At 65.4% G+C, this 81,498-nt stretch carries 78 protein-coding genes and 2 tRNA genes; 30 read left to right on the top strand and 50 right to left on the bottom strand.

Features of this window, described 5'->3' with window-relative positions:
- Both SR3_RS15830 and SR3_RS15825 read right to left on the bottom strand, forming a co-directional pair.
- On the bottom strand, window positions 1-850 hold an 850-nt coding region (locus tag SR3_RS15830), incomplete at its 3' end, for a DEAD/DEAH box helicase (RefSeq protein ID WP_157098886.1).
- A 197-nt stretch (window positions 851-1,047) separates the two neighbouring features.
- Complete coding sequence (locus tag SR3_RS15825) at window positions 1,048-1,587, bottom strand: hypothetical protein (protein ID WP_068088077.1); 540 nt, start codon at window positions 1,585-1,587, stop codon at window positions 1,048-1,050.
- A gap of 177 nt (window positions 1,588-1,764) precedes the next feature.
- Between SR3_RS15825 and SR3_RS15820 the strand changes: the two genes are divergently transcribed.
- Entirely contained in the window at window positions 1,765-3,249 is a 1,485-nt protein-coding gene (locus tag SR3_RS15820; protein ID WP_084455620.1) for an FAD-binding oxidoreductase, read from the top strand.
- A 94-nt stretch (window positions 3,250-3,343) separates the two neighbouring features.
- Entirely contained in the window at window positions 3,344-4,123 is a 780-nt protein-coding gene (locus tag SR3_RS15815) for a SapC family protein (protein ID WP_068088075.1), read from the top strand.
- Window positions 4,124-4,726: 603 nt separating this feature from the next.
- Here SR3_RS15815 and SR3_RS15810 read toward each other — a convergent pair.
- Window positions 4,727-5,680 (bottom strand): N-formylglutamate amidohydrolase, encoded by a 954-nt coding sequence (locus SR3_RS15810; protein ID WP_084455625.1) that lies wholly within the window; start codon window positions 5,678-5,680, stop codon window positions 4,727-4,729.
- 229 nt (window positions 5,681-5,909) lie between these two features.
- Between SR3_RS15810 and cpdR the strand changes: the two genes are divergently transcribed.
- The 3 genes from cpdR (at window position 5,910) to SR3_RS15795 (ending at window position 8,029) form a co-directional block, all read left to right on the top strand.
- The gene (gene cpdR / locus SR3_RS15805) at window positions 5,910-6,284 is read left to right on the top strand and encodes a cell cycle two-component system response regulator CpdR (protein ID WP_068088072.1); all 375 of its coding nucleotides are present in this window, start codon (window positions 5,910-5,912) and stop codon (window positions 6,282-6,284) included.
- A gap of 129 nt (window positions 6,285-6,413) precedes the next feature.
- A tRNA-Val gene (locus SR3_RS15800) sits at window positions 6,414-6,488 on the top strand.
- Between the two features lie 317 nt (window positions 6,489-6,805).
- Window positions 6,806-8,029 (top strand): NADP-dependent isocitrate dehydrogenase, encoded by a 1,224-nt coding sequence (locus SR3_RS15795; protein WP_068088067.1) that lies wholly within the window; start codon window positions 6,806-6,808, stop codon window positions 8,027-8,029.
- 62 nt (window positions 8,030-8,091) lie between these two features.
- Here the strand turns inward: SR3_RS15795 and SR3_RS15790 are convergent, their stop codons facing one another.
- Window positions 8,092-8,853: a tetratricopeptide repeat protein gene (locus SR3_RS15790; RefSeq protein ID WP_068088064.1), complete on the bottom strand. Its 762-nt coding sequence runs from the start codon at window positions 8,851-8,853 to the stop codon at window positions 8,092-8,094.
- A gap of 115 nt (window positions 8,854-8,968) precedes the next feature.
- On the opposite strand from SR3_RS15790, the gene SR3_RS15785 reads away from it, so the two are divergent.
- A complete protein-coding gene (locus SR3_RS15785) occupies window positions 8,969-10,756 on the top strand; it encodes a cation:proton antiporter domain-containing protein (RefSeq protein ID WP_068088061.1) in 1,788 nt (595 codons plus the stop codon).
- Window positions 10,757-10,761: 5 nt separating this feature from the next.
- Here the strand turns inward: SR3_RS15785 and SR3_RS15780 are convergent, their stop codons facing one another.
- From SR3_RS15780 to SR3_RS15735, 10 genes are all read right to left on the bottom strand, one after another.
- Window positions 10,762-11,052 carry a hypothetical protein gene (locus SR3_RS15780; RefSeq protein WP_157098885.1) on the bottom strand — a complete coding sequence of 97 codons (291 nt, stop codon included), beginning with the start codon at window positions 11,050-11,052 and terminating at the stop codon, window positions 10,762-10,764.
- A gap of 426 nt (window positions 11,053-11,478) precedes the next feature.
- Window positions 11,479-14,127, bottom strand: coding sequence for an alanine--tRNA ligase (alaS, locus tag SR3_RS15775; protein ID WP_068088108.1), 2,649 nt, complete (start codon window positions 14,125-14,127; stop codon window positions 11,479-11,481).
- Between the two features lie 147 nt (window positions 14,128-14,274).
- Entirely contained in the window at window positions 14,275-15,345 is a 1,071-nt protein-coding gene (recA, locus tag SR3_RS15770) for a recombinase RecA (RefSeq protein WP_068088055.1), read from the bottom strand.
- Between the two features lie 98 nt (window positions 15,346-15,443).
- Window positions 15,444-17,879, bottom strand: coding sequence for a hybrid sensor histidine kinase/response regulator (locus SR3_RS15765; RefSeq protein WP_068088106.1), 2,436 nt, complete (start codon window positions 17,877-17,879; stop codon window positions 15,444-15,446).
- Between the two features lie 56 nt (window positions 17,880-17,935).
- On the bottom strand, window positions 17,936-18,481 hold the full coding sequence (locus SR3_RS15760; protein ID WP_068088052.1) for a DUF2062 domain-containing protein: 546 nt from the start codon (window positions 18,479-18,481) through the stop codon (window positions 17,936-17,938).
- A 2-nt stretch (window positions 18,482-18,483) separates the two neighbouring features.
- The gene (gene smpB / locus SR3_RS15755) at window positions 18,484-18,966 is read right to left on the bottom strand and encodes an SsrA-binding protein SmpB (RefSeq protein WP_068088048.1); all 483 of its coding nucleotides are present in this window, start codon (window positions 18,964-18,966) and stop codon (window positions 18,484-18,486) included.
- A 180-nt stretch (window positions 18,967-19,146) separates the two neighbouring features.
- Window positions 19,147-20,370 carry a type III PLP-dependent enzyme domain-containing protein gene (locus SR3_RS15750; RefSeq protein WP_068088096.1) on the bottom strand — a complete coding sequence of 408 codons (1,224 nt, stop codon included), beginning with the start codon at window positions 20,368-20,370 and terminating at the stop codon, window positions 19,147-19,149.
- A 254-nt stretch (window positions 20,371-20,624) separates the two neighbouring features.
- Window positions 20,625-21,800, bottom strand: a complete 1,176-nt coding sequence (locus tag SR3_RS15745) for a carboxynorspermidine decarboxylase (protein ID WP_068088044.1) — start codon at window positions 21,798-21,800, stop codon at window positions 20,625-20,627.
- A 4-nt stretch (window positions 21,801-21,804) separates the two neighbouring features.
- Window positions 21,805-22,119 carry a DMT family protein gene (locus SR3_RS15740; protein ID WP_407668166.1) on the bottom strand — a complete coding sequence of 105 codons (315 nt, stop codon included), beginning with the start codon at window positions 22,117-22,119 and terminating at the stop codon, window positions 21,805-21,807.
- Window positions 22,120-22,148: 29 nt separating this feature from the next.
- Window positions 22,149-23,360, bottom strand: a complete 1,212-nt coding sequence (locus SR3_RS15735) for a saccharopine dehydrogenase family protein (RefSeq protein WP_068088039.1) — start codon at window positions 23,358-23,360, stop codon at window positions 22,149-22,151.
- A 93-nt stretch (window positions 23,361-23,453) separates the two neighbouring features.
- Between SR3_RS15735 and SR3_RS15730 the strand changes: the two genes are divergently transcribed.
- The 3 genes from SR3_RS15730 (at window position 23,454) to SR3_RS15720 (ending at window position 26,444) form a co-directional block, all read left to right on the top strand.
- On the top strand, window positions 23,454-24,425 hold the full coding sequence (locus SR3_RS15730) for a threonine ammonia-lyase (protein WP_068088035.1): 972 nt from the start codon (window positions 23,454-23,456) through the stop codon (window positions 24,423-24,425).
- Between the two features lie 148 nt (window positions 24,426-24,573).
- A complete protein-coding gene (locus SR3_RS15725; RefSeq protein ID WP_068088032.1) occupies window positions 24,574-25,800 on the top strand; it encodes a DUF3419 family protein in 1,227 nt (408 codons plus the stop codon).
- Window positions 25,800-26,444 carry a class I SAM-dependent methyltransferase gene (locus SR3_RS15720; protein WP_068088030.1) on the top strand — a complete coding sequence of 215 codons (645 nt, stop codon included), beginning with the start codon at window positions 25,800-25,802 and terminating at the stop codon, window positions 26,442-26,444. The genes SR3_RS15725 and SR3_RS15720 overlap by 1 nt, the downstream gene beginning before the upstream one ends.
- Before the next feature lie 265 nt (window positions 26,445-26,709).
- On the opposite strand, the gene SR3_RS15715 is transcribed toward SR3_RS15720, so the two are convergent.
- Window positions 26,710-27,918 (bottom strand): class I SAM-dependent RNA methyltransferase, encoded by a 1,209-nt coding sequence (locus SR3_RS15715; protein WP_245653946.1) that lies wholly within the window; start codon window positions 27,916-27,918, stop codon window positions 26,710-26,712.
- Between the two features lie 9 nt (window positions 27,919-27,927).
- Window positions 27,928-29,373, bottom strand: coding sequence for an NAD(P)H-hydrate epimerase (locus SR3_RS15710; RefSeq protein ID WP_245653945.1), 1,446 nt, complete (start codon window positions 29,371-29,373; stop codon window positions 27,928-27,930).
- A gap of 176 nt (window positions 29,374-29,549) precedes the next feature.
- On the opposite strand from SR3_RS15710, the gene SR3_RS15705 reads away from it, so the two are divergent.
- Complete coding sequence (locus SR3_RS15705) at window positions 29,550-29,756, top strand: Flp family type IVb pilin (RefSeq protein WP_245653944.1); 207 nt, start codon at window positions 29,550-29,552, stop codon at window positions 29,754-29,756.
- A gap of 68 nt (window positions 29,757-29,824) precedes the next feature.
- Here the strand turns inward: SR3_RS15705 and SR3_RS15700 are convergent, their stop codons facing one another.
- A complete protein-coding gene (locus SR3_RS15700; RefSeq protein WP_068088021.1) occupies window positions 29,825-30,556 on the bottom strand; it encodes an N-formylglutamate amidohydrolase in 732 nt (243 codons plus the stop codon).
- 2 nt (window positions 30,557-30,558) lie between these two features.
- Window positions 30,559-31,374, bottom strand: coding sequence for a 4-(cytidine 5'-diphospho)-2-C-methyl-D-erythritol kinase (locus SR3_RS15695; protein WP_068088018.1), 816 nt, complete (start codon window positions 31,372-31,374; stop codon window positions 30,559-30,561).
- 255 nt (window positions 31,375-31,629) lie between these two features.
- Here SR3_RS15695 and SR3_RS15690 point away from each other — a divergent pair, with 255 nt between their 5' ends.
- The 3 genes from SR3_RS15690 (at window position 31,630) to SR3_RS15680 (ending at window position 34,948) form a co-directional block, all read left to right on the top strand.
- On the top strand, window positions 31,630-32,478 hold the full coding sequence (locus tag SR3_RS15690) for a uracil-DNA glycosylase family protein (RefSeq protein WP_245653943.1): 849 nt from the start codon (window positions 31,630-31,632) through the stop codon (window positions 32,476-32,478).
- An 87-nt stretch (window positions 32,479-32,565) separates the two neighbouring features.
- The gene (locus SR3_RS15685) at window positions 32,566-34,404 is read left to right on the top strand and encodes a lytic transglycosylase domain-containing protein (RefSeq protein ID WP_068088014.1); all 1,839 of its coding nucleotides are present in this window, start codon (window positions 32,566-32,568) and stop codon (window positions 34,402-34,404) included.
- 4 nt (window positions 34,405-34,408) lie between these two features.
- Window positions 34,409-34,948 (top strand): molybdenum cofactor synthesis domain-containing protein, encoded by a 540-nt coding sequence (locus SR3_RS15680; protein WP_068088009.1) that lies wholly within the window; start codon window positions 34,409-34,411, stop codon window positions 34,946-34,948.
- A 200-nt stretch (window positions 34,949-35,148) separates the two neighbouring features.
- On the opposite strand, the gene SR3_RS15675 is transcribed toward SR3_RS15680, so the two are convergent.
- The gene (locus SR3_RS15675; RefSeq protein ID WP_084455618.1) at window positions 35,149-36,018 is read right to left on the bottom strand and encodes an arylamine N-acetyltransferase family protein; all 870 of its coding nucleotides are present in this window, start codon (window positions 36,016-36,018) and stop codon (window positions 35,149-35,151) included.
- Window positions 36,019-36,126: 108 nt separating this feature from the next.
- Between SR3_RS15675 and SR3_RS15670 the strand changes: the two genes are divergently transcribed.
- A complete protein-coding gene (locus tag SR3_RS15670) occupies window positions 36,127-37,209 on the top strand; it encodes a PA0069 family radical SAM protein (protein ID WP_068088007.1) in 1,083 nt (360 codons plus the stop codon).
- A gap of 274 nt (window positions 37,210-37,483) precedes the next feature.
- Here the strand turns inward: SR3_RS15670 and dnaE are convergent, their stop codons facing one another.
- From dnaE to SR3_RS15640, 6 genes are all read right to left on the bottom strand, one after another.
- Window positions 37,484-41,092, bottom strand: coding sequence for a DNA polymerase III subunit alpha (gene dnaE, locus SR3_RS15665; protein WP_068088005.1), 3,609 nt, complete (start codon window positions 41,090-41,092; stop codon window positions 37,484-37,486).
- Window positions 41,093-41,389: 297 nt separating this feature from the next.
- A complete protein-coding gene (locus SR3_RS15660; RefSeq protein ID WP_068088003.1) occupies window positions 41,390-41,875 on the bottom strand; it encodes a glutathione peroxidase in 486 nt (161 codons plus the stop codon).
- Window positions 41,875-42,153: a hypothetical protein gene (locus SR3_RS15655; RefSeq protein WP_068088001.1), complete on the bottom strand. Its 279-nt coding sequence runs from the start codon at window positions 42,151-42,153 to the stop codon at window positions 41,875-41,877. Before SR3_RS15655 ends, SR3_RS15660 begins: the two co-directional genes overlap by 1 nt.
- Window positions 42,154-42,227: 74 nt before the next feature.
- Window positions 42,228-42,827 carry a GNAT family N-acetyltransferase gene (locus tag SR3_RS15650; RefSeq protein ID WP_068087998.1) on the bottom strand — a complete coding sequence of 200 codons (600 nt, stop codon included), beginning with the start codon at window positions 42,825-42,827 and terminating at the stop codon, window positions 42,228-42,230.
- Window positions 42,824-43,537, bottom strand: a complete 714-nt coding sequence (locus SR3_RS15645) for an ABC transporter ATP-binding protein (protein WP_068087996.1) — start codon at window positions 43,535-43,537, stop codon at window positions 42,824-42,826. The genes SR3_RS15650 and SR3_RS15645 overlap by 4 nt, the downstream gene beginning before the upstream one ends.
- Window positions 43,530-44,771, bottom strand: a complete 1,242-nt coding sequence (locus SR3_RS15640) for a lipoprotein-releasing ABC transporter permease subunit (RefSeq protein ID WP_068088087.1) — start codon at window positions 44,769-44,771, stop codon at window positions 43,530-43,532. The genes SR3_RS15645 and SR3_RS15640 overlap by 8 nt, the downstream gene beginning before the upstream one ends.
- 256 nt (window positions 44,772-45,027) lie before the next feature.
- Here SR3_RS15640 and SR3_RS15635 point away from each other — a divergent pair, with 256 nt between their 5' ends.
- The 4 genes from SR3_RS15635 to SR3_RS15620 all read left to right on the top strand — a co-directional run bounded on the left by SR3_RS15635 (window position 45,028) and on the right by SR3_RS15620 (window position 50,868).
- Window positions 45,028-46,803 (top strand): sensor domain-containing diguanylate cyclase, encoded by a 1,776-nt coding sequence (locus SR3_RS15635; RefSeq protein ID WP_068087995.1) that lies wholly within the window; start codon window positions 45,028-45,030, stop codon window positions 46,801-46,803.
- A gap of 325 nt (window positions 46,804-47,128) precedes the next feature.
- Window positions 47,129-48,622 (top strand): amidophosphoribosyltransferase, encoded by a 1,494-nt coding sequence (purF, locus tag SR3_RS15630; RefSeq protein WP_068087989.1) that lies wholly within the window; start codon window positions 47,129-47,131, stop codon window positions 48,620-48,622.
- Window positions 48,623-48,697: 75 nt separating this feature from the next.
- A complete protein-coding gene (locus SR3_RS15625; RefSeq protein ID WP_068087986.1) occupies window positions 48,698-49,417 on the top strand; it encodes an SDR family NAD(P)-dependent oxidoreductase in 720 nt (239 codons plus the stop codon).
- A 494-nt stretch (window positions 49,418-49,911) separates the two neighbouring features.
- Window positions 49,912-50,868 carry a DUF4424 domain-containing protein gene (locus SR3_RS15620; protein ID WP_169805647.1) on the top strand — a complete coding sequence of 319 codons (957 nt, stop codon included), beginning with the start codon at window positions 49,912-49,914 and terminating at the stop codon, window positions 50,866-50,868.
- Window positions 50,869-50,918: 50 nt separating this feature from the next.
- Here the strand turns inward: SR3_RS15620 and SR3_RS15615 are convergent, their stop codons facing one another.
- The 4 genes from SR3_RS15615 to SR3_RS15600 all read right to left on the bottom strand — a co-directional run bounded on the left by SR3_RS15615 (window position 50,919) and on the right by SR3_RS15600 (window position 55,594).
- Window positions 50,919-52,304 (bottom strand): cryptochrome/photolyase family protein, encoded by a 1,386-nt coding sequence (locus SR3_RS15615; protein WP_068087980.1) that lies wholly within the window; start codon window positions 52,302-52,304, stop codon window positions 50,919-50,921.
- A 63-nt stretch (window positions 52,305-52,367) separates the two neighbouring features.
- The gene (locus SR3_RS15610; RefSeq protein ID WP_068087977.1) at window positions 52,368-52,637 is read right to left on the bottom strand and encodes a polymer-forming cytoskeletal protein; all 270 of its coding nucleotides are present in this window, start codon (window positions 52,635-52,637) and stop codon (window positions 52,368-52,370) included.
- 67 nt (window positions 52,638-52,704) lie between these two features.
- Window positions 52,705-53,712 carry a 2-oxoacid:ferredoxin oxidoreductase subunit beta gene (locus SR3_RS15605; protein WP_068087974.1) on the bottom strand — a complete coding sequence of 336 codons (1,008 nt, stop codon included), beginning with the start codon at window positions 53,710-53,712 and terminating at the stop codon, window positions 52,705-52,707.
- 10 nt (window positions 53,713-53,722) lie between these two features.
- A complete protein-coding gene (locus SR3_RS15600; protein ID WP_068088085.1) occupies window positions 53,723-55,594 on the bottom strand; it encodes a 2-oxoacid:acceptor oxidoreductase subunit alpha in 1,872 nt (623 codons plus the stop codon).
- A gap of 297 nt (window positions 55,595-55,891) precedes the next feature.
- Between SR3_RS15600 and SR3_RS15595 the strand changes: the two genes are divergently transcribed.
- Entirely contained in the window at window positions 55,892-56,392 is a 501-nt protein-coding gene (locus SR3_RS15595) for an RNA pyrophosphohydrolase (RefSeq protein WP_068087972.1), read from the top strand.
- 76 nt (window positions 56,393-56,468) lie between these two features.
- On the opposite strand, the gene SR3_RS15590 is transcribed toward SR3_RS15595, so the two are convergent.
- The 4 genes from SR3_RS15590 to hemF all read right to left on the bottom strand — a co-directional run bounded on the left by SR3_RS15590 (window position 56,469) and on the right by hemF (window position 61,269).
- Complete coding sequence (locus SR3_RS15590) at window positions 56,469-57,008, bottom strand: tetratricopeptide repeat protein (RefSeq protein WP_068087967.1); 540 nt, start codon at window positions 57,006-57,008, stop codon at window positions 56,469-56,471.
- A gap of 74 nt (window positions 57,009-57,082) precedes the next feature.
- A complete protein-coding gene (locus SR3_RS15585) occupies window positions 57,083-58,261 on the bottom strand; it encodes an RsmB/NOP family class I SAM-dependent RNA methyltransferase (RefSeq protein WP_068087965.1) in 1,179 nt (392 codons plus the stop codon).
- 263 nt (window positions 58,262-58,524) lie between these two features.
- Window positions 58,525-59,982, bottom strand: coding sequence for an IMP dehydrogenase (gene guaB, locus SR3_RS15580; RefSeq protein WP_068088082.1), 1,458 nt, complete (start codon window positions 59,980-59,982; stop codon window positions 58,525-58,527).
- Window positions 59,983-60,405: 423 nt separating this feature from the next.
- A complete protein-coding gene (hemF, locus tag SR3_RS15575) occupies window positions 60,406-61,269 on the bottom strand; it encodes an oxygen-dependent coproporphyrinogen oxidase (protein WP_068087962.1) in 864 nt (287 codons plus the stop codon).
- Window positions 61,270-61,348: 79 nt separating this feature from the next.
- On the opposite strand from hemF, the gene pdeM reads away from it, so the two are divergent.
- Complete coding sequence (gene pdeM / locus SR3_RS15570) at window positions 61,349-62,068, top strand: ligase-associated DNA damage response endonuclease PdeM (protein WP_068087959.1); 720 nt, start codon at window positions 61,349-61,351, stop codon at window positions 62,066-62,068.
- A gap of 217 nt (window positions 62,069-62,285) precedes the next feature.
- Complete coding sequence (gene infC / locus SR3_RS15565) at window positions 62,286-62,804, top strand: translation initiation factor IF-3 (protein ID WP_068087956.1); 519 nt, start codon at window positions 62,286-62,288, stop codon at window positions 62,802-62,804.
- A 143-nt stretch (window positions 62,805-62,947) separates the two neighbouring features.
- Here the strand turns inward: infC and SR3_RS31355 are convergent, their stop codons facing one another.
- The 15 genes from SR3_RS31355 to hisB form a co-directional block, all read right to left on the bottom strand.
- Window positions 62,948-63,103: a hypothetical protein gene (locus SR3_RS31355; RefSeq protein WP_157098882.1), complete on the bottom strand. Its 156-nt coding sequence runs from the start codon at window positions 63,101-63,103 to the stop codon at window positions 62,948-62,950.
- Complete coding sequence (locus SR3_RS15560; protein WP_068087953.1) at window positions 63,100-63,642, bottom strand: J domain-containing protein; 543 nt, start codon at window positions 63,640-63,642, stop codon at window positions 63,100-63,102. The genes SR3_RS31355 and SR3_RS15560 overlap by 4 nt, the downstream gene beginning before the upstream one ends.
- Window positions 63,643-63,995: 353 nt before the next feature.
- A complete protein-coding gene (gene pal / locus SR3_RS15555; RefSeq protein WP_407668165.1) occupies window positions 63,996-64,535 on the bottom strand; it encodes a peptidoglycan-associated lipoprotein Pal in 540 nt (179 codons plus the stop codon).
- Between the two features lie 61 nt (window positions 64,536-64,596).
- The gene (gene tolB / locus SR3_RS15550) at window positions 64,597-65,997 is read right to left on the bottom strand and encodes a Tol-Pal system beta propeller repeat protein TolB (RefSeq protein WP_084455622.1); all 1,401 of its coding nucleotides are present in this window, start codon (window positions 65,995-65,997) and stop codon (window positions 64,597-64,599) included.
- Between the two features lie 8 nt (window positions 65,998-66,005).
- The gene (locus tag SR3_RS15545) at window positions 66,006-66,962 is read right to left on the bottom strand and encodes an energy transducer TonB (RefSeq protein ID WP_068087945.1); all 957 of its coding nucleotides are present in this window, start codon (window positions 66,960-66,962) and stop codon (window positions 66,006-66,008) included.
- A 6-nt stretch (window positions 66,963-66,968) separates the two neighbouring features.
- On the bottom strand, window positions 66,969-67,442 hold the full coding sequence (locus SR3_RS15540) for an ExbD/TolR family protein (RefSeq protein ID WP_068087942.1): 474 nt from the start codon (window positions 67,440-67,442) through the stop codon (window positions 66,969-66,971).
- Window positions 67,443-67,693: 251 nt separating this feature from the next.
- On the bottom strand, window positions 67,694-68,404 hold the full coding sequence (gene tolQ, locus SR3_RS15535) for a protein TolQ (RefSeq protein WP_068087939.1): 711 nt from the start codon (window positions 68,402-68,404) through the stop codon (window positions 67,694-67,696).
- Between the two features lie 12 nt (window positions 68,405-68,416).
- A complete protein-coding gene (locus SR3_RS15530) occupies window positions 68,417-68,926 on the bottom strand; it encodes a YbgC/FadM family acyl-CoA thioesterase (protein WP_068087937.1) in 510 nt (169 codons plus the stop codon).
- 103 nt (window positions 68,927-69,029) lie between these two features.
- Window positions 69,030-69,404, bottom strand: coding sequence for a histidine triad nucleotide-binding protein (locus SR3_RS15525; protein ID WP_068087935.1), 375 nt, complete (start codon window positions 69,402-69,404; stop codon window positions 69,030-69,032).
- Window positions 69,405-69,415: 11 nt separating this feature from the next.
- Complete coding sequence (locus tag SR3_RS15520) at window positions 69,416-69,778, bottom strand: phosphoribosyl-ATP diphosphatase (protein WP_068087930.1); 363 nt, start codon at window positions 69,776-69,778, stop codon at window positions 69,416-69,418.
- A 32-nt stretch (window positions 69,779-69,810) separates the two neighbouring features.
- Window positions 69,811-70,572: an imidazole glycerol phosphate synthase subunit HisF gene (gene hisF / locus SR3_RS15515; RefSeq protein WP_068087928.1), complete on the bottom strand. Its 762-nt coding sequence runs from the start codon at window positions 70,570-70,572 to the stop codon at window positions 69,811-69,813.
- Window positions 70,573-70,801: 229 nt separating this feature from the next.
- Window positions 70,802-71,533, bottom strand: coding sequence for a 1-(5-phosphoribosyl)-5-[(5-phosphoribosylamino)methylideneamino]imidazole-4-carboxamide isomerase (gene hisA, locus SR3_RS15510; protein WP_068087926.1), 732 nt, complete (start codon window positions 71,531-71,533; stop codon window positions 70,802-70,804).
- A 234-nt stretch (window positions 71,534-71,767) separates the two neighbouring features.
- Window positions 71,768-72,382 carry an imidazole glycerol phosphate synthase subunit HisH gene (hisH, locus tag SR3_RS15505; RefSeq protein WP_068087922.1) on the bottom strand — a complete coding sequence of 205 codons (615 nt, stop codon included), beginning with the start codon at window positions 72,380-72,382 and terminating at the stop codon, window positions 71,768-71,770.
- On the bottom strand, window positions 72,379-72,669 hold the full coding sequence (locus SR3_RS15500; protein WP_068087917.1) for a YciI family protein: 291 nt from the start codon (window positions 72,667-72,669) through the stop codon (window positions 72,379-72,381). The genes hisH and SR3_RS15500 overlap by 4 nt, the downstream gene beginning before the upstream one ends.
- Window positions 72,670-73,278 carry an imidazoleglycerol-phosphate dehydratase HisB gene (gene hisB, locus SR3_RS15495; RefSeq protein WP_068087915.1) on the bottom strand — a complete coding sequence of 203 codons (609 nt, stop codon included), beginning with the start codon at window positions 73,276-73,278 and terminating at the stop codon, window positions 72,670-72,672.
- 188 nt (window positions 73,279-73,466) lie between these two features.
- On the opposite strand from hisB, the gene SR3_RS15490 reads away from it, so the two are divergent.
- From SR3_RS15490 to SR3_RS15455, 8 genes are all read left to right on the top strand, one after another.
- Entirely contained in the window at window positions 73,467-73,961 is a 495-nt protein-coding gene (locus SR3_RS15490; RefSeq protein ID WP_068087912.1) for an SspB family protein, read from the top strand.
- Between the two features lie 13 nt (window positions 73,962-73,974).
- Window positions 73,975-74,382, top strand: coding sequence for a hypothetical protein (locus SR3_RS15485; protein ID WP_068087909.1), 408 nt, complete (start codon window positions 73,975-73,977; stop codon window positions 74,380-74,382).
- A 54-nt stretch (window positions 74,383-74,436) separates the two neighbouring features.
- Window positions 74,437-75,102, top strand: coding sequence for a guanylate kinase (gmk, locus tag SR3_RS15480; protein ID WP_068087908.1), 666 nt, complete (start codon window positions 74,437-74,439; stop codon window positions 75,100-75,102).
- 336 nt (window positions 75,103-75,438) lie between these two features.
- A complete protein-coding gene (locus SR3_RS15475; protein WP_068087907.1) occupies window positions 75,439-76,128 on the top strand; it encodes a queuosine precursor transporter in 690 nt (229 codons plus the stop codon).
- A 49-nt stretch (window positions 76,129-76,177) separates the two neighbouring features.
- A complete protein-coding gene (gene argB / locus SR3_RS15470; protein WP_068087905.1) occupies window positions 76,178-77,107 on the top strand; it encodes an acetylglutamate kinase in 930 nt (309 codons plus the stop codon).
- A gap of 407 nt (window positions 77,108-77,514) precedes the next feature.
- Entirely contained in the window at window positions 77,515-77,805 is a 291-nt protein-coding gene (locus SR3_RS15465) for a YggT family protein (RefSeq protein ID WP_068087903.1), read from the top strand.
- Entirely contained in the window at window positions 77,802-78,641 is an 840-nt protein-coding gene (locus tag SR3_RS15460) for a hypothetical protein (protein WP_068087898.1), read from the top strand. Before SR3_RS15465 ends, SR3_RS15460 begins: the two co-directional genes overlap by 4 nt.
- Window positions 78,642-78,648: 7 nt before the next feature.
- Window positions 78,649-79,278, top strand: a complete 630-nt coding sequence (locus tag SR3_RS15455) for a MarC family protein (RefSeq protein ID WP_068087895.1) — start codon at window positions 78,649-78,651, stop codon at window positions 79,276-79,278.
- A 249-nt stretch (window positions 79,279-79,527) separates the two neighbouring features.
- On the opposite strand, the gene SR3_RS15450 is transcribed toward SR3_RS15455, so the two are convergent.
- Window positions 79,528-80,148 (bottom strand): LON peptidase substrate-binding domain-containing protein, encoded by a 621-nt coding sequence (locus SR3_RS15450; protein WP_068087892.1) that lies wholly within the window; start codon window positions 80,146-80,148, stop codon window positions 79,528-79,530.
- 13 nt (window positions 80,149-80,161) lie between these two features.
- Complete coding sequence (locus SR3_RS15445) at window positions 80,162-81,061, bottom strand: tetratricopeptide repeat protein (protein ID WP_068088079.1); 900 nt, start codon at window positions 81,059-81,061, stop codon at window positions 80,162-80,164.
- 276 nt (window positions 81,062-81,337) lie between these two features.
- Between SR3_RS15445 and SR3_RS15440 the strand changes: the two genes are divergently transcribed.
- Window positions 81,338-81,412: transfer RNA gene (locus SR3_RS15440), tRNA-Gly, on the top strand.
- The last annotated feature ends 86 nt before the right edge of the window (window positions 81,413-81,498 follow it).

The following is an 81,498-nucleotide window of genomic DNA, read 5'->3' as shown; positions in this document are numbered from 1 at the left end:
CGGCGATGCGGCTCGACTGGTCCATGTCGCCATGGATTTCGCCCGCCGAAAAGCCGTGGCGCTTCAGGCTCTTGGCCAGTTCGCGCACGGTGGTCTTGCGGTTGGCGAAGATGATCGCCGTGCTGACGTTATCGGTCTTGAGCAGATGGCGCAGCACCTCGCGCTTCTGGCGCGAGACGCATTTCACCTTGTGCTGGGCGATGTTGATGTTGGTCGAGGCGGGGCGGGCCACCTCGATGTACTTGGGATTGCTCAGGAACTTGTCGGCCAGCTTCTTGATCGGCGGCGGCATGGTCGCGCTGAACAGCAGGGTCTGGCGCTGCGCGGGCAGCTTAGAGCAGATTTCCTCGATGTCGGGAATGAAGCCCATGTCGAGCATGCGGTCGGCTTCGTCGATCACCAGCATGCTGCAACCGGTGAGCAGGATCTTGCCGCGCTGGAACAGGTCCATCAGGCGGCCCGGGGTGGCGATCAGCACGTCCACACCGTCCGACAGGGCCTTCACCTGATCGCCCATCTGCACGCCGCCGATCAGCAGCGCCATCTTCAGATCATGGTTCTTGCCGTATTTCTCGAAATTCTCGGCGACCTGCGCGGCCAGTTCGCGCGTCGGCTCAAGAATAAGGCTGCGCGGCATCAGCGCGCGGCGTCGGCCATGCGCGAGAATGTCGATCATCGGCAGCACGAAACCGGCCGTCTTGCCAGTGCCCGTCTGGGCGATGGCGATCAGGTCGCGCATCATCAGCACGGTGGGGATGGCCTGGGCCTGGATCGGCGTGGGCGTGTCATATCCGGAAGCCGCGACCGAGCGCAGCAATTCATCCGACAGGCCGAGATCGGCAAAACTCATGGGTTGGTCATGTTCCGATAGAGAAGGATTGGGACAATCATGCTTGGGATAGCCGCCCCCCGTTGGGCCGTCCCTGCTTCGCCGAAGCCATGCATCAGCACGGCGCATCCGGCGCGGGTGCGCAGCCCTAATCGCAAAGAACCATAAAAGTCAAGAAAATCGCCCGATCAGCGCCTCATTCGGGCGAAATAGCGCTCTTAAGGATAACGCCGCCACGGCAAAGCGATCAGCGAACGCAATCTGAGGATGCGGCAATTGGCGCCGCTGCGCGCCTGCAACTTGTCCCGCTCGGCACAGATCTGGCCGTCGGGGCTGCGCTCGACATAGAAGCCGGAGTAGAAATCGCGGGCGCGGCAGGCCTTTTCCAGCACCGCCGAGATGATGTGCTGATCGCGCATGAACAGCAGCAGGCGGTTGCCCTCCGCGCTCTGCACCCCCAGCACGGCGCCGGTGGCGAAGCATTTGCCCATCGGCTTTTCCTCGAAGCGTTCGGGCCGCTCGTCCATCAGATCGTCCATCATGTCGGGCGGCATCACCGGGCCGCCGGGCGCGATGCGGATGGAGAAATGCTGTTCGATGCGCACCTGCTCGGGATTGTCGGCACCGCTCATGGGGCCGCTGACCGGACCGAAGCTTCTGGGCCCGATGCCGCCGCCCATCGGGGGCAGCATGTCAGCCTGTGCCGCTCCCGCCAGCACCAGCCCCGCGAGGGCAAGAAGAGCATATCCGATTTTCATGCGTTTAATGGACGAGCGCAACCCGCAGCGGGCGGCGCTCAACAGACCTCATCAATGTCCCTGTTACGTTGTCTCGTCCTATGGCCCGCAATGTTTGAACCATCGCTTAACCTGCCTCTTGCGCCATGACGGTCCGTCGCACTTAACCTTGCCCTTTGGCTGTGGCATAGGGGCCGGATGACCGATACCCTTGATCCCAATTCGCGCCCTGTGGCGGAGGCTAACAGCGAAATCACCGCGCCGGAAGGGTTTTTAGCGCAGCTGACCGCCCTTCTGGGCGAGAGCGGACTGACCTGTGACAACGATGCCATGGCCCCCTGGCTGACCGACTGGCGCGGGCGCTATACGGGCCGCGCGATGGCTCTGGCCTCGCCCGCCAATGCGCAGGAGCTGTCTGCAGTGGTCAAGCTGGCGGTGGCTTCGGGCGTGCCGATCGTGCCTCAGGGCGGGAACAGCGGCATGGTCGGCGGCGCCACGCCGGACGAGAGCGGGCACAGCCTGCTGGTCTCGCTGCGGCGGATGAACGCCATCGGCGTGATCGACAAGGATGCGCTGAAGGTTACCTGCGGCGCGGGCGTGATCCTGCAGACGCTGCATGAGGCGGCAGAAGCACAAGGCCTGCGCTTCCCCCTCACGCTGGGCGGCAAGGGATCGGCGACGGTGGGCGGGCTGGTCTCCACCAACGCCGGCGGCACGCAGGTGCTGCGGCACGGCAATATGCGCGACCAGGTGCTGGGGCTGGAGGTGGTGCTGGCCGATGGCACGATCTGGTCGGCGCTGACGCCTCTGAAGAAAGACAATCGCGGCTTCGATCTGAAGCAGCTTTTCATCGGTTCAGAAGGCACGCTGGGCATGGTGACGGCGGCCACGCTGGCCCTCTCCCCCGGCATTGCCGAGCGCCGCGTGGTCTGGGCCGGGGTGGAAAGCATCCATGCCGCGCGCGCCCTGCTGATCCATTGCCAGCGCCGCCTTGGCGCCGCGCTGGAAGGGTTCGAGGTGGTGCCTCAGGCCAGCCTCGAGGCCGTGCTGGAGCACACCGCCAAGGCCCGCAAGCCGCTGGAAGGCGACCACGCCTGGCACGCCCTGATCGAGATCGTGGCCGATGCCGAAGGCGCCGATTCGCTGGCCGAGCGCGTGGAAAACACGCTGGCCGAAGCTTTCGAGACCGGTCTGGTGCAGGATGCCGCCATCGCCGCCAGCGAGGCGCAGGCCGCAGCCTTCTGGCTGATTCGCGAGGAAGTGCCCTTCGCCGAGCGCGCCAAGGGCCCCGCCGTGCAGCATGACATTTCAGTCGCCGTGGAACGCATGCCGGACTTCATCGAACAGGTCTCCCCGCAGATCGAGGCGAAGTTCCCCGGCACGCATGTGGTCGCCTTCGGCCATCTGGGCGACGGCAACATCCATTACCATGTGCTGGCCGCCCCCGGCGCCGCGCCCGGTTGGGATCTGACCGAGGGCAAGACCATCAGCGGTTTCGTCTATGACGAGGTGACCCGCTGGGGCGGCTCGATCAGCGCCGAACACGGCATCGGCCAGAACAAGATCAAGGAGTTGGCCCATACCGCCGACCCGGCGGCATTAACGCTGTTGCGCGCCGTGAAAGCGGCGATCGATCCCCAAGGGTTGCTCAATCCGGGTAAACTCGTACCGCCAAACGCCTAGGCTCTCACCCGCTTGCCAGCGCTGGCCCCACCTTCTAAGACCCGGCCTTTAAATGGGGGGCCAAGCGCCCGCTTTGCTTACGGAGACACCTGACATGGCCAGCGCGCCGCAAAATCCCGGTCTGCCGATCTTCTACAAGGACCTGGTTCCGCTCAACAGCCGCGATCACGCGACCTGGAAGAGCCGCAGCGTCGACAAGGCCGACTGGCTGGTGGGCCAGCACGCCATCCCGCTGACGGTGGAAGAATTCCCCCAGGCCGGTCGCTTCTTCCCGATCGTCTTCTCTTCGGGCGACGATTCGGTGCCTCTGGCGCTGATGGGCCTGAACGAGGGCGTGAACGTCTTCGTCGACGCCGAGGGCACCGTGGCCGAGAACGTCTACGTTCCCGCCTACGCCCGCCGCTATCCCTTCATGCTGGCCCGCCTGAACCCGCAGGCCGAGGAACTGAGCCTGTGCTTCGACCCCACCAGCAATCTGATCGGTGAGTTCGAGGAAGGCTCGGCCCTGTTCGATGGCGACCAGCCCAGCGAGACCACCACGGGCATGCTGGCGTTCTGCGAGCAGTTCGAGCAGGCTGGCCTGCGCACCGGCGCCTTCGTCAAGGAGCTGGAAAAGCACGGTCTGCTGATCGAGGGCGAAGTGGCCATCCAGCAGGAAGGCAGCGAGCAGCCCTTCGTCTATCGCGGCTTCAAGATGGTCGATCAGGCCAAGCTTCAGGAAGTGCGCGGCGACGTGCTGCGCGGCTGGAACCAGTCGGGCCTGCTGCCGCTGGTGTTCGCTCACATGTTCAGCCTCGATCTGATGCGTGAGATCTTCGGCCGTCAGGTCGCGATGGGCGTGCTGCCTCAGCCGAATGTGGCGCTGCCGGCTTAAATTAAGGAAATTAAGGTGAAGTGCGAGGGTGTTACACCCTCGCGCTCCCATTTTTTGTCAGCGTTGCGCATCAGGTTCGGCCTTGGGCTTAGTACGTTGCGCCGCAGGCTTTAAAATTCCAGACTCTCGTTAAGGCGCCCGGGCTTTCTGCCTGCGGCGCCTTTTCGTTGCGCAGGTAGAGAGCCGAGGCGCAACGACGCAGCACAACGGCCCGCGCGTCGGAAGACGTTATGGGAGCGCGAGGGGGTAACCCCCTCGCCTTTCCTCCTTCCCGCTTTCCTGCCCCCTACAAAATACCTATTCATGGCCGCCGCCATCACACCCCGCCATAACTGGCAATCGTGCCAGCAATGCCCGCCCACCGGTCTCTTGCGAACCAGCCCGGCACGCTGCCAACCATGACCACCATCTAACGGCTTGCCGAATTTACCGGCGCGGCCCCCTTGCATGCCATGGCCCATAAGCATATGATGCAATCGTTCCGCTGTGCTTCCCTCATGGCATGGTGGAACTGGTGCACGCCGTGCACCTCCTCCCTGAACCTTGGCCACCTCGTGCCCCTTGGCGCGAGGTGGTTTTTTATGTGCCATAGCAAAAAGCGCGTTATTCTGCGGCTTCGGCCCAGTTCGAAGGGCGCCTGTCGAGCGTGATGCTGCCCATCGCCGCCACGTCGCAGGCCAGATTGCGCACCAGGCGAATCAGCCTCTCGACCACCCCATCGGCGCCCGGCCCCAGATCGACCAACCGCGAATCGAGATAGGCCGCCCGGTCGATCTCCAGCTGCATGGCATGGATGCCGTCGCGCGGAGCGGCATGGCGGTCCAGCACATAGCCTCCGGCGTAAGGCCGGTTATGCGCCACCAGCCAGCCCGATTCGTCCAGCGCGCCAAAGGCCTTGGCCACCAGAGCGGTGCTGCAGCTGGCGCCGAAACGGTCGCCCAGCACGCAGCTGACAGGCGTCTCGCCCTCGTTGCAGGGCAGCGGCGGCATGGAGTGCAGGTCAATCAGCAGAGCCGCGCCCCAGCGGGCGCGCAGGGCGGCCAGCTGATCGGCGATGCAGGCGTGGTAGGGCGCATGCAGCCCGGCGATTCGCCGCGCCAGCTCCGCGCCGGACAAGGGCCTGCTCCATAGCTCGCCCATGCCGGGCACGCGGCGCGGCACCAGGCCGAGGCCAGCCCGCACGCGCTGGCTGGGATGCGATTGCGCCCGCACCGTGCCGCCAGCCTGAAACACCGCTTCGCGCGCCTCGGCCCGGCCAGAGTCAGGAATCATGCCCCAGTCGATATCATCGGGCGCGCGGTTGAGATCCAGCACCGCGCGCGGCGCCCTTGCCACCAGCAGGTTGGCGCCAGTCGCTTCAGCCACCCTTGTGGCGATCCGGTCGATATGCCGGTCTTCCAGACGCAGTGCGGCCTTTTCGCCTTCGCGCAGGGCCGCCATCAAGTCTGGCGTATAGGCCCGTCCGCCATGGGGCGCGCAGATCAGCACCGGCACGCAGGCGGGATCGGCCAAAGTCAGCACAAAGGGCGCGCCCGCGCAGCCGGGCACGTCGGACATATGGAAACTGCTCGAATCGCCAGGGGCGGAAGAGGCTTCGCGCATGACATTTGTGTGGCACGCACAAGGCAGGCCTGTCAAAAATACGGCCATTCCCTTGTCATATTTCTCTCATGCAAAATGCGACGAATGCCGCTGGCGGTGCGGTCCGCGCCCGGTTTGTGGTAACAATCTTTACCCCCGTCGCGGTATGATGCGAGCCGAAACGCATAAAAGGCGCCCAAGACCCATGATCCGTATCCTGCTTGCCGAAGATGAAGCCGCCATGCGCACCTATCTGGCCCGCGCCCTGGAGAATGCCGGCTATGAAGTGGTGGCGGTGGATCGCGGCACCGCCGCCCTGCCCTGGCTGCAGAGCGAGCGATTCGACCTGCTGCTCTCCGATATCGTCATGCCCGAGATGGACGGCATCGAGCTGGCCCAGCGCTGCGCCGAGATCAGCCCGCACACCAAGGTGATGTTCATCACCGGCTTTGCCGCCGTGACCCTGAAGGCCAGCCGCGAGGCCCCGCAGGCCCGCGTGCTGTCCAAGCCCTTCCACCTGCGCGATCTGGTGATGGAGGTGCAGCGCGTTTTCGGCCAGCCCACCCAGGCGAGCATCTGAGGCAGGATCCAAGATTTTTCCAATTTTTTCGCATTGAGGGCTTGCGCGAAAAAAAAGCCGCGTCTAAAGGCCAGCCCCTGCCCGGCGCGGTTCTGCAAAGCGCCAGACCGGACAGAGACGAATGAGCGTGGGCGTATAGCTCAGTGGTAGAGCACTGTGTTGACATCGCAGGGGTCGGAAGTTCAATCCTTCCTACGCCCACCATTCGAAAAGCCCGCCAATCCAATGGATTGCGCGGGCTTTTTCGTGCTTGGCCTCGGGCCGCCCCATCATGCCGCGTGCCCTCGCCCAAGCCCGTTCCGCGCTGTGCGATGTCAGTGGCCATCTTTGGCCCCGCGCGACAAATGCTCTCTATTCGCATTAGCATCTACAGACGAAAGCCCGATGCTTTCCACGCGCACCACGCCTTGCGCAGGCCCCTGTCTCTGCTAAAGGCCATGCATCCTTCAGTGCATTTCGTTATGGGCGCGGTGCGCCAAACGCACCAAACTTGCCCAATCCAATAGGGAAAGTGAGACAACATGGCCAAGATCAAGGTTGCCAACCCTGTCGTCGAGATCGACGGCGATGAAATGACGAAGATCATCTGGCAGTGGATCCGCGAGCGTCTGATCCTGCCTTACCTCGACATCGACCTGAAGTATTACGATCTCTCGGTCGAAAAGCGCGACGAGACAAACGACCAGATCACCATCGATTCGGCCAAGGCCATCCAGCAGTATGGCGTTGGCGTGAAGTGCGCCACGATCACGCCCGACGAAGCCCGCGTCGAGGAGTTCAGCCTGAAGGAAATGTGGAAGTCGCCCAACGGCACCATCCGCAACATCCTGGGCGGCACCATCTTCCGCGAGCCCATCGTGATCTCGAACGTGCCCCGTCTGGTCCCGGGCTGGACCGACCCCATCGTCGTGGGTCGTCACGCTTTCGGTGACCAGTATCGCGCCACCGATTTCGTGGTCCCCAGCGCCGGCAAGCTGCGCCTGGTGTTCGAGGGCGAGGACGGTCAGGTCATCGACCGCGAGGTTTACGAGTTCAAGGCCCCCGGCGTCGCCATGGCCATGTACAACCTCGAGGAATCGATCCGCGATTTCGCCCGTGCCTCGTTCAACTATGGCCTGGGCCTGAAGTGGCCGGTGTACCTCTCCACCAAGAACACCATCCTCAAGAAGTATGACGGCCGCTTCAAGGACCTGTTCCAGGAAGTGTACGACACCGAGGGCTTCGCGCAGAAGTTCAAGGACGCCGGCATCTATTACGAGCACCGCCTGATCGACGACATGGTCGCCTCGGCGCTCAAGTGGTCGGGCAAGTTCGTCTGGGCCTGCAAGAACTACGACGGCGACGTGCAGTCGGACATCGTGGCGCAGGGCTTCGGCTCGCTGGGCCTGATGACCTCGGTTCTGATGTCGCCCGACGGCAAGACCGTGGAGGCCGAGGCCGCCCATGGTACCGTGACCCGCCACTACCGCCAGCACCAGCAGGGCAAGGCGACCAGCACGAACCCGATCGCCAGCATCTTCGCCTGGACGCGCGGCCTGATCTATCGCGGCAAGTTCGACAACACGCCCGATGTGGTGAAGTTCGCCGAGACGCTGGAAAAGGTCTGCATCAGCACCGTGGAAAGCGGCAAGATGACCAAGGATCTGGCGCTGCTGATCGGCCCCGATCAGGGCTGGCTGACGACCGAAGCCTTCTTCGAGGAAATCGTGAAGAACCTCGAAACCGAAATGGCCGCCTGGGCGTAAGCCTTCGCACCATCGGACACGACAGGAAGGGGCTCGGGAAACCGGGCCCCTTTTCTGTTGTGTTATGGCACTGCGGGTTGCGCGGCCTTGCCCTCGACAAGCGGAGGAGGCGCGGATCCATGCTCCACCGTCTGCTCCGGCTGCCTGGCGTGCCCCGCCCGCAATCCGGCGATATAGCGCAGCTCATTGGCCGCCAGCGGATTGGCCGGATCATAGGTTTGGCTGGCGCGATAGCTGGCCTCGGCGCCAGCCAGATCGCCCTTTTCGGTCTGGATAAAGCCAATGCCGCGCAGGGCCGTGGCATGATCGCCCGTCTCGTTGCGGCTGAAGCCCCCCTTGCCGCAGAGTTCGGCGGCACGGCGATAGGCCGCCAGCGCCTCTTCCGTCGCGCCGCCCTGCCGCAGGGCGAAGGCATATTCGAGGAGGTAATGCGGATAGAAGGGCGCCATGCCGGTCAGCCGCTTCAACAGATCCCTTGCCTCGCCGCGGCGGCCCAGATCGCTCAAGGCATAGGCCCGCAGGAACAGGGCGTCGCAGGTCTCGCCCCCCAACACCGTGGCCGCCTTCTTCTGCGAAGCCCCGATCCCCGCGTAAAGCAGGCTCTCCGGCGACGAATGGGCACAGAAATAGAGGTGATCGCTATCGGCATTGCGATGCTCCTGCTCGACCAGCAGGGCCGCCGTGGCGGTGAGCACCCGGTCAATGCGCTGTTCTTTCAGCGCAGCCTCGCTTTGGGCGAGCACCTCCCGGTCATCGGCCAAAGCCGGCGTGGCCCAGCCCGCCAGACACGCTATCGCAATCAGAACCCTTGCCGAAGCCATCATCGGGCGCTCCCCCGCCGGGCATCGCCCCATCGCCGCCCGGTGAGACATGGTTTGTCACAGGTTGCCCCCCGCTCCAATCGTGACATCCCCTGTCCCATGCCATAGTCTGCCCCGCATGACCGATGCGAATGTCTTCTCACCTTCCTCTCCCCTCGGCGATGCACTGGTCATTCTGGGGGCGGCGGGGGTGGTCATTCCGCTCTTTGCGCGTTTTCGCGTCACGCCGGTGATCGGTTTTATTCTGGTCGGCCTGCTGGTCGGGCCTTACGGCCTTGGGCGACAGGTGTTCGACCATCCGTGGCTGTCTTTCGTCACCATCACCGATCCCGATTCGCTCAAGCCCTTCGCCGAATTCGGCATCGTGCTGCTGCTGTTCAACGTGGGGCTGGAACTCAGCTTCGACCGCCTCTGGGCCATGCGCAGACAGGTTTTCGGCCTCGGTGCGCTGGAGCTGACCGGCGCGGCGGCCCTGATCGGCTTCACGCTGGCCTTTATCGGTGAGAGCAGCGCGGGCGCGCTGGGACTGGGCCTCGCGCTGGCCATGAGCTCCACCGCGCTGGTGCTGCCCATCGCGGGCACCACGACCCCGGTGGGCCGCGCGGCTCTGGCCATGCTGCTGTTCGAGGATCTGGCGCTGGTGCCCACGATCTTCCTGCTGGGCGCGCTGGCCCCGCACAATGGCGGTGGGTGGAGCGCCCTGCTCCACACGCTGGGCCTCGGCGTGGCGCTGGTGACGGTGCTGCTGGTTGGCGGGCGCTACCTGCTGCCACCCCTGTTCGCCCAGGCCGCGCGCACCAAGAGCCCCGAGCTGTTTCTGGCCACCAGCCTGATCGTGGTGATCACCGCCGCTCTGGCCACGGCTGGCGTGGGACTGTCGCCCATCGTCGGCGCGCTGATCGCCGGTCTGCTGATCGGCGAGACGCCCTATCACGGCGAAGTGGAAGGCATGACCGCGCCCTTCAAGGGGCTGGCTCTGGGCGTCTTCCTCATCACCATCGGCATGAGCATCGATCTGGCGATGGTCGCGCGCCACTGGGTGATGATCGTGGCCGCCACGGCAGGCGTGGTGGTGGTGAAGGCGCTGGTAACGGGCATCATGCTGCGGGTGATGGGCGCGCGGGCGGGCACGGCGGCGGAGACCGGCATTCTGATGTCCAGCCCTTCGGAATCGACACTGATCGTGCTGACGGCGGCCAGCGGCGCCGCGCTGATCCAGCCGAGCACCGCGCAATTCTGGCAGATCGTCACCGCGCTGGGGCTGACGATCACGCCGGGCCTCGCCTGGCTGGGACGGCGGCTGGCCCGCAGGGTGGACGCAGGCAACGCCCCGCCCCTGCCCGATCTGCAGGACAGTGACGAACCGCGCGCCATCATCATCGGTTTCGGCCGCGTGGGGCGGCTGGTGGCCGATATGCTGCGCCATCACGGCAAGGGCTATATCGCCGTCGATTCCAACCCCGATCTGATCACTGGCGCACTGCGGGCGGGCTATCACGCCACCTTCGGCGATGCGGCCAGCGGCCATACGCTGGAGCGGCTGGGACTGGATCAGGCCCATGCGGTGATCCTGACCATGGATGAGCCGGTGATTGCCCAGCGTCTGGTGCGCAAGCTGCGCGCGGCTTACCCGGATCTGGCGATCATCGCCCGCGCGCGCGACGCCACCCATGCCGCCGCGCTCTACAAGGCGGGCGCCAGCATGGCCGTGCCGGAAACGCTGGAATCCTCCTTGCAGCTTTCAGAGGCTGTGCTGGTCGATCTGGGCGTGCCGATGGGCTTCGTGATCGCCTCGATCCACGAAAAGCGGGATGAATTCCGCGAGCAGATCATGGCCGAGGGCGGCCTCACCGAAAAACCCAGCCTGAAAAGCGCCAGCCTGCGCGAAAGAAGCGCGGCGGAGTAAAGCCTTCAGTAGATATCGTGAGCGGCGGTCAGCAGGCGCAAGATTGCCGGCCTGTGCACATAGCGATGGCGCAGCAGCGCCTCATCGCGGTCCAGCCGGTCGCAACGCAACCTGGCCGAGGCGCGCTCGATCTGGCGGGCGCGGGCCTTGTCGTAAGCCTCCTCGCCGCCCCAGTGGTTGCACATCTCCCAGCGGTCCACCACGGCGCGCACATCGGCAGGCGCGGCCTTGCGCGCCGCAGCGATCTGCGTGTCACTCATGGTGGCCAGAGCGGCCAACGCCAGCAGGATCATCACGTCTTCCCCTCACGCAAGCGAAGACGGCGCATAGGCACGCTCCTGCAGGCGGCGCAAGCCTATCCTCAACGCAAGACCGCTGCGCCTGTCAGCCCTTCGCCCACGATAAGCGCGGGGCAGGCCAAAACAATCCCATCTCTCCCGGCCAAAGCGTCAAGGCCTAATGCAAGGCTGGGGGGGCAGCGTTAAATTGAAAGCCCTCGATCACAAGGAATCTTCAGCATGCTTTCACACGTGAAAGCGCGGATCGGGATGAACGTCTCATGCGCCGAAACATAGACCGGCCAAGGCCGATTTGCAGATTCTTCCACCCACTCGCCCTATCCGCACACCATGATCGTTTGGCATGAAAGAGGCCGCCACAGCTTTCGCTATGGCGGCCCCGTCATGCCTCTGGTGTAATCGACACCAAGGCGATCAAGCCTGTCAGCCCGCGATAACAGCCTTGGCCGCCGCGATGGCCGCTGCGCCCTTGTCGCCATCGGGACCGCCACCCTGAGCCATATCCGGGCGACCGCCGCCACCCTTGCCGCCCAGCGCCTCGACACCCGCGCGCACCAGATCGACAGCGCTGACCTTGCCGGTCAGATCGTCGGTCACGGCGGCGGCGATGCTGGCCTTGCCTTCATTCACCGCGACGATCACGGCCACGCCGCTGCCCAGACGCTGCTTGGCCTGATCGAGCAGCCCGCGCAGTTCCTTGGGATCGAGCCCCTCAAGCACTTGCCCTGCGAACTTCACCCCGCCGACATCCTCGTCAGCAGCCTGAGCCGCACCCGAACCGCCACCCAGCGCCAAAGCCTTCCTGGCCTCAGCCAGGTCACGCTCCAGCTTACGGCGCTCGTCGAGCAGCGCCACAACGCGCGCCTCGACCTCATCCGGCGTGGTGCGCAGCGCGGCAGCAGCGCCCTTGAGCTGATCCTCACGATGCACCAGCCACTGGCGCGCGCCTTCGCCGGTCAGCGCTTCGATACGACGCACGCCGGAAGACACCGCGCTTTCGCTGACGACGCGCAGCACGCCGATGTCGCCCAACGCGCGGACATGCGTGCCGCCGCAAAGCTCGACCGAATAGTTGCGACCATCGCTGAGCCCGCCCATCGAGAGCACGCGCACTTCATCGCCATATTTCTCGCCGAACAGCGCCATGGCGCCCGCCTCGATGGCATCTTCGGGGCTCATCAGACGGGTCGTGACCGCCTCATTACCCCGGATTTCGGCATTCACCTCGGCCTCGATCGCGGTGATGTCCTCGGCGGTCAGCGCCGTGGGTTGCGAGAAGTCGAAACGCAGGCGATCGGGCGCGACCAGCGAGCCCTTCTGCGTGACATGCCCACCCAGACGGTTGCGCAGAGCGGCATGCAGCAGATGGGTGGCCGAGTGATTGGCGCGAATGGCATCACGGCGCGCCACATCGATGGCCAGAGCCACCGCGTCGCCAACCTTCACGCTGCCGCTCTCCACCGTGCCGCCATGGGCATGCAGGCGGCCAAGAGGCTTGGAGGTATCGGCAATGGCGATCTTCAGCCCTTCGGCGCCGGTGATGGTGCCGGCATCGCCCATCTGGCCGCCTGATTCACCGTAGAATGGCGTCTGATTGGTCAGGATGGTGACATTGTCACCCGCTGTGGCGCTCTCGACTTCCTTGCCGTCCTTCAGGATGGCGACGATCTGCGCCTCGCCGGTGGTGCTGGTGTAGCCGGTGAATTCGGTGGCGCCGATACGCTCGGCCAGATCGAACCACACCTCGCCGGCAGCCGCTTCTCCGCTGCCCTTCCAGGCGGCGCGCGCGGCGGCCTTCTGTTGAGCCATGGCGCCGTCGAAGCCATCCTTGTCCACCGCGATCCCGCGCGAGCGCAGCGCATCCTCGGTCAGATCGTAAGGGAAGCCATAGGTGTCATAGAGGCGGAAGGCGGTTTCGCCGGGCAGCGTGCCGCCCTCGGCAAGATCGGCGGTCGCTTCGTCCAGCAACTTGAGGCCCTTGTCGAGCGTCTGGCGGAACTTGGTTTCCTCACGCTCCAGCACATCCTGGATCAGCGGCTGAGCGCGGCCCAGTTCGGGATAGGCAACGCCCATCTCGGCGACCAGCGCGGGCACCAGACGATGCATCAGCGGCTGCTTGGCGCCCAGCAGATGGGCATGACGCATGGCGCGGCGCATGATGCGGCGCAGCACATAGCCACGGCCTTCGTTCGAAGGCAGCACGCCATCGGCGAGCAGGAAGCTGGTCGAGCGCAGATGATCGGCGATCACGCGGTGGCTGGCGCGCTGCTCGCCCTGCGCCTTCACGCCCGTCAGCGATTCGCTGGCGGCGATCAGCGCCTTGAAGGTATCGATGTCGTAATTGTCATGCTCGCCCTGCATCACGGCGGCGATGCGCTCCAGCCCCATGCCGGTGTCGATGCTGGGGCGCGGCAGGGCGATGCGCGAGCCATCGGCCTGGCTCTCGAATTGCATGAAAACGAGATTCCAGATCTCGATAAAGCGGTCGCCATCTTCCTCGGGCGAGCCGGGAGGGCCGCCCCAGATATGATCGCCATGATCGAAAAAGATTTCCGAGCAGGGGCCGCAGGGGCCGGTGTCACCCATTGACCAGAAATTGTCATTGGTGGGGATGCGGATGATACGATCATCGCTTAGACCCGCGATCTTTTTCCAGAGGTCGAATGCCTCGTCATCGGTGTGATAGACCGTGACCAGCAGCTTGTCCTTGGGCAGCCCCCATTCCTTGGTCAGCAGGGTCCAGGCATGAGTGATCGCCTGTTCCTTGAAATAATCGCCGAAGGAGAAATTCCCCAGCATTTCAAAGAACGTATGATGCCGCGCCGTATAGCCGACATTGTCGAGGTCATTGTGCTTGCCGCCGGCGCGCACGCACTTCTGGCTGCTGGTGGCGCGCGGAACGGCGCGGGTTTCCAGCCCCGTGAAAACGTTCTTGAACGGGACCATGCCCGCATTGGTAAACATCAGGGTCGGATCGTTATACGGCACCAGCGGCGCGGAGGGCACCACATCGTGGCCCTGCGAACCGAAGTATTCGAGAAACGAGCGGCGAATGTCGTTGGTCGAGATCATGGCCAGCGCGATAAGACACGACGCGCCGCCAAACAAGCGCCAAAGCCGCATCTTTTCCCAAAGCCGATCAGTCTGACCGGCAAAATCATCCTAAAGGCACCCAAAGAGAAAGGGGAGCATCGCCCGATGCCCCCCCCTCTTCATCCCTCAGGCGTCATCCTCGGCGTCCGGTCCGGCCATCATGCCATCGGACAGGCCCTCGGTCTGACCGCGGATCGCGGCCTCCAGCTTGTCGGCCATTTCCGGGTGTTCGCGCAGGAAGGTCTTGGAGTTTTCACGCCCCTGCCCGATGCGCACCGAATCATAGCTGAACCACGCGCCCGATTTCTCGACCACGCCCGCCTTCACGCCCAGATCGAGGATCTCGCCAATCTTGGAAATGCCCTCGCCATACATGATGTCGAACTCGACCTGCTTGAAGGGCGGGGCCACCTTGTTCTTCACCACCTTCACGCGGGTGGCGTTGCCGACGATATCGTCACGATCCTTGATCTGACCCGTGCGGCGAATGTCCAGACGCACCGAAGCGTAGAACTTCAGAGCGTTACCACCCGTGGTCGTCTCGGGGTTGCCATACATCACGCCGATCTTCATGCGGACCTGGTTGATGAAGATCACCATGCAGCGCGAACGGCTGATCGAACCGGTCAGCTTGCGCAGCGCCTGGCTCATCAGGCGGGCCTGCAGGCCGACATGGCTGTCGCCCATCTCGCCCTCGATTTCGGCGCGGGGCACCAGCGCCGCCACCGAGTCGACCACCAGCACGTCGATGGCGTTCGAGCGCACCAGCGTGTCAACGATCTCCAGCGCCTGCTCGCCCGTGTCGGGCTGCGAGACGATCAGCTCGTCGATGTTGACGCCCAGCTTCTTGGCATAGACCGGGTCCAGCGCGTGTTCGGCGTCCACGAAGGCCGCCGTGCCGCCGGTCTTCTGCGCCTCGGCGATGGCATGCAACGCCAGCGTGGTCTTGCCCGAGCTTTCAGGCCCGTAAATCTCGATGATACGGCCACGCGGCAGGCCGCCGATGCCCAGCGCGATGTCCAGCCCCAGCGATCCCGTCGAGATCGCCTCCACCTGCATCGTCGTCTTCGAGCCCAGCTTCATCGCCGAACCCTTGCCGAACGCACGGTCAATCTGCGCGAGCGCTGCTTCCAGCGCCTTTTGACGATCCATGTCCTTGTCTTTGCCTTCCTGAATCAGTTTCAGCTGAGCCGCCATGTTCGCCTCCATGCGATAAGAACTTGACCGTGTACGTCAACACGGCAGTTTGTATCGCATTTGTTCTTATCGAACAAGAGGAGAACAAAAAATTTCCATCATCCCTTCGCGCCAGCCACCACCGACAGGATCGAGGCCACCTTCTCGCCGATCTGGCTGACCGAAAAGGGCTTTGGAATGAAATACATATTGTCGATATCGATCTCGCGCCGCAGCTGTTCCTCGGCATAGCCAGACATAAACAGCACCGGAACGGAGGGCGCGATCTTGCGCACCGCGCGCGCCATGGCCGGGCCATCCATGATCGGCATCACCACATCCGACAGCACGAGGTCGAACAGCGCTTGCCCCGATTCGAGGCGTTTTTCGACCTGCTCCAGCCCCTCTTCGCCATCGCTGGCGCTGGTGACGCTGTAGCCCGCGCGAGTCAGGGCGCGTTCTGCCACGATGCGCACCGAATCCTCGTCCTCCACCAGCAGGATGTCCCCGCCGCCGGCCCATGCCGTGGCCACGGGGGCATCCTTCAGCTTGGGCGGGGCGCTCTGGCCGGGCAGTTCGTGATGGACCGGCAGATAGATGCTGAAGCGCGTGCCCACCCCCGCCTCGCTGTCGGCGAAGATAAAGCCGCCGGATTGTTTGACGATGCCGTAAACCGTTGAAAGGCCAAGGCCCGTGCCCTTGCCTTGCTCCTTGGTGGTGAAGAAGGGTTCCCAGATCTTGCCGATGATGTCCTGCGGGATGCCGCCGCCCGTATCTTCCACCACCAGAGCGGTGTAATCGGCCAGCGGCAGGATTTCGCTGCGCATCGCCCGCACTTCGGCCACCGAAACGCGGCGGGTGGAGAGCGCCAGCCGCCCCGCGCCATCGCCGCCCATCTTGCGGTTGTGATCGTGAATGGCGTCGCGGGCATTGACCGCCAGATTGACGATCACCTGCTCCAGCTGGGTAGGATCGGCGCGCACCGCGCCCAGATCGCGGTCATGGGTGACGACCAGCTGGATTTTCTCGCCGATCAGGCGGCGCAGCATCTGGCTGATTTCACTGACGATATCCGGCAGCTGCAGCACTTCGGGCCGCAAGGTCTGCTGGCGGCTGAAGGCCAGCAGCTGGCGCGTCAGCGATGCCGCGCGGTTCGAGTTGGCGCGGATCTGCTGGATGTCGTCATAGTCCGAATCGCCGGGCGTATGGCGCAGCAGCATCAGATCGCAGGTGCCGATGATGGCGGTGAGCACATTGTTGAAATCATGCGCCACGCCGCCCGCGAGCTGGCCCACGGCCTGCATCTTGGTGGCCTGCGCCACCTGACGCTTGAGGCGGATTTCCTCGCTGGTGTCCGTCAGGCCAAGCAGCACCGCGGCCTCACCCAGCCCCCTCACCCCGGCGAGACTGAGCGTCACCGGCTCGTCAGGCTGGGCCGAGAGGCGCACCGCCACGTCGCCACTGGTCGCCGGGCCGTGGCCGAAGCGGCGCAGGGCATCCGACAGAGCCGCCTTGTCTTCCTGCACCACCAGATCGGTGGGGTAGATCGGGGCCTCCTCGCCCTCGCGGCCCGCCGCGCGCATGAAGGCGGGGTTGGCGAAAAGCACACGCCCGTCGCGGTCGGCCATGGCCAGACCCAGCGGCAGACCCGCCAGCAGCGCCTCCAGATGCGGCGCGGCGCCGGTGGCATCGCCGCTGCTGCCCCCCAGCCCCACGCCATGATCGACCAGCAGCATCAGCGAGGTGCCGCGCGCGGGATCGGGGTCTTCGGGGTGGTCTGGGTCGGAGAGCGGCAGGTAGAACAAAGTCAGCGGGGCGACGCGGCGGGCGTCGCGCTGCCAGAAGATATGATCGTGTTCATCCTGCGCCAGATAATCGACGAAGGCGCTGCCCGTCACCGCTGCCGAGGCATCGCCCAGAGCACGCTTGGCAAAGCCTTCATTGGCGACGCGGATGGAGCCATCGGCCTCGACCATGGCGGCGGCGAAACCGGCCTGCCCCAGAGCACGGCCCGGCTTGCCGCGCAGGGCGGCGGCCAGCTCCGCTCCGGTTTCGGCCACTTCCTGCGCCACGAAGCGCCAGATCTGCCAGGATTCGCCGCGACCGGCGCAAGAAACCTCGACCAGCCAGCGCGGGCCATCAACGTGGCTGGCCAGCAGCGGTCCGGCCTTGCCGTCGCGCCATGCCGCGCGGGTGAGGTCTTCACCCTCGGCGTAGGTCAGTGGCAGGTCGGTGGGCAAGGCGCCTGCGCCGAAGGTCCGTTCATAGACGGCATTGGCCGCCACCAGGCGACCGGCGCGATCGACAATGCCCACAGCCGCCTCATCGCCATCGATGGCGGCGGTGGTGACGGACCAGTCGGGATCGGCGGGATCGGGGCCGCCTTCCTCGGGACGGGTGTGGATCAGCAGCCAGCCCAGAGCGCCCAGCGCCACCACCCCGCCTGCAAAAGACAGACAGACCTCAAGGCTGCGGGTCGCCAGCCACAGGCAGAGCAGCGTGAGAACCAGCGCGCTGCTCAGCACCAATGCGGCGCGGGTCAGCGGGGCAGTCATCGCGCGATCCCGATTCAAGCCCTTCTCCCCTTTGACCAAACCCGGTGTCTTCAAACTCAAGCCTTGCGGTGATGGCGGCGCTTGCGCTTCTGCCCGATCCATGTGCGCCAGCCCAGAGCCGCCGCGCCATAGCCGATGCTGGCCACGATCGTGGCCTCCACCAGCAGGCCCAGCATGAGGGCAGGCGCCGCTTTCGACAAGAGCCAGCCCGCCCACTGCCCCAGAGACGCGTCGGAATGCAGCAGGGCGCGGAAGGCCGTCATATCGACATGGAAGCCCAGCGTGTTGCTGATGGCGATGGCGGCGGGAAAGATCAGCGCCCAGGTCAGCGGATTGCTGGTCCAGGTGGTGGCGATGGCCACGGGCACATTGGCGCGCACCACCACCGCACACAGCGCCGCCACGGGCGAATGGGCGAAGGGAATGGCGATGCCGGTGAACAGCCCCAGCGCAATGCCGCGCGGCACGCTGCGGCGGTTGAACCGCCACAGGTCAGGCTTGAGCACCAGATGAGCGAAGGGCCGAATCCAGCGGTTCTGTTCCAGCTTTTCACGCGTGGGGAAATGCTTTCCCGCCCAGCGGGAGAAGGTCTGCGCGGCCACGTCTAATTGTGTTCCCGCATGATGCGGGCCTGATCGCGCTTCCAGTCCCGCTCTTTCACCGTGGCGCGCTTGTCGGCATTGTTCTTGCCCTTGGCCAGCGCCAGTTCCACCTTCGCGCGGCCCTTGCCGTTGAAATAGATCGAGAGCGGCACCAGAGTCATGCCCTTGCGCTCCACCGCGCCGGTCAGCTTGGCGATCTCGCGCTCATGCAGCAGCAGCTTGCGCGGACGCTTGGGGCTGTGGTTGAAGCGGTTGCCGAAGTTGTATTCGGGCACATTGGCGTTCACCAGCCAGACCTGCGAATCCTTCACCTCGGCATAGGCCTCGGCAATCGAGCCCTCGCCGAAGCGCAGCGATTTCACTTCGGTGCCCGTCAGCGCGATGCCCGCCTCATAGACGTCATCGATGAAATACTCGAAGCGCGCGCGGCGGTTCTCGGCGACGGTCTTCGTCTTTTCGAAGGCGGTGGGTTTCGGACGGGCCATGATAGGGGCGATGTAGGGATGTAAGACGGATCGGGGAAGAGGCTGTAGCGCCTTTTTAGCAGGCAAAACGCAAGAAGTGGGCAAATGGCCCCGACAGCGGGACAGGATGCCTCACGCCCGCAACGAAAAAGGGCGGCAGGATCGCTCCCGCCGCCCTCTTCCGTTTCGTTTGCTCGCCGCTTAGCGCAGCGACACGACGTTATCCGACTGGCGCGGATCGCGACGCTTGCCGGCGTACTGGCTGGCCATGGGCTCGTCGGTGGCGATCACCGTCTCGCCCGCGCCGAAGCCGTTGAAGCGGGTGCGCATGGCCGCGCCATAGGCGCCCAGCATGCCCACCTCGATGTAGTCGCCCGGCTGGATGCCGGCGGGAAGCGCGAAGGGCCCTTCCATATAGTCGGCATCGTCGCAGGTCGGGCCGTAGAAGGCGAAGTCTTCCATGGCCGCTTCATCGTCGATGTCCTGGCCGGTCACGCTGATGCGCTTGACCGGGAAACGCCAGTCGACATGGGCGGCATCGTAGAGCGCGCCGTAAGCGCCCTCATTGATGAACAGCTCGTTGCCGCGACGCTTCTCGACCTGCACGATCATCGAGTTGAACTCGGCCGAGAGGGCACGGCCCGGCTCGCACCACAGTTCCGACGAATAGGACACCGGCAGCGATTCGAACGCGCGGTGGATCGAGGCGAAGTAGTCCTCCAGCGGAGGCGGCACCATGCCCGGATAGATCGAGGGGAAGCCACCGCCGACATCGATGATGTCCACGGTGACCGACGCATCGACGATCGCGGCGCGGGCGCGCTCCAGCGCGGTGACATAGGCGAAGGGCGTCATCGCCTGCGAACCGACGTGGAAGCAGATGCCCAGGCAGTCCGCAACCTGACGGGTGGCCTGCAGCAGCGGCGCGGCATCGGCCAGATCGACGCCGAACTTGGAGGCCAGGCTCAGCTCGGAATATTCCGAGGAGACGCGCAGGCGCACGCAGAGCGACAGATCTTCCGCAGCCTTGCCATCGGGCGAACGGGTCGCCTCGACGATCTTCTCCAGCTCCTCGACGGTGTCGAGGCTGAAGGTGCGCACGCCATGGACATGATAGGCCTCGGCAATCGCCGCCACGGGCTTGACCGGGTGCATGAAGCACAGCACGGCATCGGGCCCCAGCGTTTCGCGCACCAGACGCACCTCGACGATCGAGGCGGTGTCGTAATGCGAGATGCCGGCGCTCCACAGCACGCGGAGCAGGTCCGGGCTGGGGTTGGCCTTGACCGCATAGAGCGACTTGCCCGGAAACTTCTCGGCGAAGAAGCGGGCAGCGCGCGCAGCAGCCTGCGGGCGATTCAGGATAACCGGTTCAGTAGGCGCGAGGGCGGCAACTACAGACGGTGCATCAGGATAAATGGACAACGCAAGGGACCCCCAATAGGCCATTCGGCCAGAGCTACAACAGGTGAAAGCCGCCTTGCGGTTTGGAAGTCCCCATGGGGCGGCGAGGGGGTGCATATAGGTCGCCGCACATGAACTGCAAGTGAAAAAACACCCCCTGATGACCCCTGATGAGGGTCAAAAGGGGGCGCTGTGGTCCATCATTGCATTTATGCGTCTTTTGTGACGGGATTATGACAGTTTAACCCCGAAAACGCTGGGTTTTGTGACAGTTGTTACGACAGTCTGTCGCGGAAGGTTTCCCAGCCGAATCGCTTCACGCATTCCAGCGAATCATCCTGCGAATCCCAGAGCCAGATCGAGGGCAGCGGCACGCCGTTAAAGGTGGTGGTCTTCACCATCGAATAATGCGCCTGATCGAGGAAGGCGAAGCGCGCGCCCGGTTCCACCGACACCGGCAGGCGGTAATCGCCGATCACATCCCCAGCGAGACACGATGGCCCGCCAAGGCGCGTTGCGGTGCCCTCGGCCAGCTCACCCAGCATGGCGGGGCGATAGGGCGCCTCGATCACATCGGGCATATGGCAGGTGGCGGAAATGTCGACGATGGCCACCGGCACGCCATTGGTGTGCGAATCGAGCACCGTGCCGATCAGGATGCCCGCATCCAGCGCCACCGCCTCGCCCGGCTCCAGATAGAGCTCGCAGCCGGTCTGGGCCTTCACCGCCTGAAGGAAGGCCACCAGATCGTCGCGCTGGTAATCGGCGCGGGTGATATGGTGCCCGCCGCCGAAGTTCAGCCAGTGGATCGGCCCGCCATTGGCCGCCAGCCAGGGCGCGATGCGGGGATAAAGCGAATCCCAGGTACGCTGCAGCGGTTCGAAATCCTGCTCGCACAGCGTGTGGAAATGCAGGCCGGTCACGCCTTCCAGATGCGCGGGGACCAGCTGATCCACCGGGAAGCCAAGGCGCGAGCCGATGGCACAGGGATCGTATTTCTCGACCTCGCCCTCGCGGTGGAGCGGGTTGATGCGCAGGCCCAGATCGAAGGGGCTGGGCTGCTCGGCCAGCACCGGGCGGAAGCGGGCGATCTGCATCGGCGAGTTGAAGATCACATGGTCGGAGATGGCGCAGATCTCGGGCAGATCCTCGGCTTTGTAGGCCGCGCAATAGGTGGCGATCTCGCCCTCGTAATGCTCGTCCGCCAGACGCGCTTCCCACAGGCCGCTGGTGCAGACGCCATCGAGATAGTCGCCGATCAGCGGGGCCACGCGCCACATGCTGAACGCCTTCATCGCCGAAAGCAGCTTGATCCCCGCGCGGTCGCGCACATCGGCCAGCACCGCCAGATTGGCGCGCAGCTTCGCGGCATCGACCACGAAGGCCGGGCTCTCGACACGGTTCAGATCGAAATGGGCAAAGGCGCCCGGATCACCCGCACGGGTTTCCATGAGTTCAATTCCCTTTGAAAATCAGCGCCGCACCCGCGACGATCAGCACGAAACCAGCCAGCTGCGCCAACCCCGGCTTTTGCCCGAACAGCGCCCATGCCACCAGCACGAAGCCAGCGAGGGAGAACACCTCCTGCATGGTCTTCAACTGCGCCAGCGAATAGGCCTTCGAACCGATGCGGTTGGCGGGGACAGCAAGGCAGTACTCGCAAAAGGCCAAAGCCCAGCTGCCCAGCACGGCCATCCAAAGCGCCTTGTTGGGCTCCTTGAGATGGCCATACCATGCCAGATTCATAAAGATATTCGATCCTGCCAGCATGATTGGTGGCAGGATCAAAGCCCAATTCATCAAAACTCGACCGGACCGGCCAGCTCCTCAACCGTCCAAGGCAGGCCCTGCGTGTTGAGCATTTCCATGAAGGGATCGGGGTTCAGCTGCTCGATGTTGAACACGCCCTCACCCTGCCACGCGCCGGTCAGCATCAGCGCGGCGCCGATCATCGCGGGCACGCCGGTGGTGTAGCTGACGGCCTGGTTGCCGGTTTCCTCGAAGCAGGCTTCGTGGTCGCAGATGTTCTTGATGTAGAACGTCTTCTCGCCGCTGCCGTCCAGCGCTTCACCGGTGGCGATGTCGCCGATGTTGGTCTTGCCCTTGGTGGTGGCGCCCAGCGTGCTCGGCTCGGGCAGCACGGCTTTCAGGAACTGGAGCGGAATGATCTCCACGCCCTCATAGATCACCGGATCGATGCGGGTCATGCCCACATTCTGCAGCACGGTCAGATGCTTGATGTATTCATCGCCGAAGGTCATCCAGAAGCGGGCGCGCTCCAGTTCGGGCACGAATTTGGCCAGGCTCTCCAGCTCCTCGTGATACATCATATACATGTTCTTGGGGCCGACGCCCTCGAAGTCGAACGACACCTTCTTGCCCATGGCGGGCGTCTCGACGAACTGGCCGCCTTCCCAGTGACGCGCCGGGGCGGTCACTTCGCGGATGTTGATTTCGGGATTGAAGTTGGTGGCAAAGGCCTGGCCATGGTCGCCGCCGTTGCAGTCCAGAATGTCGAGCTGGCGGATGGTCTTGAGCTTGTGCTTCTTGAGCCACATGGCGAAGACGCTGGTCACGCCCGGATCGAAGCCGCTGCCCAGCACGGCCATGATGCCCTTTTCCTTGAAGCGGCCCTGATAGGCCCACTGCCAGTGATACTCGAACTTGGCCACATCCTTGGGCTCATAGTTGGCGGTATCGAGGTAGGACACGCCCGTCGCCAGACAGGCGTCCATGATCGTGAGATCCTGATAGGGCAGCGCCAGATTGACCACCAGCTTCGCGCCGATCTGCTCGATCAGGGCCGACAGAGCCGGCACATCCTCGGCATCGATGGCATAGGTGGAGATCTCCACACCCGTGCGCTGCTTCACCGATTGGCGAATCGCATCGCACTTGCTCTTGGTGCGGCTGGCCAGATGGATGTCGGTGAAGATCCCGGCGTTCATCGCCATCTTGTGGACTGCCACGCTGCTGACGCCACCCGCGCCGATCACCAGAACCTTGCTCACAAACCTGTCTCCTCGCTCACGGTTGCAGGGGCAACCGGGCATTCAAACGCGAAACGCGCTTCAAAAACCAAGGGGGCCATATAAGATGCTATCATGACAACTCAACAGATGCGCGCGCCCACGCTTTCGGGCATCCACAAAGCCGCCGCCAAAATCGCCAAAATCCTGCCTGAAACGCCGCTTCTCCCCCTTGAGATTCACGGGGTGACGATCTGGTGCAAGGCCGAGGTGCTGCAACCGGTGGGCGCTTTCAAGATTCGGGGCGCATGGCATCGCCTTTCCGATCTCTCGCCCGAGGAAGCGGCCAAGGGCGTGGTCGGCGTCTCCAGCGGCAATCACGCGCAAGGCGTGGCATGGGCGGCGCAGAAGCTGGGCATCCCCGCCATCATCGTCATGCCCAACGACGCCCCGAAGGTGAAGCTGGAGGCCACCGCCGCCATGGGCGCAAAAATCGTCACCTATGACCGCCCCGGCGGCGAGGACCGCGACGAAGCCGCCGCCAAGGTGCTGGCGCAAACCGGCGGCACGCTGGTTCACGCCTTCGCCGATGCATGGGTGATCGAGGGACAGGGCACAGCGGGTTTGGCCCTTACCACGCAAATGGAGCAATGGGCCGGCGGCGCCCCCACCCGCATCGTCACCCCCTGCGGCGGCGGCGGACTGGCGGCGGGTCTGGCTCTGGCCTGCCCCGATGCGCAGATCGTTCCCGTCGAACCCGAAGGCTGGGACGACGTGGGCCGCAGCCTCGCCACCGGCACCATCCAGAAGGTCGGGCCAGACGCCCCACCCACCCTCTGCGACGCCTTGCAAACCCCGGCCACGCGCGAAATCAACTTCGCCATTCTGAAGGAGCGCTGCCAGCCCGGCCTCTGGGTCACACCCGCCGAGGTGGCCGAAGCCCAGCGCCTCGCCTTCCGCCAGCTGCGCCTTGTGGTCGAGCCGGGCGGAGCCACCGCGCTGGCCGCCGTGATGACAGGCAAGGCGCCGGTGGACGGTCGCACAGCTGTCATGCTTTCGGGCGGTAACACCGACGACGCCGCTTTTGCGCAGGTTTTGATGGGGTAATCACACATGCCGACATGGGGCAATCACCCCATGTCGCGAACCTGTCATCGACAAACCTGCCACTGACACCAAACCGTCACCAACCCGTCACGCAGAGGAAACAGGCATGGCCTAGCGCCGATGGACTGAAATCGGACAAGCGAGCGCCATGCCTCATTCCACCGCCCCGCGCCCCCACATCATCGAAGGCGCCGTGGTGCGCCACCACGCTTCGGTCACCGAGCGCCTGCTCGACAAGGCCTTCGCCCTGGCCTTCCGCGGTCTGGTCTATGCCCAGATCTGGGAAGACCCGGTGGTCGATATGGAAGCGCTCGACATCCAGCCCGACAGCCGGATCGTCACCATCGCCAGCGGCAGCTGCAACGCCCTCTCCTACCTCACCGCCAATCCGGCGCAGGTGACGGCGGTGGACCTCAACACCGCGCATATCGCGCTGGGCCGCCTCAAGATTGCCGCGCTGCGCCACCTGCCCGATCATGACGCGCTGCGCCGCTTCTTCGTGGAGGCCGACAATCGCCACAATCTGGCCGATTACCGCGACAGACTCGCCCCCAACCTCGACGAGACCAGCCGCCGCTATTGGGAAGGCCGCGATCTCGCTGGCCGCCGCCGCATCAACGGCTTTGCGCGCGGCATCTACAAGCGCGGGCTGCTCGGCAATTTCATCAGCATGGCGCATCTGATCGCGCGGCTCTACCGCGTCGATCTGAAAGTCATCCTCGAAGCCACCTCGATCGAGGACCAGCGCCGCCTCTTTGACGAGCGCGTCGCCCCCGTCTTCGACAAGCGCTTTATCCGCTGGCTGACGAAACAGCCCGCCTCGCTCTTCGGCCTAGGCATCCCGCCCGCGCAGTATGAAGCGCTGGCCGGTGACCAGCGCATGGCCACCGTGCTGCGCGCCCGCCTCGAACGCCTGGCCTGCGGCTTCTCCGTGCAGGACAATTACTTCGCCTGGCAGGCCTTCAACCGTGGCTATGGCCGCGCGCCCAATGCCCCCGTGCCGCCATGGCTGCAGGCCGACAATTACGAGACGCTGCGCGGCCGCATCGACCGCCTCACCCTCTCGCACACCAACTTCACCGACCATCTGGCGATCCAGCCCGACGCCACGCTCGACCGCTATGTGCTGCTCGACGCGCAGGACTGGATGAGCGACGCCCAGCTCACCGCCCTGTGGAGCCAGATCACCCGCACCGCCCGCAGCGGCGCCCGCGTGCTGTTCCGCACCGCCGGAGAGCCCACGATCCTGCCGGGCCGCGTGCCCGAAGAGATCCTCTCGCGCTGGACCTATTCCGAGGAAGAAGCCCGCGCGCTGATCGCGCGGGACCGCTCCTCGATCTATGGCGGCCTGCACCTCTACCGGTTCAAGGGCTGATGGCCAGCCTGCCGCAGGATCACGCCGCGCTGATGGACCGCGTCTATCGCGGCCAACGCCATATCTATGACGCCACGCGGAAATATTTCCTCTTCGGGCGCGACCGGCTGATCGATGAGCTGAACGTCGCCCCCGGCCAGAGCCTGCTGGAAGTGGGCTGCGGCACCGGGCGCAACCTCTCGCTGGCCGCCAAACGCTGGAAGGGCGCGGAGCTGTTCGGGCTGGACATCTCCGAGCAGATGCTGGTCTCCGCCCGCAAGGCTTTGGGCCCGGGTGCCACGCTGAAGCAGGCCGATGCCTGCGCCTTCAACCCGCAGACTTTGTTCGGCCGCCATCATTTCGACCGCGTGATGATCTCTTTCGCGCTCTCGATGATCCCTGACTGGCAAGGCGCGCTGGCCATGGCCTGCGACACGCTGGCTCCGGGCGGCACGCTGCACATCGTGGACTTTGGCGACGCGCAAGGCCTGCCCGGTCTGGCCCGTCAGGCGCTGAACGGCTGGCTGACGCGCTTCCATGTCTCGCCCCGATTGGATCTGGTTTCGCGCGCAGGGGCTGTGGCAGCGGCGCGCGGCATGAGCGTGGAGCCGGTGCGAGGGCCTTGGGGCTACTATCAGATCGTGGTGGTGCGGCGCGGGGTTTGAAGAAGGTTTAAGAAGGATAATGCGAGGGTCATAACCCTCGCGCTCCCTTTAGTGTCTGCGTTGCGCATCGGGTTCGGCCATGGAGCAATGTCGCCGCGCCGCAGGCGTTAACATTCCCAACACAGCATTTCAGGCAGGACATTCACTGCCTGCGGCGCTTTTCGTTGCGCAGGTGGAGAGGCTAGACACTCCACTTCGGAACCACCACCCTATCGCCGGAAGACGTTCTGGGAGCGCGAGGGGGTTACCCCCTCGCATCTTCCCTTCATCCCTTGATGAACAAACTCGCCAATTCCACATGCGAGGACCAACGGAACTGCCCCACCGGGCGCAGCTCCACCAAACGGTACCCCCCCTCGATCAGCGTCGCCGCGTCGCGCGCCCAGCTGGAGGGATTGCAGCTGATATAGGCCACGCGCTGCACGGTGGAACCGGCGATGCGCCCCACCTGCTCCTTGGCCCCGGCGCGCGGCGGATCGAGCACCACGGCGGGGAAGCGGTTCAGCTCCTCAGCCAGCAGCGGGTTGCGGAAAAGGTCGCGGTGCATGGTGTGCACCGGCAGATGAGCCCCGGACGCGCCCGCCTTGCAGGCCAGATGCGCGGCGCGCTCGGCCTCGACGGCCAGCACCTTGCTGCCCTGCTTCGCCAGCGCGAAGGCAAAGGTGCCAAGGCCGGAGAACAGATCAGCCACCACGCCCGCGCCGTGCAGCCATTTCGTCACCGCACCCACCAGCGCCTGTTCGCCATCCAGCGTGGCTTGCAAAAACGCGCCGGGCGGCAGCGGCACGGACACGCCGGAGAGCGACACCGTCACCGGCTCGGGCTCCCACAGGGCTTCGGGGCCATAGCCCTGATCCAGCGACAGGCGGGCCAGCCCATGCTCGCGCGCGAAATCCAGCGCGGCCTCGGTTTCCGCCAGGCCTTCCACGGTGAAGCCCTTGATGCCGACATCGACGCCCTGTTCGACCAGCGTCATCTCGATATCGACCGCCAGCTTGCCCTCGCGGCGCTGGAGCATGCGGCGCAGCGGGCCGACCATCGCTTCCAGCTCGGGCACCAGCACGGGGCACTGCTTCTGGTCGACGATGGTGTGGGCATGGGCCTCGCGGAAGCCCAGAGCGATCCCGCCCACCCGCTGGCCATGCAGAGTGGCGCGGCGGCGCGCGGCGGCGGGCGAGAGGTGCACGGGCGTCACGCGCTCGGGCTCCAGCTTCTGACCCTTCGCGGCGTTGACCACGCGCTCCACCACGAAATGGCCCAGTGCCACATCGTCGACATGCTGCAACTGGCAGCCACCGCAGATGCCGTAATGCTGGCAGGCGGGCTCGGCATGATGGGGGCCGTGGCGCAGGCTGCCGTCGTCGAGCACATGATCGCCCGGCGCGGCCATCGCCACATGGCGACCGCCGGCGGTGACGCCGTCGCCGCGCGCGGCCAGCCGCTCGATCAGTTCTTCATGGAAGTCGTCGGACACAGAAATTCCTTACAGGCAGGCATGCACCGCCGCCGGCACCGCTTCGGCGAGCGCCATGGCCGTGAAAGGCCCGCCAAGCAAGCCCGCCGCGCGACCATGCAGCCACGCGCCCTGGCAGGCTGCCTCAAAAGCGGACACACCTGTGGACGCTCCAGTCGCGAGGCGACTGGCGATCAGCCCGGCCAGCACATCGCCCGATCCGGCCACGCTGAGCCAGCTTGAGGCGCGCGGCAGCATGGTCCATCGGCCTGCGGGCGTCGCCACCACTGTATCGGGGCCTTTGGCCACCACCACCATGCCGCTCGCTTCGGCCAGAGCCTTCGCCCGCTTGACCTTGCTGCCGTTGGCATGAAGCGCAAAGGCGCTTTCCAGCGCGGCGAATTCGCCTTCATGCGGGGTGACGATCGCCTGTTGGCCCCTGGTTTGCGCGGGCGTCAGCAGCATCAGCGCATCGCCGTCAAGCACCAGAGGTTTGCCGGTGGCCAGCACGGATTTCAGCACGGCCTCCGCCGTTTTGTCACGCCCCAGCCCGGGGCCGACCAGCAGAGCGCACAGGCGTTTGTCGGCCAGCCCGTCCAGCCCCTGCACCACCAGATCGGCGGGCGCGGGCAGAGCATCCTGCGTCAACAGGCGCACATAGCCCGCCCCGGCGCCGCCTGCCGCGCGCGCCGCCATCAGCGCGGCGCCGGGCATGGCGCCTGCCACCACCCCCAGCAAACCGCGCGTGTATTTGTGAGCCCCGGGCGCGGGCGGCGCTATCGAGATGCCTTCCAGCATATGCCCTGCCCCCGCCACCGGATCGCAACCGATCTCCACCAGCTTGAGCACGCCCATCCGCCCCGCCGCGGGCATCAGCCCATGCGCGCGCTTCCATGCGCCCAGCGCGATGGTCAGATCGTATTGCGGCAAGTCCTGCCCGAAATCGTCCCCGCGGTCCGCCTCCACGCCCGAGGGCAGATCGAGCGCCACACGACGGCGATGCCCCGCCGCCAGCCCGGTCAGCAAATCGAGATCGAGATCGCTCAGCGGGCGCGACAGGCCTGTGCCGTACAGGCAATCGACCAGAATATCGCCATGCAGATCGCCATGATCGGGGCAATCCACCACATGGCCCTCGAAGGCCGCGCGCGCCAGCCGCGAGGCCTCGCTGGCGGGGGCATGGGCCATCACCACCTGCACGCGCGCGCCGCGCTCATGCAGATGGCGGGCGATCACCCAGCCATCGCCGCCATTATGACCCGGCCCCACCAGCACGCTGATGATCTTCAGGGGCCCGGCCATGCGCCAGATCAGCTCCGCCGCGCCGCGCCCGGCCCGCGCCATCAGCAACTCGACACTGATGCCGGCATCGATCAGCATCTGCTCGGCCTGCCGCATCTGTTCGGCCGTGAGAATATCGGCGCCGAAATGCAAAGCCTGGGGCCCCCATCCGGGCGCGGGCATGGAGTTCGACACAAAGAACCTCCATCGCAAGGCGGCCTAAGGCGAGCCGCGAGAGGACAAGAATCTCTGCCTTCGCCAAGGCCCCGTCAAGCCCGTCCGCCCTGCGTAAAGGGTGGTTAAGCGGATTTCAGGACTTGGCGGCTAGGTATGATTCGCAAGCTCGCCTCACTCTGCCGGATATGAAACCTATGACGCGCTCACTCCCCCGGATGTTCCAGATGGCAGGCTGTCTGAAGCGCCTCTGGCGTGACAGGCGCGGAGCCACGGCGGTCGAATATGGGCTGATCGTGGCGTTTATCGCGCTGTCCATCGTTGCGGGCGCCAGAAGCATCGGCAATCAGCTCAGCACCACCTTCAACGCAGCCTCCAGCGGGATGAGCGCGCCCTCCGCCTGAGGCCTGCTCTAAGTTTTTTGTCGCATCGTTTTCGCGAAAAACCGGTTCCCACTTTTTCGCACGATGCTCTAGCGGGCCTGCTCAAGCAGATGGGCGCAAAGGGCCGAGAGCCGCTCGGCCCATCCGGCCTGCCCGGCGGCATCGCCGATCAGATCCTGACGCACCTCCACCCCCAGATAGAACCGCCCGCGCGCTTCGGCATGGCGGTTCATCGTGTAATTGAGCTGACGCCCGGAATAGGGCTTCTGATCGCCCACGCACAGGCCATCCACCTGTTCCAGCCACGGCAGGGCCAGGCGCGGCGCGCGATCATCCTGATTGTACAGCACGCCGATATGCCATGGCCGCGCCTCTTCAGGGCGGGTCGAAAGCGAAGGCGTAAAGCTGTGCAGCGAGAGGATCAGGCCGGGCTCGTGCGCCGCCAGCGTCTCAGCCAGCGCCGTGTGATAGGGCCGGTGATAAAGCGCCAGCCGATTGCCCCGCCCCCGCGCATCCAGCACATTGCCGGGGATCAGAATGCCGTCGCTGGTTTCAGGCACCGCGCCCGGAGCCTCCTCCTCCCGATTCACATCGCAGACCAGACGGCTGACATGCGCCAACCACGCCGCATCCGCCCCGCCGCTCTCCACCATCCGCGCGGCCACGCCCGCCACGCCGATGTCGATGGCCACATGCTGGTTCATGCAGGCTGGATCGATGCCCAGATCCACGCCATCGGGCACGCGGTTGCTGGCATGGTCAGAGATCACCAGCACCCCGCCCGCGCGCGGCGTGCCCAGCAGGCGCCACGGCTGATCCATACTCAACGCAGGCGCCCCGCCAGCTGCCACCAGCCGGGCTGTTCCGCCGCGATGGCATCACGCGCGGCATCGCGCGCGGCGATATCATCGAACAGCGCAAAACACGTCGCGCCCGATCCCGACATGCGCGACAGGAAAGCCCCCGTCCGCCCCAGCGCCGCCAGCACATCGGCCACCGGCGGGCAGATCGAGATGGCGGGCGCCTCCAGATCGTTGCGGCCCTGCAGCGCCACATCCCGCGCGCTGCCCTGTGGCATCGCCCCGCGATCGACGCGATCCCATGCCTTGAACACGGGCCCCGTGGGCAGCGGCGCGCGCGGATTGACCAGCAGCACCGGGCAGCCCTGAAGATCGCCCGGAGCCGCGGCCAGATCGGTGCCCGTGCCGCGCCCGATCATCGCCACGCTCTCCACGCAGGCGGGCACATCGGCGCCCAGCTTCGCCGCCGCCTGCTGCCAGCCTTCCGGAAGGCCGGACGTGCGCTGCGCCAGCCGGAACACCGCCCCCACATCCGCCGAGCCGCCGCCCAGCCCCGCCGCCACCGGCAGCGCCTTGTCCAGCGCCACATGCCAGCCCTTCGCGCGCGGCAGCAGCGCCAGCGCATCGAGCACCAGATTGCCTTCCTCATGCGCCAGCAGCGGCGCGAACTCGCCCGAGATGCTGAGCGAATCGGTCTCGGCCTCGGTGACGGTCAGCGTGTCGCCCGCGTCGACGAAGGCGAAAAAGGTCTCCAGCTCGTGATAGCCATCCTCGCGGCGTGCGCGCACATGCAGGGCGAGGTTGATCTTGGCATAGGCTGTTTCAGTGAGAATGGTCATGGGGCGTGCCATGGCTTGAAGGGGGAAAAGGGGCAAGGGGGAAGAAGGGAAGACGCGAGGGTGTTCTCCCATGACGTCTACCGGCGAAGCCTTGGTGGCGCACAATCCTTGCGCGTCGGTTCGGCGTCAGGCAGGGTTGCCGCCTGCGGCGCTTTGTTCCCTCGGCCTCCCGCAAACGCGACGCCATCCGGCGCTTTGGGGCTTTTGCCGGGTTGAGTTTTCCCGCCCACCCCGTCAAGGCTCTGCGACAGAATCATGACGATGCACACCGCCCCTTCCACCCCCGCGCCCCTGGGCGCCCAGATCGCCTCCCAGATCGCTGGCGCGTTCGACTGGTGGGGCGAGGCCGGGGTGGACACCCTCTTCACCGACGAACCCGTCACCTGGCTCGCCGAAAAGCGCGACCCCGCCGCCGCGCCCCAGCGCGCCGCGACACCCCTCCCAGCCGCCTTCGCCGAGGCCATCGCCGCCGCCAAAACACCGGTTGCGGAGACCACCGAGCAGGCGGCCCGCATCGGCGGCGACACCAGTAGCCTCCCGCAGGATCTGGCCGCTTTCGACAGCTGGTGGCTGCAGGAACCTTCGCTCGACAGCGGCCATGTCGAGGGGCGCATCGCCGCCAAGGGGCCCACGCAAGCGCCGCTGATGGTGCTGGTCCCCCAGCCCGAGGACGGCGATGCCGCCGCCGGGCAATTGCTGTCCGGTCCGCAAGGCGCTTTGCTGCGCGCCATGCTGGCCACCATGGGGCTGGCCGAAGAGAGCATCCGCCTCGCCGCCGCCCTGCCGCGCCATATGCCGCATCCCGACTGGACCGCGCTCAATGCGCAGGGACTCGGAGGCGTGCTGCGCCATCATGTCGCGCTGGCGGCGCCTCGGCGGATTATTGCCTTTGGTGGCAACATTCTGCCGCTGCTGGGCCACAATCTGCCGCAAAACCCTGCCGTTTTACCTTCTGTTAACCAAGATGGAGCAGGGAATTCCCACGGAAAGCTCGACTCCGCTCCCGCGCCCTCGATCATGGCAATGCCGGACCTGGCCACCATGCTTGAGCGTCCGCGCGCCAAGGCGGTGTTCTGGCACCACTGGCTGAACTGGCAAGACTAGACATTCACACGGTAGCGCGGGCCAATGGATCGCTCCCGCGCAATCGTGACGTTAAGGACAGGCATCTCAAGGATGAAGCGGGGCTCAATGACGGCACATTCTGGCTTGCGCGGCAGCTTGCGCAAAAGCGCGGGCACGGCGCTGGCACTGGCCTGTCTGGCCCTGCCCGGTCTGGCTCAGGCGAATTCCGCCGCCGCCGAATATTTCATGGGCCGCTCCGCGCGTTCCTCCGTGCCGAAAGTCCTCTCCGAGGATGAGCGCAGCTGGTACAAGGACGCCTTCGCCACGCTGAAGCGGCAGGATTGGGCAACCTTGCGCCAGATGCTGGACACGCGCCCCGATGGCCCTCTGCATAATGTGCTGCGCGCCGAATATTACCTCGCCCCCGGCAGCCCGCGCATCGAGCTTGATGCGCTCAACCAGTGGCTGGCCAGCGGCACCACCCTGCCCGAGGCCGAACAGATCGAATCGCTGGCCGCCAGGCGCGGCGGCGCGGCCCTGCCCGCCTTGCCCTCGGCGCAGCAGCTGGTGGCATGGCCCAGCGCGCCGCGCCGCACCCGCCCTCGCTCGGTTGCGGACAACACCATGCCCGCCACGGTTGCCGGCAGCATCAATGATCGCATCAAGATCAACGATACGGCGGGCGCCAAGCAGCTGCTCGACGGGGTGGACGCCACCCTCAGCAGCGAGGCGCGGGCCGAATGGCGCGACAAGGTCGCCTGGGCCTATTACATCAACAATCAGGACAATGAGGCCTATGCGCAGGCCATCGCCGCCGCGCAGGACCCCAATGCCGCTACCCGCGGCGCATGGGTGGGCGAGGCATGGTGGACAGCGGGGCTGGCCGCATGGCGTCAGGGCGCCTGCCAGCAGGCCGTTCCCGCCTTTGCCGAGGCCGCGAAAACCGGCGGCAATCAGGAGCTGATCGCTGCGGCTTACTACTGGGAATCGCGCGCTTTCGTGCGCTGCCGCCAGCCCGAGCAGGCCGCCGCCGCGCTGCGCTCCGCCGCGCGCGCCGATGAGACGCTCTATGGCATGCTGGCCGCCGAGCAGCTGGGGCTGAAGATGCCCGGCACCCACGCCCTGCCCGATTTCACCGCCGCCGACTGGCAGAACCTGCGCGATACGCCCAATGTGCGCGTCGCCGTGGGTCTGGCCGAGGTCGGCGAGGATGGTCTGGCCGACGATGTGCTGCGCTATCAGGCCCGCATCGGCGCGCCCGGCCAGTATCAGCAGCTTTCCCGCCTTGCCCGCGATCTGGGGCTGCCCGGCACCCAGCTGTGGATGGCCTATAACGCGCCCAGCAACAGCAGCCCGACCCCCGCCAGCCGCTATCCCACGCCCAAATGGACTCCGGCCACCGGCTGGAAGGTCGATCCGGCGCTGCTGTTCGCCCATACGCTTCAGGAATCGGCGTTCCGCACCAATGTCGTGAGCGGCGCGGGCGCGCGCGGGCTGATGCAGATCATGCCCGCCGCCGCGCGCGACCATGCCGCCTATCTGGGCGTCTCGGGCAATGTCACCGATCTGACCCGGCCCGAGATCAACCTCGCCTTCGGGCAGGAGCATCTTGAAGCGCTCAAATCGAACGCGGCCACGCAGGGCCTGCTGCCCAAGGTGATCGCCGCCTACAATGCCGGGCCGCTGCCGGTGTCGCGCTGGAACACCCAGATTCATGACAATGGCGATCCGCTGCTGTGGATGGAATCGGTGCCCTATTGGGAAACGCGCGGCTATGTCGCCACCGTGCTGCGCAACTACTGGATGTATGAGCGCCAGGCCGGAGCGGGCTCGGAAAGCCGCGTGGTGATGGCGCAGGGCATGTGGCCCACCTTCCCCGAACTCTCGGGCAGCAAGGGCGTCCGCGTGGCCGCCAAGGATTGGCCTGCCACCACGACCACCACGCAGGTCGCGGACAGGAACTGATCCGGTGGCCATCGACGAGACGCGAGCCTTCAAGCCAATCAACATCGCCCTGCTGACCATGTCGGACACGCGCACGGCGGAGAATGACACCTCAGGCGATATCCTTGCCGAGCGGATCACGGGCAAGGGCCACAAGCTGGTCTCGCGCGCGATCCTGCGCGAGGATGCGATCCTGCTGGCGGGGACGCTGGCGGATCTGGTGCGTGACCCCGATGTCGATTGCGTGATCTCCACCGGCGGCACCGGCCTGACCGGGCGCGACGTGACGCCCGAGGCCTTGGCTCATGTGATCGCCACCTTTGCGGGCAAGGACATCCCCGGCTTCGGCGAGCTGTTCCGCTGGATCAGCTACACCACCATCGGCACCTCCACCGTGCAGTCGCGCGCGATGGCCGTGGTGGCGGAGGGAACCTATATCTTCGCCCTGCCCGGATCGAACGGCGCCGTGAAAGACGGCTGGGATCGCATCCTGGACGAGCAACTCGACAGCCGGAACCGGCCCTGCAACTTTGTCGAGCTGATGCCCCGGTTGAAGGAAGTTTGAAGCAGAGGAAATGCGAGGGCGCCCGATTTGCTGCGCCGCAGGCTTTAAAAACGTCAGCGCAGCCTATCGACCATGACCTGCCTGCGGCGCTCCAGTTTACGCAGTCGGAGAGGCTGGGCGCTTTGCTTCGGCGCCACTGCCCTGTCGTCGGAAGACGTTCTGGGAGCGCGAGGGGGATACCCCCCTCGCATTTTCTTTTCCTAAACCCCTAAATCAAAAAGCCTTTCAGCCTCTTCCAGCCCCAGATCAATCCTGAACAGATCCCCCAGCACCTCCCGCCACACCGCGGCAGTGCCGATCTCGCGAACCTCCCCCACCCCGCCCTGATGCACGTTCAACCGCCGCCCACTCAGTGAGGCAAACCCATCGGGCAATACGATGGAAGCAAGACAGGCACTGGTGAAACGCGTGCCAGCGCGGGTGAAGGTCCAGTGATTGGAAAGCTCCAGATCGACCGGCGCCACCTGCGCCAGCGAAAAGCTGTATTGCGGCTGAAAGGCATCGTGAGCATGCGCCCGGCCATCGGTGGTACCGGCGGGCCCGGCGCGCTCCAGCAGCCATTCGCCCTCTGCCGCCCCATCGGCCCCGACCCGGCGCAGGCGATGGAGCGCACCATCCGGCGTGGCCGCCTGAGCGCCATCGGCGAGGGGCAGCGGTGGTACATAGGAACCACCGAAACCGGCATCGGCGATCCACGGCGCTCCCGCGATGGCGGTGAGGCGGAAGGTATGGGTCTGGGGCGGGATGGCAGCGGGCTCGGCGGGCCAGTCGCCGCCCAGCCAGACGCGACCCAGCAGCGGGCGATCGGCAAAACCCAGCGCGGTCAGCATCGCACCCAGCAGGGCATTGTGCTCGAAGCAATAGCCGCCCCGGCGGCGCGCGATCAGCTTGTCGGCAATGCTGGGCAGGTCGATGCGGATCGCGCGGCCCAGCATCACATCGAGATTCTCGAAGCCGATCGACAGGCGGTGGGCGCGCTGCAGAACCTCCAGACCGGCGGCATCGGGCATGGGCTTTTCGGTCACGCCAATGCGGGTGAGATAGGCATCGAGCATGGCCTGATTTTCCATAAGATTCCTGTCCTGCGCCAGCGTGTTCCCGGCTCTATCCGCCTGCTGCCGGCGCCTGTCAATGTAGGGCAGCTTGACATTTGTTCTTTCTTTGTTCACATTGAGCCCATGGCCGTTTCCCCTCCTGCTCCGCGCGGACGTGGCGCCGTTTCGGGCGCGACCAGCACGCGTTTCGCCCTGCCCGAGCGCGAGGTGGACCGCGACTGGCTGGACACCCGCGTTGCGCTGGAGGAGGAGCTGCCGCGCCTGCCCACCACGGTCACCGAGGAGGCCGCGCGCACGATCCTGTCGTTCAACCAGTCGCCCGATGTGCCCTTTGATCGCTCGATCAATGCCTATCGTGGTTGCGAGCATGGCTGCATCTATTGCTTTGCCCGGCCCACCCACGCCTATCTCGACCTCTCGCCGGGGCTAGATTTCGAGACGAAGCTCTTTGTGAAACCGCAGGCCGCCAGGCTGCTGCGCCGCACGCTGGCCGCGCGCGGCTACCGCCCCGCCCCCATCGCCATGGGCACCAACACCGATCCCTACCAGCCCATCGAGAAACGCTACCGCCTGACGCGCCAGATCCTCGAACTGTGTCTTGAGGTGCGCCACCCCGTCACCATCACCACCAAATCCGACCGGGTGCTGGACGATCTGGACCTGCTGCGCGAACTCGCCGCGCGCAAGCTGACCGCTGTGGCGATTTCGGTCACCAGCCTCGATGCTGCCCTCTCACGCAAGCTGGAGCCGCGCGCTGCAACGCCGATGAAGCGGCTGGCCGCATTGGGCGCGCTGGTGGAGGCAGGCGTTCCCGCGCATATCAACGTCTCACCCGTGATCCCCGCCATCACCGATGACTGGATCGAGCGTATCCTCGAACAGGCCGCAGAGCGCGGCGTGCGCAGCGCCAACTGGATTATGCTGCGCCTGCCTCATGAAGTCGCGCCCTTGTTCCGCGAGTGGCTGGACGCGCACTTCCCCGAGCGCGCCGCCAAGGTCATGTCGATCATCAACCAGATCCGGGGTGGGCGCGATAATGATCCGAACTTCCATAGCCGCATGAAGCCGCAAGGCGTGTGGCCGGATCTGACGCGAGCGCGGTTTCGCAAGGCGATGGCGCGGCTGGGGATGGAGCGGGGGCGGATTGAACTGGATTGCTCCCAGTTCGTGGCGCCGGAAAGGGATGGGCAGATGCGGTTGTTTTAAAGGTTTAAACGAGACATGCGAGGGTCATAACCCTCGCGCTCCCTTTAATGTCTTCGTTGCGCATCGGGTTCGGCCAAGGCGCCCAGATTGCCGCGCCGCAGGCATGAAAACTCCACAGACAGCGCTGAAGGTTGGGCATGACCGCCTGCGGCGCTTTGTCTTGTGCAGGTGGATAGGCTGAGCGCGATGATTGGGGACGACTGCCCTTGCGTCGGAAGACGTTATGGGAGCGCGAGGGGGGAACCCCTCGCACGTCTCTTCCTTCAAGCTTTCCTTAGGCGACCAACCGCAACTGCGCCCGCCCCCGCTGAGGCGCAAACGACAGCACCGTCACACCCTCGATTGCCGCGATCACCTCGACCAGATCGCCGTCCAGCGCGAAATCCTGACCCAGGCGCAACTGCGGCTGCACCGGATCGCCGGTCTTCAGCGTTGCGACCACCTCGCCCCTGGCGCTCGCGCCAGACCCTTCGCCAGCGCCCACGCGCGGCAAGATCGTCGCCAGTTGCACGAAGGCCTCGGGCTGCGACACCTCGATCTTCAGCATCATGCGCGCGGCATTGCGCACCTCGCTCAAAGGCTGGCCGCCGCGGATGGTGACGCGGGGGGGCTCTTCCGGGCTGGGGCTGTCGAGTTCCACGGTCAGCAGGATGCAGGTGCTTTCCTTGGCCCAGTTCAGGAAGGGCTCGACCAGCGATTCCTCGAAGCAGGAGGCCGAGAACTGGCCGGAAGAGTCCGAAAACTCCGCCATGATAAAGTCCTTGCCGCGCTTGGTTTTGCGCTTCTGAACGCTCTCGACCATGCAGGCCATCACGGCATTGGCGCGGCCTCCGGCAGGCGAGCCCTGCGACATCAGCGCGCCATAGCTGCGCGCGCCATTGGCCGAGGCGATGGCATGCCATTGCGCCACGGGGTGCGCGGCGAAATAGAAGCCGAAGTTCTCACGCTCCTTGCCCATCTGATCCATGCGGCTCCAGGCGGGGGTTTCGATGAGGCGCAGCGCGGCGGTGTCGCCATCGCTGCCGAACAACCCACCTTGGCCCGATGTGCGGGTGCGCTCGGCTTCGTCCGCGCAAGCCAGCAGCATGTCGGCATTGGCCATGACCTTGGCGCGGTTGGGCTCCAGCATATCGAAGGCACCGCTGCTGGCGAGGCCTTCGAGAGCACGGCGGTTCAAGGAGCCATAGGGCACGCGGGTGAACAGGTCTTCCAGATCCTTGAACAGGCCGTTCGCCTCGCGCTCGGCCACCACCTGCTCCATGGCCTTTTCGCCCACGTTGCGGATGCCGGCCAAGGCGTAACGCACCGCATAGCCGTCGCTGGTTTCCTCGACGGTGAATTCGGCTTCGGAGTGGTTCATGCAGGGCCCGGCGATGGCGAAGCCGTTGCGGCGCATATCGTCCACAAAAATCGCCAGCTTTTCAGACTGATGCATATCGAAGCACATGGCCGCGGCGTAGAATTCGTGGGGGTAATGCGCCTTGAACCACGCCGTTTGATAGGCCAGCAGAGCATAGGCGGCGGCGTGCGATTTGTTGAAGCCATACCCTGCGAATTTGTCGATCAAGTCGAACAGTTCGTTGGCCTTGGCCGCCGGAATGTCCGAATTGGCCTTGCAGCCTTCCACGAAGCGCAGGCGCTGGGCGTCCATTTCCGCCTGCACCTTCTTGCCCATTGCACGGCGCAGCAAGTCAGCGTCGCCCAGCGAGTAACCGGCAAGGATCTGCGCGGCCTGCATCACCTGTTCCTGATAGACGAAAATGCCATAGGTTTCGGCGAGAATGACGCTGAGCTTCTCATGCGGATATTCGATGCTCTCCAGCCCATTCTTGCGGCGGCCGAACAGCGGAATGTTGTCCATCGGGCCCGGGCGGTACAGCGAGACGAGCGCGATGATGTCGCCGAAATTGGTGGGCTTCACCGCCGCCAGCGTGCGCCGCATGCCTTCGGATTCGAGCTGGAACACGCCGACCGTGTCACCCCGCTGGAGCAGCGTGTAAACATCCGCATCGTCCCAGGCCAGCGCGCCCAGATCGATGGTGATCCCGCGCTTGCCCAGCAGATCCACCGCCTTGCGCAGCACAGACAGCGTCTTCAGGCCCAGAAAGTCGAATTTGATGAGGCCCGTGTCCTCGACATATTTCATGTCGAACTGGGTCACCGGCATGTCGGAACGCGGATCGCGGTACAGCGGCACCAGCTGCGCCAGTGGCCTGTCGCCAATCACCACGCCCGCCGCGTGAGTGGAGGAGTTGCGCGGCATACCCTCCAGCTGCATCGCCAGATCGACCAGCCGCTTCACCTCGGGGTCGTTGGTGTATTCGCGGTGCAGTTCGGGCACGCCGTTGAGCGCGCGTTCCAGCGTCCAGGGATCGGTGGGATGGTTGGGCACCATCTTGGTCAGGCGGTCGACCTGACCATAGCTCATCTGCAGGATGCGGCCCGTATCGCGCAGCACGGCGCGGGCCTTCAGCTTACCGAAGGTGATGATCTGCGCCACATGGTCCGCGCCATATTTGGCCTGCACGTAGCGGATCACCTCGCCGCGACGGGTTTCGCAGAAGTCGATGTCGAAATCGGGCATGGAGACGCGTTCGGGGTTCAGGAAGCGTTCGAACAGCAGGCCCAGTTTCAGAGGATCGAGGTCGGTGATGGTCAGCGCCCAGGCCACCAGCGAACCGGCGCCCGAACCACGCCCCGGCCCCACCGGAATGTCGTTCTGTTTGCCCCACTGGATAAAGTCGGCCACGATCAGGAAGTAGCCGGCAAAGCCCATGCGGTTGATGATGCCCGTCTCGAAATCGAGGCGGTCGGCATACTCAAAGAAGCTTTCCTCCACGCCCAGCGGGCGCAAGGCTTCGTAAGCCGCCACGCGCTCCTCGCCCTGCTTGGCGAGAGCGGCATCGAGCGTCGGCTCATCCACGCCCGGCCAGTAAGGCGCCAAACGCTTGGCCAGACCGGCGCGCGACAGATCGACCATCATCCGCGCCTCGCCTTCCTTGTCGCCCGCCAGCGACGGCAGCAGAGGCTTGCGCTTGGGAGGGATATAGGCGCAGCGCTGCGCCACCACCAAAGTGTTGGCCACCGCCTCGGGCAGATCGGCAAAGGCATGCTCCATCACGGGGGCAGGCTTGACCCAGGCCTCCTTGCTGGAACGCGGGCGATCCACCGCATCGACATGGGTGGAATTGGCGATGCAGAGCATGGAATCATGCGCGGCGAAACCGCCCGGATCGGCGAAATGCGCCGGGTTGGTGGCGATCAACGGCAGATCGCGGGCATAGGCCAGATCGACCACCGCATCCTCGGCGCCATCCTCGGCCTCATTCCCGCGCCGGGCGATCTCGATGTAGAGGCGCTCGGGGAAATAGACCTGAAGGGCGTCCAGATAACGCTCCGCCGCGCCATGCTGGCCCTCGGCGATCAGGCGGGTGACGGCGCCATCGCCTGCACCGGTGAGGCAGATCAGGCCCTCCGTGTGGCCCTCCATCGCCGCCAAAGGCACATGCGGTTCATACTCCAGCGGGCGCTCCAGATGCGCCTGGCTGACCAAATGGCACAGGTTCAGCCACCCCGCCTCGTTCTGCGCCAGCAGCACCAGCCAGTCGAGCGTGGGCGCGGCAGGGCCGAACGCGCCGGAGACATTGCGCCCCTCGGGCCGGGCGATGGCCAGCGCGGTGCCGACGATCGGCTGGATGCCCGCATCCTTGCAGGCGCTGGAGAACGCCGGGGCCGCGTAGAGCCCGTTCTTGTCGGTGATCGCAATGGCGGGGAAACCACGCGTCTTCGCCAGCTTGGCAATCGCCTTGGGATCGATCGCGCCATCCAGCATCGTAAAGCTGGAGTAGATGCGCAAGGGCACGAAGGGGGAATAAGACGCCATGGTTTCAGCCTATGGCGGCGTGGGCGGAGGGATCAATCAGGGCGCCATGCGGGGTGTGGGGAAGGTTGGGGATAAGATGGGGATTAGGAGGGGAGAAGAGAAGGATAAGTGCGAGGGGATTATCCCCTCGCGCTCCCAAGACGTCTTCCGGCGATAGCGCGGTGGCTCCCCGAGCCTTGCGCCCAGACGATCCACCTGCGGCGCGGCGTCCGAAGCGCCTGGGCCGAACCCGATGCGCAACGCAAACAGTGATGGGAGCGCGAGGATTTAACACCCTCGTATCTTCCCTTTAAACCCTTAAAGCAGCTCTTCAATCGCCGCTTTCAAAGCCTCCGGCTTCACCCGAGGTCCAAAGCGGCGCACCACCCTTCCCTCACGATCCACCAGAAACTTCGTGAAATTCCACTTCACCTTCCGCGTCCCGAAAATCCCGCGCGCGGTGGAGGTCAGCCACTGCCACAAAGGCGGCGCGCCCGGGCCGTTCACCTCAACCTTGTCCATCAGCGGAAACGACAGGCCGAAGTTTACCTGACAGAACTGCGCGATGTCCTCCGCGCTGCCCGGCTCCTGCTTGCCGAACTGGTTGCAGGGAAAGGCCAGCACCTCGAAGCCGCGCTTGCCGTAATCCTGCCACAGCTGTTCCAGCCCGGCATATTGGGGCGTGAAGCCGCATTGGCTGGCGGTGTTGACGATCAGCACCACCTTGCCCGCCTTTTCGGCCAGCGGCACCGCGCGCCCGTCGGGCAGGCGCGCGGAGAAATCACTGAGGCGTTGCGGCGCCATCAGGCGTCGGCGTGGGGGAAGCCGGGGTGGTTGTAGAGTTCCATGGCCTCTTCCGACTTGATGCGATGATGGCCGGTGCGCTCGATCTCATACTGATCGCGCTGAGCGGCGGGCAGCAGGGCGATGTAGCGGATGAGGTCAGCAAGGTTGCCGTGGCGCAGCACCTTCAGCTCGGCCAGAACGCCCGCGTCGCCAGCGTGGTGCAGCGTGGCGTCCTGATCCCACTCGATGCCGTGGGGGAGCTGCGATTCGCCGCGAAAGGTGCTGGGCTGGGACATGGCATGATCCTTCTGTTCGTATGTTCTTTATATGCGATGTGGCGTGTCACCACCCACTTGGCAAGAGCGCTGCTTTAGTCGTACGCGGCGATCAGCCCATCAAGATGGCGCTTTATAGCTTTCCATTCGCTGACCAGAATCGAATAGACGGCAGTATCGCGCAGGCGGGTGCCGCCCTCGCCGTCACCAACCACCATATGGCCGCGCAAAATGCCGTCCAGACGCGCGCCGATCCGCTCGATGGCGCGGCGGCTGGCAAGGTTGAAGACATCTGTGCGAATCTGCACGCAGCCGACTTCCAGCGTTTCGAACGCATGGCCCAGCAGCAGGCGCTTGGCCTGCGTGTTCAGGCCAGTACGGCGCACGCTGGGCGCATAGAGCGTACCGCCGATTTCCACGCGGCGATGCTTCTCGTTCATCCGCATGTAGCGTGTGGTGCCCACCACCTGCCCGGCGGCGTCCAGCACGGTGAAGACCTGGGCACGGTTGTGACCGGTGTCCGCCTCGATCTGGTTCAGCCAGCCATCGATGGTCTCGGGCCCCGGGGCCATGGTGGCCATCGTCAGCTCGAAGCCCTGCGCGAAGGCGGCCAGCAGCGCCTCGCGGTCGGCGCGGACCAGCGGGCGCAGGGTGACATGCCTGCCGCTCAGCGTGGGGATGGCGGGCCAGCTCACAGATGCGCTTCCCTGGGAGGCTGCTCCACCAGATGACCCTCGACCAGCCGCACCACGCGGTCCATTTTTGCCGCGAGGCGCTCGTTGTGGGTGGCGATCAGCGCCGCCGCGCCGCTGCCGCGCACCAGCTTGAGGAATTCCTCAAGCACGCGGTCGCTGGTGGCTTCGTCGAGGTTGCCGGTGGGCTCGTCGGCCAGCACCAGCGCCGGAGCATTGGCCAGAGCGCGGGCCACCGCCACGCGCTGCTGCTCACCGCCCGAAAGCTGGCTGGGGCGGTGATCGAGCCTTGCGCCAAGGCCCAAGGCGCTCAGCAAGTCGCTGGCGCGGGTTTCGGCCTCTTCCCGGCCCTTGCCCGAGACCAGCTGGGGCAGCACCACATTCTCCAGCGCCGAGAAATCGGGCAGCAGATGGTGGAACTGATAGACGAAGCCCAGATGATCGCGGCGCAGCACAGTGCGCGCATCGCCATCCATCGCGCTGGCATCCTTGCCCGCGATCTCGATCCTGCCGCCAAAGCCGCCCTCCAGCAGGCCGACCGCCTGAAGCATGGTCGACTTGCCCGAGCCCGAAGGCCCCAGCAGCGCCACGATCTGCCCCGAGGTGATGGACAGGTCCACGCCGCGCAGCACCTCGATCGTTACGCCGCCTTGCGTGAAGTTGCGGGTCAGGCCGGTGAGACGAACAACAGAAGAATGGGCGACATCACTCATAACGCAGCACCTGAACAGGGTCCGTGCTCGCCGCCTTCAGCGCGGGAAACAGGGTGAAGGCGAAGGACAGGCCCAGCGCCAGAACGATGATCGCGCCGATCTCGAAAGGCGAGGCCTTGGCGGGCAGCTCGGTCAGGACGCGGATTTTCGGATCCCACAGATTCTGGCCGGTGATCATCTGGATCAGATTCACCACATTCTGGCGGAAGGTGAGGAACAGCACCGCCAGCAGGCAGCCCAGACCCGTGCCCAGCCCGCCGATGGTGCAGCCCACGGTCATGAAGATCTTCATCACACTGGTGCGGCTGGCGCCCATGGTGCGCATGATGGCGATGTCACGCGTCTTGGCGCGCACCAGCATGATGAGGCTGGAGAGGATGTTGAAAGCCGCCACCAGCACGATCAGCGAGCAGACCACGAACATCACCACCTGCTCCACCGCCAGCGCCTGAAACAGCGCGCCATTGATGGCCTTCCAGTCGCTGACCGCGGCATGGCCCTCCCATTTGGCGGAAAGCGGCGCGAGGATTTCGGTCACGCGATCCGGATCGTCCACCTTCACCTCGACCCCGCCGATGGCGTCGCCCATCAGCAGCAGGGTCTGGGCGTCATGCATCGGCATGATGACGAAGGCCTTGTCGAAATCATAGACGCCGATCTCGAAGATCGCGGCCACCGTGTAGCTGACCTGACGCGGCACCGTGCCGAAAGGCGTGGAGCGCCCCGCCGGATTGATGATGGTGATCGAATCGCCCACCTGAGCGCCCAGATCCTCGGCCAGCTGCTTGCCGATGGCGACATTGCCGCTGTCAGGCCGCAGATCCTTGATGTTGCCCGCCACCACCTTGGCGGTGAGATGGGCGATATCCTCATCGGTCTGCCCGCGCACCACCATGGCCGAGACGCGCCCGTTGAAGCTGCCCAGCAAGGGCTGCTCGATCAGCGGGCTGGCCGAAACCACGCCGGGGGTGGCTTTGGCGGACTTCACGATGTCCTGCCAATTGTCGAGCCGCCCGCCATAGCCCTGGATCACCGCATGGCCGTTGAGGCCGGAGATCTTGTCGAAAAGCTCGGCGCGAAAGCCGTTCATCACGCTCATCACGATGATCAGCGCGGCCACGCCCAGCGCCACGGCGGCCAGGCTGATGCCCGCCACCATGGCGATAAAGGCCTCGCCGCGCCCGGGGCGCAGATAGCGCCGGGCGACAGTCCATTCGAAGGTAGAGAGGATCACGCCGAAAAGGTCCGATCGGTTGGCAAGCATCTGGGCGACATGGCGCAACGCCAGCCGCAACGGAGCTTCATGCCTTAAGGATGCGGGGGGCCGCTGGCAATCGTTCCCGCAGGCGCCAGCCCAGCGGCATGAAGCCTCAATCCATCAGCGGCGCCGGGAAAAAGTTCCAAATCCGGTGAAATTTTACATGCAATTTCGCCGGCGAGACGGTCATGATTACTGCATGTTAAGGGTGTGCCCGTAATTTTCCTGAGGCATGGCGACCAAACCCACCCATATTGCGGCGATCAACATCGCCATGGCCTATGTGCTGCTGGCAGCGCTGGCCGTGGCCGCGACGCCTTTGGGCAGCGGGTTCTGCTACATCTGGCCCTCTTCGGCAGTGCTGGTGGCCTATATCGCGCCACGCAACCGGCGAGTCTGGGGGCTGACCATCGGCCTGTCCGTCGGGGCGCTGGGCGTACTGCTGGCCGCGCATGGGCTGAAATGGGTCACCTGCCTCTGGATGGTGATCGCCGATACGGTCGAAGCGCTGATCGCCGCCGGGCTGATGCGCCGTCTGTTGCGGCCCCATGGCCATACCGGCCCCCGCAGCGACGAGATCGGCTGGCTGATGCGGCTGGTCTTTCTGGTCAGCCTGATCCCGCCCATCGTCAGCGGGTTGATCCTGTGGGGGGCGCTCAAGCAGTTCTCGCCCGAAAGCTGGCATCTGGCCCGTGACTGGATGCTGGGCCATGCGCTGGGGCTGATGATGTTCCTGCCCTGCCTGACGCGCATCCAGCGCCTGTGGCGGCAATATCGCCAGAACGGACGCGCCCGCACGTCAGCGTGGAGCCTGCGCAAGACGCTGTCGCTCGGCTTCCCGGTGCTGATGACGGCGACGGCGGTGCTGTCCTTCGGCCTGTCGGACCGGCCGCTGCTGTTTCTGCCGGTGCTGGTGCTGGTGGCGGCCATGCTGTGGATCGACCTGATCGTGCTGAGCTGCATGTATCTGCTGCTGGCCAGCGCGGCGGCGATGGTGGCCATGCTGGGCCATGGCCCGCTGACCTTGCTGCATGTGCCGCTGGCGGTACAGCTCACCTCGGTGCAGGTCTATCTGCTGCTGACGATGGCCTGCATCACGCCGGTCAGCGGGCTGGTCAACCAGCTGCGCCGCAGCCTTGGCGAGCTGCGCGAAAGCGAGGCGCGCTACCGCCTGCTGGCCGATCATTCCACCGATGTGATCATGAGCACCGGCCTCAATGGCTGCATCCGCTTCATCTCGCCCTCGCTGCTGGCGCTGACCCAGCATCAGCCCTCCGATGTGATGGGCCATCGCGCGCTGTTGCTGGTCTGCGCCCAGCACCGCCGCGCCGTGATGAAGGCCCATGCCCGCGCCATCGCCGCGCCGGGCGAGACCGTGCTGGTGGAGTTCGAAAGCCAGCCGCTGATCGGCGCCCCGCGCTGGTTCGAGGCGCATATGCGCGCCGTGGCCGACCGGCGCGGCCTGGCCGAATGCGTGGTCACCGTGATCCGCGACATGTCCGAACGCAAGCGCGTGGAAAGCGCGCTGGCCGAGGCAGCCTTCACCGATCCCCTGACCGGCCTGCCCAACCGCCGCGCGCTGATGGAGGCGATGGAGGGCTGCATCGCCCAGAACCGCCCCGCCGCCCTCGCCGTGATCGACCTAGACCATTTCAAGCAGGTCAATGACCGTTACGGCCATGCCGCGGGCGACGAGGTGCTGCGCAGCTTCGCCCGCGTGGCGCGGCAGGGCCTGCGCGCCAGCGACATGCTGGCCCGCATCGGCGGCGAGGAGTTCGCCCTGCTGCTGCCCGGCGCCGACATTGCGCTGGCCGAGCTGATCTGCAGGCGCATCGGCGCCACGCTGGCCCATACCGTCACGCGCCATGGCGAGATGGCGATCTCGGTCACCTCCTCGATGGGGCTGGCCGTGCTGGGGGACAATGCGATGGTGGCCTTCGATCAGGCCGACAAGGCGCTCTACATCGCCAAGGCGCGTGGGCGGGCGCGGTTGCAGGTGGCGGCGTGATTTGAAAGCCGGATGTGCGGCACCGGCCCGCTCCCCCGGCCCGGCCACCCACAGCATACCATCGATGGGCAGCCGGGCCGGGGGAGCGGGCCGGTGCCGCCGAAAATGTGCCTCGCACATTTTCTAAACAGACTCCCACCCCTTGCGAAAATCCCACAGTCTTCCCAATTCGGGCCCGGCGCAGAAGCGCGCCCCCTTGCCAAATGTCACAAATCTCGTAAAGGCGCGCTCGAACCCAGGGCCCGCCCGAAGGGATGCACCCATTGTGGTACAGGGCCTGTTATTCCCGCCGGGCATCCGGCGCAAAAAGGCACCCACGCCCGGCATGACCGACCATAATCGCACCGCTGCTTCGCCTTCGTCCGATCGCGACTCGACCCCCTGGGATCTTGAGGACGACAATCTGCATGAGGAATGCGGCATCTTCGGCGTGATCGGCATGAAGAGCGCTTCGGCATCGGTCGCGCTCGGCCTGCATGCCCTGCAGCATCGCGGTCAGGAAGCCGTCGGCATCACCAGCTTCGATGGCGACGAGTTCTTCTCGCATCGCGGCATCGGCCATGTGGCGCATGTCTTCAAGAATCAGGACATGTTCGCCGAACTGCCCGGCAAGATGGCATCGGGCCATGTGCGCTACGCCACCACCGGCGGCTCGGGCCTGCGCAACATCCAGCCGCTGTTTGCGGACCTGGCCGGCGGCGGTTTCTCCATCGCCCACAACGGCAACATTTCCAACGCCATGACGCTGAAGCGCGATCTGGTGCAGAAGGGCTCGATCTTCCAGTCGACCAGCGACACCGAGGTCATCATCCACCTCGTCGCCACCAGCCGCTACCCCACCCTGCTCGACCGTTTCATCGACGCGCTGCGTCTGGTCGAGGGCGCCTATTCGCTGATCTGCATGACGAGCGAAGGCATGATCGCCTGCCGCGACCCGCTGGGCATCCGCCCGCTGGTGATCGGCCGCCTTGGCGACGGCATCATCTTCGCCAGCGAGACCGTGGCGCTCGACGTGATCGGCGCCGAATTCATCCGCGAGGTCGATCCGGGCGAGATGATTCAGGTCAGCCACAATGGCAAGATGATCTCGCACCGCCCCTTCGGCAAACCTTCCGCGCGCCCCTGCATCTTCGAGCACGTCTATTTCAGCCGTCCCGACTCGGTGATGGGCGGCCAGTCGGTGTATGAAGTGCGCAAGGCAATCGGCAAGGAACTGGCCAAGGAATCGCTGGCCAATGCCGATCTGGTGATCCCCGTGCCCGATTCGGGCGTGCCCGCCGCCATCGGCTATGCGCAGGAAAGCGGCATCCCGTTTGAACTCGGCATCATCCGCAGCCACTATGTGGGCCGCACCTTCATCCAGCCCGGCGACGGCGCCCGCCACGCCGATGTGAAGCGCAAGCACAACGCCAACCGCGCGCTGGTCGAGGGCAAGCGCATCGTGCTGATCGACGATTCGATCGTGCGCGGCACCACCTCGCTCAAGATCGTGCAGATGATGCGCGATGCCGGCGCCAGCGAAGTCCACATGCGCATCGCCAGCCCGCCGACCGAGCACAGCTGCTTCTACGGCGTCGACACGCCCGAGCGGAACAAGCTGCTGGCCGCCCGCATGGACCTGCAGGCCATGACCGACTTCATCCAGGCCGACAGCCTGGCCTTCGTCTCCATTGACGGCCTCTACCGCGCCGTGGGTGAGCAGCAGCGCAACAATGGCTGCCCGCAGTTCTGCGACGCCTGCTTCTCCGGCGAGTACCCCACCCGCCTCACCGACCTGATCGAGGCCGGCAAGGGCGATGATGTGAAAATCCCGGCCTAAACAGTTTGTTGTCGCCTTTTCCGGATCGCCGGGTGATATCACCCGGCGCAAAAACACTCTGGAAGGATATCCCGCATGTCTGACGCCCGCCCGTTCGAGGGCCAACTCGCTTTGGTAACGGGCGCCAGCCGGGGGATCGGCGCGGCCACAGCTCAGGCGCTGGCCGCGCAGGGCGCCCATGTCATCCTGACCGGGCGCGACACCAAGGCGCTCGAAGGCGTCGAGGATGCCATCCATCAGGCGGGCGGCTCGGCCAGCATCGCCCCGCTCGAACTCACCGAGCCCGATGCCATCGCCCGCCTCGCCACGGCCATCTCTGGCCGGTGGGACGCGCTGGACATTCTGGTCATCAATGCTGCGCAGCTACCGCAGCTGACGTCGGTGCAGGATATCGACCTCAAGGCCTTCAACCGCGCCATCGGCACCAATGTGCTGGCGACTCAGGCGCTGCTGACCTGCTTCACCCCCATGCTGAAAAAGAGCAGCCGTGCCAGCGTGATCGGCCTCACCACCTCGGTCGCCACCGCGCCCCGCGCCTATTGGAGCGCCTATGGCGCCACCAAGGCCGCGCAGGAGGTGCTGCTCGATTGCTATGCTCAGGAAATGAAAAACATTTCCGCCATCCGCGTGGCCATCGTTAACCCTGGCGCCACCCGCACCGCCATGCGCGCCAAAGCCTATCCGGGCGAGAATCCCGCCTCCGTCAAGGCTCCCGAGGTGGTGGCCAATGCGATCACCGCCGCGCTGCTAGGTGATTTTCCCAGCCCATATCGTTTCGACGTTAACCCGTCCTGATAAGCGCCCGTCAAGCCGCGGGGGGCCAATGTGGCTTCGCACGGTCCACCCCCGCACAGTGGGCCGCTGCCGAAGGGTATGAGGGTTCAAGAGACCTCCGCCCGTGACGGCCACGGCGCGCAAAGGCACGCCAGCCAATCTGGCGCGACCGGCTTTTCCGCAGCCCCATATGCCGGTCGCGCCTTTTTGCTTTTCGTTGAAGCAGGAAAGTTAAGATGCGAGAGGGTTACCCCCTCGCGCTCCCATGAATGTCTGCGTTGCGCTTAGGGTTCGGCCAAAGAGCCAAGATTGCAGCGCCGCAGGCTTTTAATCGCCAGATATCCTGACGCTTCACGAACAAATGCCTGCGGTGCTTTAGGTTACGCAGGTGGAGAGTTAAGGCGCATCAATTCGGCGCCCCTGCCCTCTCGTCGGAAGACGTTATGGGAGCGCGAGGGTGTAACACCCTCGCATCTTCCCTTCTTCTTTCCACCAATCACGGCTACTCAAACGCCATGAAAGCCCATCCACTCCTGATCGCCGCGAGTTTGCTGGCAGGCCTGCCCGGCATCGCATTCGCCAATGACACCTCGGCCCAGCTGGCTGCCGGAGGGCTGGTCCTCACCCGCAGCGACGCCATCGAGATGCGCAGCGAGGATCTGCGGATTTCCCGGTCCGAGGTGGTGGTGCGTTACACCTTCCTCAACACCAGCGGCAAGGATGTGACCAGCCGCGTGGCCTTTCCCCTGCCGCCGATCGGCGGCCCCGATTTCTTCCAGAGCGATGTCTCGATCCCGATCAGCGATTCGGACAATTTCCTCGGCTTCACCACGAAGATCGACGGCAAGCCGGTGGCGATGGAGATGGAGCAGAAGGCGGTTGCGGGCGGGGTGGACCGCACCGCCTGGCTGCGCGCCCACGGCATCCCGCTGACGCCGCAGAGCGACGGGGCGACTGCCGCTTTGGGCAAGCTTTCGCAAGCGAAGCTCGCCGAGGCCGGGCGCCTGAAGCTGATCGCCAGTGACGATGGCCCGGGGTGGGAGCTGCACACCACCTATCACTGGGTTCAGCGCTTTCCCGCCGGGGTGCCGGTGGTGGTGGAGCATCGCTACAAGCCCTCGGTGGGCGGCACGACGGGGACCATGCTGGGGCAGGAAAAAGACCCGGAGACCGAAAAGCGTTATTGCGTCGAACCCTCCTTGCTGGCGGGGCTGCGGCGCTCGGTGAAGACGGGGCATGTCGTCTATACCGAGAACTGGATCGATTATGTGCTGGTCACCGGGGGCAACTGGAAAGCGCCGATCGGTCAGTTCAAGCTGACGGTGGACAAGGAGCAGCCGGGCGATCTGGTCAGCTTCTGCGCGGATGGCGTGCGGAAGGTCAGCCCCACGCGCTTCGAGGTGACCCATACCAACTGGCGCCCGACGCGCGATCTTTCGATCCTGTTTCTCGTGCGCAACGAGACCCGATAGGCCTGAAAGCGCGAGGGGGACATGTCGCCCCCCTCGCCTGTCCCTTGCCTTTATCCTGCCGCCGTCTTCATCACCCGGTAGGCCCCCAGCGCCCGCTCGCGCCCCTCGACATGGCTGACGAGCATGTCGGGATAACCGGTCCTGTGGCGGATCAGGGGTGAGGGATCGTGGATCTCATCGCCCTCCACTTGCGACAGTTCGGGCACCCATTGGCGGATATAGTCCCCGGCGTTGAACTTGTCCGACTGGGTCAGCGGCGCCATGATGCGGGTGAACTGGTTGGCATCCACGCCAGAGCCCGCCGACCACTGCCAGTTGACGCTGTTCTGCGCGTAATCGGCATCGACCAGCGTGTCCCAGAACCAGCATTCGCCCGCGCGCCAGTCGATGCCCAGATGCTTGATGAGCAGGCTCGCGACGATCATGCGCACGCGGTTGTGCATCCAGCCGGTGTGCCACAGCTGGCGCATCCCGGCGTCCACGATGGGATAGCCGGTGCGGCCATGCTCCCAGGCGTGGAGATCGTCGAGATCGTCACGCCAGGGGAAATGCTCGAAGGCGGGGTTGGCGGAGCGGGCGCCGTAATCGGGCATGGTGGTGATCTGGTTCTGCGCATAGTCGCGCCAGCCCAGTTCGGAGCGGAAGATCTGCGCGCCCTCGCTCTCGTCATCCTCCAGCGCGTGCCAGCATTGGGCCGGGCTGATCTCGCCAAAGGCCAGATGGGGCGAGAGGCGGCTGGTGCCTTCCCGAGAGGGCAGGTTGCGCGCCTCGCCATAGTGGCGGGCCTCGTCGATAAAATCGCGCAGGCGGGTGTGGGCGCCCTTTTCACCGGGCGTCCATTCCGCGCGGAAGCCTGCGGCCCAGTCGGGTTTGGTGGGCAGCAGATTCCAGTCGGCCAGATCCTCGCTTTTGGGCCAATGGGCGGGCGCGGGGATATGGCGGGGTTTCGCGACGGGCGGCGGGGGCGGCATATGCTGCTGCAGGGCCCGCCAGAAGGGCGTGTAGATGCGATAGGGGGTGCCCGCGCCGCTAGTCACGCTGCCGGGAGGCGCAAGGTAATTGCCGTGGTGCAGCTGCAGGTCCAGCCCGGCCTTGACCACCGCCTTTTCGGCATTGAGCCACCATGGTTCGTGGTGATGCAGCGCGTGAACGGTCTGCGCGCCGGTTTCTTTCGCCAGTTGCGCCAGTACGTCTTCGCTGCGCCCCTGCCGCAGGATCAGGCGGCTGCCATGCTGCAGCAAATCCTGCGACAGGCTCTCCAGCGAGCCATGCAGCCACCAGCGGCTCGCCCCGCCCATCTTGCGGTGGCGCGGGGTTTCATCGTCCAGCACATAGACCGGGATCACCGGCGATCCGCTGTCCACGGCGGCGCGCAGGGCGGGCTGGTCGGCCAGCCGCAGATCGCGGCGCAGCCAGAGGAGGACGGGTTTGCTCATCCCTTCGAGCTAGGGACAAGAACGGAGGATGACAGTATGCCCTTTAGGGCAGGTTTTACGCGGTCAGCCCAGATCCACAGCCCCGCCATGATTGACGATATCGCCGCCGACAAAGCCATGGACGCGCACCTGCGCGCCCTGCTGCACGGTAAGGTCGCCCTTGACCCAGCCATGGACCTCCAGCTGGGCGCCCTCGCTGACGGTCACATCGCCCTTGATCATGCCCTGCAAGCGCAGCCTCGCGCCCGGAGCGATGGTGGCATCGCCTTTCATGATGCCATCAAAGGTGCTGCTGCCTTCGAAGGTGTGACTGCCGCCAATCATCGGTCCCATACGCCTGTCCTTGCCGAGTCATTGATATGGTGAACTATATCACCAATACACATGGCCGCAAGAGGTGCTAGCCCTCCACCCGCCATGTCTGACCCTTGCCGAGCAGCTTGCGCAGATCGGTGCTTTTGCCCACGCGCGCCCGCGCATCCTGCGCCAGCATCTCATCCTCATAGGTCGGGCGGGGATCGTCATAGATCACGCCCAGCGCCACGGGGAACAGGTCCATCGGCAGCTCGACCAGCATATGGGCAAGGCTGCGGTTGGTGACATCATGGGTGATCACCCCTGCCCCCTGCCAGTCACTCTCCACCACATCGACAATCTTCAGAGTCAGCTTCTGCGCATCCAGAGCGATGCCCTGCGTGCCCTTGTTGAACAGCATCGGCTCGCCATGCTTGAGCCAGAGCTGCTTTTCCGCCGCCACCGCCTTCTCGGTGAAATCGGCAAAACGGTCCTTGTTGTAGACGATGCAGTTCTGGAAGATCTCCACAAAAGCCGCGCCGCGATGAGCATGCGCCGCCTTCAGCACCTCTCCCAACGCCTTCGACGTATCATAGCCCCGCGCCACAAACCGCGCGCCCGCCCCCAGCGCAAAGGCGCAAGGCAGAGCAGGCCGGTCCACCGATCCCAGCGGTGTTGTCGGGCTCTGCGTGCCGGGACGGCTGGTGGGCGAATATTGCCCCTTGGTCAGGCCGTAGATCTCGTTGTTGAACAGCATGATCTGGGCATCGATGTTCCGGCGCAGGAAATGCATCGTGTGATTGCCGCCAATCGACATGCCATCGCCATCACCGGTCACCAGCCAGAGATCGAGCTGAGGGTTGGCCAGCTTGATCCCCGTGGCCACCGCAGGGGCGCGCCCGTGGATCGTGTGGAAGCCATAGGAGGCCATGTAATAGGGAAACCGGCTGGAACACCCGATCCCGCTGACGAACACGGTGTTGGCCGGATCGACGCCCAGTTCAGGCAGCACCCGCTGCATGGCCTTGAGGATCGCATAGTCGCCGCAACCGGGGCACCAGCGCACCTCCTGATCCGATTCCCAATCCTTGAGGGTGGTGGTCATCTGGTTCATCGGCGGTCCCCTAGGCCAGTGCAGCATCGATGGCGGCTTCGATCTCGGCGATGGTGAAGGGCTGGCCCGACACCTTGTTGAGCGGCCGCGCATCGACCAGATATTGATCGCGCAGCACCGTCTTGAACTGGCCGGTGTTCATCTCGGGCACCAGCACCTTGCCATAGCCGCGCAGCAGATCGCCCAGATTGGCGGGCAGCGGCCAGAGATGGCGGACATGGATATGGCTGACATCCAGCCCCCGGCCCCGCGCCCGGCGCACCGCCTGACGGATCGGCCCATAGGTGCTGCCCCAGCCGACGATCACCAGCCTGCCGCCCTCGCCGCCCTGATCCACCGCCTGCGCCGGGATATGGCGGGCGATGCCGTCCACCTTCTCCTTGCGGGCATCGGTCTGGAGCTGATGGGTGGCGGGGGCGTAATCCAGGTCACCGGTATCCACCGCCTTCTCGATGCCGCCGATCCGGTGCATCAGGCCGGGGGTGCCGGGTCTGATCCATGGGCGCACGCCTTTGTCGTCGCGCTTGTAGGGCAGAACCTTGCCGTCCCCACCGTTGGCCTCCGTGAGGAATTGCGCGGGGAAGGGCTTGAAAGTGTCCGGGTCCGGCACCTGCCAAGGCTCGGCGGCATTGGCGATATAGCCATCGGTCAGCAGCATCACCGGGGTCATGAACTGGGTGGCGATGCGGCAGGCCTCGATGGCGCATTCAAACGCATCGGCGGGCGAGCGGGCCGCGATCACCGGCATCGGCGTATCGCCATTGCGGCCATAGATCGCCTGATAGAGATCGCTCTGCTCGGTCTTGGTGGGGAGACCCGTGGAGGGCCCGCCGCGCTGGGAATTGACGACCACCAGCGGCAGTTCGGTCATCACCGCCAGCCCCATCGCCTCGCCCTTGAGCGCAATGCCCGGCCCCGAGGACGACGTCACCCCAAGCGCTCCGGCATAGGCCGCGCCCAACGCCGAAGCGATGGCCGCAATCTCATCCTCGGCCTGAAAGGTGGTGACGCCGAACTCCTTCATCTTCGTGAGGTGGTGCAGGATCGCCGAGGCAGGCGTGATCGGATAGCCGCCGAAGAACATCGGCAGATCGGCCAGTTGGGCGCCCGTCACCAGCCCCAGGCTGATCGCCTCCGCGCCCGTGATGGTGCGATAGAGCCCCGGCGCGGAGGGCACCGGATCGATATGCAGCTTGCGAACCTGCCCGCCGATCTCGGCGGTTTCGCCATAGGCATGCCCGGCGTTCAGCGCGGCGATGTTGGCCTCGGCCAGCAGGGGGGCCTTGGCGAATTTGTCCTTCAGCCACTGGATCAGCGGCGCGCGATCCCGGTCGAACATCCAGAGCGCCAGACCCAGCGTCCACATGTTCTTGCAGCGCAGCGCCTCCTTGTTGCCGAGACCGAAGGGCTTCACCGCCTCCAGAGTCAGCGCGCTGATGTCAAAGGCCAGCAGGGCCCAGCGAGCAAGGCTGCCATCCTCCAGCGGATTGGCGTCATAATGGGCCTTGTCGAGGTTGCGGCGGTTGAACTCGCCCGAATCGGCGATGATCAGCCCCCCCAGCCTGAGATGCGCCACATTGGTTTTCAGCGCGGCGGGGTTCATCGCCACCAGCACATCGGGCTGGTCGCCCGCCGTGGAAATCTCGCTGCTGCCGAAGTTGATCTGGAACGCCGAGACGCCGAAGAGCGTCCCCTGCGGCGCGCGAATCTCGGCAGGAAAATCGGGGAAGGTCGCCAGATCATTGCCCGACAGCGCGGTGGAAAGCGTGAACTGCCCGCCCGTCATCTGCATCCCATCGCCCGAATCGCCCGCGAAACGCACGACAACGGCTTCGGGCACGGCTTCGGAACTTTCATCGATCGAGCGCGCAATCACATTCATCGTGATCCATCCCTCATCGCAGGGCATGGCGTGTCCATGCCCGTGAGGTCCGCGCCTTGACTCTGGCCGATCCGCCTCTTCCCATGCCGGGCTGTTCTTGCACGCCCGTGCCAAACGCGGAGCCATCCAGTTTTCTGTCAGCCGCCAAACCGCCCACGAATCAAAAACCCTTGAGGCTGGCTAGTCAAGCGCCAATCCACCGTTTAAGGGCCGCCTTTCGCGATTTTTCAGCAAGACAAAACCGCGTTTTCCAGACTATCAAAGGTTCCACACAGGGGGCCCCAAGGCAGCGAAAGCATGAATGATTTTACCCACCTTCCCTATCGCCCTTGTGTCGGGGTGATGCTGGTCAACGCCGCCGGTCAGGTGTTCGTCGGCCAGCGCATCGACCAGCGCGAGAACAGCGGTGGCCATGAAGGCGATTTCTGGCAGATGCCGCAGGGCGGCGTCGACGATGGCGAGGATCTGCGCGCCGCCGTCTGGCGCGAACTGGCCGAGGAAACCGGCGTGCGCGAGGAGCAGGGCGTGATCCTGGCCCAGACCCGCGACGAGCTGCTCTATGACCTGCCCGACGAGCTGATCGGCAAGCTGTGGAAGGGCAAGTACCGCGGCCAGCGCCAGCACTGGTTCCTGATCCGCTTCACCGGGCAGGACAATGACATCGATCTGGACGCCCATGATCCGGCCGAATTCTGCGACTGGAAATGGGTGAACCCGGAGGCTCTGCCCGACCTGATCGTGCCCTTCAAGAAGCGCGTCTACCGCTCGGTTCTGGAAGAGTTCAAGGCGCTGATCTGATCGCGCCGGATGTATGAAAAAAGCCGGGGCGCCTGATGGCTGCCCCGGCTTTTTTGTGTTTTCTGTGCAGGCCCGATCAGTTCTTCACGACACTCGCCGCGCCAGCCGCCGGATCGGCGCTGACCACATGGGCCACAGCCGGCGTGACCTGCGCCTGAGCCTGCGAAGCCTGCGCCGCCGTCAGCGCAGAGGCCAGATTGCGCGCGGGCGGGCAGCCATCGCCGCAGATCGCCTCAAGCCGGGCCAGATTGCGCTTGGCCTTGTCGAAGGCCCCCTTCTGCGCCAGCGCCTGACCTTCACCGGCCAGAGCATCCAGGTTGGCCGGATCGCGCGCCAGCACCGCGCGGTAATAATGCAGCGCCTTGCCCGGCATCGCCTGATGGCGCGCCACATCGGCCAGATCCATCACCAGCACCGCGCTGCCCGGCGAAATCGCCAGCGCGGCTTCGAAACCGTCGGTCGCCCGGTCCAGATCGCCAGCGGCCAGAGCCATCTTGCCCTGAGCCTCCAGCGCGGCGGCGCGCGGATCGAGCACCTCGGGCGTGGCGCTTTGTCCTGCACTGGCCGTCAGAGCGGCAAGGGCCGAGAGGACCAGCGCAACCGGGGCATAACGCATGACTTTTTCCTTGAACGTACTGGGGCTTTCACGCCTGTGTATGGACATCGTCTCCGACATGGAACCCGATGCTATCACACGCGTTTAAGGCGCGCGACGAAAAATCCGTCCGTGCCGTCGCGCGCGGGCGTCATCCTGACGCCTGCCCCGTGCGGCTGGCCAGCGCCCAGATCCAAAGCTTCGGCCTGCCAGCGCGAATCGCGCTTCAGAAAAGCCTGCACCTGATCCGCTCCTTCCGCATCCAGCAGCGAGCAGGTCACGAAAATGATCCGCCCGCCCGGCTTCACCAGCGTGGCGGCAATATCCAGCAAACGGCTCTGAATGCCCGTCACGCGGGCCAGTTCCTTTTCGGAAAGCCGCCAGCGCGCCTCGGGATTGCGCCGCCATGTGCCGGTGCCGCTGCACGGCGCATCGATCAGCACCGCATCCGCCGTGCCCGCCAGATCGGCCAGCGCCTCTGCCTCACGGTTGGGGTTCATCAGCAAGGTCTCGATCAGCGGAGCCCCGGCGCGCTCGGCCCTCGGCGCCAGACGCTGCAACCGCGCGCGATCGACATCGCAGGCCACCAGCCGACCTTTACCGGCCATGCTCGCCGCCAGCGCCAGAGTCTTGCCCCCCGCCCCGGCGCACAAATCCACCACGGTTTCGCCCGGCAGCGCCGCCACCGCCTCGCAGGTCAGCTGGGAGCCGCCATCCTGCACCTCGACCAGCCCCTGTTCGTAAGCCTCCCAGCTTTCGACCGGCGTGTTGGCGGGAAAGCGCAGCCCATAGCGCGCGGGCAGAGGCTCGCCCTCCACCGGCAGCACCAGCCCGTCGCGCTCCGCCTTCAACGCATTGACCCGCACATCGAGCGGCGCCCGGTCCAGCAGCGCCAGCGCCTCCTCCCCGGAAACCCCGCTGCTTTCCAGAGCCCGCTCCAGCCACGCCGGAGCCACGCCGCCCTGCGCCACAGGTTCTGCCGGATCGATGGGCTCGGGCGCATGCCGCCCGCCATCGAACAGGCTGGCCAGCGCTTCGTTGGCCTGAACCAGCTTCAACATCGCTGCGCGCCCACTTTCGGGGATCGGCCCGCAGGCGCGAATGGCGTTGTAGACCAGATCCCGCACCGCGCGCCGGTCCTTCGATCCGGCAAAGCGGCGGGTGCGAAACCACTCGCTGAACACCCTGTCCGCCGGAGCGCCACCCGCCTTCGCCGCGGCAATCACCGCGTCGAGAATCTCAATGGCGGCTTGGACGCGGGCAGCAGGGGTCATGTTGAAGATGTTACCAGATAAGGAGAAAAAGAAAATGCGAGGGTGTTACACCCTCGCGCACCCGGAACGTCTTCCGGCGAAACGGCAGTGGCTCCGCAACGCAGCGCCCCGCCTCTCCACCTGCGCCACCTTACCGCGCCGCAGCCTATAGATTCCTGCCTGCGGCGCCGCGACCTTCAGCAAGGCCGAACCCGATGCGCGACGCAGACAAATAATGGGAGCGCGAGGGGATAATCCCCTCGCACCTACCCCTTCAAACCTTCTTACCGCGTCGGGTAATTCGGCGCCTCGCGGGTGATCGTCACGTCGTGAACGTGGCTTTCCTTCAGGCCCGCATTGGTGATCTGGATGAACTTCGACTTCGTGCGCAGATCCTCGATCGTCGCCGAACCCGTATAGCCCATCGCCGCCTTCACGCCGCCAACCAGCTGGTGGACCACATCCTTGGCGGGGCCCTTGTAGGGCACCTGACCCTCGATGCCCTCGGGGACCAGCTTCATCTGGTCCTTGATGTCCTGCTGGAAGTAACGGTCGGCCGAGCCGCGCGCCATCGCGCCCACCGAGCCCATGCCGCGATAGGCCTTATAGGCGCGGCCCTGATAGATGAAGGTCTCGCCCGGCGCTTCCTCGGTGCCCGCCAGCAGCGAGCCGACCATGATCGAGCTGGCGCCAGCGGCCAGAGCCTTGGCCGCGTCACCGCTGGTGCGCAGGCCGCCGTCGCCGATCACGGGCACGCCGTGCTTGCTGGCTTCCTCGGCGCTTTCCATGATGGCGGTCAGCTGGGGCACGCCCACGCCCGCCACGATGCGCGTGGTGCAGATCGAGCCCGGCCCGATGCCCACCTTCACGCCATCGGCACCCGCGCCGATCAGCGCCTTGGTGGCCTCGGCGGTCGCGACGTTGCCGGCGATGACCTGAGCGTTGGGGTTCATCTTCTTCACGCGCTCGACAGCGCGGGCCACGTCGCGGTTATGGCCGTGGGCGGTGTCGATGATGACCACGTCGCACTCGGCATCGAGCAGCGCCTCGGTGCGGGCGAAGCCCTTGTCGCCCACGGTCGTGGCGGCGGCAACGCGCAGGCGGCCGGCGGCATCCTTGGTGGCGCTGGGGTAGTTCACCGCCTTCTCGATGTCCTTCACGGTGATGAGGCCGACGCACTTATAGGCATCGTCCACCACCAGCAGCTTCTCGATGCGGCGGGCATGGAGCAGGCGGCGGGCTTCCTCCTGCGAGACGCCGGCGCGCACGGTGGCGAGGTTCTCATGCGTCATCAGCTCGCGCACGGGCTGGGCGATGTTGTCGGCAAAACGCACGTCGCGGTGGGTCAGGATGCCGACCAGCTTGCCGCTGCCCTCGACCACGGGGACGCCGTTGATCTTGTGAGCGTTCATCAGCGCCTGCGCCTCGCCCAGCGTGGCGTCGGGCGCGATGGTGATGGGGTTGACGACCATGCCGCTCTCGAAGCGCTTCACGGCGCGAACGGCGGCGGCCTGCTCCTCGATGGTGAGATTGCGGTGCAGCACGCCAATGCCGCCCAGCTGCGCCATGACGATGGCCATATCGGCCTCGGTCACGGTGTCCATGGCGGCGGAGAGCACCGGAATGTTGAGCGCGATGCCCTTGGTAAGGAAGGTGCGCGTGTCGGCCATGGACGGCACGATGTCCGATTCCGCCGGACGCAGCAGCACGTCGTCGAAAGTAAGGCCGAGGGCGATGTCGATGCTAGCCACTATGCGTTGTCCCGCTTTGCGTGGGGCCTGCATGGGGCTGCAAGCCCGTGTCGATTCGTGGCGGCCCATGTAATCAAGCAAATGCCAAAGCGCCAGAGGGCTTTTTGCGGCAGTTTGGTGACAAGGGGTTTGAGCCAGGGATTAAAGAGGAAATGCGAGGGGCCCGGAGCATGTCTCTTGAGACATGCGACCAACAAAAACGCTCCCTCGCGCTCCCATGCCGTCTCCCGACGATGGGGCGTGGCGCCGAATTGTAGCGCCCCGCCTCTCCACCTGCGCCACCTTGCCGCGCCGCAGGCTTGTTATCCCTGCCTGCGGCGCGGCAAACCGGGCGCAAGGCCGAACCCGAGGCGCTGAGGCAGACAGTAAAGGGGGCGCGAGGGTTATGACCCTCGCATGTCCTCTTTACCTTCTTCAGCTCCAGGCGGCTTCAGGCGGCAGGCTCATCAGGATCGCCTCGACATTCCCGCCGGTTTTCAGGCCGAAGGTCGTGCCCCGGTCGTAAACTAGATTGAACTCCGCATAGCGACCGCGCCATTCCAGCTGAGTCTGTTTCTCGGCGGGCGTGTAGGCTGCCGCCATGCGCCGCCGCACGATCTGCGGGAAAATATCAAGGAAGGTCTCCCCCACGGCCTTGGTGAAGGCGAAGTTGGCGTCCCATGCCACCTGATCGGCGCAATCGAGGTGATCGTAGAAAATCCCGCCCACGCCGCGATGCACGCCGCGATGGGGGATGTAGAAATAGTCGTCGGCCCAGGCCTTGAAGCGGTCGTAGTCACCAGGTTCATGGGCATCGCAAGCGGATTTGAAGGCCTCGTGGAAGGCTTGCGTGTCGTCCTCATAGGGGATGGGGGGGTTAAGATCCGCGCCGCCGCCGAACCATGCCTTGGTGGTGGTGAGGAAGCGCGTGTTCATATGAACGGCGGGCACATGCGGGTTGGCCATATGGGCGACAAGGCTGATGCCGGTGGCGGTGAAGCCGGGCTGATCGACACTGGCGCCATTGATGCTGGAGGCAAAGTTGGGCGAGAAGGTGCCGTGGACGGTGGAGACGTTCACCCCCACTTTCTCGAAGATTTTGCCCTTCATCAGGCCGCGCACGCCGCCGCCGGTGTCGCCATCTTCATCGTGGTGAGCGGCGCGTTGCCATGGGGTGTACTCGAAAGAGGCGTCCGATCCGGCCTCGTGCTCGATCGCCTCGAAGGCGCCGCAGATCGCGTCGCGCAGGCTTTCAAACCAGGCGCGGGCCTGTTGCGTGTGGGCGGTCCAGTCGGTCATCGTTCTATCCCATGGGCATCGTGTTTCAACTCGGCGACAGTCGCTTGCCATCCCCCGCGCCGCGCGGCAAGGGTGAGCCATGCTTTCCCCTTCTGTTCCCTCCGATGCTGCCTGCGATGCGAGCGACTTCGGCGCGCCTTTCGCCTTTGCCGGGAGCGAGTGGCGGCTGTCGCCCTGCCGCGCGCTGTGGTGGGCGCAGGAGCAGGCGCTGGTGGTGGCGGACCTCCATCTGGAAAAGGCCAGCTGGTATGCCCAGCATGGCCAGTTCCTGCCCCCTTACGACAGCCGCGAAACGCTGGAGCGCCTGAGCGCCGCGCAGGCCGCAACCGGCGCGCGGCGGATCTATGCGCTGGGCGACAGCTTCCACGACTCGCAGGGGCCGGTGCGGCTCGAATCGGGGGCGGCGGATCTGCTGGCGGCTTTGGCGCGCCAGGCCGAGATCCTGTGGATCACCGGCAATCACGATGAGGGACTGGCGGACAGTCCCCTGCCCGGCACCGTGGCCGAAGAGCTGACCGTGCGCGGCATCGCCCTGCGCCATATCGCCCAGCCCGGCACGCAAGGCCCTGAACTCTCAGGCCATTTTCATCCGAAGCTGCGTTTACGGCTGCAGGGGCGGATGATCTCCCGCCCCTGCGCCGTGGTTGCAGGCAACCGCATGATCCTGCCCGCCCATGGCACGCTGACCGGCGGTTTGGACGCCGCTGCCCCGCCGATCCGCGAGGCTCTGGCGCCCGAACGCAAGCTGGAAGCGCTGGTGACGGCCAGCGGCAAGGTGTTGCGCTTTCCCCTGCCCTGAAAAACCCGATTTTCAGGGCCGATAAGCGGAAAATATCGCTTTGCCGCCTGCAGGAATCGCTTTAAAGAGCATGCAGGTTCGCGCGGCACCAGAGCGCACTCCCGATACGGCTTCGACACTTTGTGTTCGGCCCGGACGGGGGTGCGCTCTGGTGTCGCCCGTTCTTGTATCGGCTACCACAGGAGAGAAGACTATAGCTCCCCCACCCCGGCGCAGTATGGCGCCCCCCGTTAAAAGCGGGCCACGCTTTAACGAATTTATCCAGTCGCCCAAGGTGCGCGTGATCGACGGCGAAGGTGAAAACCTTGGCGTGCTGAACACCCGCGACGCGATTGCGCAGGCCTTCGAGGTCGGGCTCGACCTGGTCGAAGTGTCGCCCAACGCCGATCCGCCGGTCTGCAAGTTCCTTGATGTCGGCAAGTTCCGCTACGAGGCGCAGAAGAAGGCGAATCTCGCCCGCAAGACGCAAAAGACGCAGGAGATCAAAGAGATCAAGATGCGTCCCAACATCGATGACCATGACTACGAAACCAAGATGAAGGCGATGCATCGCTTCATCGAGGAAGGCGACAAGGTCAAGGTGACGCTGCGTTTCCGCGGTCGTGAGCTTTCGCACCAGCAGCTGGGCATGAACCTGCTGCGCCGCGTGCAGGAAGACATCGCCGAGATCGCCAAGGTGGAGGCCTATCCGCGCATGGAAGGCCGCCAGATGCTGATGGTGGTTTCGCCGAAATAAGCGTATAAGACAGGAACCTCGTTCCGCCTGCGGCCGTCTCCGGCCAATCCGGCAGACGGTTCAAGTCTACGAAGAGGCGCCGCTCCCCGTAGGGATGCGGCGCCTTTTTGTTGGCATCGGGCAGGCTGCGTTGCTGCCACGCCCTATCCCCTGGGCTGAAGCAGATCGCCCAGCCCCAGCGCCTCATTTTCATAAACGAAGGTTTCTTCGGGCGACGCCGACGCTTCGCTATCGGCATGCGCAACCGGCGCAACCACCAAAGCCATCGCCATCGCATGGATGGCGATGGAGCGCCTCACACCCCGGCGCCCTTCCAGCTGCGCTGCTCCTCAGCGACGCGCAGCACCTCATAGGCCGCCTGAAGGCCCATGAAGGCCTTGGCCGCCTCGGCATCGTTGGGGCGCACATCGGGATGCACGGCCTTGGCCTTGGTCCGCCACGCCTTGCGCACCGCCTCGAAATCGGCGTCAGGGTCCAGCCCCAGCACCTCCAGCGCCTTCAGCTCATCGCGGCTGCGCGTACCATCGCCCGATCCGGCCCAGCCGTAATAGGCGCTCTCACGATAGCCGCTGTGAGTCTGCTGCTCGGCATGCTCGCGGCTGGCGGCCTCTTCGGCGTCCAGACCGGCGAAATAGTCCCAGCCCGAATTGTACTCGGCAGCATGCTGCTGGCAGAAATACCAGCGGTCCGGATTGTTGGGCGACTTGGGGGCCGGGCAATTGCCGGGCTCTGTGCAGCCCGCACGGTCGCACAGGCGGATCTGCGCCGCCTCGCGCCCAGCCTCATAGCCCCGCCAGCGCGGAAAGCCCCAGTCATTTGATCGACGTGCGCGGTTCATAGTCTGCCATTGTGGGGGGATTCGGGGTTGGGCGCAAGGATTCGGGTGGAAGAAGGTTAAGGGGCAAGGCAGAAGGATAGAAAGATGCGAGGGCCATCGCCCTCGCGCTCCCTTTACGTCTCCCGGCGAGAGGACAGCGATGTCTGAAGCCTTGCGCCAGCATCGCCGCGCCGCAGGCTTTGATCCTTGCCTGCGGCGCGGCAAACCGGACGCAAGGCCGAACCCCTGGCGCAAGGCGGACATTAAAGGGAGCGCGAGGGCGATGGCCCTCGCTTTTCCCCTTCCCGAAACCCAAAAGAAAACCCCGCCAGCCAACCGGCCAGCGGGGTGTTCTTCCAACCAGAGCGGCGGGATCAGTCGATAGCGACAGTCACCGCGCGGCGGTTGCGGGCATAGGCTTCCTCGGTCGACGCGGTGTCGATCGGGCGTTCCTTGCCGTAGGAGATCGTCGTCAGGCGCGAGGCATCGACGCCCAGCGAGACGAGGTAGTTCTTCGCGGCGGTGGCGCGGCGCTCGCCCAGGGCGAGGTTGTATTCGCGGGTGCCGCGCTCGTCGCAGTGGCCCTCGATGGTGGCCTTCTTCGACGGATAGCGCATCAGCCACTGGGCCTGAGCCTGCAGGGCGGGCGTCTCGCCGGGATCGACGCTGTACTTGTCGAGCGCGAAGTGGATGGTGTCCTTGCCCATCATCTGCGCCACGAAGTCAGCCGCGCTGCCGGGGACGGGGCCCTGGTTGGTGGGCGGGGGCGGCGTGGCCTGCGAGACGGCGGGGGCCGGCTCGGGCGGCAGGGTCTTGGGCGGCTTGTGGCCGCAGGCGGCCAGCGCCAGACCCAGGGTCAAGACCATCGCGCCGGGGACCATTCCCTTGGCAGCGGTAGGGAGCTTGGAGAACATATGAGACTCCTCTGCTTGGAAGACGGGAAGGCCGATTCCTTCCCGGGAAGTTGGGGGAAACTTACTGGCGAATGGGGCCCCAGCTGGGGTCCGACCCGTCGACGGGCGTGGGCAGGCGGCGCTCATGGCTGCCGGTCAGATCGACCTGCCACAGCGAAGAACGCCCGGCGGCGCCGCGCTCTGAACGGAAGAACTGGATGATGCGGCCGTTGGGCGCCCAGGTGGGCGCTTCATCCTGCCAGCCGTGAGTCAGCGTGCGCGCGCCCGAACCGTTGGGATCGGTGACCGCAATGCCGAAACCGCCCCCGCCGATGCGGGTGAAGGCGATCTGATCGCCGCGCGGGCTCCACTCGGGAGTGGCCGCCTTGCCGCCGAAGAAGCTGATGCGATGCTGGTTGCTGCCATCGGCGTTCATCACATAGATCTGCTGGCTGCCGCCGCGATCGCTTTCGAAGACGATGCGGTTGCCGTCGGGCGAGTAGCTGCCGCCGACATTGATGCCGGGCGTGTCGGTCAGCTTCTGGCTGGAGCCGCCCGAAGCCGAGATGCGATAGATGTTGGTGTTGCCCGCCACCGCCATCGAATAGAGAATCCATTTGCCATCGGGCGACCAGCGCGGAGCGAAGGTGGGATTGCCGGTCTCCGCCACCAGCCGCTGGCTGGAGGAGGCGATGTCATAGATGTAGATGCGGGGCCGTCCGTTGAGATAGGACAGGTAGAGGATCTTCTTGTAATCGGGCGAGAAACGCGGCGTCAGCGCCATCGCCTGGCCCGTGGTGATGAAGCGGTGGTTGGCGCCATCGCTGTCCATGATCGCCAGCCGCTTCATGCGGTGGTCCTTGGGGCCGGTCTCGGCGATATAGGCGATGCGGCTGTCGAAGAAGGGGCTCTCGCCCGAGAGGCGCGAATAGATCACGTCCGAGCATTTGTGCGCCGCGCGGCGCCAGTCGCCCGCCGTGAAGGTCCAGGCCGCCTTGGTCAGCTGCTGCTGCAGCCGCACATCATAGAGGTAGCAGGAGACCATCAGCGAGCCGTCGCTCCCCGCGCGCACACTGCCATGCACCAGCATTTCGGCCCCACGCGAACTCCAGCCGGGGAAGTCGGGCTGGGTCACATCGCCCATGCCGATGGCCGGCAGCTTGGCCGGGCCGATGGGCTTGAACAGGCCATTGTTCTTGAGATCCGCCGTGATCACGTCCGCAATGGCGCGACCCAGGGCAGCGGTGCCGCCCGCGCTGGCCTGCGTGGGCACATCGGCGGGGGTGGCGAAGCTGGGAATGTCGATGCCCAGATCGACCCAGGCCGAATCGTCGGACACCGAACCGGTCAGGCCGCCCGTATCGGCGGGCTTCTGCTGGATCTGCGGCGGCGGCAGGATCGAGGCCGGAGCAATCTGCTGCGCGTCTGCCGCGGCGCCAACCAGCACCGCGCTCATGCCTGCGGCCATCAACAGGGCCTTCATCGAAGTCTTCATTGTGCCAGATTCCTGTCGAAGCGGAAGGATGCCACATGCTTCCATGCATCATAATACTCCGGCGGCAAAGCAAAGGGTGCAGCCAGTTTCACCGCACGAACGGCATTTTCCGCATGGATATGGGCCTGAGTCTTGTTGCTGTCGGTGATGCCGGTCTGGCTCACCACCCGCACCGGCCCGGCCAGCGAGCCGTCCCGGTTGAGATCGAAGGAGAGGATCGTCACCAGCTCGTCGGTATCGACGCCCTGAGGCACGCGCCAATTGGGCTTGAGCGCGCGCGAGATCGCGCTGGCCAAACCGGCCCGCACACCCGGCCCGATGTTGGCCGCCGGCGGGGTCTGCGCCTTGCCATTGCCCTGCGGCGCGAGGCCCTTCAGGAAGTCCGCGCCAAGGCGGCTGCCGCCTGCTGGCTTCTCGCTGGGCTTGGCATCCTTGCTACCCTTGGTGTTGGCCTTGCCCTCACGCGCAGCGATGGCGCGGCCCACCGGATCGTCCTGCGGCTTGGCCTTGCTGGGCGCCTGCTTGACCGGCTCGGGCTTGTGCGGCGCGGGCTTGGGCTGGGGTTTATGGGGCTCGGGCTTGGGCACCGGCTTGGGTTCGGGCTTCGGCTGCGGCTTCACCGGCTCGGGCCGGGGCTGAGGCTTCGGCTCGGGCCTGGGTTCCGGTTTGGGAACCGGCACCGGCTTCACCGGCTCAGGCGCGGGCTGGACCGGCGCGGCCTGCTCCTCGGGCTGGGCCTGCCCCAGCGTGGGCGCCACATCGGCGGCGGCCTGCTCATGGCTGGGCGCCTCCGATTGAAGACCAACGTTATCGCTCAGCGTCACCGTCATGCGCGGGGGCGGCGGCGGCACCTTGCCGTGCCACGACATCGCCAGCACCCACACAAGCGCGACATGGCCGACCAGCGCGACCGCCAGCCCCCCCATCTCGCTCTTGCGCATCTTCGTTGCCATCGGCCGTCAGTTCCCGCGCTTGGCAGGCGCGCCGGGATCGCCCGCCGACACCGTCACCAGCGAGATCGAGGTGACCCCGGCATGGTTCAGATCGCCCATCAGGCCGATCACCCGGCCATAATCGAGCCCCTTGTCGGCGCGCAGCACCACCAGCGGCTCCTTGCCGTCAGCGTCCTTGGGCAGATTGGCCAGACGGTCCGACAGTTCGCCCGGCGACACCTCCGCGTCATCGATGAACACGGTGCCCTCACGGTCCATGCTGATCGTCACCTGCTTGGGCGTCTGGTCAAGCGGCTTGGCGTGGCTGTCCGGCAGCTGGATCGGGATGCCCGCCTTGAGCAAGGGCGCGGTGACCATGAAAATGATCAGCAGCACCAGCATCACGTCCACCAGCGGCGTGACGTTGATCTCCGCCATCGGCGAACGATTGCCGCGACCACGACGCCCGCCGCGCGAGAATTTGTGGATGCCCATCGCCATGGTTCAGGCTCCCAGGAAGGAAGGGATGACGCAGGGGGCCATTGCCCCCTGCACCCCCGTTACGTCTTCCGACGCAAGGGTACGGGTGGCCGAAAGGCTGCGTACAACCTCCCTGTCCCGCAGGGAATGATTGCCTCCGGCGGTGGGACGTTGGCGCTCCGTTCGGATGCCACTGTCCATGCGTCGGGAGACGTAATGGGAGTTTGAGGGCGTAACGCCCTCAAGCCTTCTCTTTTTCTGAACTGCCTGAATCACAGCTGATCCAGTTCCCGGCTCAGGCTCCCATGGAAGCGGTCGGCGAAACGCTGCAGCTTCGATTCAAACCCGTTCACCTTATGCGAAAAGCGGTTGTAGGCGATCACCGCCGGAATGGCCGCGAACAGCCCCACCGCCGTGGCGAACAGCGCTTCCGAAATGCCCGGAGCCACCACCGCCAATGATGAATTCTGCTGCTGGCCGATCTGGAAGAAGCTGTTCATGATGCCCCACACCGTGCCGAACAGGCCGACGAAGGGCGCCACCGAACCGACGGTGGCCAGGAAGTTCAGACGGTCGGCCAGATCCTCGCTCTCGGCGGCGACGACGCTGTCCATCGCGCTGGCCAGACGACCGCGCGCGGCCTCGCGGTCCACCTTGCCGGTGACCGAGCGGCGCCATTCGGAAAGCGCGGCGGCCACCACCTTGGCGGCGGGCAGATCTGCCTTCTGGCCCTGCGCGCCCTTCTGGAAAGCTTCCAGATCGCGGGCTTTCCAGAATTCGGCCTCGTAAGCCTCGGTCTTGCGCTTGAGGGTGGCGACGCGCATCGAGAAGGTGATGATGATCGTCCAGACCCACAGGCTGGCCAGAGCCAGCGCGCCCAGCACGCCCTTCACCACCGGGTCGGCGTCCATGAACAGACGCACGGGGTCCAGATGGTCGGGGGCGCCATCAAGACCGGCGGCGCCCAGCGCGAGCAACGTCATCACACTCATTGTTCAAGCCTCATCCTTGATGCCCGACGGCGGAACGCGCCCCGCCAGAAAGTCCTCGAAAGCGGCACGCCATGCCGCCGGTTGACGCCGTGGCCGCCCCTGGGGGCTGACGAATCCCACCCGCAGTTGCGCCGAGGCCAGTAGATCACCATTTCTGAACGCTGACTGACACATGCGACAGGAAGCCGCGCCCAGATCCTCCACGCGGGTCTCGATCAGCACATCGTCGTCGAGCCGCGCGGGGCGGGCATAGCGGATGGCGATCTCGGTGACGGCATAGGCGCCCTCGCCCGTTTCCACCGCCGCGCGCTGGTCAATGCCGAGCAGGCGCAGCAGGTCCGAGCGGGCACGTTCGAACCAGCGCAGGTAGTTGGCGTGATAGACCACGCCCGACAGGTCCGTATCCTCATAATAGGCGCGCACGGCGAAATAATGCGCGCCCTTGCTCACCAGTCCGCTGGACGGTTGAGGGAGGGTGGCCGGAAAGACAGGGGGGGCTGCCTGAAGCGTCATCCTTCGGGCTCTAGCCCGGCGCGGGGCGGCAGGGCAAGGCCGAGCCGCACCCTCGGTTCATTTACCTTAATTTTACCGCGATTTTTAGCGTTTGGAGGCCGTTTCAGGCCAGCATCGGCCCCAAAGGCGCGCCACCAAAGAGGTGAACATGCAGATGCGGCACTTCCTGCCCACCATCCGGGCCGATGTTGGCGAGCAGCCGATAGCCCGGCTCTACCAGATCGAACTGGCGCGCCACCGTGCCCACCGCGCGGATGAAACCGGCGATCAAAGCGTCAGGGGCATGAGCGGAAAAATCGTCCCAGCTGACATAGGGGCCCTTGGGGATGACCAGCACATGGATCGGCGCCTTGGGGGCGATATCATGGAAGGCCAGCGCGACATCGTCTTCGTAGACCTTCTTGCAGGGGATCTCCCCGCGCAGGATTTTCGCGAAGATGTTGGCCTCGTCATAGGGCAGCCTTGCGTCGATGGGCATGCTTGGGCTCCTTATTGGGTGCGGGCGGCTTTTTCCGGCCCGCCGCCTCTGGCGGCTTTTTCCTGAAGCCCGCCGATGCCTTCGCGCTGGTCCAGCACGGCGCAGACATCGGCCAGACCCAGCCCGCGTGCCTGAAGCAGCACGATCAGGTGGAAGATCAGATCGGCGGCCTCTCCGGTGAGCGCGGCGTCATCTTCGGCCAGAGCGGCGATGACGGTTTCCACGCCCTCCTCGCCCAGCTTCTGCGCGATCTTCTTCAGCCCCTTGGCGTTGAGCTTCGCGACATAACTGGTCTCGGGATCGGCGCTGCGGCGCGCGGCGATGGTCGCCTCAAGGCGTTCCAGCGTGGCGCCGATGTCAGGTGTCTGTTCCATGGGCCCTGCGATGCGTTGATGGCGCGCTCAGGTCAAGCCCGCGCGGGCAGACCGGCGGCGCGAAGAGCCTCATGCGCCTCGGCAATGGTGTGCTTGCCGAAGTGGAAGATGCTGGCCGCCAGCACCGCGCTGGCATGGCCCTGCGTGACGCCCGCCACCAGATGATCCAGATTGCCCACGCCCCCGCTGGCGATCACCGGCACGCTGACGGCATCGGCGATGGTGCGGGTCAGCGCCAGATCGTAGCCGTTCTGCGTGCCGTCGCCATCCATGCTGGTGACGAGCAGTTCGCCCGCGCCCAGTTCGGCCAGCTTGATGGCATGTTCCAGAGCATCGATGCCGGTGGCCTTGCGGCCGCCATGGGTGAAGATTTCCCAGCGGCCCGGTTCGACCTGACGCGCATCGACAGAGGCCACAATGCACTGGCTGCCGAACTTCTCGGCAATATCGCTGACGACCTCGGGCCGGCTGACGGCGGCGGAGTTCACCGCCACCTTGTCCGCCCCCGCCAGCAGCAGGGCGCGCGCATCCTCGGCGCTGCGCACGCCGCCGCCGACCGTCAGCGGCATGAAGCACACCTCCGCCGTGCGGCGCACCACGTCGAGCAGCGTACCGCGCCCCTCATGGCTGGCGCTGATGTCGAGGAAGCAGAGTTCGTCCGCGCCCGCCGCGTCATAGGCGCGGGCCTGCTCCACCGGATCGCCCGCATCGATGAGATCGACGAAGTTCACGCCCTTCACCACGCGGCCATCGCGGACATCAAGGCAGGGAATGACACGGATGCGAACGGACATGCGGTTTTCCAAAGTTAGAAGGGATGAAGCAGGGGGTGTTACACCCCCTGCACCCCCGTTACGTCTTCCGGCGAAAGGGCGGTTTAGCCACAGCCTCTCGCATAAACTCCCTGCCGCGCAGCGGCCTTAAAGCCTGCGGCGCTGCAAGGTTGCCCTGCGGCTGAACCCGATGCGCAACGCAGACACTAAAGGGAGCGCGAGGGTGATGGCCCTCGCATCTATCCCTTCTTCAACCTTCCTTCTGCGCCATCGCGATCGCCGCCGCCAGATCCAGCCGCCCCTCGAACAGAGCGCGACCGGTAATCACCCCCTCGATCCCCTCATGCGCGTGGAGCGAGAGCATGCGAATATCATCCAGCCCCTTCACCCCGCCGCTGGCGATCACGGGAATGTCCACGCGGCGCGCCAGATCGACGGTCGCCTCGATGTTGGCGCCCTTCAGCAGCCCATCGCGGCCGATGTCGGTGAACAACAGGCTGGCGACGCCCGCGTCCTCGAAACGGCGGGCGAGGTCCACCACGGACACGTCCGAGACTTCCGCCCAGCCCTCGGTGGCCACGAAGCCGTCGCGGGCGTCCACCGCCACCACGATGCCGCCGGGGAACTCCTTGGCCATGTCCTTGACGAACTGCGGATCCTTCAGCGCGGCGGTGCCCATCACCACGCGGGAAACGCCCAGATCGAACCAGCCCGCCACCGCCTCACGCGTGCGGATGCCGCCGCCCAGCTGCACATGGCCCTCGAAGCTCTGGAGGATGCCTTCCACGGCCTCGCGGTTCTCGGCGCGGCCCGCGAAGGAGCCGTCGAGGTCCACCACATGGAGGAACTGGCTTCCGGCCTTGGCGAAAATCTGTGCTTGGGCGGCAGGGTTGTCGCCATAAACGGTCGCGCGGTTCATATCGCCCTCGGCCAGGCGGACGACCTGGCCGGCTTTCAGGTCGATGGCGGGGAAAACGATCATTGGTTTCTAGGCCCTATCAAGAAAAGAATTATCGAAGGGACGCCCGCGCCCCTTCACCCCATTACGTCTTCCGGCGAGAGGGCGGCAGCGCCCGATCCCTCGCGTTCAAACTCCCCGCCGCGCAGCGGCCCTAAAGCCTGCGGCGCTGCAATCTTTGCGCGGGGCCGAACCCGAGGCGCAACGTAGACATTAAAGGGAGCGCGAGGGCGATGGCCCTCGCATCTATCCCTTTTCTTACCCCTGCCAGTCCAGAAACCGCGTCAACAGATCCAGCCCGAACTTCTGGCTCTTTTCCGGGTGAAACTGCGCGCCCACGATGTTGTCGCGACCGACAGCGGCCACCACGGGCACCCCATGCGCGGTGCGGGCCAGCACATGGGCCTCATCCTCGGGCACGAAGTGATAGGAATGGAGGAAATAGCCCTCGCCGCCCGCCACCAGAGGCGCGCCCGGTGCCACGATCACATCGTTCCAGCCCATATGGGGAATCTTGATCGAAGCATCGGCGGGCTCCAGCAGGCGAACCTCTCCGGGAATCCAGCCGAGCCCCTGCGTGATGCCATGCTCCACGCCGCGCGTGGCCAGCAGCTGCATGCCGACGCAAATGCCGAGGAAGGGCACTTTATCGGTCAGCACGCGGGCTTCCATCGCCTGAACCAGACCGTCGATGGCGTTCAGGCCCTCGGCGCAGGCCTTGAAGCTGCCCACGCCGGGCAGCACCACGCGGTCGGCCTTGGCCACCACGTCTGGATCGGCGGTAATGGCCACGTCCGTCGCGCCCGCCGCTTTCAGAGCATTGGCCACCGAATGGAGGTTGCCCGCGCCATAATCGATCAGCGCCAGCGTCATGCCGTCACGTCGCTCACGAAATCGGGCGAGAGGAAGGCCACGTTCATCTCGATCACTTCGACCGTGGCGACCTTGCCCTTGATGTAGGGATCGGTGGCGGCCAGCGCCTCGATCACCGCGCGGTCATCGCCCTTGGCGAACACAACCCCGCCCTGACCGGAGGCCTGACGGCCCCAGCCGATGAAATGCCCGGCCTCATGCTGCTCTTTCAGGAAGTCCAGATGCGCGGGGCGCAGGGCGGCGACATCCTCGGGCGATGCGGTGTAGGTCAGAACGCAGATGAACATTCAAGCCTCCAGAGATCCATCGCCCAGCAGCCCCTTGGTGCTGGGCACGGCGCCGCCCTTGCGGGGGTCCAGCTCCACCGCCTGACGCAGCGCGCGGGCCAGGCCCTTGAACAGGCCCTCGATGATGTGGTGGTTGTTCTGGCCATAGAGCAGCTCGCAATGCAGCGTGATGCCCGCGGCCTGAGCGAAGGAGTGGAACCAGTGCTCGAACAGCTCGGTGTCCATCTCGCCAAGGCGGGTCTGGGTGAAGGCGGCCTTCCACACCAGCCAGGGGCGGCCGGAAATGTCCAGCGCCACACGGGCCAGCGCCTCGTCCATCGGCGAATAGACCTGGCCATAGCGCGCGATGCCCGCCTTGTCGGCCAGCGCCTTGCTCACGGCCTGGCCGATGGCGATGGCGCAATCTTCCGTGGTGTGGTGCTGGTCCACATGCAGGTCGCCCTTGATCTTCACCGTCATGTCGATCAGCGAATGGCGCGAGAGCTGCTCGACCATATGATCGAGGAAACCAATCCCGGTCGAGACATCGAACTGCCCCGTACCGTCGAGGTTAATCTCGACGAAAATGTCGGTTTCATGGGTCTTGCGGGCGATGGTGGCGGTGCGCATGGCGCCCCCTATACGCGCGAGCGCCGCAATGTCCAGAAAGTCCGCAGGGGCAAAAACGGAGATTTGGGTCGGAACATACTGGGTAGCCGCGCGTTTCCAATTGCCGCGTCATCGCAAGAGGCGTAATCTGTCCGCCGGACGTCAAGACCCCCCTTGACCCGATCCGCCCCACAGGCCAACGAAAGCGCATGACCGACCATACCCCCGACAGCCTGATCCCCTATGACGAGATCGTGCAGGAGGCGCTGCGTGCCGTCGTTGGCCGCGTGCTGGGCCAGGTGGCAGACAGCGGCGGCTATCTGCCGGGCAGCCACCATTTCTACATCACCTTCAAGACGGGCGCGCCCGGGGTGGACATTCCCCAGCACCTGCACGCCCGCTTCCCCGATGAGATGACCATCGTCCTCCAGAACAAGTTCTGGGATCTGACGGTGGCGCATGACCATTTCTCGGTGGGCCTCAGCTTCAACCAGATCCCCTCCAAGCTGACGATTCCCTTCGCGGCGATCACGGCTTTCGTTGATCCGGCGGTGGATTTCGGCCTGCAGTTCCAGGCCAGCGTGCCCGATCTCGACCCCGAGCCGCATGATGAGGCGGAGAATGATTCGCCCGATGGCGCGCCCGTCGCCACCAGCGAGGATGGATCAAACGTCGTCACCGTGGATTTCGGTCGCAAGAAGTAAGGATCTTGCACCGATGCCCAAGCTGCCCTCTTTGTCGAAATTCCCGCTTTCAAAGCTGCCTTTGGCCGTCCTCCCCACGGCAGCTGCGGCGCTGACCGGAAACCCGATCGCCACCCGCGCCGCCGACCAGCTGCGCAAGGGCCATCGCCGCATCGCCGGCGAGGCGATCGAGGCGGTTTTGCTGGAAACGCAGATCGGCAAAAAGGGCGGCCTTTCCCTGCCGCGCAAGCTGGTGGGCGCCGCGCTGACGCGCATCGCCACCCGCTCGGTGCCCGGCGCCATCGTGGTGGGCGGCGCCCTGCTGGCCAAGCACCTCTACGACAAGAAGAAAGAGCATGAGGCCGAAGCGGCGGCCAAAATGCGCGAAAAAGAGTTCGACAGCGCCCTGCTTTCGCCCCTGCCGGTGAAAAAAGCGGATTGATCGCCCGGGCTTTTGCCCTCTTGATCCGCGCGCGCGGCTTTGCCATCAGCATGCATGGCCGAAACACATCCCCACACCGGCGACCGCCTGCACCGGCGCGGTCTGATGTTCATCCTCTCCAGCCCCTCGGGCGCGGGCAAGACCAGCATCGCGCGCGCCATCCTTGAGAGCGACGACGAAATCAGCCCCTCCATCTCCGCCACCACCCGCGCGCCCCGCCCCGGCGAGGTGGACGGCAAGGATTACTACTTCGTCTCCCAGCCCGAATTCGACCGCATGGCGGAAGAAAACGAGTTCTACGAATGGGCGCATGTCTTCGGGAAGAGCTACGGCACCCCCAAGGCCGCCATCCGCGAGGCGCTGAAACAGGGCCGCGATTTCCTTTTCGACATCGACTGGCAGGGCACGCAGCAGCTCTCGCAAAAGGCCGGCACCGATGTGGTGCGCGTCTTCATCCTGCCGCCCAGCCTCGACGAGTTGCAGCGCCGCCTTGTCGGTCGCGGGACGGACAGCGAGAAGGTCATCGCCAGCCGCATGGCGCGGGCGCGGGCGGAGATCTCGCACTGGGATTCCTACGACTACGTGGTCGTGAACGAGGATTTCGACGCCTGTCTGCAGGAAGTGCGCCAGATCCTGTGCGCGGAACGCCTGAAGCGCGTGCGCCAGACGGGGCTGATTCCCTTCGTGCGGGAGTTGTTGAAGGAAGAAGACGAGGAATAAAAAGAAGATGCGAGGGGGTTACCCCCTCGCGCTCCCATAACGTCTTCCGGCTCGTGGGCAGTGGCGCCCGATCCTTGCGTCCCGGCTCTCCACCTGCGCAGCCTGGGGCGCCGCAGGCTTTCACATCCCTGATCCGGCGCTGACCTCATTGCTTCCTGCCTGCGGCGCGGCAAACTGCGCACAAGGCCGAACCGGCACGCAACGCTGACAGTTAAAGGGAGCGCGAGGGCGATGGCCCTCGCATTTTTCTCTTTCCCTTCTGCCTCTTCTCCTTCTTGAACACACCTCGCAAAGCGCCCTCTTCCCGCGCGGCGCATCTGTCGCTAAAGCCTGCCAATGCAGACCCAGCCGACCTCCTCCTCCAACATCCCCCTGTCCCTTTTCGCCGGAGCCCTGCTCTACGGCGGCCTTTGCGTGCTGGCAGGGGTGCTTGGCACCAAGATCGCCAGCCTTGGCCACTGGCCGGTGCTGGGCGATCTGGCGGTGGAGTCCGGGATTTTCGCCTTCCTGCTACTGGTCGTGCTGGGCTCGGCCACGGCCGAGCTGCACGGCCCCCAAACCGCCAACCGACTGGTGCGCTTCGGCTTCGTGCCGCTGATCGTGTCCATGATCCTGCTGGTGACGGTGATCAACGTCGTGCCGCCCGCGCCCTTCTGGCACGATCAGGACGCCTTTGCCCGCCTGCTGGGCCAGGGCGCGCGGATGCAGCTGGCCGGGCTGGTTTCCTACGGCACCTCGCAGACGCTGAACGTCGCGGTGTTCTCGCGACTGGCGGCGGGCGGGCGCACCTCGCAGCTGCTGTGGCTGCGGGCGTGGATCGCCTCGATGCTCAGCCAGGTGGTCGATACGGTGATCTTCATCACCATCAGCTTCTACGGCGTGCTGGACAGCGCCACGGGCCATCCCCTGCCGCTGGGCGCGCTGATGACCGGGCAGATCATCTCCAAGCTGACGCTCTCCACCATCATGGTGCCGCCGCTCATCTATGTCTTCGTCGCACTGGGCCGCTGGCTGGACCGCCGCTGAGCCCTCACGGTCTTCCTTTCGTCACGAATTCACATTAAGGCCCCGCCCCATGTCTGATGCACCCGCCACCCCGCTGTCGCTCGATACACTGCTGGCCAAGGCCGAAACGCTGATCGAGGCGCTGCCTTACCTCAAGCGTTACGAAGGCCGCACCTTCGTGGTGAAATACGGCGGCCACGCCATGGGCGACCCGGCGCTGGCGCAGGACTTCGCCGAGGACATCGTGCTGCTCAAGGCCGTGGGCATCAACCCGGTGGTCGTCCATGGCGGCGGCCCGCAGATCGGGCGGATGCTCAAGGCACTCGGCATCGAATCGCAATTCGTCAACGGCCTGCGCGTGACCGACAAGGCCACCGCCGAAGTGGCCGAAATGGTCCTCTCCGGCGCGATCAACAAGGAGCTGGTCAGCTGGATCGGCAAGGCGGGCGGCAAGGCCGTCGGCATTTCCGGCAAGGACGGCGCCATGGTCACCGCGCGCAAGGTCATCGCCCAGAAGAAGGGCAAGGTCATCGAAGACCCCGAGGGCGGCGAGGCGCTGGTGGTGGACCTCGGCTTCGTGGGTGAGCCCGAGACGATCGACACCTCGGTGCTTGAAACCCTTTCGGGCGCGGGGCTGATCCCGGTGATCGCCCCCATCGCCGTGGGCCACGATGGCGAGACCTACAACATCAATGCCGACACCATGGCCGGCAGCATCGCCGCCGCCATCGGCGCCGCGCGCCTGTTCCTGCTGACCGACGTGCCCGGCGTGCTGGACAAGGACAAGAACCTCCTCACCGACCTGACCCCCAGCGACATCCTCGCGCTGGAGCAGGACGGCACCATCAGCGGCGGCATGATCCCCAAGCTGCAGACCTGCACCCTGGCCGTGGAAGCGGGCTGCGAGGCGGCTGTCGTGCTGGATGGCCGCGTGCCGCATGCGATGCTGCTGGAGTTCTTCACCTCGCGCGGGGCGGGGACTTTGATTCGCAAGGCCTAAGGGCTTTAGAAGAAAAAGGTTAGATGCGAGGGTGTTACACCCTCGCGCTCCCATGTTTTGTCAGCCTTGGCGCTTCGGGTTCAGCCGCAGAGCAACATCGCGGCGCCGCAGGCGAGACATTCCCTGCCCCCATCATTCTACCATTCAATGCCTGCGGCGCCCTGGCTGGCGCAGGTAGAGAGGCTGCGCGCACCGATACGGCACCACTGCCCTATCGCCGGAAGACGTTATGGGAGCGCGAGGGTCCGGAGCATCTCTCTTGAGAGATGCGACCATCAAAGAATCCGCCCTCGCATTTCGTTCACTTTCCTCCCTTATCCTTCTCCCTGTCCCACTCACCTAAACCACTTCCCCTTTCCCGTCCCCTCGGCTAATCATCGCGGGCTTACCACGGCACAGGATCCCCCATGTTGCTTACCCTGCTCGATATCATCGCTTATGTTCTGGATCTGATGAGCACCCTGCTGATCGTCTATCTGGTGCTGGGCCTGCTGATCAGCTTCAACGTGGTGAACCTTCACAACCAGCTGGTGGCGGCAGTGTGGCGCGGCCTGTCCGCGTTGTTCGAGCCCTTGCTGGCCCCCATCCGCCGCGTGCTGCCCGATACGCGCCCGCTGGACCTTTCGCCCATGGCGCTGATCGTGCTGATCAACATCGCGGGCATCGTGCTGAGCCACACGTCGCGCGCCATCCAGTGAGGGGCTCTGCGCTCCGGCTGTCAGCCGCTTTCGCCATCACGGCGCTGCTGGCGGCCCCGCTGGTCGCCAGACCCAAACCGAAGGGCCCGCAGCCGGTCTCCGCGCTGGGCGGCTATGCGCAGGTGAGCGAGATCGTCGCGTCCGCCATCGCCTGGAACCGCCGCGCGGCGGACAAGGGCTGGGCCGAGGGTACGCACACTTATGCCGCGCCCGATGGCCAGATCCTGATCGGCACCGCCACCCCACGCGCCCAGGGCTTTATCAAGAGCAAGGGCGCTGAGCCGCCCGCCAGCTTCGCCCCTGCCGCCCATCGCCGCACGCATCACGTCTGGATGAGCTGCGACGGCTCCATCGCCGCCGAGGAAGGCCTGTTCGAGAACGGCGCGACCCATGGCTGGTATCTCACCCTGTGGCAGCGCCAGCCCAAGAAGGGCGACTACAAATGGGTGCTGGACCAGAGCGCCCCTGACGCCGCCGCGCCCGATTTCGACTTCATCGAGGGCAAGGTCGCCGATTGCGTGCCCCGCGCACGCGGTCAGGCCCCCGCGCCCGAAGTGACCGTCGGGCCGAACCTCACGCCGGACGGGAGCGCCACCGGCCCGGTCGAGGTCAAGCCCATTGCGCCCGGCAGCCGCCCCGTCCACGTCGATGTGAAGGGCGAAACCAACCATATGCCCGACTATCTGATCGGCCTCGCGAAGGACCGGACGCTCAGCTGGGCCACCAAATTCGATCCCGACGGCACGCGCCATCTGACGATCCACCTGCTGCTCGACGGCAAGCGCACCGAAGTGCTGAACCGCACCGTTGCGCCGGGGGCCGCAAACGGGCAGTAACGCCCGCATGCTCGACCTGTTCATCTCCACCTTCGCCACGCTTTTCGTGGTGATCGACCCCGTGGGCTGCGCGCCCATCTTCGCAGGGCTGACCGCCGGCTACACCCCGGCCCACGCCCGCGCCACAGCCCTGCGCGCCAGCCTGATCGCCACGGTGATCCTCATCGTCTTCGCCCTGTTCGGCAAGGCGCTGCTGGCGGCGCTGCACATCGAACTCAACGCCTTCCGCATCGCGGGCGGGCTGATGCTGTTCCTTATCGCGCTGGAAATGGTCTTCGAAAAGCGCACCCAGCGCCGCGAGGAACGCGTCGAGAAGGTGAAACACACACCCGAACCCCACGAGGACATCTCCGTCTTCCCCATGGCCATGCCGATGCTGGCGGGTCCGGGCTCCATCGCCACGGTCATGCTGATGATGGGCCACGCCACGGACCGCGCCAGCTCGCTGGTGGTGCTGGCGGCGCTGGGCAGCGTGCTGGTGCTGTCCTTGCTGGCGCTGCTGGCCGCGCATCCGCTGATGAACCTGCTGGGCAGCCGCGTGGAGGCCGTGGTGACGCGCGTTCTCGGGGTGCTGCTGGGCGCTCTGGCGGTGCAGTATGTGATCGATGGGGTGCGTGGGGCGATTTTGGGGGTTTAAGAAGGAAGATGCGAGGGCCATCGCCCTCGCGCTCCCTTTAGTTGTCGGCGTAGGCGCTTTGGGTTCAGCCTTGCGCATGGTTTGCCGCGCCGCAGGCAATCATCTTGGATTGCGCAAGATTGCCAGCGGAGCGCCACCATCTTTTCTGCCTGCGGCGCCATGAAGGCGTGCCCCGCAGATAGGTTGTGCGCAACGCGGACATGAAAGGGAGCGCGAGGGCGATGGCCCTCGCATTGTCCTTTTTAATCCCTACTGCAACGTCGCCCGATGATCGTCCCCATCGCGGCGCCCATAGAACTGCATCAACTGCACCAGCAAAGCGCACCGCTCGGGCACATCCGAAGCCTCCAGCAGCGCCTGCTTGGACGCCGCATCAAAGGGCGCGATCTGCGCCACGCCATTGATCAGCGACGTATCGTCCAGCCGCGAGACCTGCTCCCAATCCACGCGATAGCCATGGACGCGAGCGAAATCGCGAGCCTCGCGCTCGAACAGCGCGCGTTCCACCGGGGCAAGTGCGCGGCAGTCCTCTTCCTCGATCAGCTCGGCCTCGATCTGGCGGAAGGGGGTCTTCACTTCCAGTTCGTGCAGCAGGCGGAAGCGTGAGACGCCTTCGAGGACGATGTTGAAGCGCCCGCCTTCCAGCGTTTCCACGTCACCGATATGGCCCACGCAGCCCATCCCGAACAGGGGAGGATGGGTCCGCGATGGGGGAGCATCCTCGCGCGGCTGGATCATGCCGATGCGGCGATCACGGGCGAGGCAATCGCTGACCAGCGCGCAATAGCGCGGCTCGAAGATGTGGAGCGGCAGGGTGAGGCCGGGATAGAGGATCGCCCCGGCCAGAGGAAAGATGGAAAGCCTCGCCATCGCCCCTGCCGGATCAGCCGAACAGCACGGTCGAGAGGCGGCGGCGGGTGGCCGAGACCCATGGATCTTCCAGCCCGATCGCCTCGAAGATCTGGAGCAGCTTGGCGCGGGCGGCGCCATCGTTCCAGCCGCGATCGGCGGCGATCATGGCCAGCAACGTATCGGCGGCGGCATCGCGCTGACCCGCGGCGAAGGCGCCATTGGCATAGGCGAGCGCGGCCTCGGGCTCGGCGGGGTCGGCCTCATGGACGGCGCGCAGGGCTGCGAGTTCACCGTCCTCGGGCTTGTCCCTGGCCAGCGTCAGGGCGGCGCGGGCACGTTCGATGGCGGGATCCTTGTCGGCGCCTTCGGGCAGCTGTTCGAGAACGCCCTCGGCCTCCTCGATCTGGCCCATGGCGATCAGCGAGCGGATCAGGCCCGCATGAGCCGAAGCGCTGTCGGGCGCCACTTCCAGAATCTGGATGAAGATCGAACCGGCACGCTCGGCATCGCCCTCTTCCAGCGCTTCCTCACCAAGGGCGAGCAGCGGGGCGATATCGGGGGCGGCTTCTCCGCCCGGCTGGATCGGCAATTGCGCCAGCAGCTTGTCGAGCAAGGCCTTCACCTGCGATTCGGTGCGGGCCTGGGTCAGGTCGGCCACCGGCTGCCCCTGGAACATGGCATAGACGGTGGGGATCGACTGGATGCGGAACTGATCTGCGATGAAGCGTTCCTCATCGACATTGACCTTGGCCAGAATCACACCCTTGTCGGCGTATTCGGCGGCGACCTTTTCCAGCACCGGCGTCAGCTGCTTGCAGGGGCCGCACCATTCGGCCCAGAAATCCAGAATGACCAGATTGGTCATCGAGGGTTCGACAATGGCGTTGCGGAAGCGTTCGACCGCCTTGGTTTCCTCGATGTTCAGGCCCAGACTTGCCACATGCTGCTCCATATTCCTGCCGGGCGGGGATTTTTCCCGCGCGCCCTGTCTTGATGTCTCGCGCCCTTATGCCGGGCTTTGGGCGAAGATGGGAAGTGAATTAACGCGCGCAAGGGGTATGGGCTGCGCAAGCGAGATGTGCACAGGCTTTCCACAGGCGCGGATATTTTCCTGTAATTTTTCTCTTGCCGAGTCAGACCATGCCGGTTAGAGGGCCGCCTCACCCCGCGACGGTGTCTTGAAAAACACAGTCGCTGAAACGTTCGAGCGGGCGTAGCTCAGGGGTAGAGCACAACCTTGCCAAGGTTGGGGTCGAGGGTTCGAATCCCTTCGCCCGCTCCAGTTTCACCCGATGGTGCATCCGCATCATCAAAGCCCGAGCGGGCGTAGCTCAGGGGTAGAGCACAACCTTGCCAAGGTTGGGGTCG

Source organism: Novosphingobium rosa NBRC 15208, from assembly GCF_001598555.1.
GTDB lineage: Bacteria > Pseudomonadota > Alphaproteobacteria > Sphingomonadales > Sphingomonadaceae > Novosphingobium > Novosphingobium rosa.
Note: the sequence above shows the minus strand (reverse complement) of the source record. Positions and strands in the feature narration are given on the sequence as shown.

Coding starts and splice junctions, on each gene's coding strand:
- SR3_RS15660 (WP_068088003.1), bottom strand. CDS start 41,875: ATGGCGCCGCAACGCCTCAGTGATTTCTCCGCGCGCCTGCCCGACGGG.
- SR3_RS15600 (WP_068088085.1), bottom strand. CDS start 55,594: ATGAATGTGATTGCGCGCTCGATCGATGAAAGTTCCGAAGCCGTGCCC.
- SR3_RS15530 (WP_068087937.1), bottom strand. CDS start 68,926: ATGACGCTTCAGGCAGCCCCCCCTGTCTTTCCGGCCACCCTCCCTCAA.
- SR3_RS15720 (WP_068088030.1), top strand. CDS start 25,800: ATGGCCAGCCTGCCGCAGGATCACGCCGCGCTGATGGACCGCGTCTAT.
- SR3_RS15730 (WP_068088035.1), top strand. CDS start 23,454: ATGACAACTCAACAGATGCGCGCGCCCACGCTTTCGGGCATCCACAAA.
- SR3_RS15585 (WP_068087965.1), bottom strand. CDS start 58,261: ATGACCCCTGCTGCCCGCGTCCAAGCCGCCATTGAGATTCTCGACGCG.
- SR3_RS15655 (WP_068088001.1), bottom strand. CDS start 42,153: ATGTCCCAGCCCAGCACCTTTCGCGGCGAATCGCAGCTCCCCCACGGC.
- SR3_RS15475 (WP_068087907.1), top strand. CDS start 75,439: ATGCAGACCCAGCCGACCTCCTCCTCCAACATCCCCCTGTCCCTTTTC.
- SR3_RS15620 (WP_169805647.1), top strand. CDS start 49,912: ATGAAAGCCCATCCACTCCTGATCGCCGCGAGTTTGCTGGCAGGCCTG.
- hisB (WP_068087915.1), bottom strand. CDS start 73,278: ATGCGCACCGCCACCATCGCCCGCAAGACCCATGAAACCGACATTTTC.
- SR3_RS15685 (WP_068088014.1), top strand. CDS start 32,566: ATGACGGCACATTCTGGCTTGCGCGGCAGCTTGCGCAAAAGCGCGGGC.
- SR3_RS15810 (WP_084455625.1), bottom strand. CDS start 5,680: ATGTCCGACGTGCCCGGCTGCGCGGGCGCGCCCTTTGTGCTGACTTTG.
- SR3_RS15700 (WP_068088021.1), bottom strand. CDS start 30,556: ATGGATCAGCCGTGGCGCCTGCTGGGCACGCCGCGCGCGGGCGGGGTG.
- dnaE (WP_068088005.1), bottom strand. CDS start 41,092: ATGGCGTCTTATTCCCCCTTCGTGCCCTTGCGCATCTACTCCAGCTTT.
- SR3_RS15690 (WP_245653943.1), top strand. CDS start 31,630: ATGACGATGCACACCGCCCCTTCCACCCCCGCGCCCCTGGGCGCCCAG.
- SR3_RS15820 (WP_084455620.1), top strand. CDS start 1,765: ATGACCGATACCCTTGATCCCAATTCGCGCCCTGTGGCGGAGGCTAAC.
- argB (WP_068087905.1), top strand. CDS start 76,178: ATGTCTGATGCACCCGCCACCCCGCTGTCGCTCGATACACTGCTGGCC.
- SR3_RS15625 (WP_068087986.1), top strand. CDS start 48,698: ATGTCTGACGCCCGCCCGTTCGAGGGCCAACTCGCTTTGGTAACGGGC.
- SR3_RS15615 (WP_068087980.1), bottom strand. CDS start 52,304: ATGAGCAAACCCGTCCTCCTCTGGCTGCGCCGCGATCTGCGGCTGGCC.
- SR3_RS15485 (WP_068087909.1), top strand. CDS start 73,975: ATGCCCAAGCTGCCCTCTTTGTCGAAATTCCCGCTTTCAAAGCTGCCT.
- tolB (WP_084455622.1), bottom strand. CDS start 65,997: ATGAAGGCCCTGTTGATGGCCGCAGGCATGAGCGCGGTGCTGGTTGGC.
- gmk (WP_068087908.1), top strand. CDS start 74,437: ATGGCCGAAACACATCCCCACACCGGCGACCGCCTGCACCGGCGCGGT.
- SR3_RS15785 (WP_068088061.1), top strand. CDS start 8,969: ATGACCGATGCGAATGTCTTCTCACCTTCCTCTCCCCTCGGCGATGCA.
- SR3_RS15815 (WP_068088075.1), top strand. CDS start 3,344: ATGGCCAGCGCGCCGCAAAATCCCGGTCTGCCGATCTTCTACAAGGAC.
- SR3_RS15705 (WP_245653944.1), top strand. CDS start 29,550: ATGACGCGCTCACTCCCCCGGATGTTCCAGATGGCAGGCTGTCTGAAG.
- SR3_RS15740 (WP_407668166.1), bottom strand. CDS start 22,119: ATGCTGGCAGGATCGAATATCTTTATGAATCTGGCATGGTATGGCCAT.
- SR3_RS15695 (WP_068088018.1), bottom strand. CDS start 31,374: ATGACCATTCTCACTGAAACAGCCTATGCCAAGATCAACCTCGCCCTG.
- hisA (WP_068087926.1), bottom strand. CDS start 71,533: ATGATCGTTTTCCCCGCCATCGACCTGAAAGCCGGCCAGGTCGTCCGC.
- SR3_RS15465 (WP_068087903.1), top strand. CDS start 77,515: ATGTTGCTTACCCTGCTCGATATCATCGCTTATGTTCTGGATCTGATG.
- SR3_RS15645 (WP_068087996.1), bottom strand. CDS start 43,537: ATGAGTGATGTCGCCCATTCTTCTGTTGTTCGTCTCACCGGCCTGACC.
- SR3_RS15605 (WP_068087974.1), bottom strand. CDS start 53,712: ATGAACCAGATGACCACCACCCTCAAGGATTGGGAATCGGATCAGGAG.
- SR3_RS15725 (WP_068088032.1), top strand. CDS start 24,574: ATGCCTCATTCCACCGCCCCGCGCCCCCACATCATCGAAGGCGCCGTG.
- cpdR (WP_068088072.1), top strand. CDS start 5,910: ATGATCCGTATCCTGCTTGCCGAAGATGAAGCCGCCATGCGCACCTAT.
- hemF (WP_068087962.1), bottom strand. CDS start 61,269: ATGACCGACTGGACCGCCCACACGCAACAGGCCCGCGCCTGGTTTGAA.
- SR3_RS15455 (WP_068087895.1), top strand. CDS start 78,649: ATGCTCGACCTGTTCATCTCCACCTTCGCCACGCTTTTCGTGGTGATC.
- hisF (WP_068087928.1), bottom strand. CDS start 70,572: ATGTCCGTTCGCATCCGTGTCATTCCCTGCCTTGATGTCCGCGATGGC.
- pdeM (WP_068087959.1), top strand. CDS start 61,349: ATGCTTTCCCCTTCTGTTCCCTCCGATGCTGCCTGCGATGCGAGCGAC.
- SR3_RS15540 (WP_068087942.1), bottom strand. CDS start 67,442: ATGGCGATGGGCATCCACAAATTCTCGCGCGGCGGGCGTCGTGGTCGC.
- tolQ (WP_068087939.1), bottom strand. CDS start 68,404: ATGACGTTGCTCGCGCTGGGCGCCGCCGGTCTTGATGGCGCCCCCGAC.
- SR3_RS15825 (WP_068088077.1), bottom strand. CDS start 1,587: ATGAAAATCGGATATGCTCTTCTTGCCCTCGCGGGGCTGGTGCTGGCG.
- SR3_RS15790 (WP_068088064.1), bottom strand. CDS start 8,853: ATGATGGCTTCGGCAAGGGTTCTGATTGCGATAGCGTGTCTGGCGGGC.
- SR3_RS15490 (WP_068087912.1), top strand. CDS start 73,467: ATGACCGACCATACCCCCGACAGCCTGATCCCCTATGACGAGATCGTG.
- SR3_RS15590 (WP_068087967.1), bottom strand. CDS start 57,008: ATGCGTTATGCCCCGGTTGCGCTGGTCCTCTCGGCCCTTGCCGCTCTG.
- infC (WP_068087956.1), top strand. CDS start 62,286: ATGGCGCCCCCCGTTAAAAGCGGGCCACGCTTTAACGAATTTATCCAG.
- smpB (WP_068088048.1), bottom strand. CDS start 18,966: ATGGCCCGTCCGAAACCCACCGCCTTCGAAAAGACGAAGACCGTCGCC.
- SR3_RS15525 (WP_068087935.1), bottom strand. CDS start 69,404: ATGCCCATCGACGCAAGGCTGCCCTATGACGAGGCCAACATCTTCGCG.
- SR3_RS15765 (WP_068088106.1), bottom strand. CDS start 17,879: ATGACTGCCCCGCTGACCCGCGCCGCATTGGTGCTGAGCAGCGCGCTG.
- SR3_RS15795 (WP_068088067.1), top strand. CDS start 6,806: ATGGCCAAGATCAAGGTTGCCAACCCTGTCGTCGAGATCGACGGCGAT.
- purF (WP_068087989.1), top strand. CDS start 47,129: ATGACCGACCATAATCGCACCGCTGCTTCGCCTTCGTCCGATCGCGAC.
- SR3_RS15450 (WP_068087892.1), bottom strand. CDS start 80,148: ATGGCGAGGCTTTCCATCTTTCCTCTGGCCGGGGCGATCCTCTATCCC.
- SR3_RS15545 (WP_068087945.1), bottom strand. CDS start 66,962: ATGGCAACGAAGATGCGCAAGAGCGAGATGGGGGGGCTGGCGGTCGCG.
- SR3_RS15635 (WP_068087995.1), top strand. CDS start 45,028: ATGGCGACCAAACCCACCCATATTGCGGCGATCAACATCGCCATGGCC.
- SR3_RS15520 (WP_068087930.1), bottom strand. CDS start 69,778: ATGGAACAGACACCTGACATCGGCGCCACGCTGGAACGCCTTGAGGCG.
- SR3_RS15595 (WP_068087972.1), top strand. CDS start 55,892: ATGAATGATTTTACCCACCTTCCCTATCGCCCTTGTGTCGGGGTGATG.
- SR3_RS15500 (WP_068087917.1), bottom strand. CDS start 72,669: ATGTTCATCTGCGTTCTGACCTACACCGCATCGCCCGAGGATGTCGCC.
- hisH (WP_068087922.1), bottom strand. CDS start 72,382: ATGACGCTGGCGCTGATCGATTATGGCGCGGGCAACCTCCATTCGGTG.
- recA (WP_068088055.1), bottom strand. CDS start 15,345: ATGGCGGCTCAGCTGAAACTGATTCAGGAAGGCAAAGACAAGGACATG.
- alaS (WP_068088108.1), bottom strand. CDS start 14,127: ATGATCTCGACCAACGACATTCGCCGCTCGTTTCTCGAATACTTCGGT.
- SR3_RS15670 (WP_068088007.1), top strand. CDS start 36,127: ATGGCCGTTTCCCCTCCTGCTCCGCGCGGACGTGGCGCCGTTTCGGGC.
- SR3_RS15675 (WP_084455618.1), bottom strand. CDS start 36,018: ATGGAAAATCAGGCCATGCTCGATGCCTATCTCACCCGCATTGGCGTG.
- SR3_RS15610 (WP_068087977.1), bottom strand. CDS start 52,637: ATGGGACCGATGATTGGCGGCAGTCACACCTTCGAAGGCAGCAGCACC.
- SR3_RS15560 (WP_068087953.1), bottom strand. CDS start 63,642: ATGAACCGCGCACGTCGATCAAATGACTGGGGCTTTCCGCGCTGGCGG.
- pal (WP_407668165.1), bottom strand. CDS start 64,535: ATGTTCTCCAAGCTCCCTACCGCTGCCAAGGGAATGGTCCCCGGCGCG.
- SR3_RS15745 (WP_068088044.1), bottom strand. CDS start 21,800: ATGGAAACCCGTGCGGGTGATCCGGGCGCCTTTGCCCATTTCGATCTG.